This window comes from Bradyrhizobium sp. MI1.7, from assembly GCF_055811795.1.
Genome location: NZ_JBVVPO010000001.1, coordinates 1 through 112,804, shown reverse-complemented (window position 1 = coordinate 112,804; position 112,804 = coordinate 1). Strand labels below are relative to the sequence as shown.

Here is a 112,804-nt window from a genome sequence, read left to right as displayed (position 1 = left end):
CTCGTCATCGAGCTCTTCGAGCCCGCCCTGCGTGCGCGCCGTCGCAACGATATGCGCGCCGGCCTTGGCCAGCGCCTTGGCCGTGGCAAAGCCGATGCCGCGCGAGGCGCCGGTGACGAGAGCGATGCGGTTGGCGAGGGGATTTGTCATGGCGGGGTTTTACAGGCGTGGATGGCCGGGACAAGCCCGGAATTTCTGCCCTCGAGCTCCCGCCGCAGCCCTACTGGATATTGGTACTATTGTTCGGGCCGTTCCCCGAGCTGTCAGGCGGCACCTTCATGCCCTGCCTGAAGGCAAGACGATGAAGCCGACCAAAAGCCCTCCGCAGAGAATGGCGATGGCCAGCTGCATCGTCGCGGTCTTTCGTCAGCTCGCTTCCGCCAGCAGCGACAATTGCCGCGGCTGCTGCTCGGTCTGGGTCTGGTCGGTGAGGTGGGTCGGATACGCCCCGGTGAAGCAATGATCCGAGAATTTCGGATTGGCGGGGTCGCGGCCGGGCTCGCCCATGGCGCGATACATGCCGTCGATCGACAGGAAGGCGAGCGAGTCGGCGCCGATGATCTCGCGCATCTCCTCCAGCGAATGCGTCGCGGCCAGGAGGCCGCCGCGATCCGGCAGGTCGATGCCGTAATAATCGGGATAGAGGATCGGCGGCGAGGCGAGGCGGAAATGGACTTCCTTGGCGCCGGCATCGCGCATCATGCGCACGATCTTCTTCGAGGTGGTGCCGCGCACCAGCGAGTCGTCGATCAGGATGATGCGCTTGCCTTCGATCGCGGCGCGGTTGGCCGAATGCTTCATGCGCACGCCGGACTCGCGGATCGCCTGGGTCGGCTGGATGAAGGTGCGGCCGACATAGTGGTTGCGGATGATGCCGAGCTCGAACGGCACGCCGGAATGCTGGCTGTAGCCGACCGCGGCGGGTACGCCGGAATCCGGCACCGGGACGACGACGTCGATCGGCACATGGCTCTCGCGCGCGAGCTGCGCACCAAAGGCCTTGCGCACTTCGTAGACCGAGCGGCCGTGAACGATGGAGTCCGGACGGGAGAAATAGATGTATTCGAAGATGCAGGGGCGTGGCGCCATCGGCGGGAACGGCTTGTGGATGTCCTGGCCGTTCTCGTCGAACACGATGACTTCGCCGGGCTCGATGTCGCGAATGAAGCGCGCGCCGATGATGTCGAGCGCGCAGGTCTCCGAGGTCAGGATCGGGCAACCGTCGAGCTCGCCGAGCACCAGCGGGCGGATGCCGCGTGGATCGCGCGCGCCGACCAGCTTCTTGTTGGTCAGCGAAACCAGCGCATAGGCGCCCTCGATCTCGCGCAGGGCGTCGATGTAGCGCTCGATGAAGCGGCTGCGCCTGGAGCGCGCGACGAGATGCAGGATCACCTCGGTGTCGGTGGTCGACTGCATCATCGCGCCGTTCTTCACGAGCTCGCGGCGCAGCGTCAGGCCGTTGGTGAGGTTGCCGTTGTGGGCGACCGCAAGGCCGCCGGCATTGAGCTCGGCGAACAGCGGCTGCACGTTGCGCAGGATGGTGGCGCCGGTGGTGGAGTAGCGGACATGACCGACGGCCATATTGCCGGGCAGGCGGTCGATCACCTCGCGGCGGGAGAAGGTGTCGCCGACGAGGCCGAGGCGGCGTTCCGAGTGAAAGCGGCTGCCGTCGTAGGAGACGATGCCGGCGGCCTCCTGGCCGCGATGCTGGAGGGCGTGGAGGCCGAGCGCCGTGATGGCCGCGGCGTCAGGGTGGCCGTAGATGCCGAAGACGCCGCATTCCTCGCGGAGCGTATCGCCCTCCAGGTCGTCCTGAAGCTCTAGCGCGGCTGGGCCGAGATCAAGTTGGGCGTCCTGGTCAGGGTGTCGCATCTCGTCCGCGCCTCTCTTTTAGGGCCTAATCAACGCGCCGCAGGTTTCTCGATCAGCTTCTTGAGGCTGTCACGAGCAGGTTTACTGTATCCGTCGCCAGTGCCCGAAGGCTGCGGTTCGGAATCAGCTTGATCATCATCTGGTTTGTTTTTCTTGAATCTCTTCAAGATGGTGTTCTCGGGGTCGTCAGGCAAGAGGGCCATCAGCCAATCCCCGGTTCCCTGGAGCACCACGCGAGATTTGGCCCCCGTGACCCAGTCCGGGCGCTGCTTGTCCGGCACCAGCCAGGTGAAGAACAGGAACGCGACCACGACGATCAAAAGCCCGCGAGCGAGGCCAAACAGGAAGCCCAGGGTGCGGTCTAGCGCGCCGATGCGCGAATCCAGGATCATGTCGGAGATCCGGACCGTGATCACGGAGACCACGACCAGGGTGCCCACGAACACGCCGGCGACCACGACGACGCTCGCCACCGTGTCGTTGTTGAAATAGGTCTTTGCGGTCGGCAGCAGCTTCGAGAACGAGTACAGCGTCACGATCGCCGCTGCGCCCCAGGCCGCGATCGACAGGATTTCGCGCATGAAGCCGCGGACCATGGCGAGCAGGCCCGAGATCAGCATCACACCGAGCAGGATCAGGTCGAGGAGTGTTACTGGCATCGGCTGGTCGGGTCCGCTCGTACTTCAAAGGTGCTCAGCGAATCGGTGCTTGGCCGTGGCCCTAAGTGAGGGCCAGACGGCGTTCCCGGCAAGGCCGCAACCACGCAATCCCATGCTGCTTTTGTGACGGCTGTATAGCGGTGGGGGCGGAGGACGTCACCTCCACCTAACCCTCTCCACGGCGGAATCTTGCCGGTGTGGCATTTTTCTCCGCCGGCGGGCTCGAGTCGCCGCGGCGGGAGCCCCGGGCCGCGATCTCGGCCACCAGTGTCGTCAGGCTGTTGATCGCGTTCAGGGACAGTCCGGCGTCGCCGCCAGCATCGCCGCCACGGGCCGATTCGGGCAGCACGGCGCGCTTGAAGCCGAGCTTGACCGCTTCCTTGAGCCGGGCCGGGGTCTGCGCCACCGGGCGGATGACGCCGGAGAGCGAAATCTCGCCGAAATAGACAGCATCGGTGGGTAACTGCGCATTAACCAGGGATGAAACCAGTGCGGCCGCGGCGGCCATATCGGCCGCCGGCTCGTGGATGCGCAGGCCGCCCGCGACGTTCAGATAGACGTCGTGGCCGGACAGCTTGACCCCGCAATGGGCCTCCAGCACCGCCAGCACCATGGAGAGCCTGCTCTGATCCCAGCCGACCACGGCCCTACGCGGGGTGCCGAGCGAGGTGGGGGCCACCAAGGCCTGCAATTCGACCAGAACGGGCCTCGTACCCTCGATGCCCGCGAAGACTGCGGTGCCCGGCGTGCCCAGATCGCGCTCGGACAGGAACAGCTCGGAGGGATTGGTGACCTCGCGCAGGCCAAGGCCGGTCATCTCGAACACGCCGATCTCGTCGGTCGGGCCGAAGCGGTTCTTCACTGCGCGCAGGATGCGGAATTGCTGTGAGCCTTCGCCCTCGAAGGACAGCACCGCATCGACCATGTGCTCGACCACGCGGGGGCCTGCGATCTGGCCGTCCTTGGTGACATGGCCGACCAGGATGATGGCAGCACCGGTCTTCTTGGCGAAGCGGATCAGCGCCTGCGCCGAGGCGCGCACCTGGGTGACCGTGCCGGGCGCGGATTCCACCGTGTCGGTCCACATGGTCTGGATCGAGTCGATCACGATCAGCCGCGGCACCGCGCCTTCCGACAGCGTCGAGACGATATCCTCGACAGAGGTCTCGGCCGCCAGCTGCACCGGCGCGTCCGACAAGCCGAGCCGCTCGGCGCGCAGGCGCACCTGGGCGACCGCCTCTTCGCCGGAGATGTAGACGATGCGGTGGCCGGCGCGCGCCATCATGCTGGTGGCCTGCGTCAGCAGCGTCGACTTGCCGATGCCGGGATCGCCGCCGACCAGCAGCACCGAGCCGCGGACGAAGCCGCCACCGGTGACGCGGTCGAGCTCGGTCATGCCTGAGGACAGGCGAGGAGCGTCCTGGGTCTTCCCCGACAGGCTCTCCAGCGCAAACGTCCGGCCCTTGCGCTTGGAGCGGATCGAGACCGGCACGCTGCCGGTCGTGTCCTCCTCGGCAAGCGTGTTCCACTCGCCGCAGGATTCGCACTTGCCCTGCCAGCGGTTATAGGCCGCGCCGCAGTTCTGGCAGACGAAGGAAAGCGTGTTCTTGGCCATGGGGACAGCGAGTCGGGGTTTTCAGGTTTGCTGATAGCACGGAATGACGGGCGAGACGGCGATCGCCGTAACCCCCATTAGCCCAATTCACCGCAGCCGATACACCCTTTGTTAGCTCTACGCCGCCGCGCCGTTCCGGACTTTGCCAAATGTTAGCGGACGCCGGTCCAGTTTCGAAACCGATACGGGATGGCGAAACGAATGACGGTAGTCTTGCGGATAATGCTCGCCGTGGGCATGGCCTGCGGCCTTCTTCTGCCGATTGGCGGCGCCGTTGCGGCCGACGCCGGGCGTCTCAATATCGTTTTCGTCAACCCTGGCAAGACCGGCGAGGTCTACTGGGACATGGTCGCGCAGACCATGCAGGCCGCGGGCCGCAAGCTCGACGCGCATGTCGAGGTGCTGACCAGCGAACGAAATTACCGCACCATGCAGGAGCTTGGCTTCGGCGTGGTGGCACGCGCCGACAAGCCGGACTTCCTCATCCTGTCGAACGAGGAATCCGCCGCCGTTCCCATCCTGGAGGCGGCCGAGGCCGCCGGGGTCAAGACGCTGCTGCTCTCGAACACGCTGATCGGCGACGACGCCGCGCGCCTCGGACCGCCCCGGCAAAAGCTCAAGACCTGGCTCGGCGACATCACGACGGATCTCCAGACCGCGGGTGCGAGGATGGCCAATGCCTTGATCAAAGTGGCGCGCGCCGAGAAATGGCAGAGCCCGGACGGCAAGATCCACATTCTCGGCATCGGCGGCGACGAGATCACGCCGGCCTCGATCGCCCGCAACGCGGGTCTCAAGCTCGCGGTGGACGCCGCGCCCGACGTGGTGGTGGACCGGATGCTGTTCGCCAACTGGACCCAGTCGGAGGCAGAGCAGGTCACCAGGAATTATCTGAGCTGGGCCGCGCGCAAGGAGATCCGGCCTGCCGGCATCTGGGCCGGAAACGATCCGATGGCGCTCGGCGCGCTTCGCGCGGTGGTCGCGGCCGGCCTCACGCCCGGCCGAAACATCCAGCTGGTCGGCCTCAACTGGTCGGAGGACGCGCTGCGCGAGATCAAGGCGGGCCGTCTGCTCATGACCGATGGCGGACATTTTCTGCTCGGCGGCTGGTCGATCGTCCTCCTGCGCGACTACGCCGACGGCTGCGATTTCGCGACCGCATCGCCCCGCGTCGAGGCCAGGACGTCCGCGATCACGCGCGACAATCTCGCTTCGGTCGGAGACCTCATCAAGACGCGCGCCTTCGATCGGATCGATTTCGCGCGCTTCAGGGCGAGGGCGGGGCGCTGCGGCCAGTACGATTTCTCCATCGATGCGCTCATCTCTTCGCTGACGCTTCCGGAAGGCGCTGCTGACTGATGCGAAACGGTGACGACATGACCGATCGGGATCGCAAGCAGCAGGCGACGGCGCCGTCGCGCTCGCGCTCGGTGGTCCGTGCGATGATCTGGGCCACCGTGCCGGTGCTGCTGGTGGTGCAGCTGCTCGCCTCCGCCGGCGTCGAGGCATCGAGCTTCTGGTCGCAGATCAGGCAGCTCGACGCGCGCATTGCCCGCACCGCAGAGAGCCGCGCCGAGCTGATCGCCGAGCCGCTCTGGAAGATGCGCTACGATCAGGTCACGAGCGTGCTCAACGAGATCATGCACGACGAGACCATTGCCGCGGCGGCCGTTTATGACGACACCGGCGTCGCGATCGCGCGGGTGGTGGCGCGGCCGGCGGACCAGGCGGTATCGGAAGTCTCGCGTCCGATCCGCTACAGCAACGGCAACATCGCCGTGCAGGCCGGTCGTATCGCGATCGCCTATTCCTATGCGACGGTCTACACGGACACGGGCAGCCGGCTGATGCTGCTGCTGGTGGTCGGCCTGCTCGCAACATTTGCCACCCTGATCGCGATGCGGATATCGGCCAACATCTTCATCGGCAAGCCGCTTACCGCGATCATGTCGGCGATCCAGCGCAGCAAGCAGGACGGGCGAGCCTATCCGGCCGACATCAAATCGACGAACGAATTCGGCCAGCTCGCGCGTGCCTTCAACGCCATGCAGCACACGACATCGGGCGCGCTCGACCGGCTCGGGCACATGGCCGCGCACGATCCGCTCACGGGCCTGCCCAATCGTCGCTCGCTGTCCGAGCATCTGGTGACCCTGAGCGGCGATGCCGGCTCGCCGGACTCGTTGATCGCCTTCTGCTTCATCGATCTCGACGACTTCAAGGGCATCAACGACACCTTCGGCCATGATGCCGGCGACAAGTTCCTGGTGCACATCTCCGAGCGCCTTCGTGATGCGGTCGAACCGCAGGATTGGGTCGCCCGGCTCGGCGGCGACGAATTCGTCGTCATCCGCCCCGAGGTCAGCAATGAAGCGACCGCCCAGGCGTTCGCGCGCCAGCTGTTAGATGCGATTTCCGAGCCGATCCGGCTGCACGACAAGCAGGTCGTGCCGCGCGCCAGCATCGGCCTTGCCGTGCGCCGCGCCGGCGATCCCGAGCTGTCGCATTTGCCGGCGCTCGCCGACATCGCGCTCTACCATGCCAAGAGCAAGGCGCCCGGCACGGTCGCCGTGCTCGACGAAGCGCTTCAGCGCGACTATCGCCGCCGCCGGGATCTCGAGCTCGCCATTCCCGCAGGCTTCGCCGACGGGCAGTTCGAGGTCTGGTATCAAAGCCAGGTCGACCTCGAGAGCCAGGCCGTTGTCGGCCTCGAGGCGCTGATCCGCTGGCGCCATCCCGAACTTGGTTTGATCGGTCCCGGCGAATTCCTGCCGCTAATTGAGCGCAGCGGCAACAATGCGCGGCTGACGCGCTACGTGCTGACCGATGCCTGTCGCGCGCTGCAGCGACTGGCATCCGCCGGCAGGCCGCAGATCCGGATCGCGATCAATCTGCCGCCGTCCGAGCTCGCCGACCATTCGCTCGCTGCCGAGCTGCGCGCGACCTGCGCGCGTTTCGATGTCGCGGCATCATTGCTGGAGCTCGAGATCACCGAGGGCTCGCTGATCAACAACATCGCCAGCGCCTCCGAGACGCTGCACCGCCTGCGGCGCCTGGGCGCAACCATCGCGCTCGACGATTTCGGCACCGGCTATAGCTCGCTCGCTCATCTCCGGCGTTTCCCGCTCGACAAGGTCAAGATCGACAAAGCCTTCATCAGCGAGATCCCTGACAGCGCGGAAGACAAGGCGATCGTCGGCGTCATCGCCTCGCTCGCCGGCACGCTGGGGCTGAAGCTTGTCGCGGAAGGCATCGAGCGGCCCGAGCAGGCTGAGGCCATGCGCGAGATGGGCGTGATGCTCGGGCAGGGTTATCACTACCATCGGCCGCAGCCGCTCGACGCCGTGCTGCAATGGCTCGAAAAGCAGGCGGTACCCACTGAGACAAGCCGCGTCGTCGCCGGCAGCCCGTCGATCGCGCCCGAATTCGCCGCCTGAGCGCGATTACGACTGCGTTGCGTTCCAGAGCATGGAGAGCCCGGCCGCGATCATGATCGCGTCCATCACCAGGCGGAACATCTCCGGCTTGAGATGCAGCACGAAGCGTTTTGCGATGAAGGCGCCCGACATCAGCGAGGAGCCTGCGACCAGGCCCTTGATGAAGACGTCCTGCGTCAGCGCGCCGAAACGTTCGAAGGTCACGGACTTCGCGAAGTAGAGGCCGAGTGAGGAGGCCGCCTCGGTTGCGAGGAAGGCGCCCTTGGACAGGCCGTAGAACAGGAACAGCGGCACGCTGAGCGGGCCGGTCGAGACCACGATGCCGGTGAGATAGCCGATGATCGCCCCGCCGATCGCGAGGTGCCAGAGATTGGCCTTGAGATCGTGCCGCGCCAGCCAGTGCCGCACCGGCACCATCGCGATCAGGAAGACGCCGATGGCGAGATCGACGGCGTGCGAGGGGAGCGCGAGCAGCGTGCGCGCGCCCAGCACGGCGGCCGGAATGCCCGTCACCGAATAGGCCGCGCAGGCCCGCCAGTCGACCTCGCGCCACCACGCCAGGATCCGCGAGAAGTTCGCCATCACGGAGGCGACCGCCATGATCGGCACGGCTTCCTTCGGCCCATAGGCATAGACCAGCACCGGCATCAGCATGATCGACGACCCCGTGCCGACGATGCCTGAGACGGTGCCGGCGATCAGGCCGACGATGAGGACGAAGAGAAAGGCCAAGGTGCTCTCCACGAATCGGGAGAGTTTAGCCGTGGCCGGCGATGCGGGCGATCCATTCCAGGCGAGGGAACCAATCGCTCAGCGCATGCCATCCCGGCCGGCCGTCAGCCTTGCTCGTCCATGATGCGCAGCTTCTCGACGCGGCGGCGAAAATCCTCGTCCGTAGAGAATTCGGCGGAGAGATAGGACGAGACCAGATCCACGGCGAGCCAGGCGCCGACGATCTGCGCGCCGATGCACATGACGTTGACGTCGTCATGCTCGACGCTCTGATGGGCGGAATGAACGTCGTGGCAGACCGCGGCGCGAATGCCCTTCATCTTGTTGGCCGCGATCGAGGCGCCGACGCCGGTGCCACACACCATGATGCCGCGTGCGGCTTCGCCTGACGTCACCTTCTGCGCAACGGCCCGCGCGATGTCGGGGAAATCCACCGGCTTGTCGTCATAGGAGCCGACATCGACGACGTCGTGGCCGAGGCTGCGGATGTGGTCGATAACGGTCTGCTTGAGCGGCCAGCCGGCGTGGTCGGATCCGATGACGAGACGCATGTGATGTCCTTCTTGATTTTATGTTGGTCGTGACAGCCGCTTCGCGGCTGCCACGATTTTCCCTGGTTTCAGCTGCGCATGTCGGGCGGCAGCTCGACCCCATGGAATTTCTTGTAGATCGCGTTGAGCTTGCCGTTCTTGACGTTCTCGGTGATCCAGGCGTTGAGCTTGTCCATCAGGCGCTGCTCACCCTTCTTCAGGCCGATCGCGAGGTCGAAGGTCGCCAGCGGAATCCGTGACTCGAACACGCGCGACGGGTTCTTCACCCCGATCTGGTTGATGATCGTCGCCGACGAGGCGACGCAGTCGACCTGGCCGGAGACGGCCGCCGTCACCATCGTGGCGTCGTCGTCGTAGCGCGAGATCTTGAGGTCCTTGTCCTTCATGTTGGACAGGGTGGTGTCCTGCGTGGTGCCGCGGGAGACGCCGATCGGCTTGTCTTTCAGGTCGGGCCAGTCCTTGACGGTCGAGGATTTGAGGCAGCCGACGTCGGACTGCAGCGTCGCATAGCGCTTCGTGAAGTCGATGACCTTGGCGCGATCGGGCGTCACCGACAGGGTCGAGATGATGATGTCGGCCTTGCCGGTCAGGACGTTGGGGATGCGCGTCGCACCGGTGGTCTGGATGAATTCGAGCTCGAGCCCCCAATCCTTGGCGAGCAGTTGCGCCACTTCGACGTCGGAGCCGGTCGGCTTCATGCTGCTGTCCATCATGCCCGAGGGCGGAATGGCGACGTCCGTCGAGATGCGGATTTTCTTGGCCTGCGTGATGTCGTCGAGCAGGTCGGCCGACGCCGGCGTGGCTGATATCATGACGAGGCCGAACAGCGCGGTGGCGGTCCCCAGCAGTGTCTTGTTTGTCATCCTTGGTTCTCCTCTCCTGTTATGATTTTAAGTTTCCAGTGCCCACGAATTGCGTGAGTTCGGGCGTCGCCGGCGACGTCAGGATCGAGGCGGGGCCGGTCTCGTGGACCTTGCCCCGATGCATGAAGACGATCCGGTCGGCGATGCCTTTGGCAAAACCCATCTCATGGGTGACCATCACCATGGTCATGCCGTCCGCCGCCAATTGCTCGATTACCTTCAGCACCTCGCCAGTAAGCTCGGGATCGAGCGCGGAGGTGACCTCGTCGAACAGCATCACTTTCGGCTGCATCGCGAGCGAGCGGGCGATCGCCGCGCGCTGCTGCTGGCCGCCCGAGAGCTGCTCGGGATAGGCGTGCAGCTTCTCCTCGAGCCCGACCTGCGCGAGCACTTTTCGGGCGAGGTCCCTGGCTTGCGAGGCGGCCATGCCCTTCACGGCGCAGGGGGCGAGCGTGATGTTCTGTTCGATCGTGAGATGTGGAAACAGATTGTAGCTCTGGAACACGATGCCGACGTCCTGGCGCAGCGCGCGCAGATCGACATCAGGGCGGTCGACGCGATGCCCGCACACGACGATCTCGCCCCCGTCGACCTTCTCGAAGCGGTCGATGCAGCGCAGCGCCGTGCTCTTGCCGGAGCCGGAGCGGCCGATCAGTGCCAGCACCTCGCCGCGTTCGACGGCAAAGGAGACGCCATCGAGCACCCGCAGCGGGCCAAAGCTCTTCTGCACGTCGCGGAGCGACACGATCGGTTCGGAGGAGGAGGGGTTTTGCTGCATGTCAGGCTGGTGCGAGGTTGGACCTGCCACGCCCCATCCGCCGTTCCAGCTTCTGGCTGAACAGGGACAGGGGATAGCACATGGTGAAATAGACGACGGCGATGATCGCGTAGATGGCGAACGGCTCGAACAGCGAGTTGTTGACGATCTGGCCCGACCGCATCAGCTCGACGAAGCCGACGACCGAGGCGAGCGAGGTATTCTTGATGATCTGCACCATGAAGCCGACGGTCGGCGGCGTCGCGATGCGGATCGCCTGCGGCAGGATCACCTTCATCATGCGCTGGGTCCGGCTCAGCGCGAGGCCTTCGGCGGCCTCCCATTGCGGCTTCGGCACCGACTGGATGCAGCCGCGCCAGATCTCGCCGAGATAGGCCGAGACATAGAGCGTGAGCGAGGCGCCGGCGGCAGCTAACGGCGAGACCTTGAGGCCGATCGCGGCGAGGCCGAAATAGCCGAGGAACAGGATGACGAGCAGCGGCGTACCCTGGATCAGCTGGACATAGACGCCGCTGGCGATCCGCACCGACTTGAGCGGCGAGATGCGCGCGAGCGCAATCACGAAGCCGACAATGCCGCCGCCGATCAGCGCGATCACGGACAGGCCAATCGTCCACAGCGCGCCCTGGCCGAGGAACATCAGATGATTGATGTTGAGATGTCCGCCCATGGTCATCTCACAACGGTGTGCCGAGCCGGCGCCGGCGCGGAAACAGCACGAGGCCTAGGCCCCAGAAGCCTGCGCGCATCACCAGCGACAGGATGACGTAGAGCACGGCGACGATGATGTAGGTCTCGAAGGCGCGATAGGTGTCCGACTGGATGTAGTTGGCGACGGCGGTGAGTTCCTCCGCCGAGATCTGCGAGCAGACCGAGGAAGCCAGCATCAGCAGTACGAACTGGCTGGTCAGCGCCGGATAGACCTTCTCGATCGCCGGCAGCAGGATGATGTGCCAGTAGATTTGCAGTCGCGACAGCGCCAGCCCTTCGGCGGCCTCGATCTGTCCGCGCGGGATCGCTTCGAAACCGGCGCGCATGATCTCGGCGGTGTAGGCGCCGACATTGATCGTCAACGCGGCCACCGCCACGGTGAAGGCGGAGAATTTCAGGCCGAGGCTGGCGAGGCCGAAATAGACCAGAAAGATCTGTACCAGCAGTGGCGTGTTGCGGATGGTCTCGACATAGCCTTTGCAGGCGCCCGCGATCAGCGGGCTTCGTGAGCCGCGGCCGACGGCTGCGAGCGTGCCGAACAGGGCGCCGAGCACCGTCGCGAAGGCCGCCAACTCCAGCGTCAGCGCCGCGCCGGCCAGAAAATTCGGCCAACGCTCCAGCACCGCGGGAAAGTCGAGTTGGAGGCTCATCGTATCAGGTTCAGCCGGTGGTCTGGTTGGTCATGCGGTCATAGACGCGGAACAGCGCCTGGTTGCCGTTGCTGCCTTCGCCATGCGCGCGTGCGTCCACGTACTGGCTGGTGACGAGCGCGGTGCCGGGCAACGGCACGCTCAGCGCCTGTGCGTGCTCTTGCACCAGGCGGAGATCCTTGAGCTGGAGATCGATCCGGAAGCCGGCGGAGACGTCGCCCGCGATCATCGCGGGGCCGAGCTTGTCGAGCATCCAGGAGGCGGCGGAGCCGCCGAGCAGAACGCGACGCAGCAGATTGAGATCGATGCCGGAAGCGCGCCCGAGCGCCAGCGCCTCGCAGATCGCCTGGATGTTGATGCCACAGATCAACTGATTGCAGAGTTTCACGGTCTGGCCCGCGCCGGACGCGCCGACATGCGTGATGGTCGTCCCCATTGCGCGGAAGAACGGCTCGGCCCGCGCGAAGGCCGCCACATCGCCGCCGGCCATGATCGAGAGCGCAGCGTTCTTGGCGCCCACGGGCCCGCCCGAGACCGGCGCGTCGATGAAGCTGACGCCGGCCTTTTGCAGGTCGGCATGGATGCGGCGGACGGCGACTGGCGAGATCGTGCTCATGTCGACGATCAGCTTGCCGGGCGGGGGAGACTTCAGGAGACCATGTTCGCCGTAGACGGTCGCCTCGACATGAGGCGTGTCGGGCAACATGGTGATGACGATGTCAGCGCCTTGCGCGGCGTCAGCGGGGCTGTTGGCGCCGGCCGCGCCTTCCTTGACGCTGTCGGCCAAGGCGGCTTCGTTGAGATCGAAGACGCGAACCGCATGCCCGGCCACCAGGAGGTTGCGCACCATCTCGCGGCCCATCGTGCCGATACCGATGAAGCCGACATTGCCCTTGTCGTTCCGTCCCATGTCAGTCGTCCGTTTCTTGGTTGAGTGGTTTCTTGCTTGTTGGCCTGCCGCGATCAGCCTGAGGCGCTGGTCTTGTCGATGTCGCCGACGACGGCGCGCCTGCGGTATTCGTCGCCAATGGCAAAATGCTTGCGCAGCGTCGCATCCGCTCGCTCGGGGTCGCGCGCGATGATCGCGTCGAAGATGCGCCGATGGTCGTCGATCAGGTACGTCTTCATCGACGGGAAGGCCTGCACCAGCTCGCGGCGGCTGCGATGCGAATGCGTCAGCAGCCCCGCCAGCGAACCGTGCAAGACCGTCAGCGTTTCCGAATGCGATGCCACGACGATGGCGCGATGGAATTCGAAGTCGGCCATGCCGCCGGCATCGGCCTCGTCGATCGTATCTCCGATCTTCGCGAGCGCACGCTGCAGGCGTTCGAAATCGGCAATGTTGGCGCGCTCGCAGGCGAGCCGGATCGCCTGACACTCGATCGCGACACGCGCCTGCATGACGTCATCGAGCATGTCCGCCTGCTGGGCGAGCGCGAAGGTGAAGAAGTCGTTCAGCACCGAGACGTCCGGCTGCGTCACCACGGTGCCGATGCGGTCGCGGATCTCGACGATGCCGAGCACGGTGAGGGCGCGTAGCGCCTCGCGGACGATCGGCCGGCTGACGCCGAGGAGGGTCGCCAGCTCGCGCTCGGAAATCAGGCGGTCGCCGGGCTTGAGCGAGCCCGCAAGCAGGCGTTCGCGCAGGAAGGCGAACACCTTCTCGAACCCTTTTTCGCCCTCAGTGGCCCGCTTCACTTCCATCCCGGTCTCTTCTTGGTCTGATCTTGGTCAGACCAGTAGGCTAACCAGAGCGTTGGCGTCAAGAGCCTTGGTTAATTGCGGGTGTCGCAGGCGCGGCTAATCCGATCAGTTCCCCGGCCGGATCCTTCAAATTTGAGGCGTATTGATCGGAGCGCTCACTCAAAGAATTTGAGGTCCGCGATGCCCGATCATCATTCTTTCTCCGCCCTCGACCGTCATGCGGCGCTCAGCGGATCCGACAACGGCTTTCCCTGGTATGCGGGCGCGATGCTCGCGGTCGAAGCGAGCGAGGTGGTGCGGCTGCGCTGCGAGAAGCTCAGCCACGGCGACGAGGGCGCTCGGCAGGAGGCCGTGCTGATGGTCAGCGAGAAGATCGCCGCGGCTTTCGAGGCGGCCGCGAGCCTGCTTGCGGGAGCAACGCCGGCCGCGATCGTCCAGCGCTACCGCGAGCACGTGGCCGCGAACGCCAGGCGGCTGTCCGCGAACGAGGCTCCATGACCGAGTTGCGCTGCTGACAGCATGTTGGCAGCAGGGGCAAGCTACGACCATCTCCTGACAAAACGGAGAGCGGGTCCATGCCGATCGAGGCAAGCTGTCATTGCGGTGAGACGGTGTTCGAGGTGACGGAGGCGCCGGCGAGCGTGACGCGCTGCACCTGCTCACTCTGCGCCAAGCGGGGCGCGTTGTGGGCCTATTACACGCCGGCGCAATTTCGCCTGCTGTCGCCGCCGGAAAGTGTGGCGACCTATCTCTGGGGCAGCCGCACGGTCAAGCATCATTTCTGCGCGAGCTGCGGCTGCGGTACTTATTCGGAGTCGCCGGACTGGTCGACCGGCAAGGCCGATTTCGACAATCCCAAGGTTGCGGTGAACGCGCGCCTGTTCGACGATTTCGATCTCGATGCCGTGCCGGTGAACATGATCGACGGCAGGAATTTGTGGTGAGCATGCAGGGCGCGCGCATGTCCGCTGCGCGTCTGTGACCTTGAGGCGATTTTGAAAAGCTGATTTGGTCCGGCCCCAGAGAAAAAGGGGGGGAAGCCATGATGCGTCGTTTTGCGCGAGTGATGCTCGCAATGTGTCTGGCCGTTGCAGCCGGCTTCAACGCGCAGGCGCAGACCAAACCGAAGGTCACGACATCAGGACCTGACTTCCCCAAGGCCGCGCTGTTCGTCGGCAACAGCTTCTTCTACTACAACAACGGCATGCCCGGGCATCTCTCCTTCATGGAGCGCGCGGCTGATGCTGACAACAAGGCGGCGTACCGCAACACCATGGCTACGATCGGCGGCTCCGGCCTCGATTGGCACGACATGGACAATCTGCTGCGGCCGGGCGGCATCGGCGCCTATTCCTTCGACGAGCAGAACAACGTCGTCTTCAACAAGCCGGGCAGGCAGTTCGACGCCGTCGTCATGATGGATTGCAGCCAGTGCCCGATCCATCCGCAATTGAAGGACGCGTTCGCGACCTTCGCCAAGAAGGACAGCGAGATCGTCCGTGCCCACGGCATGCGGCCGGTGTTCTTTATGTCCTGGGCCTATGCCGACAAGCCGGAGATGACGGAAGCCTTGGCCGAGGCCTATACGCTCGCCGGCAATGCCAATGATGCGCTCGTGATTCCCGCAGGCCTCGCCTTCGCGCGCGTGCGCAAGCTCCAGCCGGAGCTCAATCTGTATGCGCCGGACAAGCGACACCCGAGTCCGGCGGGCACGTATCTGGCAACCTGTGTGACGCTCGCCGCGCTGACCGGGCGCTCGCCGGTCGGCAATTCCTATGCGACGGGCTTGGATGCGGAGACCACCCAACTGCTGCAAAAGGCGGCGTGGGATACGGTGCAGGAGTATTACGGGCGTTGATCTGGCGCGATCTCGTAGGGTGGGCAAAGCGACTTGTCCGCCGTAGCTAGAAGAGCGAAGGCGGAAGCGTGCCCACCACCTTACTCGCGATAGAAGATGGTGGGCACGGCGCAAGAGCGCCTTTGCCCACCCTACGGCACCGTCAACGCTCCTTCAGAACCACCCACGCCGGCGCGTGATCGCTCGCCCCTTCCTCGCCGCGCACCTTCTTGTCGACACCCGCCTTGGCCAGACGCGAGACCAGGGCGGGGCTCAGCAGGAGATGATCGAGTCTGAGGCCCGCATCGCGCGGCCAGCGGTTTCGCTTGTAGTCCCAGAACGTGTAGATGCGTTTCTCCGGATTCAGTTCGCGGATCGCATCACACCAACCCTGTTCAATGAGCGAGGCAAACGCAGCGCGGCTCTTCGGCTGAATCAAGGCATCCTTGTCCCATGACCGCGTCGGATAGATGTCGATCTCATTAGGCGCGACGTTGTAGTCGCCGGCGAGCACCACGGGCAGATCCTGCTTGATGAAGGTCTTGGCGTGGCGCTTGAGGCGCGCGAACCAGTCGAGCTTGTAGTCGAATTTCGGCCCCGGCTGCGGATTGCCGTTCGGCAGGTAAATGCTGGTGACGATGATTCCGCGCACGGCGGCCTCGATGTAGCGGGCTTCGCGATCATCAGGCTTTCCCGGCAAGCGGTCGCGCGTGAGAATGGGCTCGGCATTGCGGGCGAGGATGGCGACGCCGTTCCACGTCTTCTGTCCACGCCACACCGCGCCGTAACCGGCCTGTTCGATGGCCGCTGCCGGAAATTCGCCGTCGGCTGCCTTCAGTTCCTGGAGCGCGACGACATCAGGCTTCGCCGCGCTCAGCCAACGCAACAGGTTGGGCAGGCGGCGGTTGACATTGTTGATGTTGAACGTCGCGATCCTCATGGGCCCAACGACTGGAAATCTTCAGAAATGACTCGCTACCGTTGTCATCGGCGTTCCACGATGTATGCTTACAACCCAAAATTGCCGATCAACACGACGGAGGTTTGACGATGACCAAGCTTTGCCTTGCCGTAGTCGTGGCCGCAACCGCATTTTCCGGAGTGGCTCTTGCTGCCGAGAAAATGGAAATCGCCTGTAGGGTGGAATATTTCAAATACTGCCCCAGTGTCGTGCCGGGGGGCGGGCGCATTGTTGCTTGCCTGAACAGGTACAGGAGCCATATCGGCAACGCGTGCAAAGAGAGCATGGATGCGTGGGTTATCGATAACAAGGTGCGCGGATAATAGAGCGCGATGAGATCGATGAAGCATCATCGCCCCTAGGACCACGGGCGAGGCAGCGACATCAGGCTTCGCCGCGCGGTCGTAGGACAGATTCGGTTGACGTTGAGTGCCGCAATCTTCATGTAGAGATTGCGGCCGCGGTCGTTTGCGCCGCCACCGGAGATCCAAATCCATGTTGAAGTCCAGTCTGAGCCTCGCCATCGTCGCATTCGTCGTCGCGTTCTCCGGTGTCTCGTCGGCACAATCGTCCGATCCACGCGGCGCGTGCAAGGCGGACTATGACAAATTCTGCGCCGGCATCGCGCCCGGTGGCGGCAAGATCATCGCATGCCTCAACGCCAAGCGCGATCAGCTCAGCGCGTCCTGCAAGACGGCGCTCGACAGCCGGAAGAAGTAAGTCTCGTGTCCCGGACGCGGCGCAGCGTGTGACGCTGCTCCGCAGAGCCGGGACCCAGAAAGCGACAGAGTACGGTGCGAGAAGATGGCCCCGGCTCTGCAGCGCATTGCTGAAGGAGCGCTGCGCCGCGCCCGAAGAACGGGCGCGTCCCTAACTCGGCAGCGGCGGCGGGCTCGCGGGCTGCTCGATCGGCGGCGGGGAGGGCGGCTGCTCGGCCGCCTGCACCAGCGCGGGCTCCGGCTTGACCAGCGGCTCCACCTCATTGCCGCCCTTGTAGACGCGGGCGTAGCGGTGGCCGAGGCTGGTCAGCACCTCGTAGCCGATCGTGCCGAAATGATGCGCGAGCTCGTCGACGGTGATGCCCTCGCCGAGCAGCGTCACCATGTGGCCGCGCCGCGCCGCGTTCGGGGCCAAGTCGGTGATGTCGATCGCGATCAGGTCCATCGAAACGCGGCCCGCGACCGGGCAGCGCTTGCCGGCGACAACGACCTCGGCGCCGCGGGTGCCGTCATTGGAGCTGGCGGCGCGGAAATAGCCGTCGGCATAGCCGACTGCGATGATTGCGAGTTTTGTCGGCCGCCGCGCGGTCCAGGTGCCGCCATAGCCGACGCTCTCGCCGCGTTCGACATTGCGGGTCTGCACGATGCGCGCCTTGAGGTCGACCACCGGCTGCATCGGGTTGTCGGCCTCAGGCGTCGGGTTGACGCCGTAGAGCGCTGCGCCCGGCCGCACCAGGTCGAACTGGAAGGGCGCGCCGAGGAAGATTCCGGAGGAATTGGCAAGCGCAGCCGGCACGCCGGAAAATTCGCTGGCGATACTGCGGAAGGTTGCCAGCTGTTTTGCATTCACGGGACTGTTGAGCTGCTCGGCCGAGACCAGATGGCTCATCACCAGCGTGATGCCGTGATCGCCGGCGTTGATGCGGGGGATGATGGCCTGCGCGTCCGCAAGCGTCAGCCCGAGCCGGTTCATGCCGGTGTCGATGTGAACAGCGGCGCCTCCGGTCCAGCCGGTGCGGCGGCAGAACACGTCCCATTCGGCAAGCTCGTTGAGATCGCCGATCACCGGCCGGCAATTGATCCTGGCGTAGTGCTCGCCGGTGTTCTGGAAATAGCCGCCGAGCACGTAGATCGCGGCTTCCGGCACGGCTTCGCGCACAGTGCGCGCTTCCTCGATGGTGGCGACGAAGAAGGTCTTGCAACCGGCCTTGCTCAGGGCCCGCGAGACCTGCGCGGCGCCGCAGCCATAGGCATCGGCCTTGATCACGGCCGAGCATTCGGCCGGCACGGCCGTCTTCTCGAGCTTGCGCCAATTGGCGATGATGGCGTCGAGATCGACGGTGAGCACGCCGCCATAGGCTGCGAGCGCGGCAGCCTGATTGGCCTCCGCGGAGAGGAGGCCGGATTGCGGGATCATTTTCGGGTCGGACGCCATTGTCATGGCGCCGTTTTACGCAAGAGGCCGGTCTGGTTCAAGGAACTCAGTAGTCGTTGCCGCTGCGAACCGGCAACTGACTGTCAGGCGCGAGGTCGCCGAACCTGGTGACCGAGGCTTCGAACGCCAAATCGACGGTGCCGGTCGGGCCGTGGCGCTGCTTGCCGATGATGACCTCGGCTTTTCCGTGCGCAAGACTCATGTCAAGCTGCCACTTCTCGTGTTCAGGCGTGCCTGGGCGGGGCTCCTTCATCGCGAGGTAATATTCCTCGCGGTAAACGAACAGGACGACGTCGGCGTCCTGCTCGATTGATCCGGATTCACGCAAGTCGGAGAGCTGCGGCCGTTTGTCGTCGCGGGATTCGACTTGGCGTGAGAGCTGGGACAGCGCGATCACGGGAACGTTGAGCTCCTTGGCCAGCGCCTTCAGGCTGGTCGTGATCTCCGTGATTTCCTGTACTCGGTTGTCACTCCGCTTGCCGGATCCGGAGAGCAACTGGATGTAGTCGATCACGAGGAGATCGAGGCCCTTCTGCCGCTTCAGCCGGCGCGCGCGTGCCATCAGCTGCGCGATCGACAGGCCGCCGGTCGCGTCGACATAGAACGGCAGCGACTGCAGCTCGATCGAGACTTCCCGGATCTTGTCGAAATCGGCTTCCGAGATGCCGCCGCGGCGGATGTGGGAGGAGGGAATGCCGGTGCGCTCGGCGACGATACGCGTGGCGAGCTGGTCGGCCGACATTTCGCAGGAGAAGAAGCCGATCACGCCGCCATTGGCGGCCTTCATGGTGCCGTCAGCCTGGACCTCGCCGACATAGGCCTTGGCGACGTTGTAGGCGACGTTGGTCGCCAGCGAAGTCTTGCCCATGCCCGGGCGTCCGGCCACAATGATGAGGTCGGAGTGCTGGAGGCCGCCCATCTTGGTGTCGAGGTCGCGCATGCCGGTCGAGATGCCGGACAGCTTTCCATCGCGCTGGAACGCTTTGGCCGCGAGATCGACCGCGACCGCCAACGCCTGCGAGAATTTCTGGAAGCCGCCGTCATAACGGCCGGATTCGGCGAGTTCGTACAGGCGGCGCTCGGCGTCCTCGATCTGCGCCCGCGGCGCGAAGTCGACCGGCGCGTCATAGGCGACATTGACCATGTCCTCGCCGATGCCGATCAGGTCGCGTCGCAGCGCCAGATCATAGATGGTGCGGCCGTAGTCCTGGGCGTTGATGATGGTGGTTGCTTCCGCCGCGAGCCGCGCCAGATATTGCCCGATGGTCATGCCGCCGACATCGGTGTCGGCCGGGAGGAACGTCTTCAGCGTGACGGGCGTGGCGATCTTGCCCATCCGGATCAGGCTGCTGGCCGTCTCGTAGATGGTCTGATGCAGCGGCTCGAAATAATGCTTCGGCTCGAGGAAGTCGGAGACGCGGTAGAAGGCGTCGTTGTTGACCAGGATCGCGCCGAGAAGGCTCTGTTCCGCCTCGATATTATGCGGCGCGCTCCGATACGCCGGAGTTCCGGGCTCGGGCGCGAGTTTGAGGACGTTCGAATCAGTCAGGGCCATGGTCGAGCGTTAGCAATTTTCTGGGGCGGATACGGGGCCGGGATAAAGCGCCGCCTCAGGCCAAAGCGGAAGCAAAAGCTGACCGCTATCAACCGCTCAGTTAAAATGGTGGATGATTGGCAGCCGCGGCACGCGCCGCGCTTGACGGTTTTTGCGGAACTCGCCCGTCCCGGAAGCGGCCGTGACCGCGCCACGGAAAACTCCGGGTGACATGAACCTAATGGATTGGCGCGCAGACGTATCAAGAAGCGCGCGAAATGACGCACGCCGGGAGCTTTGGGCTCGGATTCAGACCAGCAGGAGGTAGACCAGCGCAACCAAGGCCGCTCCGACGCCGGTGGCGATCAGAGCGTAATCGGTGCGGAGGTCGTCCTGCACGTCGAATGAGGTTTGGGTCCGCTTGCTCATGGCGACGGTCTAAGCCGGGCCCGACGAGACTTATGTGAAACAGATCACATCTCCCCGGATTCTTTCGGGGTACGACCCGGAACAGGAAGGCGGTCGGGGGGTTGTCTCCCGCCACCAGGGAACGAGGCGAGCGATGCGGCCAGAACGGCAGCACCAGAATTGGCGAAGCGAGGCGGCCAGCCGGCTTTGGTTGTCGGGGCTGATCGCGGCCATGCAGCACGCCGAGCGGCCCGAAGTGCGGCGCGAGCCGGTCTCGCCCGAGACCCTCGCGGACCTGCGGGCGCAACTGGCGTTAACAGCCTCTTTCCGATCGTCCCAGATCTCGACCCTGCGTCATTAGGATTCATTCACCAACCAGCGTCAGGTCCGGGTTCGGCGCCGCCTTCGCGCGCACGATGACGGGTGTCTGCGGCGTCGTGACTTTGCGACGATGTGCCGCTTCCGACAGGCGACGCGTCGTCTCACGAGGCCACCGGCACTCGAACAAGCTGCAGCGCTATTGCGCTGTGATCACAGCCGATATTCCAAAAGCGCTTAATCACATCCTTGCGTGTGGAGGCTGCTTCCATTCGCGGCTCAATCCGCTAAAAGGTGACCCGCCGCCGCGCCTTATGCCGGCTGCATTCGCGTAAATTCAATGGAGATGATGGGAATGTCGAGCCGAGCGCTCAGCCTCGCGACGGTATTTCTTCTGATCGGCTTCGGCGTGACCGATACCGTCCTTGCGCAGGCGACGAACCTCGAGGCCGGCAAGGCCCCATCCCAGCTTTTCGCGCAGACCTGCAGTGCCTGCCACAAGAGCCCGCGCGGTCTGTTGAAGACGGTGGCGCCGGGCTCGCTGCCGGGCTTCCTGCGCCAGCACTACACGACCAGCTCCGACATGGCCGGCGTGCTCGCGTCCTACCTCGTCTCCAACGGTGCCACCGACACCCGCTACCAGGCCAAGGACGGCAAGGACAAAAAGGACGGCGCCAAGGAGAAGGAAGCCAATACCGCGCCCGGCCAGGCGCCGGACCATCAGGGGCGCCGCCAGCGCTCCCAGGACGCCGCCAAGCCGGACGGCGAGGCTGCCGCGCCCGAGGGCGCCCGTCAGAAGCGCGCGGCACGGCCACCCGAGGAGGGATCGAAGGAAGGTGCGAAGCCCGAGGGCCAGGCCGCGCCCGAGGGACGCAAAGCTAAGCGTCGCGCCAAGCCCGGGACCGAGGAAGCACCGAAGGTCGACGCCGCCGCGCCGGCCATTGAAGACAAGAAGAGCGAGCCGAAGGCCGAGACCAAGCCTGACACGACCAGGCCCGACTCGGCCAAGGTCGAGCCCGGCCGTGACGAGGCGAAGCCCGAGAACAAGCCGGCAGAGAAGCCCGCTGAGGCCAGGCCGGATAGTGCCAAGGTCGAGCCGCGCGGCAGCGATACTCCGGCGCTGCGGCCCGATCCGGTACCGCAGGTCACGCCGGCTGCACCGTCTGCCGCCGCGAAGCCCGCCGAGGCCAAGCCGGCGGAGGAGGCTGCTAAGCCGGCCGCGCCTGCCGTGAGCTCCGAGCCGGCAGCCAAGCCGCAGGAGCCTGCACCGCCCGCGACCGCTGCGGCCCCGCCCGCGGCGCCAGCCGACTCGTCCGGTCCGCCCACACCGCCGATTTCGCGCTAAGCGAGCCAGATTTTCCGTCGATTTGCGAAGGCCGCACGCATCGCGGCCTTCGCATCGTCTTGACTGCAATTAGAGCGTTACTCTAGAGTGATGCTCTAGGAGGCGTCGATGACGACGAGCGTGCGTGACGACCTGTTGGCGGCCGGGCTTTTCGTATTCGACCGCGTCGGCTTCGAAGCCGCGACGGTGGCAGCGATCCGCGCCCGGGCACGCGCCTCCAACGGCAGCTTCTTTCATGTCTTCGGATCGAAGAAGGAACTGGCGGGCGCGCTTTTCCTGGAGGTGCTGCGGCACTATCACGCCGCGGTGCTGGCCGCGCTCGATCCGATGCCGAGGGCCGGGCAGGGCATCGATCGGTTGATCCGGGCCCATCTCGACTGGGTGGTGTCGAGCCGGCGCGAGGCCCGCTATCTCTTCGAGATATCGCGCAGCGAATGGAGCGAGGACGTCCGCGACGCTCAGCGCGCGCAGAATGCGCGCCTTGCCGAAGGCATCGAGCGCTGGCGCGCGCCGTTGGTTGCCGGCGGCGAGCTCTTGCCGATGACGCCGGTGATGTTCGTCAGCCAGCTCATCGGCCCTGCCCAGATCTTCTGCCGCGCCTTTCTCTCGGGACGTGACCGCGCCGATCCGCGCAGCGAAGCCGACACGCTTGTCGCCTGTGCCATCCGTGCGCTGCGGCCGCCCGATCGCATCCACAAGCAATAGGAGAAGCCGCATGCGAGCCGAAGCAGATCCCGAATTCGCAGCTGTAGCCGAGCGCATCCACGCCAATGTCGGCCGTCAGGGGTTTATGAACCTGGTGGGCGCCGAGCTCTCGGAATTGTCGCGCGGCACTTGCACGATTGCGGTCGCGCGCCGGCCCGAGCTGCTCCAGCAGCACGGCTTCTTCCACGGCGGCGTCACCGCCTTCCTGGTCGACAACGCCACGACGATCGCGGCGGCGACCTCGCGCGGCCAGCCGGCGTTGACGGCGGAATACAAGCTCAATCTGTTGTCGCCGGCGGTCGGCGAGAAACTGATCTGCCGGGCCAGGGTGATCAAGCCGGGCCGCCAGGTCTCGGTGGTCGCGGCCGACGTGTTTTGCGTCAACGACGGTGTCGAGAAGCACACGGCAACTGCGCTCGCTTCGATCGCGATGCTGAGCGAGGACGTCGCCGCGAAAACGAAAAGCCCGGCCGCCGGAGGCGGCCGGGCGTCGCAACCTGCGCGAACGCGGGTCTTACTTCTCGGTCTCGTCCGCAGCCGGCGCCGGCTCGTCGTCCTGCTGGGCTTCCGGATCGAAGAACTCGCCGGCGGCGGCGATCGCTTCGGCGGCCGCATCGCGGTCCTCGTTGCGGGTCGAGATGTCCTCGCCGCGGTTGATGCGCTCGGCCTCGTCCTGGCTGCGCGCAACCGTGACGGAAACCTCGACCTCGACCTCGGGGTGAACGGCGACGGTGATGGTGTGCTTGCCGATGGTCTTGATCGGCGCGTCGAGCTGCACTTGCGGGCGCTCAAGCGAGACACCGTCGGCTTCGAACGCAATGACGACGTCGCGCACCGTGACCGAGCCGAACAGCTGGCCGGCTTCGGAAGCCTGACGGATCACGATGATGTTCTTGCCTTGGATCTTCTCGGCGACCTTGGACGCCTCGCCCTTGGACTGGAGGTTGCGAGCCTCGAGATCGGCCTTCATGCCGTCGTACTTGGCGCGGTTGTCGGCGGTGGCGCGCAGCGCCTTGCCGCGCTTGAGCAGGAAATTGCGGGCATAGCCGTCGCGAACCTTCACGACTTCGCCCATCTGGCCGAGCTTGCTCACGCGTTCCAGCAAAATGACTTCCATATTCGTTCTCCTTTGAAGTGTTGAGTGAGTTGGGTTTTGGGGTTGAACTTAAGAGGTTGGCAGCGGCGGTGGCTGGCGGCTGCGCAGGAAGCGCTCGCGGAAGCCGAACACGGCATCCGCGAGGCCGAGGATCACCATCGCGATGACGGGCCAGCCGAACACCACGACGACGGCATAGGTCGAACCGAGCCAGAAGGTGCGGCTCTTCAGCGCCAGCGTCAGCGTATGCAGCACGGCAAATCCGGTCAGCGCATAGCCCATCATCAGCGCCGCCGTCGTGATCTGCGCGACCATCGCGAGCAACCCGCCGGTGAAGCAGAACGCGAGCGCGATGCAGAGCGCCACCAGCGTCATCGGCGGCAGCTCGGCCGTCATCATGTCCGGCCACGGACGCAGCAGGCGGCCCGATGTCGCCGTTATCTTGCCGCTGAGCCAGAGATTGAGGGTGAGCGTCATCATCGCGACGATGGTGGCGGCGGCCGGAGCGATCAGCACCAGCGCGTCGACGAACTGACCGGCTTCGCCTGACGTCTGCGGGTCGGCGGTGCGGAGCAGGCGCATCAAGCCGCGCCGCAGCGTGCCGGTGATGGTCTCGGCGTCGGTGCCGAGGGTGAGCAGGGCGGCGATCGTGGTCAGCGCGGCGAAGCCCGCGATCCACAGCAGGATGCGACCGACCGGATACCATTCGAGCTCGGGCTCGGCCGGCGGCTCGGTGGTGGCTTCCGGCGCGACGGGTCCAACCCGCCGGCTGAGCAGGACGAGATGGCCGAGCCACCACGCGGGCAGCGCGACGGTCACGGCAAAGGCGATGCAGTAGGGCAGGCCGAACAGGGCCCCGAGGCCGATCGCAGCTGCGATGCCGCCGAGGCTCGCGCAAAGCGGGCCCCAGCCGATCGAGGCGACCATCAGCGGCAGCGGTGCGAGATAGAACAGGACGAGCGAGATCAGCGCGCCCGATACGATCGAGGCGAACATCAGGGCCGACGCAGCGCCGGCGATCAGAGCTATCAGTCCAAGAGTCATCATCAGCTGTCCCGCTCCCTTCGAGCGGTTAGAGGCATCTTGCCCCAACCATCGGCGACCGGACGACCCGGAAGCCTTATGAAACCAAAAAAGCGCGGCCGGCAGCGAAGTCGCCGCCGGCCGAATTCGTCTTAGCGAATGACGTAGGGCAGCAGGCCCAGGAAGCGCGCGCGCTTGATGGCGCGGGCGAGCTCACGCTGCTTCTTGGCCGACACCGCGGTGATGCGGCTCGGCACGATCTTGCCGCGCTCGGAAACGTAGCGCATCAAGAGCTTGGAGTCCTTGTAGTCGATCTTCGGAGCATTTGCGCCCGTGAACGGGCAGCTCTTGCGACGACGGAAAAACGGACGGCGTGCACCAGCTTCAGCCATTGATCTTACTCCGCATCCGGCGTTGTCGTTTCAGCTTCGTCGCGCGGACGGCGCGGACCGCGGTCACCGCGGAAGCCACCACCGTCGCGATCGCCGCCACGGAAACCACCCTCGCGGTCGCCACGGAAGCCACCGCCTTCACGATCGCCGCGGAAGCCGCCGCCACGGTCGTCACGCTCGCGGTCACGGTCAGCCTTGCGCATCATCGCCGACGGGCCTTCCTCGAGCTCCTCGACGCGGACGCTGAGATAGCGGATCACGTCTTCGCTGATGCGCTCCTGGCGCTCGATCTCGGCGATCGCCGCGGACGGCGCGTCGATGTTGAGCAGCACGAAGTGCGCCTTGCGGTTCTTGTTCATGCGGTAGGTGAGGGAGCGAACGCCCCAATTCTCGGTCTTGGTCACCTTGCCGCCGAGACCCTCGACGATGCCGGTCATCTGCGCAGTCAGCTCTTCGACCTGCTGCGTGCTCGCGTCTTGGCGCGCGAGAAAAACATGCTCATAGAGAGCCATAATGGTCCTTTCCTCATGTTGGCGCATCGCCCGGCGTCAAGCCCTTAAGAGGCCTTCGGAAAGGACTCTGGGATTAAGCTCAGAAGGCGGAAACACGGGACGACGGGCCGACTGGCCCTGCCACACCAAAATCACGAATGATTTGCTGAGACCGTCCGTTCAGCTCCCGGCCGGGTCTGCGGATGGCGCGCTTATACGGATTTTGGCCGGCTTTGCAAGGTTGGAGGCCGTGCTTTCGGCCCCGGATGGTTCCGGTGCGGGCAGCGGGACCGGTCCTCGCGGACCATACCAGCTTGATTTATTTGTTTGTATAGCATACAAATAAAGCAACGCAGAGGACCCCAATGGCGGAAAAGTCGGTCCATGAGCCGTTAGAGGCGGCTGGCGACCCCAAGCATGCTGCCCGGGCTACACGTTCGGCCGGCCGCAAGATGCGGTCGCTGCTGCTGGATGCGGCGAGCCCGCTGTTCAGGGAGCGGGGGCTGTCCGGCACGGCCATCACCGACATCGCCGCCGCCGCGGACGCGTTCCCGAGCCAGATCACCTATTACTTCCGCACCAAGGAGGCGCTGTTCGTCGAATGCGCCTGCCGCGAGCTGCTGTATCTGGCGCGGGCGACGGAGCAGGCGGCGCTGAAAGCGCGCACGCCGCGCGACTACACCCGTGCGCTGGCCGAGACCGTGACTGCGAGCGATTCGGTCGCCTTCTTCGCCGAGGCGCTGACGTTGACCCGGCGGCGCCAGGATCTTGCGCCGCTGGTCGAGCGCACCATCGAGCGCCTGCACGGTGAAGGCGCACGCGCCTATGCGAGCCAGGTCGCGCGGCACGGCTGGCGCTCCCTGCGTGCGCCCGACGAAAGCTCGCGGCGGTTCTGGGCCGTCGCCGTCGGCGTCATTCTCGAGGGATACGCGATGGGCCGGTCGCCGGATGAATTATGCGCCGAGATGCTGCGTGTGCTCGGCGAGCAGGCGAAATCAGCCAGCGACACGGCGCGCCTCCGTCTGGTCGACGAGCGCGACGCATCTGGCAATTCGAATGAGGAGGGTTAGGCCATGACTGCACTTCGCATGCGTGCCCGCGATTTCCTGACCGACGACCAGCTCGCCGACGTGCGCCAGCGCGTGACCTGGAAAGGCGTCGCGCTGATCGCCCACGCCTGGGCACTCATTGTCGCCGCGATCGCTTTGGTCGCGTGGTGGCCCAACCCGATCACCTACATTCTCGCCGTTGCCATCATCGGTTCGCGCCAGCTCGGGCTCGCGATCCTGATGCACGACGGCGCGCATGGCTGCCTGTCCGCTGACGAGAAGACCAATCTGACCCTGAGCCAATGGTTCTGCGCCTATCCTCTCTTCGCGGAGACGCGCAGCTATCGGCGCTATCACCTTCAGCATCACGCGCGCACCCAGCAGGAGGACGACCCCGATCTCGTGCTGTCGGCGCCGTTTCCGATCACCAAGCTGAGCTATCGCCGCAAGTTCATTCGCGACATCACCGGGCAGACCGGCTACCAGCAGCGCAAGGCGCAACTGCTCAATGCGCTCGGGCCGAAGGACTGGACGTTGCGGCAGCGTGCTGCGCATTTCTGGGAGAAACTCGGCCCGCAATGCCTCGCCAATGCCGCGATGTTCGCAGCGCTCGCGGCAGCCGGCGTGTGGTGGGCCTATCCGCTGCTATGGCTGGTGCCGCTGTTGACCTGGATGATGGTCATCACCCGCATCCGCAACATCGCCGAGCACGCCGTCGTGCCCGACAGTAGCGATCCCTTGCGCAACACCCGCACCACGCATGCGAATTTCCTCGAGCGGCTGTTCATCGCGCCGTACTACGTGAACTATCACCTCGAGCATCATCTCCTGTTCTACGTGCCCTGCTACAATCTGCCGAAGGTGCATCGCCTGCTGAGTGCGAGCCGGCACGCCGGCCGCATGGAGGTGCAGCCGGGCTACGCCGCGGTGCTGCGGCTCGCGACCGCGAAGCCGGACCGGGATGACCGGCCGGGGCAACTCGTGAACAGCGCGCGCCGCGCGCAGGCAGGGGCGGCGGTCGACGCCAATCAGACCAATGGTGGATTCTAGGGCCAGCGTTCCCCGTTGAATCCCGGGCGAAGTTCCTATCTTGGCTTGACATTCCGGCCCCGGACAGTGTCTACGGCCCCCTTTGGAGCATGATCCGGAACCATGGCCTAAGGCCGTGCGTCATCGGCTGCCGGTTCTCGCAGGGATCACGCCCGACAAGCAGGGAGCGCCGATGACGGCAGCATTCACATTTCCAGGGCAGGGGTCCCAGGCGGTTGGCATGGGCAAGGCCCTGGCCGACGCCTTTCCGTTGGCGCGCGCCGTGTTCGACGAGGTCGATGCCGCGCTTGGGGAGAAGCTGACGGCGATCATCTGGGATGGTCCTGCAGAAACGCTCCAGCTTACAGAGAACGCCCAGCCGGCGCTGATGGCGGTATCTGTCGCCACCCTGCGCGTGCTGGAGGCCGAAGCCGGGTTTTCCGTGGGACGGGACGCGGCCTTCGTCGCCGGCCACTCGCTCGGTGAATATTCGGCGCTGGCTGCGGCCGGCAGCCTGACGATCTCGGATACCGCGCGGTTGCTTCGCACCCGCGGTCTCGCAATGCAAAAAGCCGTTCCGGTCGGCGCCGGTGCGATGGCCGCTCTCCTAGGTCTCGACTACGAGGCCGCCATGGAGGTCGCAGGCGAGGCGGCACAGGGCCAGGTCTGCCAGGCCGCCAACGACAATGGTGGCGGGCAGGTTGTCGTCTCCGGTGACAAGGCTGCGGTCGATCGCGCCGTCGAGATTGCCAAGACCAAGGGTGCCAAGCGCGCAATGCTGCTGCCGGTGTCCGCACCGTTCCATTGCAAGTTGATGCAGCCCGCCGCCGACGCCATGGCGGAGGCGCTGGCGAAGGTCACGATCAAGGCGCCGGCGGCGCCGCTGGTGTCGAACGTGCTGGCCAGCGCCATCAGCGATCCCGACGAGATCCGTCGCCGCCTGGTCGAGCAAGTCACCGGCACGGTGCGCTGGCGCGAGTCGGTTGCCTATATGGCAGGCCAGGGCGTCAACCGCTTCTTCGAGATCGGCGCCGGCAAGGTGCTGTCTGGTCTCGTCAAGCGCATTGCGGACGGCGCCGTCGGCGTGTCGGTCGGTGGTCCCAACGACATTGCCGCTGCCAAGGATGCATTGGCCGCTGCGAAGCAGGCCTGAAGGAGTTTTTCAATGTTCGACCTGACTGGCAAAAAGGCGCTCGTCACCGGCGCGACCGGCGGCATCGGCGGCGCGATCGCGCAGGCGCTGCACGCGCAGGGTGCTACCGTTGCGATTTCCGGAACGCGCAAGGAAGTGCTGGATGAGCTTGCCGGCAAGCTCGGCGAGCGTACCCACGTGCTGCCCTGCAATCTCTCCAAGGCCGACGAGGTCGAGGCGCTGGTGCCCGCTGCGGAAGCCGCGATGGGGCAGGTCGACATTCTCGTCGCCAACGCCGGCATCACCCGCGACAATCTCTTCGTCCAGCTCCGTGACGAGGACTGGGAGGAGGTCATCAACATCAATCTGACCTCGACCTTCCGCCTGGCGCGCGCCGCGACCAAGCTGATGATGCGCAAGCGCTTCGGCCGTATCATTGCCATCACGTCGATCGTCGGCGTCACCGGCAATCCCGGGCAGGGCAACTACACGGCATCGAAGGCCGGCCTGATCGGCATGATCAAGACGCTCGGTGCCGAATACGCCAAGCGCGGCGTGACCGCGAACTGCATCGCTCCGGGCTTCATCAAGACGCCGATGACCGATGCGCTCAACGACAAGCAGCGCGAGACGATTCTGGCCAAGGTTCCGGCTGCCCGCCTGGGGACGCCGGAGGACATCGCAGCCGCCGCCGTCTACCTGAGTTCGAACGAAGCGGCCTACGTCACGGGACAAACCATCCACGTCAACGGCGGCATGGCCATGATCTGACGTCTCCTTCTGCACTGCCCACAAGGGCGGTGCGGAGTGCGGCAAACGGCCGTTTCCGGTGCGAAATGAGGCTTGTAGTCAAGGCAGTTGAAGTATGATAACCGGACGCTCAACGGATGGGCAAAGAACGCCATTGCAGGTTTTTGAAACCCTGTATATTGGCGATGCGGAGCCTTGGCCGTCTCGCCGGGCCTGCATCGGTTAAGATGGGGCCAATCAAAGTACGTAAGCGAAGGCAGTCAACGACCACGACGGCTCGTATCGTCCCGGGGGGTCGGGTCTACAGGGAACAACACGAGGTTATGCAATGAGTGACATTGGCGAGCGGGTTAAGAAGATCGTGGTCGAACACCTTGGTGTTGAACCCGAGAAGGTTGTCGACGCTGCGAGCTTCATCGACGACCTCGGCGCCGACAGTCTGGACACCGTCGAACTGGTGATGGCGTTCGAAGAAGAATTCGGTTGCGAGATTCCGGACGACGCCGCGGAAACGATTCTCACCGTCGGCGACGCCACGAAGTTTCTCGAGAAGAACGCGAAGAGCTAAGGCTCTTCATTTTCGCGGGGACAACATTGAAACCGGACGGGCCGCTGACCAGCGGTCAGCCGGTTTCTTGTTATTGGCCGTGAATCTTTCGATGCGGAGTTTTCGAATATGAGGCGGGTTGTCGTCACTGGTCTCGGCATGGTGTCGCCGCTCGGCTGCGGCGTCGAACCGACCTGGAAACGCATCCTCAACGGCGAAAGCGGCGCACGCAGGATCGAGAGCTTCGATGTCTCCGATCTTCAGACCAAATACGCCTGCACCGTCGTGCGCGGCGACGGCACGAACGATACTTTCAATCCCGATACCTGGATGGAGCCGAAGGACCAGCGCAAGGTCGACGACTTCATCATCTTCGGCATGGCCGCAGCCGGCCAGGCGCTCGATGATGCCAACTGGCATCCCGAGACCGAAGAGGACAAGTGTGCGACCGGCACCATGATCGGTTCCGGCATCGGCGGCCTCACCGGCATTGCCGAAACCGCGATCCTCCTGAAGGAGCGCGGACCGCGCCGGGTGTCGCCGTTCTTCATTCCGGGCCGCCTCATCAATCTTGCTTCCGGCTACGTCTCGATCGCGCACGGCCTGAAGGGGCCGAACCATTCGGTGGTCACGGCCTGCTCGACCGGTGCACATGCGGTGGGCGACGCCGCCCGTCTGATTGCGCTGGCCGATGCCGACGTCATGGTTGCCGGTGGCGCCGAGTCGCCGATCAGCCGGATCGGCATTGCCGGCTTCAACGCCGCGCGCGCGCTCTCGACCGGCTTCAACGAAACGCCCGAGAAGGCATCGCGTCCCTACGATAAGGACCGCGACGGCTTCGTGATGGGCGAGGGCGCCGGCGTCCTCGTCCTGGAAGAACTCGAGCACGCTCAGCGCCGCGGCGCCAAGATCTACGCCGAGGTGATCGGCTACGGTCTTTCGGGCGATGCCTATCACATCACCTCGCCGTCGCCCGATGGCGATGGCGGCTTCCGCAGCATGTCGGCAGCACTCAAGCGCGCCGGCCTCACGGCATCCGATCTCGACTACATCAACGCCCACGGCACCTCGACACCGCTCGGCGACGAGATCGAGCTCGGTGCGGTCGAGCGGCTGCTCGGCAACGCCGCTTCCAAGGTCGCGATGTCCTCGACCAAATCCTCGACCGGCCATCTCCTCGGTGCCGCCGGCGCGATCGAGGCGATCTTCGCCATTCTCGCGATTCGCGATAATGTCGTGCCGCCGACCATCAATCTGGACAATCCGTCGGTCGAGACTGCGATCGATCTCGTGCCGCACATTGCGAAGCAGCGCGAGGTCAACGTCGCGTTGTCGAATTCTTTCGGTTTTGGCGGTACCAACGCGTCGGTGATCTTCCGCCGCCTGGTTCATTAGTTTGCGTTTGAAACGAATCCACCGTTTTGCCGTATTCAGCGATAGTCATACCCCGTGGGCGCGTGCATTGGCTCGACAAGCGATTGTCTGGCCGCGATTGAACCGGCAGGATTCAGGTTGCTTCGATGAGTGAAAGGCCGCCCATTTCGCCCCGGAGTCCGCGGGCAGCGCTGGAGCCCGAGCAGGTTCCGCCGCCGCCGAGGCGATCGGACCGGGCGCGCAATCCCTTCGTGATCGTCGGCAACGCCATCATCACCCTTCTGCTGATCGCCATGCTGGGCGCCGGCGGCGTCTACTACTACGGCCGGCAATTGCTCGAGGCGCCGGGGCCGCTGAAGGAAGACAAGATCGTCAACATCCCGCAGCGGGCCGGCAAGCGCGACATCGCCGAGACGCTGAACCGGGAAGGCGTGGCCGACGTCAATCCGTGGGTGTTCATCGCCAGCGTCGCCGCGCTGAAGGCGAGCTCGGACCTCAAGCCGGGTGAATATTCGTTCCAGAAGAACGCCTCCTTGCGCGACGTCATCGCCACCATCGTCGAGGGCAAGGTGGTGCAGCATTCCGTCACGATCCCGGAAGGCCTGACCTCCGAGCAGATCGTGGCGCGCCTGTCCGACAACGACATCTTCACCGGCAGCGTCCGCGAATTGCCGCGTGAGGGCACGCTGCTGCCAGAGACCTACAAGTTCCCGCGCGGGACCCCGCGCGATCAGGTGATCCAGCGCATGCAACAGGCGCAAAAGCGTGTGCTGGCCGAGATCTGGGAGCGTCGCAGCCAGGACATTCCGGTGAAGTCGCCGGAGCAACTGGTGACGCTGGCCTCGATCGTCGAGAAGGAGACCGGCAAGCCGGACGAGCGCAGCCGTGTCGCTGCCGTATTCGCCAACCGGCTGAAGCAGAAAATCAAGCTGCAGTCCGATCCGACCATCATCTATGGGCTTGTCGGCGGCAAGGGTACGCTCGGCCGACCGATCAAGCGCAGCGAGATCACGCAGCCTTCGCCCTACAACACCTATGTGATCGAGGGACTGCCGCCCGGCCCGATCTCCAACCCCGGCCGCGCCTCGCTGGAAGCCACCGCCAACCCGGCCCGCACCCGCGACTTCTATTTCGTCGCCGACGGCACCGGCGGGCATGCCTTCACCGAAACCTACGACGCGCACCAGAAGAACGTCGCCAAGCTGCGCGCGATGGAGAAGCAGATCCAGAACGACACGGTCGAGCCGGTCGAGGATGCGCAGCCGCCGGCAGCCGCCGCGCCCGGCGCTGCCGCGGATCCGCCGACCGCGACCACGCCGACGCGGCCCAATCAGCAGAAAAAGCCGCCAGCCGCTCGCCCCGCTGGTCCCGCGCCCGCCCGCCAGGGCGCGGTGCAGCCGTCGCCGCCGGTGGTCCAGCGCTAGGTTCGCGCAGACCTGCCTGCGGGACTTTGCGGATTCCACTTTCCTGCAAAATAGTCTTAAGATTCGCGTGGCCTGATGGGCCTCGCGAATCCTGAGTTTCCGGAGAAATTGACCTGATGGCGCTGTCGTCCATGACCGGCTTTGCCCGAAGCCACGGCGCTAGCGGGCCGTATACGTTCGAATGGGAATTGAAGTCGGTCAACGCCAAGGGCTTTGACCTCAGGGTGCGGTTGCCGCAGGGGTTCGACGAGCTTGAGGCCCACGCCAAGAAGCGCGCCGGCGAGCTTTTGTCGCGCGGCACCGTCTACGCCAATCTCAACGTCAAGCGCGCCAACGCCGCAGCTTCCGTCCGCGTCAACGAGGACGTGCTCAATGCCGTCCTGAAGGCGGCCGCGATGATCGCCGGCAAGGTCGATGCGGTCGCGCCGAGCGTCGACGGCCTGCTCGCCATCAAGGGCGTCGTCGAGGTCGCCGAGCCCGAGGGTGACGAGGAGGAGGACAAGGCCGCGCGTGCCGCGGCTGCGGAGGCCTTCGACAAGGCGCTCGCCGATCTCGTCGAGATGCGCAAGCGCGAGGGCACATCGCTCGGGCAGATCCTGACCCAGCGGGTCGACGAGGTCGAGGTGCTGGCGAGGAAGGCGGAAGCCGCGCCCGGCCGCAAGCCCGAGGCGATCAAGGCGAGACTCGCCGAGCAGATCGCAACCCTGCTCGACACTTCCGACCGTTTCGATTCCGACCGCCTGATGCAGGAGGCGATCCTGATCGCCACCAGGGCCGACATCCGCGAGGAGCTCGACCGCATCGCCTCCCACATCGCACAGGCGCGCGAGCTGATCGGCAAGGGCGGCCCGATCGGCCGCAAGCTCGACTTCCTGGCGCAGGAGTTTCACCGCGAGGTCAACACCTGCTGCTCGAAGTCGAACGATATCGAGCTGACCAATACGGGCCTGGCCATGAAGAACGTGGTCGAGCAATTCCGCGAACAGGTCCAGAATCTGGAGTGATCGATGACGGCGGGCGGGCACGGAACTGACGGTGTCGAGCGGCGTGGATTGATGTTCGTGCTGTCCTCGCCGTCGGGCGCGGGCAAGACGACGCTGTCGCGTCTACTGATCGACCGCATGCCCGGCCTTCGCATGTCGGTCTCCGCGACCACGCGGGCGATGCGGCCCGGCGAGGTCGACGGCCGCGACTACCTGTTCGTCGACAAGGCCAGGTTCGACGCGATGGTGAAGGGCGACGAGCTGCTGGAATGGGCGACGGTGTTCGACAACAGCTACGGCACGCCGCGTGCGCCGGTCGAGGCGGCGCTGTCGGCCGGGCAAGACGTGCTGTTCGACATCGATTGGCAGGGCACGCAGCAGCTCCGCGAGAAGGCGCGCGCGGACGTTGTCAGCGTGTTCATCTTGCCGCCCTCGGCCGCCGATCTCGAGAAGCGGCTGCATTCGCGCGCGCAGGATTCCGACGAGGTGATCCGCAAGCGCATGAGCCGCGCCAGCCACGAGATGAGCCACTGGGCCGAGTACGACTACATCGTCATCAACCACGCGGTCGACGAGGCGTTTGCCGAGGTGCAGTCGATCCTGAAGGCCGAGCGCCTCAAGCGCGAGCGGCGGACTGGCCTCGTTGGTTTCGTACGAGGTTTGCAAGGCCAGCTTCAAGGTTAGGCTTCGCGAGACGCGGTCCTTCCTGCGCCAGCCGTTCCAGCATCGCCGTGATCACGTCGACGTCGACGGCGTCCTCGATCTGCAGATCGTCATCGCGATTGGCCGACTCTTTGCCATTAATGTCGTTGGCCGCGAGCCGGGGGGCCGATGCCTCGATCTCGAACTCTCCGTTGAACATGTTGGCCTCGTCGAGCTCTGCGACCTCGTTGCTGGCTTGGGGCGCCCGCTGATCGACGGCATCGATCGCGTGATCGATCGCCTTGAGCTGCGCGGCCTTGGGCTGTGCGGCTTCGCGCTGGGCAGCTTGGGGACGCGCGGCCGCCTGGGGACGGGCGGCATCGAAATCCACCGGGCGCGGCTGCTGCGCGCGCGGCGCGGCAGTCGGCATCGCCTCGAGCCAGGGTGCGCGGCCGTCGTCGTGCGGCTCCCGATTGTCCCAATTAACGCGACGATCCTGGACGCGGACGCGTCGTCCGCCTGCGAAGCGATAGATGATGCTGGCGAGGAGGCCGGCGAGCGCCAGCGCGCCACCGATCACGAGCAGCAGCGTCTGGAGCGAGCCGGTCGCTTTATCGGTGGTGGCATCTGCCGCGGCAAGCGTGACCGGGGCAGGGGATTTTGACGGCTTCGCGCTCGGCGGCGCAGGCGAGGCGACAGGAGCGGGCGCAGCCTGCGGTGCGGGCGACGGAGCCGCGGCGGAGGCATCGGGCCAGCGCGTGGCGACCGGGGGCTGCTGCGCGTTGCTGTCAGCGGAGGGAGTGGCAGCTTGTTGCATCGGCGCCGGTTTCGCTGGTGCGGGCGCATTCGGCGTCGTCGGCGCGGTATTGCCCTGCGGCGTCAGATATTCGGCGCGTGCGTCCTGCACTGGGTGCTGCTGCGGCGGCGCTGCTGAATCTGCCGTCGGTGCATCGGGCGCAGCCTGCGCGGCCTGCACGGCCTTGGCGCTGTCCTTGCTGCCTTCGGCGCGCAAATACCAGCATTGCCGCTTGCTCCCGCGCTCCAGGCGATAGTACCAATGCTGCCCCTGCGGCGCGACGCCCTTTGGCGAGGCGAGGCAGTCGCTGGCGGCATTTGCCGAGCTCGTTGCCTCCGGCGCATTCTGCGACACGGCGGCCAGTGGTGCGCCGGCGATGATGCTGCCGACAAGCGCAGATATGAACTTCGCGGTGCGGTTGCCCATCCTGGTCTCCCGATTACGCATAACGCAACTCTTTACCTTCCCTTTGTCATCAAAGACTTGGGTGGCAATGAGCCGCAAATCCGGAGAGGATGTGGCTTGAATCGGGCCTGCGCGGTGTTCGTTCCGCCGCGAATTCAGGCGTTTTCGAGGGCTATTGCTTCGCCGAACTCCAGGTTCCGCCGCAGCCGTCGGAGCGGCGCCACGTTCCGGAACCACTGCGGCCCGAGAGCCGGCCCGTGCTGGTAAAGGTCACGCCTTGGCCCTGGCCGAACGTGCTGACCGAGCCGCCCGTGCTGACGGTTCCGCGAACGCCTTCGCCGATGATCTTGCCCGAGCTCACGACGACAGCGCCGCTCGTGCTGCCGCCGCAACCAACGCTGACGACCGCCCAGGCACCGTCGAAACCACCGCCGCCACCTCCACCGCCACCTCCGCTTCGCCGAGGCGACGAGCGTTCCTCGGTCGCCGGCTTGCTCCGGCGTGAGGGCGCGGCCGGTTCGGCCGAGCGGCCTGAAGAAGTATCCTGGCGCGAGCCGGACAGCGACTTTTCGTCGTTGCCGATCGAGCCGCCGGCGCTGCCGGACTGCGCGAAGGCGGACGACGAGGCGAGGGCGAGGTTGAGGAGGGACGCAAGGGCGATCGTACGGACGACGGCATTGGGCATGAGGAAACAATCCGAAATGAAAAAGGTATCAGCGGCCGGAGCCGTCGGCGCAGACGGATCCGATAATGCGGCAAGCTTTGCCAGCCTTGCCGCATTCGTCAAGCGCGGCATCCCTGGCGTGCTGGATGCTGTCGCGCTGGACCAGCGACCAGGACTTGTCTGATATCGCGAACGCGCCGCAGCGGTTGCCGTAGAAGGAGAGCTCGATCGGACATTTGGCGCCGGCGCAATTGCCGCGCGCATCCGCCACCGCCGCGCGCCGCGAGGCGTGGTTCCACGATATGCCCCATTTGCTGCTGTCGGGACCGTACACGATCGAGCCCCACGGCTTCAGATCCTCCATCTTGCGCATCCGCAGCAGCAGGCCTTCGGTTGCCTCGCCCGTCGGCGCCATCGAGATCCGCTGCTGGAGCTTGGTGATCGCACGGGTCAGTCCATCGGGCGTGTCAGGATCGAAATTGAGCTCGTAGAGCCGCTCGCTCAATTCGCTCAGCAGCGCGGCATCGCGCAGCGGCACGCGATCGGGATCGGCGCGCAGCCGATCCGCCGGCAGCGGATCGGGCTGCATCGCGGCGACCTGCGGCGGCGGGCTTTGCGTCGGCGGCACGAAATAGAAGGTGCCGTCGATCGGCGAGGATGACACCCAGGGCTGCTGCGCGCCTGACGTGGCGCGCTTCACGGCGAGGCCGACCTGGTTGAAGGTCTGGAACACGTCGAGGCCCGCGGTCCGGACCGTCGCCGCCAGCGCCTTGGTGTAGGGGCTGTGGCCGTCGCTGCCGTCCTGCGCGACGTTGCCGGGCTGCGTCGCGTAGGAGATCAGCGTGCCCTCCGGCGCGCGCATCTGCGCAAGGCCGCCGTCGGAGGATCGCAGGCCGCGCGAGCCAAACGGGTTGTTGCGGCAGGCGTCGAGGATCACGAGGTTGAGGCGCGTGCCCGATCCCTGCATCTGCCGCAGCACGAGGTTGACGTCGGTCATCTGGAAATCGACATCGGCCTCGCGCGTCGGATTGGCGCCGACAGGCACGAGATAGTTGGAGCCGGCGACCTGCACGCCGTGACCGGCATAATAGAACAGCGCGACGTCGGCGCCCTGGACCTGCCGGCCAAAGCTCTGCACCGCGATGTCCATTGCGCCCTTGTCGAGATCGAGCTGGGCGCGCCCGCCGACCAGCGTGAAGCCGAGTGCGGCAAGCGTCTCCGCCATCAGGCTCGCGTCCTTGGACGGATTGTCGAGCGGCGTGATGTTCTTGTAGGCGGAGTTGCCGACGACCAGCGCAATGCGCTTCTCGGCCGAGGCCGGCGCCGCCCCGGCGATAAGCAGGGCTGCGGCCAGCGCCGCCAGCCCCACGACGCGATTGAAAATCCTCGCGCGCATGAAAACCCCCAAAGCGAAAATTCTTCACGGCAATGACGCCAATCTACCAGCCCGGCGCGCCGGCGAAAAGCGGTGCGACATTCTGTGCAGGGCAATCGCATGGGAGCGTTACAGGCCGTCATGCCCGGGCTTATCCCGGGCCACGCACGCCGGAATGATGAGGGATGGATCGGTGTTTACTTCCAGACCCGCGCCAGCGTCAGCGCCAGACATCCCAGCGCAGTGCCGATCAGCCCCACCATCGCGTAGGACTGCGCGAACACGCCGGTCTGGATGAAGACCTGACAGGCGATGGCGATGCAGATCGCGGCCAGCAGCAGGCAGGCGCAGCCAACGATGATAGACAGATAGCATATCGCGGTTGCGACGGGCCCTGCGGGTGATGCGGGATCGTTCATGCAGGGTTACAACGGCGCGGCCGGCGGCGGTTACTCCGCCGCGGCGTGCACGCAAGAGCATCAGTCGCGGGCGCAGCAATCGACAAGTGCGCGCCAGATGCGCTGAACTTCGATGGTCCGCTGCAGCTCAAGGACGTGGTTCTCGCTTGCATGAGAGGACTTTTCCTCCAGTCGTGATTCACGTGGTGCGATCCAGCGCTCGGATATCGGATCGTACCACTTGCCGAGATTGACCAAGTTCGTGTCTCCTCTCTTCGTTCCCCCTGGTCCTGACTATCCCATGCGCCTGTTCGTGGTGTTCTGGGTGATGTTGCCGTGCTCGGCCTGCTCGCGAATGTTCTGCTTCTCGTCGTCGCGATGGCCCTTGGTGGTGTCGAGCGGAATTGACGGCGTGCTGCCGGAACCCTTGTGGCTCTGGTTCTCCGCGGGAACAGGCTTGACCGTTTTCGTCAGCGGCTTCGTCATGGGCTTTGACTCCGTCGTTGCCTCACGAGATGCCAACGCATGGGACATTCGCGGCGTTCCAATTGGTGGTCTGATGTGATCGGTGCGGAGGCGACGGGAAGGGCTGTCAGCGAAACCGCCGTGTCACCATTGCGAGCACGAAGACCGGCTCGCTTCCGTCAAACACGCTGAGCGTCCAGCTGTCGCCGGGGCGCAGCGCATGCTCGACGTCGCGGGAGAGGCGGACGGCTTCGCGCCAGGCGGCATCGTCGTCGAGGAGCGTTTCACCGGTCGTGTCGGTGTGAGGTTGCTGGCCCTCGAAATGAAAGAAGTAGCGCGCCATGTCGGGCAATGCGGGCCACGCGAATATGTTCCGGCTGCGCGGATCGTTCTAGCCCGCCGCGCGTCCCAGCACTTCGCGAAAGTGCTTCTTCACCGCACCGTTGCAGGTGCAGGCGCTTGTCTCGAGTGCCGGCGCATCGAGAATCAGGATGGCACCGCGGCGGGGCGCGAGGATGCGCCTGGCCTTGAAGGTCTGGATGACGCGGCTGGCATAGCTGCGGGAGACGCCGAGCATGCCGGCGAGCTGCTCATGGGTGAGGCGGATTTCGTCGCTGCCGATATGCTCTCGGGCCGCGATGATCCATTTGGCCGCGCGTTGCTCGATCGAATGCGCCGCGTTGCAGGCCGCTGTCTGGAGCAGCTGTGCGAACTGGCAGGCCGCGTAGCGCGAAAAAATCTCCTGCATGCTGGGCGATCGCTGCTGCGCCTGCTCGAGCGCGCGCAGCGGCAGGCGGACCAGCGTGCCGCCGACCTTCACGACGACGCGGGAAAAGGCCGGCGATGGGCTGCGGCCTGCGGAAAGACCGACCCCGCCCTCGCGGCCCACCAGGAGACTTTCGACCTCGCGGTCATCCTCAACCGGCACCGCGAACGACACGAACGCAGGGCCGCAGGGGAAGTGGACGACGGAGATGCCGTCGCCGGCGTGATGCAGAACGTGGTTCGCGGCGACCTCGACCGATTGCAGGTGCGGCGCGAGCAGCTCGAAATCCTGGGCGCTGAGCCTTCGCAGCAGATCGTTCCTGGGCCGGCCGGTCACTCTTCTTGTCTCTGGGCTCTTCGTTGGCCGGGAATCGGCGTCTCCAGGAAAAACCCTACGTTTCCGCGCAGGAACCGACAGTTCCAAAGTGAACACAAGTGTTTGCGGGAAACCGAAAAGTTCGCAGCAGCGAGGCGTCGCGCCGTCCGGCGTTGCCCGCAGGACACGCTGCGAACTTTGTTCTCATCCGGAGAACTACGGAATCTCCAAATGAGCCAGCGCTTGTGGGGCGCCGCGGGCTCTTATCCGAGACGGATCTGGCGTTCGGCCAGGAGGCGGCTTTGGGCCACCTGCTTGCGGTAGGCACCGATCGCGTTGTTGGCGAGCATCAACTGCCGGCGCTCACCGGTCCTGAGCTGCGCTTCGATGGCATCCAGAATGGTGTTGGCGGTCTCGTCCGGAGGCCCGAGCTCGCCGCTCTGCTCCAGGAAACTCCAGGCGATGAAGAATGCGCTTTCGACGGTGCAACGAATGGACATGCGCTGCCAACGCGGTGTGGCCGCAGCCGTTCCGCGCGGCGACGTGCCTTCAGCGCGCGGGCTGGATTCTCGCTACTTCAGCGAGGTGCTGATCGAGCCGAACTTCAACTTCAACGACGAGCCGAGATTGTTGACCACGGCGATGATCGCGAGCGCGATGCCGGCTGCGATCAGGCCGTATTCGATCGCAGTGGCTGCGATTTCATCGGCCAGGAAGCGGCGGATGGTCTGCATGGCCTCACCAGAATTCCAAAGAGAAAGCTGGCGAGGACTTTAGTTCGCGATGTGCCGGTTCCCCTATTTGGAACCGGGGCTTGGATCAATTCCGGGCTAATTCGGCGGAGGAAAAAACGGCGGCGAGACCTCATCCCGCCGCCAAGCCTGTCCAGATGTTCCGGCGCGTCAGTTCTTCAGCACGATGCGGCCGACGACCTTGCCGGCGCGCAATTCGTCGATCCATTTCTGGACGTCGCCCATCGGCTCCTCGCGCATCGGCGTCGGCTTGATCTTGCCGGCGCGGGCGAGCGCCATCAGCTCCTGGGCTTCCGCGAGCGTGCCGACCATGAAGCCTTCGACGGTCAGGCGCTTGTAGACCCATTGCACCATCGGCAGGGTGAACTGGCCGCCCATCAGGCCGGAGACGACGACCTTGCCGCCGCGCGCGGCGACCGCCACGGCAAAGGCCATCGACTTCTCATTGCCGGCGAAATCTACCACCTCGTCGAAGCCGCCCTCGGTTTCCTTCAGGATGCGCTTGATCACGTCGGGCTCGGACGGATCGTAGGCGACGGCTGCGCCGTTCTTCAGCGCGGTCTCGCGTGCGGCCGGCGAGAGATCGGCCACCGTGATCGGCTGCTTGAACATCGCCTGCGCGAACGACAGGCCCATCATGCCGACGCCACCGAGACCGATCAGCAGCAGATTGCGCTGGCGCGGGCGGTCGACCAGGCGCTTGAGCGCGCCGTAGGCGGTCACGCCGGAGCACATCAGGGTCGCGGCCTGGTTGACGGGCAGGGGATCGTAGTCGAGCAGGTACTTTGCGTCGGGCACCAGCACGTGGGTGGCGAAGCCGCCGTCGATGGAGACGCCGAGGAAGCGCTGTTTCGCGCAAAGGTTCTCGTCGCCATTGGCGCAGTCGCGGCACTGGCCGCAGCCGATCCACGGGAACACCGCCTTCTTGGCTCCGACAAGGTTCGCCGGCACGTCCGAGCCGACTTCGTCGACCACGCCCGCGATCTCGTGGCCGAGCGTGAAGGGCAGCGTCATGCCGCGCGTGGTGTCGAGCTTCTTGCCGCCGCCGAGATCGGCATAGCCGTCCTGGATGTGCAGGTCGGAATGGCAGAGGCCGCAGCGCTCGATGCGCACCAGCACTTCGGCGCCTTTCGGCTTCGGCGTGTCGACGATGGTCTCGCACAACGGCGCATCGAACTTGACCAGGGACTGCCGACGCATCAACGCCATATTCCTTCCTCCGAAATTCCTGTTATCCAGCTTGCTTTCGTATATCCGCCAATTCACGCGCCATGGCAACAAAGCCTGATATCGGGATGGTCTCGGCACGCCGCGTCGCATCGACACCTGCGGCCGCGGCAAGGCGAGCGGGATCCGCTTGAAGCGATTTCAGGCTTTGTCGCAGCATTTTTCGGCGCTGCCCGAAAGCGGCGGCTGCGACCTGTTCGAGCAGCTTGCGATCGCAAGGCAGGGGCTCTGCGCGCGGCACCAGCCGCACGACGGAGGAGGTGACCTTCGGCGGCGGCACGAAGGCCGACGGCGAAATGTCGAACAGGATCTTCGTCTCGCAGCGCCAGTTGGCGAGCACGCCGAGGCGGCCATAGGCCTCCTCGTCCTCGCGCGCCACGATCCGTTCACCGACCTCGCGCTGGAACATCAGGACCATCATGTCGTACCAGGGCGGCCAGGGGTCGGTCGTGAGCCAGCCGATCAGGAGCTGGGTCGCGATGTTGTAAGGCAGGTTCGCGACGATCTTGGTTCTTTCGCCATTGAGCAGCGGACGCGGGTCGAAGGTCATGGCATCGCCATGCACGATCTCGAGCCTATCAGGGTAGCGCGCGGAAATATCCTGCAAGGCAGGGATCGCGCGCTCGTCATGCTCGATGGCGATGACGCGTTTGGCGCCGAGCGCGAGCAACGCGCGCGTCAACCCGCCCGGGCCGGGACCGATCTCGACGATGGTGGAGTCCTCGAGCGGCGCGGCGGCACGCGCGATGCGCGCGGTGAGATTGAGGTCGAGCAGGAAGTTCTGCCCCAGCGATTTGCGTGCCGACAGTGCGTGCTGGCGAATGATCTCGCGAAGCGGCGGGAGGTCGTCGATCGCGCTCATCAGCTTTGCGCAGCCGCCATGCGGCTTGCGAGCTTGAGCGCGGCGATCAGGCTTGCCGGATTGGCCTTGGCCGTGCCGGCAATGTCGAACGCGGTGCCGTGATCGGGCGAGGTGCGGATGAAGGGCAGGCCGAGGGTGACATTGACCGCGTCGTCGAAGGCGACCGTCTTGATCGGGATCAGCGCCTGGTCGTGGTACATGCAGACGGCGCAGTCATAGGTGCTGCGTGCGGCCTCGTGGAACATGGTGTCGGCAGGGAGCGGTCCCTTCGCCTCGATGCCGTCGCTACGCAACGCTTTGAGCGCTGGTGCAATCACGGTCTGCTCCTCGTGGCCGAGCGAGCCGTCCTCTCCGGCATGCGGGTTGAGGCCGGAGATCGCGATGCGCGGCCCTTCGATGCCGAAGCGGGATTTCAGCTCGGTCGCGACGATGCGCACGGTCGAGACAATGAGCTCGCTGGTGAGCTGGGCCAGCGCATCGCGCAAGGAGACGTGGATGGTCACGGGCACCACGGCGAGCCGCGGCGACCACAGCATCATCACCGGCTGCGGCACGCGGCCGTTCTCCGCGGCGAGCTCGGCGAGGTATTCGGTGTGGCCGGGATGGCGGAAGCCTGAGCGGTAGAGCACGCTCTTGGCGATCGGGTTGGTGACGACGGCGCCGGCGCGGCCTTCACGGACGTCGGCGACCGCCTGCCGGATCGAAGCGAGCGCGGCCGGCGCGCTCGCTTCATCGGGCTTGCCGGGCTCGGCTGTCGCACTCTCACCCGTTGCGACCACGGGCAGGGCCTCGGTGAAGACGGCTGCGGCCTCGCCGGCGCTTACCGAGGCAATCCGGATATCGGCGCCGAGGGCCTTGGCGCGGCGAGCGACGAAGGCCTCGTCGCCGAGCAGATAGAAGGCGGGCAGGTTCAGTTCGCGGCGTCTGAGCCAGGCTGCGATCGTGATGTCGGGGCCGATGCCGGCGGGCTCTCCCAGGGTCAGGGCGAGGGGCTTCGAAGGCTTGATGGAAGGTTCTAAGGCGAAGTTGGCCATCAGCGGTTGCGATATTCGATCATCGCCGCTTTCCGGAGATCATCGAGATAGGCCTTCTGGGTCTTCTCGTATTTCTCCGAATACATCTTCTCGCGGACCTCGCGCTTTTTCGGCGTGTCGATCATGGTCGGCTTGCGCGAGCACAGCACGACCATCTCGATGCCCGCCTTGGTGACCTCCGGCGCGGTCAGGTGGCCGATCTGGGTGTCGTCGAGCACCTTGCGAAGCGCCTCGGGCAGTTCCGCGGTGGTCTTGGTGACGGTGTCGCGGATGGTGGCGTTCGGCGTTGAGCGGAACAGCGAATTGGCTTCCTCGCAGCTTCCGACACGCGAGCGATAGGTCTCGGCTTCCTTCTGCCGCGTCTCCAGGAACGCCGGGGACGAGCCGCGCGGCACGATCAGCACGATCGGCTGCATTTTGTACTCGGTGCCCTCGATCTGGAGCTTGTCGCCGGTCTGGGCCTGCACGGCCTGCGCGACGTCGCGCTCGCCGACCATCAGCTTCTCCTTGAAGCGGCCGCGTACGAGGCTGGTCCAGACCATCTCGGCCTTCATGCGGCCCTTCAGCGTCTCGGGGCGGACGCCCTTGACCTCGAGCGACTTGGTGAGCTGATCCGGCGTGATGCGCATGCGCTGCGCCATGCCCTCGTAGGACTGGTTGATGTCGGAGATGCCGGGGTCGACGCCGTATTTCTTGCCTTCCTTGAGCTTCACCTTGTCGTCGATCAGCTCGTTGATGACGTCCTGGCGGCTCGGGGTCTTCTGCGTGGTCAGCTGGTCGAGCTTGGAGCGCTGCTCGATGTCGAAATCGGTGATCGGGTCGCCGTTGACCATCACGACGATGTTCTGCGCGCGCGACGGCGCGGGCAGGCCGGTGAGGATCAGCCCGGCACCGATGGCGAGGAGGAGGCGAAAAACAGGCAATTGGGTCGTCATGATTATCGCTCGCATGTCAGCCGGGATGAGCTCGCTCTCGGGAGAGCCCGGCCGTCATTTCAGACGGTTCATTGGTAGCCGGCGGACGAGCTGGACCCCGTCGAGGTCGCCAGCGTGCGCAGGCCGATCTGGAACATGAACGCGTGGTTCAGCACGGGCGGCGCCGTGCCCGCAGAGTAACTATACGAAGTTACATAGTTCACGCCGAGCACGAAGCAATCGTCGACATAGCCCGCTCCGAGCACATACTGGTTGATCTTGTTGGCCTCGAGGTCCCAGCGCGCCGAGCCGGTCACCACCCAATTGGCCGCGACCTTGATCGAGCCCGAGGTCAGGATGCCCTCGCGCCGCGTCAGATAGCCGAGCTCCGGCTGCTCGGCGTAATTGCCGTACATCATGCTGACCGACCAGCGATTGAAGTTGGCGCGGCCTTCCGCCTCGAAGCGCTGCACGTTCCAGGTCTGCTCGTCCATGCGGGAGCGGACGCTGAACGTGTAGGTGCTGTTGGGCGAGTAGCTGGCGCTCGCCACGTAATCCGAGCGCGGCTTGTCGAGGCCGGAATCAAGGCCCGTGTTGATGGTGTCCTGGACCGTGTAGGAGTTCAGGCCGAACAGCTGGTAGGACTGGCCGAACAGCACCTTGACGGCGCCGCCCTTGTCGAACTGCGTGGTGGACTGCACGCCGACATTGGCGCGGCCGCCGCCCTCGACGCGGTCGTAACCGGAGAACTTGTCGACGCTGAACAGGTTCGAGGTGTCGAACACCATACTCTGGGCGTCCTCGTTCGGGAACTTGCCGGCATAGGGCTCGTTCGGCCGGATGATGACCTGCGCGATCGGCTCGATGGTGGTCGAGCCCCAGGGCTGAACGTTGATGAAGGGATAGCGGTATTCGAGGCCGACGGTCGGCATCAGGCGGAACGCCTGGGTGTCGCCGACCGGCAGGTAGTTCGACACGCCCGGCTGGTTGGAGATCGAGGCGTTGATCGCGTCGGCGCGGAGGCTGGCGAACGGTGTCCAGATCTCGCCGAACGGGTCGGTGTAGGACTTGCGCCACTGCGCTTCCGCCGTGAGGCGGGTGTAGGTGCCGGGGACGCCGCGCAGCAAGCACTGCGACGGCGTGCGCGCGAGCGGATCGGCCGACGTCGTCGTGCACAGGCTGGCGGTATTGGCGAGCGTGGTGATCGGATCGAACACCGCCGTGTCACGCGACAGGTTGGTGAAGTTGGTCTTGTAGCTGAACTCGCCGCCGAACACCGGATAGTTGAGCACGTTCGAATAGTCGATCACGGGATAGACGATCGGCACCTGGCTCTGGTTGCCCGAGTAGCTCAGCCAGTACATCGTGCGCGCATCGAAGAAGCTGCGATTGCCGACGCCGGTCAGATAGAGCTGCGACAATGCGTCAGTCGGCAGATACAGGAACGAGCCCAGCGGATCGCGGTATTGCGACAGGCGGTAGTCCGAGAAGAAGTAGTAGTCGGACATGACGACGCCGTCCCAGCCCCAGACCCACTTGTCGTTCAGCGCGAACTGACCCTTGGTGTCGACGGCGCCGCGGAACTGGCGGTCGCCGGGCTGGCCGGCGAGTGCGCCGGGGTCGAGTTGGTCGATGCCGTAGACTCGGATCTGGTAGGCGCCGTCCATCAGGCGCTGGCGGTACTCGGCCTGGAACAGCACGCCCTGCCTGGAGGTGATGCGCGGGCTGAAGGTCATGTCCATATCGGGCGCGATCGCCCAGTAGAACGGAACTTCGACGCCGTAGCCGAACGGCGTGTTCGACGTGAAGCCCGGCATCAGGAAGCCGGTCTTGCGCTTCACGGTCGGGTCGGGCGTCGAGAAATAGGGCATGTAGGCGATCGGCACGCCGAAGAATTCGAGCTGCGCCGTCTCGAAATACAGCATCTTCTCCTGCTGGTCGTGGATGATGCGCGCACCCTTGACCTGCCACAGCGGCGGCTTCTTCGGATCGTCCTTACACGGCGCGCAGGCCGTGTAGACGCCGTTCTCGAACACCGTGTAGTTGCCGCTGGAGCGGTCGGCGCGGCTCGCCGCCATGCGGGTCTGGTCGGCGGTGTCGACGCGCAGCGAATCGACGAAACCGTCGCGGTAGTCGTCGGAGAGATCCAGGATCTCGGCATAGGTGATCTTGCCGTCGGCGTCCGTCATGCGGACGTTGCCTTCGGCATGCAGCCGCTTGGTCTTCTGGTCGTAGATGACCTTGTCGGCCTCGACGCTGGTGCCGTTGTAGAACAGCTGGACGTTACCGACCGCGGAGACGCGCGAATTGTTGTAGTCGTAGTCGACCTCGGTCGCCTGAACCAGCATCTGGTTGTCGTTGGCGACCTTCGGCGGCTTCGCACGCGGCGGCAGCGGATTGTAGGTGAAGCTCTGAGCGGAGGCCGGCGTCACGGCCGCAACGTCCATCAGCCCGCCGAGCGACGCCACGGCGGCGACAGCCAGCAGGAGCCTGCGAATAGACAAGCCGCATCCGTTCGCGCGCACCACAGTACGCTGCGTCAAACGAGACACGAGCCCTCGATGGACGGCAGTCACTAACCGTCCTCCTGATACAACAAGGCCAAAAAGCCGGTGAGGCCGCCCACCACCGCGGGCAACCACGCCGCAGCGATCGGATGCATCAACTCAGCCTTGCTCAAGTCTTCAGTCACTTTCGACAAAACGTAGAGCAGAAAGCCTGCGCCCACGCCACTCAAAACCATCTTCTGCACGCCGCCCATCCGGAAGAAACGCAACGACACGGAAGCCGCCAGCATCACCATGGCGGCCAGCAAAAACGGCTGTGCCAGGAGCTTGTGATACTGGAGTCGATAGCCGGCTGTCGCGAAGCCCGAGCTCTCCGAGGAGCGGATGTAGCTCGGTAGTTGCCAAAAAGACACAGTCTCGGGTGTGGAAAAGCTGTTGCGGATCTGGGCTTCGGTCAGCGTCGTCGGAATCTCCAACCTCGCCTGGTCGATCGGCGGCGAATCCAGCGAGAAGCGGCGCACCGATTTGAACAGCCAGTGACCGGACTCCAGCGCCGCCTCGCGCGCCTCGATCCGCTCCTTGAAATGCCAGTCCGTATCGAATCGGAACAGGGTCAGGCCGGTCAGCCGGACGCCCTGCTGCTCGCTGCGCGCCGCGTTGATGATGACCTGGCCGTCATTGGTGACCTGGTTGAGCCAGAAGCCGGAGGCGTCCTGGATGCCGCCGCCGGGGGCCGAGCCGAACAGCTCGGCTTCCATGCGCTTGGACAGCTCGCGCAGGTTCGCCGACATCGGATTGTAGGCGACGGTGGCGATCACCCCGATCAGGAGCGCGCTGCCGAGAGCCGGCGAGATGAATTGCCACGCGGAGATTCCGGCGGCGCGCGCGACCACGAGCTCGAGCCGGCGGGAGAGGGCGAGATAGCAGGTCATGGCGCCGATCAGCATGCAGAACGGCGTCAGCTTCTCCAGCAATTGCGGGACCCGGAACAGCGAGGTCTCGGCCACCATGATCGCGGAGGCGGATGCGAGCCCTGAGGTCTTGCGCACCATCTCGATGTAGTCGACCAGCACCAGCAGCAGGAAGATGCCCGCGAACACGCCGAGCGCCGCGACGACGAAGCGTCCGGCGAAATAGCGCCCGAGGGTGTTGGTGAGCATGCTCATGCGGCGGCCGGCCGTCTGAACAGCCGCGCGATGCGCGCGTTCGACCTGTTGATGGCCTCCATGAGGCGGGGCGGCGGCTCGACCACGATGCCGCCGATGATCATCCACAGCCCGACGCCGATGGCGCCCAGGACCATCGCGTATTGGAACAGCACCGGGCCAGGCGACTTCACCGCCATCACCGAGCAGGCGAATCCCGCCATGCGCAGGCCGAACACCGCGATCACCGAGCCGCCGATCGAGAAGTTGCGGCTTTGGCGCGTGGTGCGCGGCGCGCCGAGGAAGGCGAAGGTCAGCACGGCAAAGGCGAAGGGATAGATCGGCGCCAGCAGGCTGTCGTGCAGAGCCGAACGGAACTGGCCGGGAATCTGCTTGTAGACCGGATCGTCCTCGGACGGGGAGAACAGCTCCCAGAGATAGCGCTCGCGGATGCCGAGGGTGACGTCGTGACCCTGGCCCGAGAATTTCGACATGTCGAAGCCGTAGCGGCCGAACGCCACCAGCGCGGGATCGCGCTTGCCGGCCTCGAAACGCTGCAGATTACCGTCCTTGAGCACCAGGAACGAGCCGTTGTCGTTCTTCACGACCTCGCCATGCTCGGCGACGATCGAGACGCGCTCGTTGGGATCGCGGCGATCGTCGATGAAGATCCCGGCGAGGATGCCACCGGGCTGGCGTTCGCGGATCCGGATCGTCAGGTTCTTGTCGAGCTGGGCGAACCGGCCGGGCTGGAGGATGTTGGTGAGCACGTCGGCGGTGATCTCGGCGTCCCACTGCTTGATCCGCCGCATGCCGTCGGGGGCGAGATAGGCCGCGATGAAGGCGACCAGCAGCGCCACGACACAGGTGGCGTAGAAGAACGGATAGAACAGCCGGAACGGTGAGAAGCCGGCGGCATTCATCACGATGATCTCGGAATCGGTCGCGAGCTTGTTCAGCGTGTGCGAGATCGCGATCATCAGCGCGATCGGCGAGATGATCAGGACCAGTGCTGGCACGACGAGGCTGGTGATGCCGAGGAAGGTCAGGATGGTCTGACCCTGGCTCGTCATCAGGTCGATGCCGCGCAACGCCTGCGTAATCCAGATCACGCCGGTGAGGCTGACCAGGACCAGCGCAAACGACGCCAGCGTCGTGCGGAAGATATACCTATCGATTGACCCCATGCGCTACCGCACGAATCCCCACCAGCGCCCCAATGCAGGCCGGAAGTCCGGCTGCCCAACCAATCCCCGATCAGGGGATCCCCAAGGTCGGCCAACCACCTCTACCACCGGCTTACTCTCTCACTACCATCCCTTTGATCCATCAACAAAATGGCTGCCCCGTGGCGCCGTCAATATATGGTTAATATTTCCCTCGTTGTGGCCCGGCGGCCACGGGGGTGCTTGGCAGCCACCGCGCCGGTGGCCCATAGTGGGGAAAGTCCAGTGAATCGTCGTTCAGCTCCGGCCCGTGACCGGGTCCGCCCAGCGACGAAAAGCCCGATGTTTTGAAGGAGTTACCCATGTCCGATGCCATCAAGGTCGGCTTTGTCCCGCTGTCTGCTGCCGCCCGTGGCATTCTGGTCGTGTTCTGCGACGACACTCTGAAGCTCGGTCCGGCGACGGCCAAGGCACTCGGCGGCGCCACTGAGCTGGTCAAGCGGGCGGCCTCCGCCGCCGGCTTCAAGGGCAAAAGCGGCGCCGCGCTGGACGTCCTGGCACCGGAGGGGCTGAAGGCCACCCGCCTGGTCGTGATCGGCGCCGGCAAGGCGGCGAGCCTGAAGGCGAACGACTTCCTCAAATTCGGCGGCGTGGCGGCGAGCAAGCTGTCGGCCGCGGCCGCTGCCATGACCATCATCGCGGAACTTCCTGATGGCGCCATGACCAGCGAGCAGGCGGTTGCAATCGCCTCGGGCCTGCGGCTGCGCGCCTACAAGTTCGATCGCTACAAGACGAAAAAGAAAGACGGCGAGGAGGGCGGCTTGCGCGCCGACGTCTCGCTTGCGGTCGGCGATGCCACCGCGGCGAAGAAGGCGTTTGCCTCGGCCGGCCATGTCGTCGACGGCGTGATCATCGCGCGCGACCTCGTCAACGAGCCGCCGAACGTGCTTTTCCCCGAGGAGTTCGCGCGCCGCGCGGGGCTGCTCCGCAAGCTCGGCGTCAAGGTCGAGGTGCTCGACGTCAAGGCGATGGACAAGCTCGGCATGGGCGCGCTGCTCGGTGTCGGCCAGGGCTCGTCGCGGCCGAGCCGCACCGTGATCATGCGCTGGGACGGCGGCAAGAAGGGCGAGGCACCGGTCGCCTTTGTCGGCAAGGGCGTTTGCTTCGACACCGGCGGCATTTCGATCAAGCCGGCCGGCAGCATGGAGGACATGAAGGGCGACATGGGCGGTGCCGCCTGCGTCGTCGGCCTGATGCACGCGCTCGCCGCGCGCAAGGCCAAGGCCAACGTGGTCGGCGCCATTGGCCTCGTCGAGAACATGCCCGACGGCAATGCGCAGCGGCCGGGCGACATCGTCACCTCGATGTCGGGCCAGACCATCGAGATCATCAACACCGACGCCGAAGGCCGCCTCGTGCTCGCCGACGTGCTCTGGTACGTGGCCAAAAAGACCAAGCCGAAATTCATGGTGGATCTGGCGACGCTGACCGGCGCGATCATGGTCGCGCTCGGCACCGAGCATGCCGGCATGTTCTCCAACAATGACGAGCTCGCCGACCGTCTGCTCGCGGCCGGCATCGAGAGCGGAGAGAAAGTCTGGCGCATGCCGCTCGGTCCCGAATACGACAAGCTGATCGATTCCCAGTTCGCCGACATGAAGAACACCGGCGGCCGCCACGGCGGCTCGATCACCGCGGCGCAGTTCCTCCAGCGCTTCGTCGACGGCACGCCCTGGGCGCATCTCGACATCGCCGGCACCGCGATGGGCGCGCCGAAGACCGATATCAACCAGAGCTGGGGAAGCGGCTACGGTGTCCGTTTGCTCGACCGTCTGGTCGCCGACCACTACGAGCGCAAATGATCTGAGATGACCGAAGTCCTTTTCTACCATCTGCAAAACATGACGGTGGAGAACGTGTTGCCGCCGCTTCTCGAGAAGTCGCTCGAGCGCGGCTGGCGCGTCGTAGTGCAGTCGACCTCGCCGGAGCGCGCCGATGCGCTCGACGCGCATTTATGGACCTACCGCGACGATTCCTTCCTGCCGCACGCGACATGGCGCGTGAACGATGCCGCCGATCAGCCGATCGTGCTGGCGATCGAGGAGGACAATCCCAACGGCGCCAATGTCCGCTTCCTGGTCGACAACGCCGCGCTGCCGCAGGACGCGCAGGGCTATGAGCGCATGGTGCTGCTGTTCAACGGCGACGATCCGGACGCGCTGGCGTTTGCCCGGAGCGCCTGGACGGATTGCAAGGCGCGGGGATTTGATGTCACCTATTGGCAGGCCGACGAACGGGGCCGTTGGCAGCGCCGGAATTAGCTGTCGTTTGCAATTAATGATAATTTGCACTTTTCGGGCGATGCTGGCTTTTGTCACCTTCGTGCCGCAAAGTGATGTTGGGACAATCGCTTAGGGCCGGTCCTTCATGCGGGGAATTTAGTTTATCGTGCGACATCAAAAGCTTCCCAGCTCGCTCATAGTTGCGTTGGCTGCCGTAGCACCGCTGCTCGCGGGCTGCTCGGGGACCGACCTGTTGTCCAAGGATGCCCAGTGGTTCAACACGCCGAGCCGCCTGTTCATCAAGAGCATCTCAATCGAATCGCCACCGTTGACCCCCGACAAGCCCGTGACGGCCGAGGATCTGGTCAGCGCCGACGGCGCCTGTCCCGGCATGACGCCGCCCCCTGGGCCGGCTGACGCCAATGCTTCGACGACGGCGCCGGCGCCCATGGGCGGCACGGTCGCGCTCGGTCACACCGAATGCGATGTGGTGCGCGGCATCGGGGCGCCCTCGACCGTCAATCTCTCCAGTGACGCCGCCGGTCGGCGCGTTGCCGTGGTCACCTGGAGCACCGGTCCGCGCGCAGGCATCTACACCTTCACGTCCGGCCGTCTGTCCTCGATCGAGGGCACGCCGGAAGCGCCTGTCATGCCGAAGGCGACCAAGCAGAAGCCGAAGAAGAAGTCGGCGTAAGCCGAACTCTCGCGTCCCGGACGCGCTGCAGCGCCATCAGCGCGTCCACGCGCGTCTTCGACGCGCTATGCGCTGCTGCGCAGAGTCGGGACCTGGTCTCTCTCGATCCAGTCTCTCTCGATCATGAGCCCCGGCTCAGCAGCGCACCACTATCGTGCTGCGCTGTGTCCGGCGCACGAGAGCACCGATCGAATTCGCCATCTCATCAAAACGAATGCGTCGTCGCTTCGAGCTGTGGCTTCTGCGCGCGCATCAATGCGTTGGTGAGATTCGCGCGCGTCTTCGAAAGTCACGCTGCCGTTATACGTGATCGGCAATTCGTGATGTGAGAGCGTTTGCATCCGCTGTCGAAACCAGCCCGGAGGAAAACTGGAGGAAATCTCCAGAATAATCACGCGCGTCTAAAGCAGTGCTTCAAGTAAGACATCCGCACCACTGCTACGCATCGAGGGGAGGGGCTAGATCGATCGAAGGAATATTTGAATGTCTACTACCTCTGTTTTCTCCCCGGTTACGGGCCAGCTCACCATTTTCGGCGACAGCGCCAATAACGGCGTCGTGATCAGCCGCGACAAGTCGGGCCGCATTCTCATCAATAACGGGCAGGTGAAGACGATCGGTGGCGATCCCACTGTGGCCAACACCAATGAGATCGACATCTTCGGTCAGGGCGGCGACGACACGATCACCGTTAACGAATCCAACGGCCCGATGCCCGCGGTGCACATTTTCGGCGGCGACGGCAATGACAGGATCACGGGCGGCTCGGGTGCCGATTTGCTGTTTGGGCAGGCCGGCGACGATACGATCAAGGGCGGCGGCGGCAACGATCTGCTGTTCGGCGGCGCGGGCAACGACACGCTGGACGGCGGCAGCGGCGACAACCAGTTGTTCGGCGAAGCGGGCAACGACCTCATGATCTGGAATCCGGGGGGCGGCACCAACCTGTTCGAGGGCGGTGACGGCAACGACACCGCGCAGATCAACGGAAGCAATGACCCGGAGACGTTCACGATCACGGCGAATGGCACGCGCGTGCGATTCGACGGGACGGGCGCGGCGCCATTTTCGCTCGACATCGGCACGACGGAGAATCTTGTGCTGCACGCCGGCGGCGGCGACGACGTCATCACCGCAAGCAATGGACTCGCCAGCCTGATCTCGCTGACGCTCGACGGCGGCGCCGGCAACGACAGGATCACCGGCGGCGACGGCAACGACCTCCTGATCGGCGGCAGCGGCGACGACATCATCAATGGCGGACGCGGCAACGACGTCGCACAACTAGGAACGGGCGACGACACCTTCATCTGGAATCCCGGCGACGGCAGCGACGCGGTCGAAGGCGGATCGGGCAACGACAAGCTGCTGTTCAACGGAGCCAACATCAACGAGACCATCAACATCTCGGCCAATGGCGGCCGGGTGCGCTTCACCCGCGACGTCGCCAACATCACGATGGACCTCAACAGCATCGAGCAGATCGAATTCGATGCACGTGGCGGCGCCGACAACATCACCGTCGGCGATCTCTCCGGGACCGGCGTCAAGCAGGTGCTGGTCGATCTCGGAGCCGTTCCCGGCGGCACGCAAGGCGACGGCGCGGCCGACACGGTGACCGTCACCGGCACCAACGGCGGCCAGCACATCGAGGTCACGTCCAACGGGACGACCGTGACGGTGACGGGCCTGCCCGAAGTCGTGACGATCGCGAGTGCGGAAGCTGCCAACGACCGGCTGGTGATCCAGGCGCTCGGCGGCAACGACGTCATCGATGCATCGCTACTTGCTGCGGCGATTGGGCTGACCATCGACGGCGGCGCGGGCAACGATACCATCACCGGCAGTCAGGGCGCCGACACCCTGATCGGTGGCGACGGAAACGATAAGGTCACCGGTGGCCGCGGCAACGACGTCGCTCTTCTCGGCGCAGGCGACGACCTCTTCACGTGGAATCCCGGTGATGGTAGCGACACCGTCGAAGGTGGCGCGGGAACGGATACGCTGGTGTTCAACGGCTCCAACGTCGCCGAGAACATGTCGATCTCGGCGAATGGCGGCCGCGCGCTTCTCACCCGCGACGTCGGCGCCATCACGATGGATCTCAACGGCGTCGAGCATGTGCAGATCGCTGCCGCCGGCGGCGCCGACAACATCACCGTCAACGATCTCTCCGGCACCGGCGTCACGCAGGTGGCGATCGACCTCAGTGCCGGCCCCGGCAGCCAGAGTGGTGACGGTGCGGCAGATCGTGTGACCGTGAACGGCACCGCAGGCGATGACAACATCTCGGTCACGACCGCTGGCGGATCGATCGTTGTCAACGGCCTTGCGGCGCAGGTGACCATCGCTCACGCCGATGCCGGTGACGTCCTGACCGTCAACGGCGGAGGCGGTAACGACGTCATCAATGCCTCGTCCATCAAGGCGGGGCAGCCGTTCAGCCTCAACATCAACGGCGGTGACGGCAACGACACCATCACCGGCAGTGCCGGCAATGACATCGTCAACGGCGGCCGTGGCAACGACGTTGCCAATCTCGGTGCCGGCGATGATACCTTCGTCTGGAATCCCGGCGACGGCAGCGACATTGTCGAAGGCGGCAAGGGCACCGATACGCTGCTGTTCAACGGCGCCAACATCAACGAGAACATCAACATCTCGGCCAATGGCGGCCGGGTGCTGTTCACCCGCGATGTTGCTGCCATCGCGATGGACCTGAATGGCGTCGAGCATATCAACTTCAACGCCCTCGGTGGTGCCGACAACATCACGATCGGCGACCTCTCCGGGACCGGCGTGAATCAGGTCAACCTCGACCTCGGCGCCAATGACGGCGCCGCGGATACGGTGACGATCAACGGAACCAGCGGCAGCGACGTCATCACGGTGACCGAGCACGACGGCATCATCACGGTGTCGGGGCTTGGCCAGGACATCAACATCACCGATGCCGGCACAGGCGACAGGATCGTGATCAACGGGCTCGATGGCGACGACGTCATCACGGCCTCCGGTCTGCACGGCGGCATCCAGCTCGTCGCCAATGGCGGCAATGGCGATGACGTCCTCATCGGCAGCCCCGGCAACGACACGCTCGCGGGCGGGGCGGGTGACGACGTGCTGATCGGTGGCGGCGGACAGGACGTCCTCGACGGTGGCCCCGGCAACAACGTCGTCATCAACGGGGGCGGGCCGATGGCGGCCGCGATGCTGCTCAACCAGGCCATGGCGGCAAACCTCGTTCCGGCGGGTGACGGTCACGGCGAGATGCCATTGCCCGATCCGCACGCGGCACAGAGCCAGACCCTCGCACCGCCGCAGCACGCCTGACGCTTAACTCCGGCCCGGAGAACGCCCATGACCACGAACGCGGTCTCGACCGATACGGGGTTGGACGCGCTGCTCACCCTGCTGCATTTGCAGGGCGTTGCGGCCGACCGCGACCAGCTCAGGCACCGGACCGGAACGGTTGTCTTTGGCGCAGCGGAGATCATCCGCTGCGCCAAATCTCTCGGCCTCAAGGCACGAACCTATCGAACGCAGTGGAGTCGTCTGTCGGGCAGCCCGCTGCCGGCGATCGCGATGCTGCGCGACGGCAGCTTCATGGTCATCGCGAAAGCCTCCGCCGACAAGGTGCTGGTGCAATCGCCGGAGGCACAGCGCCCGGTGCTGATGGAGCGCGACGAGCTGTGCGCGATCTGGGACGGTGGACTGATTCTGATGGCCCGGCGCGCCGGGCTCTCCGACCTCGGGCGCCATTTCGACATCACCTGGTTCATCGGCGCGATCGGCAAGTACCGGCGGCTGTTCGGCGAGGTGCTGGCCGCCTCGTTCTTCCTCCAGCTCTTCGCGCTGGTCTCACCGCTGTTCTTCCAGGTCGTGATCGACAAGGTGCTGGTGCATCGCTCGCTGTCCACGCTCGACGTGCTCGTCATCGGTCTCGTCGTCGTCTCGCTGTTCGACACCGTGCTGGGTATCCTGCGCAATTATCTGTTTGCGCATACGACCAACCGCATCGACGTGGAGCTGGGGGCGCGGCTGTTCCACCACCTTCTGGCATTGCCGATGGCCTGGTTTCAGGCGCGGCGCGTCGGCGATTCCGTGGCGCGGGTTCGCGAGCTCGAGAACATCCGCAACTTCATCACCTCATCGTCGCTGACGCTGCTCATCGACCTGTTCTTCACCTCGGTATTCCTGGCGGTGATGTTCGCCTATTCGCCCCTGATGAGCTGCATTGTGCTGGCATCGTTCCCGTTCTACATCGCGATCTCGGCGGTGGCGACGCCGCTGTTTCGGCGCAGGCTGGACGAGAAATTCCGCCGCGGCGCCGAGAACCAGGCTTTTCTGGTCGAGAGTGTCAGCGGCATCGAGACGCTGAAGGCGATGGCGGTCGAGCCGCAGATGCAGCGCCGGTGGGAAGAACAGCTCGCCGGCTATGTCTCGGCGAGCTTCGGCGTCACCAGCCTCGGCAACACCGCAAGCCAACTCGTCCAGTTCGTCAGCAAGGTCGTGACCGCCGCCATTCTCTATGTCGGCGCGCGCCTCGTGATCGGCGATGCATTGACCGTCGGCGAGCTCGTAGCCTTCAACATTTTTGCGGGGCGCGTTTCGGCGCCCGTGCTGCGGCTGGCACAGGTCTGGCAGGATTTTCATCAGGCGCGGCTCTCGATCGCGCGGCTTGGCGACATCCTCAACAGCGCGGCAGAGCCGGCTTATTCGGCGGCGCGTGCGGGGCTGCCGCCGATCCGGGGCAATATCCGGTTCGAGCACGTGTCGTTCCGCTACCGGCTCGATGGGCCGGAAATCCTGCATGACGTCTCGTTCGATGTTCCGGCCGGGCAAACCGTCGGCATCGTCGGATCGTCGGGCTCGGGCAAGAGCACGTTCGCCAAGCTGGTGCAGCGGCTCTACGTTCCGCAAGGCGGCCGCGTGCTGATCGACGGAATGGATCTGGTGATGACCGATCCGGCCTGGCTCCGCCGCCAGATCGGCGTGGTGCTCCAGGACAACATGCTGTTCAACCGCTCGGTGCGCGACAACATCGCGCTGGCCGATCCGACCCTGCCAATGGACCGCGTCATGGACGCAGCAAAACTTGCTGGCGCGCATGAGTTTATTCTGGAGCTTCCCGAAGGCTACGACACTGTCGTCGGCGAGCGCGGCTCGACGCTCTCGGGCGGGCAGCGCCAGCGCATCGCGATCGCCCGCGCATTGGTGACCAATCCCCGCATCCTGATCTTCGATGAAGCGACCAGCGCGCTCGACTATGAAAGCGAGCGGATCATCCATGAGAACATGAAGGAGATCGCCAGGGGCCGCACCGTTCTGATCATCGCGCATCGGCTGTCCACCGTCCGCGGCGCCGATCGCATCTTCACGCTCGAGCGCGGCCGTCTGGTCGAGGACGGCACGCATGACGCGTTGATCAAGACCGGCGGCCGATACGCGGCCCTGCATCGTCTCCAGGGAGGGATCTATGAGGTTGGCTAGCGCGGCGCCGGCCCCGCGGCCGGAGCAGACCGTCGTTCCCTTCCGGAAAGCGAAGGGGCGGCGCACTGAAGAGATCGCCTTCCTGCCCGCGGCGCTGGAGATTGCCGAGGCACCACCGTCACCGATCGGCCGGGCCATCGCGATCGCCCTGATGCTCCTTGTCTGCGCGGCACTCGCGTGGTCGGCATGGGGCACGATCGACATCGTGGCGTCCGCAACCGGGAAGGTGGTGTCGAGCGGGCGAAGCAAGGTGGTCCAGCCGTTCGAGACCGGGGTGGTGCGCGCCATCCACGTACAGGACGGGCAGGCGGTCAAATCGGGCGACGTGCTGATCGAGCTCGATCCGACCGTGAATGCCGCGGAGCGCGATCACCTGCATGACGATCTCATGGCCGAACGGCTCAATATGGCGCGTCTCCGCGCCGCATTGGCAAGCGGCGAAGATGCCTCCACCGATCTCGTCCCGCCTGCGGATGCCGATCCCTCGCTGGTCGCGACACAGCGGCAGCTTCTTGCCAATCAGGTCAGCGAGCATCGCGCCAAATTGGCGTCGCTTGCGCGCCAGCAGGCGCAGAAGGAGGCCGAGCATCAGACCATTGCGGCGACGATCCACAAGCTGGATGCGTTGCTCCCCGTCACCCAGCAGCGCGTCGATATCCGCAAGATTCTGATGGAGAAGGAAATCGGCTCGAAGCTGACCTATTACGAGACCCTTCAGCTTCTGATCGAGCAGCAGGAGGAGCTTCGCGTCCAGAGCAGCCATCTGAAGGAAGCCGAGGCGGCCGTCGCCGCGATCCGGGAGACCCGCACCCAGGCCGTGGCTGAGTATCGCAAGAGCCTGTCCGACGAACTCGCCAAGAGCGAGCAGAAAGCCAATGGCGTCGCGCGCGATCTGATCAAGGCGCAGCAGCGGACCCGGCTGCAGCAGCTGACCTCGCCGGTCGACGGCGTCGTGCAGCAGCTTGCGGTCCACACCGTGGGCGGCGTGGTCACGCCCGCGCAATCGCTGCTGGTGATCGTGCCATCGGATACGCGGCTCGAGGTCGAGGCGATGATCTCCAACCGCGACATCGGCTTCGTCGAGGCCGGGCAGGATGCCGCCGTCAAGATCGACACCTTCAACTTCACCCGCTACGGCCTGCTGGAGGGACGGGTGCTGAGCGTCTCGCAGGACGCCATCATCCGCGACCGTCCGCCGGGAAGCGACCGCGCGCTCGGGACGCCGCGCGACAGCAGCGAGCCTAACGGGCAGGAGCTGAGCTACAGCGCACGCATCTCGCTCGATCGTACGCAAATGCAGGTGGACGATCGCCTCGTCAGCCTGTCACCGGGAATGGCCGTGACGGTGGAGATCAGGACCGGCTCGCGCACCATTTTGAGCTACCTGTTGTCTCCGCTTCAGCGCTACCGACAGGAGATCATGCGGGAGCGGTAGATCCCATTTTGCTCCAGCGGAGCTGTATCACGCCTGCCCACCATTCGTCTCGCCGGCGACGTCGCCATTCTCGGCGCGGATCATCGTGATTGCGACACTTTTGCAGAGGTCGCTTTCCTGATGGCCGTGCGGCCGGGGATGCGCTTTTATGGCGCGATAAAGAATCTTGGAGGGAACATGCGTTTCATCACGATCGTGTCGGCTCTGCTTCTGTCGCTCGGCGCGGCGGTCGCCCAGGACTATCCGTCCAGGCCCATCACCGTGCTGGTGCCGTACGCCGCGGGTGGACCGACGGACACCATCGCGCGTCTGACCGCAGCAAGCATGGCGAAATCCCTCGGGCAGCAGATCATCGTCGAGAACGCGACGGGCGCCGGCGGCACGATCGGCACGACGCGCGCCGCGCGCGCCCAGCCGGACGGCTACACGCTGCTGGTCCATCATGTCGGCATTTCGACCGCGGCCACGCTGTATCGCAACCTGAGCTACGACACGAAGACGGCCTTTGCGCCGATCGGGCTCGTGACCAATGCGCCGATGACCATCATCGCGCGTCCGGACTTCCCGGCCGACACGCTCAAGGAACTGGTCGTCTACGCCCAGCAGCAGGGCGACAAGCTGACTTACGCCAATGCCGGGTTAGGTGCGGCATCGCATCTGTGCGGCATGCTGTTCATGACGGCGATCCAGAAGCAGCTCACCACGGTGCCCTACAAGGGCAATGGGCCGATCATGAACGATCTGCTCGGCAAGCAGATCGATCTCACCTGCGACCAGGCGACGAACACGACCGGGCCGATCACGGCCAAGCAGGTCAAGGCCTACGCTGTCACCACAAAAGAGCGGCTGAAGAGCCTGCCCGATCTGCCGACCGCCGACGAGGCCGGCCTCAAGGGGTTCGAGCTCGGCGTCTGGCATGGCCTCTATGCCCCTAAGGGCACGCCGCCCGCGGTCGTTCAGAAGCTGACGGCGGTGCTCCAGGCCGCGCTCAGGGATCCCGCGTTGATCGCCCGGTTCAACGACATCAACACCGAGCCGGTCCCTCAGGACAAGGCGACGCCGGAGGCGCTCGGGGCGATGCTGACCAGCGAAGTCGACCGCTGGGCGCCGATCATCAAGGCAGCGGGGCAGTATGCCGATTGAGTAAAGGGCCAACTGCTCAGCGGCTTGCATGCAGGTAATTTATTACCCGTACTGTGCATGGGGTTGTTTTTCAGATTTTGAGTCTAGCCCGCCGCCTCGTCGAACTGCGTGCTCGCCTCCAGCCACAGTTCCTCCGCGCGCGCCAGCGCGTCGGCGGCGTTGGCGCGCGCCTTCGACAGTTGCGCGGCCTGCTTGGGATCCCGGGTGAAGATGTCGGGCAGGGCGAGCGCGGTGTCGATCTTGGTGATGATCTCGCTGACGCGGGCGATCTCGCTCTCGGCTTCCGCGATGCGCTTCTTCAGCGAGCCACGATTGTCCGATCTCGGGCGCTGCGGCTTCTCGCTCGCGGCGCTACGCTCGCGCGGGACGGGCTCGCCATTGCGCGCCGACAGCACCAGGCGGCGATACTCGTCGAGGTCGCCGTCGTAATTGGTCACGGTCCGGTCGGCGACGATCCAGAGTTGGTCGGCGCAGGACTCAATCAGATAGCGGTCGTGCGAAACCATGATGACGGCGCCGGGGAATTCGTTGATCGCCTCCGCAAGCGCAGCGCGGCTGTCGATGTCGAGATGGTTGGTCGGCTCGTCCAGAATGATCATGTTGGGGCCGAAGAAGGTCGCCAGCCCCAGCAGCAAGCGCGCCTTCTCGCCGCCAGACAATTTCCCGACCTTGGTATCGGCCGCCTTGCCGGAGAATCCGATGGCGCCGGCGCGTGCGCGCACCTTGGCCTCGGGCGCTTCACCCATAAGCTTGCGGACGTGGTCGTAGGTCGAGGCATCCTCGTTCAATTCGTCGAGCTGGTGCTGGGCGAAATAGGCAATCGAGAGCTTGTCGGCACGCGTCACCTTGCCCGAGAACGGTGCGAGGCGGCCCGCGAGCAGTTTCACCAGCGTCGACTTGCCGTTGCCGTTGGAACCAAGGAGCGCGATGCGGTCGTCATTGTCGACGCGCAAGGTGACGCGGTTAAGCACGGGCGTGTTCGGATCGTAGCCGACCACGACGTTGTCGGCGGCGATGATCGGCGGCGACAGGATTTTCTCCGGCGCGGGAAAGCTGATTTCGCGCACGTCCTGGGTGACCAGCGCCGTGATCGGCTTCAGCCGCTCCAGCATTTTTACGCGAGATTGCGCCTGGCGCGCTTTCGAGGCCTTGGCCTTGAAGCGGTCGACGAAGGCCTGCAGCCGCGCGCGCTCGGCCTCCTGGCGCTTCACCGCCTTGGCATCGAGCAGCTCGCGCATGGCCCGTTGCTCCTCGAAGGAGGAATAGGTGCCTTTGTAGAGCGTGAGCTTGCCGCGCTCCAGATGCAGGATCTGGTCGACCGAGCTTTCCAGCAGGTCGCGGTCATGGCTGATCACGATCACCGTGCGCGGATAATGCGCAAGGTGATCCTCGAGCCACAGCGTGCCTTCGAGGTCGAGATAGTTGGTGGGCTCGTCGAGCAGCAGGAGGTCAGGGGCGGCGAACAGCGTGGCGGCGAGCGCGACGCGCATGCGCCAGCCGCCGGAGAATTCGGCGCAGGGGCGGAGCTGGTCGGTGGCGGAGAAGCCGAGGCCGGAGAGGATCGCGGCCGCGCGGCTCGGCGCCGAATGGGCGTCGATGTCGACGAGGCGGGTCTGGATCTCGGCGATCCGGTGCGGGGCGGTCGCGCTCTCCGCTTCGTGAAGCAGCGCGTCGCGTTCGAGGTCGGCCTTGAGCACGACGGAGATCAGGCTTTCGGGGCCGTTCGGGGCCTCCTGCGCGAGGCTGCCGACGCGCCAGCGTGGCGGCAGGGTGACCGTGCCGTGCTCGGCCGCCAGCTCGCCGCGGATCACCTTGAACAGGGTCGACTTGCCGGTGCCGTTGCGCCCGACCATGCCGACGCGCGCGCCGGGCGTGATCTGCACGGAACTCTGGTCAATCAGAAGGCGTCCGGCAAGGCGGATGGAGAGGTCGGTGATAGCAAGCATGCGGCCTTGTCACCGCAAGGCGCGTCGAACGCAACCCGTTTTTGCGTGAGCCTCACGTCAGTGCGAATCGCGGTCGCGCTGCTTCAACTCGTCGAGGAGCTGTTCGAGATGCGTCGGGAGCCGTGGTTCGGGGCGCAGGCTCTGCTGAAGCCGTTCGCCCACCGCATCGCAGATCGAGCGGCTGGTGCGCCGGTCGATCTGTTCGCTGTCATTGGCAAAAAGGCCAGCCATTGTGGGGTTCCGTCTTCTCAAGGTGATGACACGTTACCAAGTCCTTGGCCCCCCAAATGGTTTCGCCGCTCGCGGACATTGCCCGGCACTCTAGTAAAAATTGCATGAAGCCGGGCAATATCCGCCGAAATACAAAGCCCCGGCGCAGGGGAACGCCGGGGCTTCGCTTGGAAGGTACCTGGGGGGCCTAGGTACCTCAGGAAGGTGCTGTCGGGCTCAGTAGCAGCGGTTGATCAGCCGCCAGCGGGGTCCCCAGGGGGTCGGGACCAGCCGGCGCGCGTAGCAGCCGCCATAACCGTAGGAGACGGGGCCGCCGGCATAGAAGCGCGGTCCACCCCAGCCGTGATGCCAGCCACCGCCGCCGCCGTGCCAGCCCCAGCCGCCATGCCAGTGAGCGGAGGCGGAGGTTGGCGCCAGCGCGGCACCCAGCGCAACCGCGGCGACAGCGGCAAGCGAAAGTTTCCTCAACATGGTGATCTCCTAAAGACTGCCGGCGCGGGGCTATCGCGTCGATGGAAAGGCCGCCGAAACGGTCTGCCTGATGATCGGGCCTTCGGTTTCGATAGGCCCGACCTTACGCCGGCGAAGCTGAACCGAACCCTGACGGGGGTTTCAGATTGGGTTCATCTGGATGAAATCGTTGTAATCCATGCTGGAATCCGGGGCGGGCCCTGCGGCGAAGCGCCTGTGAGGCCGTTTTTGCGGTCGCTTGCCGTCCGGCGATGGCGCCGATATAAGCCCGGCAACTCCGAACCACCGCTTTCTTCTCAAGGACAAGATTATGGCCATCGAACGCACTTTCTCGATCATCAAGCCCGATGCGACCGCGCGTAACCTGACCGGTGCGGTCAATGCCGTGATCGAGAAGGCGGGCCTGCGCATCGTCGCGCAGAAGCGCATCCGCATGACCAAGGAACAGGCCGAGACCTTCTATGCCGTGCACAAGGCGCGCCCGTTCTTCGGCGAGCTCGTCGAGTTCATGACCTCGGGCCCCGTGGTGGTCCAGGTGCTGGAAGCCGAGGGCGCCATTGCCAAGTACCGCGACGCGATGGGTGCGACCGATCCGTCCAAGGCCGCCGACGGCACCATCCGCAAGCTCTACGCAAAGTCGATCGGCGAGAATTCCGCTCACGGCTCGGATGCGCCGGAGACCGCTGCGATCGAAATCGCGCAGTTCTTCTCGGGCAACGAGATCGTCGGCTGATCAGCCGATAGGTTAATATCGACGGGGCGAAAGGACGTATTGTGAACTGGCTCTGGCAGATCTTCGATCCCGCAACGATCGGGGCATTCTTCACCCAGTTTCGCAACGAGATGGCCGAACCGACCTTCTGGGTTGCGGTCGCCAAGATCATCTGGATCAACATCCTGCTCTCCGGCGACAACGCGCTGGTGATCGCGCTCGCCTGCCGCGGCCTCAAGCCGCGGCACCGGCTGTGGGGCATGATCTTCGGCGCCGGCGCAGCCGTGCTGCTGCGGATCATCTTCACCGGCATCGTCGCGAGCCTGATGGAGCTACCGTATCTCAAGCTCGTCGGCGGTCTCGCGCTGATCGTGATCGCGGCGAAGCTCCTGGTGCCGGAGAACGAGGACGAGGACGGCGTCGAGTCCGCCTCGCATCTGTGGCAAGCGGTGCAGATCGTCGTCGTCGCCGACATCGTCATGAGTCTCGACAACGTCATTGCGGTGGCCGCCGCCGCCAATGGCAGCGTGCCGCTGCTGATCCTCGGTCTCGCCATCAGCGTGCCGCTGATCGTCGCCGGTGCGGCGCTGATCATGGCGCTGCTCGCAAAGCTGCCGGTCCTGGTCTGGGCGGGTGCAGCGCTGCTCGGCTGGATCTCGGGCGAGGTGATCGCGACCGATCCCGGCATCGCGCCGAAGCTGCACACGCTGTTCGACGGCCCGCTCGGTGCCTCGCTGGACAGCATGCTCGGCGCACTTCGCATCCCGCCCCAATTCGCCCATGGCGGCGGAGGCGGCGAATATCTCTGCGCAGCTCTCGGCGTCGTCGTCGTGCTGGTCGTCGGCAGCATCTGGCGCCGGCGCAGCCTGAGCGCGGCCGCGCTGGAATCCTCCGAGCGCCACGCCAAGGCTTCGGCAGAGTAATCTCTGCGGCATGATCTGGTTTTGCTTGCCTCTTCCCGGCGGGGAGAGGTGTTGCGCGCGATCATTCCGGCAGTCGCCGTCCCCACTGAACCGGTCATCATAGCTCCGCACGCCGGCGAGCATTGCCGCCTCATGGCGGACTCGCGCGTCAAGCGGTCACGCACAGTGCGGTCCGGCACTTCGTGGGTGACCCACAGCGCTCTCAACCTCTGCGCGATTTAGACTTTGACTTATTATAAACTACTGAAAATAAAGGCGTTTTTATTGACTTGGCGGCTCGTGCCGCGGCACGTCGCTCCGGTATTTATTCCTGTCAAACCGGAAGCTGTTGAGAAATGTCTTCGAGTGCCACCTGCCGCCCTGTTGCTATTCTTGCCGCTACCGTCAAATCCCATCCGAAGTTCTCCAGACCGACGGCTTTCGCGGCCTCTCTGGTCTCCATCGCCTTGTTCGGCGACGGCTTCCTTCACCGCACCAGCGCGCAAAGCGCTGCGCCGGAGACGGCGACAGCCTTGCCGGCGGTGACCGTCACTGCCGACGTGCCGAAGCAGCGTGCACGCCCGCGTTTGAACCCAAGTCGAAGGGCGGGCCGTCAAAGCGCGCCCGCGAATGAGCGGGCCAGGATGCAGGCGGAAGCGAAGCCCGCTGCCGCAAGGCCCGGCGCACTCCCGCCCTCCTACTCAGGCGGGCAGGTCGCCCGCGGAGGCCAGATCGGCTTGCTGGGCAACAGGGATTTCATGGACACGCCGTTCAACATCACCAGTTACACGGCGAAGAAAATCGAAGATCAACAGGCCAGCACGATAGCCGACGTCGTCAGCAACGACCCTTCGGTCCGTTTCACCGGTCAGACCGGCGGCATTCTCGACTCCTTCTTCATCCGCGGCTTTCCGATCGGCGAGGGGAATGTCGGAGAAATTGCCTTCAACGGTGTCTACGGTGTTGCGCCGAACTACCGTGTCTTCACCGACTACGTCGAACGGATCGAGATCATCAAGGGCCCGACCGCGCTGCTTTACGGGATGGCCCCGAACAGCAGCGTCGGGGGCACCATCAATATCGTCCCGAAGCGTGCCTCTGATGTCGATCTCACACGGGTTACGACCGACTACGCGACGAACAGCCAGTTCGGCACGCATCTCGACGTCAGCCGACGGTTCGGCGAGAACCGCGAATTCGGAATTCGCGTCAATGGCAGCTATCACAATGGTGATACGCCGCTGGACAACCAGAACCGGGAGGCGCATGTCGGCGCCGCCGCATTCGATTATCGCGGTGAGAAATTCAGAGCATCGCTCGACTTCATCGATCAGGAAGAAAAGTTCGACGCGCCCACGAGACCGTTTCTGGTCGCAACAGGCGTAGCTGTCCCGACCGCGCCGGTCGGGAGGCGCAATGTCACGCAGGCCTGGGAATGGGCTAAGGTTCATGACAACTCGCTGCTGGCGCGCGCCGAATACGATGTGACGGATTCCGTGACGGTGTTCGCCGACGGCGGTGGCGGCAGGACCCAGGTCGATCGCTTGTTCGGCACGCCGACGATCCTGAACGCGGCCGGCAACACCACGTCGACACCGGGACGCTTCAAATTCGATATCGACAGGAATGTCGCTGACGCCGGTGTGCGCGCCCGGTTTGAAACCGGCGCGATCAGTCACGCCGTGAGTTTCCAGGGCAGCTACTACACGGATCAGATCTCACGGGGCTCTGTGTCCGGGACGCCGGTTCTGTCCAACATCTATGCGCCGATCGCCCGTCCTGAGCAGCTCGTTGCTGCTCCCGCGACTGTTCCGAAGCTTTCGGATACCGAATTGACCGGCCTTGCGCTGGCTGACACTTTGTCGGTTTTTCAGGAGCGCCTTCAGCTGACCGTCGGCGTGCGCCAGCAGGGGGTGAAGTCCAACAACTTCAATACCAACACGGGAGCGGTCACGTCCTCCTATGACCAGACGGCGCTCACGCCGATGGTCGGCCTCGTCGTCAAGCCCTGGAGCAACGTTTCGCTCTACACCAACTACATCGAAGGGCTCAGCAAGGGCGACGTCGCACCGACGACCGCGAGCAATCAGGGGGAAGTTCTTGCGCCTTACTTCAGCAAGCAGCACGAGGCAGGCGTCAAGGTCGACTTCGGAATGCTGGCCACCACGATCAGCGTGTTCCAGATCACCAAGCCGTCGGGACAATTGGGCGTCGACAAGATCTTCCGGGCGGACGCCGAACAGCGCAATCGCGGCCTGGAGTTCACCGTATTCGGAGAGGTGCAGCCGGGCATACGGGTCCTTGGCGGCGTGACGTTGATCGATGCGGAGCTGACAAAGACAAGCACGCCAACCAATCTCGGCAAGACGCCGATCGGTGTGCCTCAGGTGCAGGCAAACCTGTCCGCTGAATGGGACACCCCGTTCGCGCCCGGACTGACGCTGGTCGCAAACACCATCTATACGGGACACCAATATCTGGATGCGGCGAACATGCAGGTCGTTCCGGCCTGGACGAGGCTCGACCTGGGTGCCCGCTACAACACGCGGATCAACAACCGGCCGGTGACGCTTCGGGCCCTGGTTCAGAACGTGTTCGATACCAATTACTGGGCTGGCGTGGCGAGCTTCTCCGCATTGTCGCAAGGTGTACCGCGAACCCTGCTATTGTCGATGTCGACGGATTTCTGAGGCGGGTCGGCTTTGACGCGTGCAACGGCGATGTTGCCGGCCCCGAACCTCACCGGACGCGCACGGCGTGGGCTTCTGTGGGCTCATCGATGGCTCGGATTGCTCGGCGGCATCGTCGTGGTGCTGATCGGCCTCACGGGTAGCTTCATCGTCTTCTATCGGGAAATCGACGCCGCCCTGAACCCGGCGCTTTACACTCCCGCAGGTCGGGAACGAGAGGCTACGTTGAGCGAGGTGATGCGCGCGGCCGCGGCAGCGGATCCCGCGCCGATTGCCACGATCCTCGCGCCGGATCGGACCTGGCCGGTCTGGGTCGTGATACATGCGCATGAAACTGCGAAAGGCCGCTACCCGAATCGCTGGACGACCATGGTCGATCCTTCGAACGGGAAGGTGCTCGGGCGGCGTGACTACGTCAACGCGTTCTCCCTCAAGGTTTATCGTCTGCACTACACGCTGCTGCTCTACGAGTGGTGGGGCAAAGAGCTGGTCGGCGTTGTCGGGTTCATGCTGCTCGGCCTGGCCATGTCAGGCGTCATCTTGTGGTGGCCGAGGCCGGGTCGATTCTGGCGATCAGTGTCGGTCCGGAAGGACGTTTCGCTGCTTCGATTTGTTTTCGACGTCCACGGCACGGCCGGCTTTTGGGCGCTGCTCGCGCTCACGGTGATCTCGATGACCGGCGTCGGGATTATTTTTCCCGACGTCGTGCGTCCCATCGTTGGCCTTGTGTCGCAACCGACAGCCGATCCGTCGCCGCGGATCGAAGCGCCGCCCCCCACGGGGACACCGCCGCTATCACCCGATGCGATCATGCGGAGCGCGCAAGCGGCCAAGCCGGGCATGGCGGTTGCCATGCTGAGCCCGCCCACCGAAACGCGCAACACGTGGCGGGTGCAGTTCCGGGCCGCGGGTGCTGATCCCGCGGTACGTGCCCGGGGGGCGATCTGGCTCGATCCATGGAGTGGCGCAGTGGTGCACGATCGCACTTCGGCCGCGATGTCGATGGGGGATCGCTATCTGGCCGAACAGCTCTGGATCCATAACGGCGCGACGTTCGGGCTGATCGGGCGCCTGTTCGTGTTCGCAACCGGCTTCGCACCTCTCGCCCTGTTCATCAGCGGCGCGATCATGTGGCTCAAGAAGCGTCCAGGGAGGATTAGGACCGGCTGGCGAGTCTAGCGCCGCACGATCGAGCCGGAGCGGCCGATCAGGCGGGCGAGGGCGCGGAAGCGGCTGCCGACGCGGTCGGCGACGAGGTCGACGAGCCGGTGCTCGAACACCAGCATCAGATTGCGGCCCTGGCTGCGGAAATGCGTGGCCGGCAGCACACCCGGACGTGCCGCCGAGATCAGATGGGCGACGCGGAACGCCGCGCCCAGCAGACGGGCGCGTTCGAGCTGGGCAGGTGTCAGCAGCTCCTGCATGGTCACCGGCGGCTGGTTCTCCTCGCTCAGGCCCGCATAGCGGTAGAACACGGACAGGCCGACGAAGGCGCGCTCGGTGTGGGTGATTGCGCCGAAATTGCCGTTGACGACCAAGCTCAGCGTCTGCTCGCCGCGATGGTCGGGATGCACGCGCCAGCCGATGTCGGAGAGCAGGCACGCGGTGTGGCGCAAGCGGCGGTCCTCTTCGGTCTCGCGCAGCTTCACCACGCGCGCGAGGCGGTCGGTCCAGGCGATCAGCTCGCGGGCGTGCTTTGCCGAACGCGACAGCAGCTGATTGAGCTCTTCCGCGGCGCAGATCAGCCCGTCCTTGTTGCGCTCGGATTCCGACAGCTTCTCGTGCAAGAGGCCCTCGCGCACGCCGAAGGTCGAGAACACGATGGACTTGGGTTTCGCCACGCGGATGATGTGCTCGAGCACCAGCGCCGCATAGGTAAGGAGCGGGCGCCTGGCATCCGCGACGATCTCGATGTCGGCCAGCATGTCGGCGGCCGCAAGCCGGCGGAGACGACGCGAAAAGTCGAGCGCTTCAGCTGCGGAAATGGAGTAGCCGTGCATCACCTGGAGCGGATAGCCGCTCTGGATGATGTGGATGCGCGCGAGCGCGCGCCAGGTGCCGCCGACGGCGTAGAAGGTGCGGCCGCGGCCGGCGGTGAGCTGCGGCACCTCGTCGAGCTCCTCGCGCACGATACGGTCGGCGCGCTTGAGCGATTTGTGCGCGAGGTCCTGGAGCGCGAGGCCGCCGAGCGGCAGCGTCACGCCGCTGCGCACGCTGTTCTTGCGCACGTCGATCAGCTCGAGCGAGCCGCCGCCGAGATCGCCGACGATGCCGTCGGGATGATGGATGCCGGAGATCACGCCGAGCGCCGACAGCCGCGCCTCGCGCGGGCCCGACAGGATCTCGATCTTCACGGCGCAGATGCGCTCGGCTTTCGCGATGAAGTCGGGGCCGTTGGAGGCATCGCGGCAGGCTGCGGTCGCAATCGCAAACACGCGACCGACCTGCATGACGCGGCACAGCGCCCGGAACCGCTTCAGCGAGGTCAGCGCCTTGTCGACGGCATCGGGAGCAAGCAGGCCCGTGCTCTGCACCTCGCGCCCGAGGCCGCACAGCGTCTTCTCGTTGAAGATCGGAATGAGGCTCCGCGTCAGTCCCTCGTAGACGACGAGACGGACAGAGTTGGAACCGATATCGATGACCGCGACGCTCGAGCCGCGCTTACGCGGCCGCTTCACGTCCTCGATCCCGGATCAAGATTGATGACGTTCATTACGGCGCGTGAGACGGCGCGGCGAGGATTCCTTGAGCGACTTTCCACGGCCAGATAGACTCGGATTTGTCATGAAGTAGTTGTGGACGTTGAAAGGCTCCTCGCCCTTCGCGGTCTTCATACGCGTCGAGGACCCGTCCGGCAACAATTGCCAGCTCTGCTCATTGTCCTTCAGATTCGCGACCATGATCTGTTCGAGAACCTGCTGATGCACCGTGGGATTTTGCAGCGGACACAGCACCTCGACGCGGCGGTCGAGGTTGCGTGGCATCATGTCGGCCGAGGAGATATACACAGCCGCTTTCGCGCTCGGCAGGCCCTGGCCCATGCCGAAACAGTAGATTCGGCCGTGTTCCAGGAAGCGCCCGATGATCGACTTGACGCGGATGTTCTCCGACAGGCCTGGAATGCCGGGCCTGAGGCAGCAGATGCCGCGCACGACGAGCTCGACCTGGACGCCGGCTTGTGAGGCCTCGTAGAGCGCGTCGATGATGTCGGGGTCGACCAGCGCATTCATCTTCATCCAGACCGCGCCGGGGCGGCCATGCCGCGCATGCGCGGTCTCGCCTTGGATGTGCTCGATGATGCGCTTGCGCAACGTCAGCGGCGACACCGCCATCTTTTCCAGATCGCTCGGCGCGGCATAACCGGTGATGAAATTGAACACGCGCGCGGCGTCGCGGCCGATGGTCGGATCCGAGGTGAAGTAGGAGAGGTCGGTGTAGATACGTGCGGTGACGGGGTGATAATTGCCGGTGCCGGTGTGGACGTAGGTGGTGAGGCCGCCGCCCTCGCGGCGCACCACCATCGAGAGCTTCGCGTGCGTCTTCAGTTCGAGGAAGCCGTAGACGACCTGCACGCCGGCGCGTTCGAGGTCGCGGGCCCAGCGGATGTTGGCCTCCTCGTCGAAGCGCGCCTTCAATTCGATCAGCGCGGTGACGGACTTGCCGGCTTCGGCGGCTTCCGCCAGCGTGCGCACAATCGGGGAGTTGTTGGAGGTGCGGTAGAGCGTCTGCTTGATCGCGACGACATCGGGATCGCGGGCGGCCTGCTGCAGGAACTGCACCACCACGTCGAAGGATTCGTAGGGATGATGGACGACGAGGTCCTTCTGCCGGATCGCGGCAAAGATGTCGCCGCCATGCTCGCGCACGCGCTCGGGATGGCGCGGTACGTAAGGGGTGAATTCGAGATCGGGCCGGTCGAGGCGGGTGAGCTGCGAGAGCTCGTTCATGGCGAGCACGCCGTCGACCAGGAAGACCTCGTCGTCGGCGGCCGACAGCGCATGCTGCACGAAGCTGCGCAGCTCCTCCGGCATCTTGCCGTCGATCTCGAGCCGGATCACCGACCCGCGGCGGCGGCGCTTCAGAGCGGTCTCGAACAGGCGGACGAGGTCTTCGGCCTCTTCCTCGATTTCGAGCTCGGAGTCGCGGATGATGCGGAAGGCGCCCTGGCCGTGGAGATTGTAGCCGGGGAACAGGCGGTTGATGAACAGCCCGGTCGCCTGCTCGAGCGAGATCAGCCGCACGACCTTGCCCTCGGCCGGCAACCGGATGAAGCGGTCGATCTTGCCGGGCATACGAATCAGCGCGTTCATCTGCTTGCCGTCGGCGGCGCGCGTCAGCTGGAGCGCGATGGTGAAGCCGAGGCTCGGAATGAACGGGAAGGGGTGAGCCGGGTCGATCGCGAGCGGGGTCAGCAGCGGAAACACGTTGTTGAGGAAGTAGTCCTCGATCCAGGTCCGTTCCGCCTTGGTGACGTCCTTGCCGTCGACCAGCACGATGCCGACGTCGGCCAGCGTGCCGCGCAGGTCGCGCCAGATCGCCTGCTGGTCGGAGGCAAGCTGCGAGACGGTGCGGTTGATCAGCGCGAGCTGCTCGGACGGCGTCAGGCCGTCGGGGCTGCGCTCGGCGATGCCCTCGCGGATCTGGGCCTTGATGCCGGCGACGCGGACCATGAAGAACTCGTCGAGGTTATTCGCTGAAATCGACAGGAATCGCACCCGCTCCAGCATGGGGTGGCTGGGATTGACCGCTTCCTCGAGGACGCGGCGGTTGAAGTGCAGCCAGGAGAGCTCGCGATTGATGAAGCGCTCGGGACTTGAGGCAATCGCTGGCAGGCCCTCGGTCTCCGGGGCTTTTTCTTTAATTTCAACAGCTTGCGCAGAGTCCATCAGAAGTCGATCCATCCAGTTCGCCCCAATTTGCGACTTATGCGCAAAACCGGCGGGAGCATGTGTTAGTCCGATGACGTTTCGATGACATTGATGTTCCGCCGCTGCGCCGCGTCAAGCGGCCTTGGAGCCAGGGCGGAAGGGTCAGGCGTCCCGAAGCAGCTCGGCGGCCAGCGCCCGCGTGACGGGGCGACCGAGGCGCAGGGCCTCGCTGTCGAGCAGCTCAACGGCCTCCCGTGCGGCCGCCGAAGAGCGCTCCAGGCGGGTAGCGAGGTAGCTGACCACGCTCTCATCCACGGCGAGCTGGCGGTCGGCGCAGAACTTGACGATCAGGCCGCGGAAGAGCTGGTCGTCGGGCGGCAGCAGCGAGATCACAGGCACCGCGCGCAGCCGCGAGCGCAGGTCGCGCAGCTCGATCTCGAGCGACGCCGGTACCTCGCGGCCGGTGAAGAGCAGGTAGGCCCCATCCTCGCGGGCGAGGTTCATCAGATGAAACAGGGCCCGCTCGTCGAGCTCTTTTGCCCTGAGATCCTCGACCACCAGCGCGCCGGTGGCGAGCGCGCCCGGGACGTTTTCGGCGGTCAGCCCATTGGCTGTGGTCGAGCGGGCGCCGGAAGCCTCGGCCCAGATCGCGGCGAGATGGCTCTTGCCGCTTCCTTCCGGGCCGGCCAGCCACATGATCCGGTTCGGCCATTCAGGCCAGGCGTCGATGAGGGCAAGACCGGCTTCGTTGGCGGGGCCTTCGAGGAAATTATCCCGGCTGAGGCTTTCCGCGTGCGGAAGCGAGAATGCCAATTGTCGGGGATGAACGCGGCCTGCCACGCTTGCTGTGCTCCGTGCCGGCACGCCGGCTTCGTTTGAAGAGATTCGACGTCATCGAGCGGGAGTTGGCCTTTTGCGGGGCCGCATCCCGGCTCATTTGGCCTCGATCGTGCTACTTGGCTTCGATCGTACTCATGTGCCGCAGCCACTCGACGAGATAGAGCGACACGGAAGAGAGCGTGAAGACCGTGACGAGGCCCATCAGGATCATATCATAAGGCGCCGGTTTGAAGCCGAAGGCCAGGGAGGCCAGCACCAGCGCCGCATAGGCCACCTGGGCGGCGGTGTTGAGCTTCGACACCTTCGACGGCTTCATCTCGACCGGCTTGTCGAACAGCCAGGACACGATCACGGCGGCGACGATCATGATGTCGCGCGACACCACCAGGATCACGATCCAGCGCGGGATGTCGCCCCAGATCCCCAGTGCCAGATAGATCGAGACCAGCAGCGCCTTGTCCGCGAGCGGATCGAGCAGGGCGCCGAGCTCGCTCGTCATGTTGAAGCGCTTGGCGAGGAAGCCGTCGACCGCGTCGCTGACGCCGGCAATGAGGAAGACGGCGAACGCAACCTCCATTTGGCTCGACACGATGGCCCAGACGATGATTGGGACCAGCATGATGCGGCCCAGGGTAATGATATTCGGAATACTCACGCGGCGCTTCCTGGCACCCGGCCTGACCTCGAATCCGGCCCGTTTGAAGGCTGAACCGGTTGATATCTACATAGTATAGGGCGGGGCGCCACGCTTGCCATTGCGCGTCCCCGGAATTCGACGTAACCAGCCGCAAACCCACTGGAAATCGGGCATGACCGACCGCAAAAACGGCCTCACTTACGCCGATTCAGGCGTCGATATCGACGCGGGCAACCGCCTGGTCGATCTGATCAAGCCGTTGGTGCGCGCCACCGCGCGGCCCGGCGCCGACGCCGAGATTGGCGGATTCGGCGGCCTGTTCGACCTAAAGGCGGCCGGTTTCAAGGACCCCGTCCTGGTCGCCGCCACCGACGGGGTCGGCACCAAGGTCAAGATCGCGATCGAGACCGGCCTGCATGGCGGGATCGGCATCGACCTCGTCGCCATGAGCGTCAACGACCTCGTGGTACAGGGCGCCGAGCCGTTGTTCTTCCTCGACTATTTCGCCTGCGGCAAGCTCGACCCGGAGGCGACCGCCTCGATCGTCGCCGGTGTCGCCGAAGGCTGCCGCGAATCCGGCTGCGCCCTGATCGGGGGCGAAACCGCCGAGATGCCCGGCCTCTACAAGGACGGCGACTACGACCTCGGCGGCTTTGCCGTCGGCGCCGCCGAGCGCGGTACCTTGTTGCCGCGCAAGGACATCGCCGCGGGGGATGCCGTGATTGGCCTTGCCTCGTCCGGCGTGCACTCCAACGGCTTCTCGCTGGTGCGCAAGATCGTCGAGCAGTCCGGCCTCAGCTTCGAGGCGCCGGCCCCGTTCGCGCCGGTCATGACGCTCGGCGGCGCGCTGCTGACGCCGACACGGCTCTACGTCAAATCCTGCCTGCGTGCGATCCGCGAGACCGGCGCGGTGAAGGGGCTTGCCCACATCACCGGCGGCGGTTTCACCGACAACATCCCACGCGTGCTGCCGAGCCATCTTGGCGTCGGCATCGATCTGGCGCGCCTGCCGGTGCTGCCGGTGTTCAAATGGCTGGCTGCCCAAGCCGGCATCGCCGAGCTCGAGATGCTGCGCACCTTCAACTGCGGCATCGGCATGATCGCGATCGTCGAGCCCGACAAGGTCGATCAGGTCGTGCAGGTCTTCAGCGATGCCGGTGAGACGGTGGCGCAGCTCGGTACCGTGATTCCGGCCGAGGGCGAGCACCGCGTCGTCTACAACGGCCACCTCGACCTGGCACTGTGATGACTGGCGCTGTGATGAAGCGCCGCGTCGCCATCCTGATCTCCGGCCGCGGCTCCAACATGTCCGCGCTGATCAGGGCCGCTGCCGCAGCGGAGTTTCCGGCGGAAATCTCGCTCGTCATCTCGAACAAGGCCGACGCGCTCGGCCTCGAACGGGCCAAGGCGAGCGGCGTCAAAACGCTGGTGATTGAGAGCAAGCCGTTCGGCAAGGACCGCGCCGGCTTCGAAAAGCTGCTGCAGGCCGCGCTCGACCAGCACGGCATCGAGCTGATCTGTCTCGGCGGCTTCATGCGCCTGTTCACGGCCGAGTTCACCAAGGCCTGGTACGGGCGGATGCTCAACATCCATCCCTCGCTGCTGCCGTCGTTCCCAGGTTTGGACCCGCATGGTCAAGCTTTGCGCGCCGGCGTCAAACTGTCAGGCGCGACAGTGCACTTCGTGATCCCCGAGACCGATGCCGGTCCGATCGTGATGCAGGGTGCGGTCCCCGTCAGCGACCACGACACGGGCGCTACGCTGTCGGAGCGCATTCTCGAGGTGGAGCATCGCATCTATCCGGAAGCGTTGCGGCTGCTTGCGACCGGCAAGGTTCGGATCGAGGGCGATGTGTGCAGGACGGACGGAAGCGGGCCCTCGGAGAATTTCCTGGTATCGCCGGTGGTGCGCTGAAGCGCCGTCGCACCGTGTTTCGTCTTCGCAAACAAAATCCCCCGGCAGAGCCGGGGGCATCGTCATGATCTCTCGCGCGAAGCTTTGAGAGAAATCAGGAGACCTTGAGGTTCTCCGCGGATGCTTTGCCGCGGTTCTCCACGAGGTCGTATTCAACCACCTGGTTCTCATTAAGGGTCGAGAGTCCGGCACGCTCGACGGCCGAGATATGGACGAACACGTCCTTATCGCTGCCGTTCGGCTTGATGAACCCATAGCCCTTGGTCGGGTTGAACCATTTGACGGTGCCCTTTTGCGGCATCGCTCATCTCCTCCACTAGATACAAAAAAGACGCGGCCGCAGTTTCGCGTGCCACGCCACAAACGGGCTTCCGATAGTCTGTTCGAGTCTCAATGTCGCGAAACGCACAGCCGAGCGGCCAATTCCGATTGTGTCCAATATTGCAACATGAAATTCGCGCGTTAGCAAGCGGCGCACGGCTTTCAAGATCGCGGCGGGTGTCGCTGTCTGCTATTTGCGACCTGTGGCAAGGGAACCACAATCGAGGCAATAGCCCCGCTCCAGCGCGCCAACCGGTTGACCCTGCGTGGCAGTTCGGCACAAATCGCCGCAAGCGCGCGCCGTTCGTGTTGCATTTTTGCGCTCCGCCACTTTGCTTCGGGATTAGTCGTCATGCGCTGCGCGTTGCAGCTCTCCGGGACACGGCAGACGGTCGGGCTGGGCCGTGTCCGCCGGATCGCGGCTGCGCTCGTCATGGCGCTTGGACTCGTCGTGATGATGTCTGCGACATCAGCCTTCGCGCAGAGTCCGACGCCCACGCCGACCCCGACCCCGACACCCACGGCGTCACCGACCCCCATGCCGACCGCGACCAATTACGACCAGTCGGCCGGCAACAGTGCGCTCAATCTTGGGTCCAATTTCCTGGAGCGGCTCGGCAACCAGGCCTCTGGCGGCGTCAACCGCGCATCGCGCACCAATCCCGGTGGGGGCGGTGCCTCGGCGAGCACGGAGGATCCGCTCTACCGCACCTGGTTCGAAGGCTATGGCATCTCGGTCCGGACCGACGCGCAAGGCGACTTCGTCGGCGACAAGCGCAAGACCTTTGGCGGCGTCGCCGGCTTCGGCGCGCGGGTCGCGCCGGGCGTCAATCTCGGCTTCTCCGTCGACCAGAGCCATACCGACATCGACGTGCCGCTGGCGCTCCAGTCGGCGACGCTTGACCTGACGCAAATCGGTTTCAACGGCTCGGTCGACAAGGGACCGTGGACCTGGGCGTTCGCGGTGGTGCACGGTTTCGGCAAGGTCCGTTCCAGCAGGGACACCGGCGTTGGTCTTGCGACCGCGGGTTATCGTGCTGCGATCGACGGTGGCCTGACCGAGATCAGCTACTACTGGACCAAGGACCAGATGCGCATCGTGCCCAAGGGCGCGCTCGAATATGTGCGCGCCACCAGCGCTGCGTTCCAGGAGGCCGGAGGGCTCGATCCATTGAACGTCGGCTCCTCGGCACTCTCACGCGCACGCGTAATGATCGGCGCGGAGATCGGGCGCTACTTCATCTACGACCAGAAGATCCTGGACCTGTCGGCCTACGGCAAGTTCGTCGACAATTTCTACCAGAACCTGGGATCGGTGCAGGTCAGCCTGGGCACCCAGAGCATCGTCGTTCCCGGCATCGGGGAGAGCCGTTACGGCATGGATGCCGGCGCCTCGGCCTCGCTCAGCCTCACCAGCGTCGCGCGGCTCTACATCAACTATGATGGTAAGTTCCGCAACGAGCTGACGTCGCACCAAGGCACGGTCGGCTTCGAATACAGATGGTGAGGGCGAAGTGCCCCCTTCGCCTAAGTTGGCGTTGCCGCGACATAACCCGTTAGCCCAAAGCCCTCGCGCGCGGCCGTCATCATTGGCACCAGCGCATTCGGATGGATGAACTCGTCGCGGAAGCAGGGATAGGTCTTGGCATCGAAGATCTTCTTCAGCCAGTCGACCACGATCTTGTGGCGCTCGGAGTTGCGGAATTCCTTGTGATAGGTGAGCCAGAGATCGGCGTGGTGGCTGACACCGAGATCGACGGCAACGAGCGGTGCGCCGAGCGCGATCGACACGGTCGGCAGGAAGCCGATGCCGGCGCCGCGCTCCACCGCATAGAGCACGCCGACCGAGGAGTTGGTCTTGATTCCGACGATGCCTTCGAGCGACTTCAGTCCAAGCACGCGGGCGTAGGCGCCGTCGTCGACCTGCGGCGCGCTCTGCTTGATGATGCGATGGTTCTTCAACTCGGCGAGGGACGCCGGCACGCCGTAGAGGTTCTCGTATTCCCTGGAGACGAAGGGATAGATGTGCAGGCGGCCGAGCTTGGCGACGATCAGGTCGGGATTGGTCGGCGGCTCGAGCTGGATCGCGATGTCGGATTCAAGCCGGGCGACGTCGGCCTGCTCCATCGCGCAGCGCAGATCGACGGTGATCTTGCGATAGGTCTTCTGGAAATCGATCAGCCGCGGCAGGATCCAGAAATTGCCGGGGCCTTCCGTCACCGCGACGCGCACGGTGCCTGACGTGTCGTTCGACGATCGCGAGGCACGCCGGAAGACGTTGAAGGCATGACGCTCCATATGCGCGACGTCGGCGATCATCGCGGCGCCTTCATCGCTGAGCGTCAGTCCGCTCTGGTCGCGCAGGAACAGCTTGCAGTCGATGCTCTCTTCGAGCCGGTCGATCCTGCGCATCAGCGTGGTGGAGGTGAGGCCGAGTTCTTCGGCCGCGTTGCGGAAACTTTTATATTTTGCGCACGCTAAAAAGAGTTTCAAATCGTCCCAGGACGCGTCCAGGGCTTCTTCACGGTGCTGCATCAAAGCAGCACCCCGGTGCAATAACTGCTGCATACGCCAGATCCCCAACCGCTAAGGTCATCGTCATAGCGGGGCACTAAATCCTCGGACGATAGAGGGGTGACATGAGTATGGAAAGGGGCTCCTTTGCCGCAAGGCATGATTTCGATGCATTGCCGCTCAGTCCGGACGTCGATGTCCGATGTGCGCAATCTTCCGAAATTGCTGCGCTTTCCGACATGGCGCACCGGCTGGTGCCGGGTGTGCAGATCGGAACGGCAGAGCTTGCACGATATTTCACGTTCGATCCTCAGAGCATCCTGACGTTCAGTCGCAAGGGCAATCTGGTCGGCGGCATGGCCTTCTTGTTCCTCAACGACCGCGGACATGATGCGCTGCTGCTCGACGAGATCTGCCTGACCGCACCCGAGACGCGCTATCTCGCTTCCGCGAAGGAAGACGTTGCAGCGATCTACATCTGGGCGATCGCGGCGACGGGCCGCGGTATCGCCGGTCTCGGCAAGGCCGCGGCTCATCTACGTCAGGTAAGGTTTCGCGGCGCGGATTGCTATGCGCAGCCGTCAACCGTGGCCGGACGCGACATCATGAAGGCGACGGGATTCGACCCCGTCCCGAGCTTCCAGCCCGATCTCTGGTGTTACGAGCGGCCCTGGCATCGGCAGCCGATGCGGATGCCGGGCGCGATCATCCAAACAAGGAGTTTTGCAGATGCACGGCACTAGGATTCCCCTCGCCAAGCCCGACTCCCGCGCCATCACCATTCGCCTCGCGCGCGATCCCAACGACCTCATGCTGGTCACCGCCATTCGCGCGGCGGTCTATCTCGCCGAGCAGGATTGTCCGTTCGACGAGGAGTTCGACGGCAACGACATGGTCGCAGCGCACTTCATCGGTTACGTCGGCAACGAGCCTGCGGGTTGCCTGCGGGTACGCTTCTTCGGGGATTTCGCCAAGGTGGAGCGGCTCGCGGTGCGTCATCAATATCGGCGCTCGCGCGTCTCGTTCAAGCTGGTCCAGGCGAGCGTCGACTATGTGAAGCGCAAGGGCTTTCGCAAGATCTACGGCCAGGCGCAGGACCGGCTGGTCGATTTCTGGGCTCATTTCGGCGCCAAGCCGCTCGGTCACAACCGCAAGATCACCTTCTCGGATTTCTCCTACACGGAGATGCTGCTGGAGATCGAGCCGGGGCCGGACGCCATCACGCTGGACAGCGATCCCTATGTGATCATTCGCCCCGAGGGCGATTGGGACCGGCCCGGCGTGCTCGACGCATCCGCGGGGCGGGCGGTGACCTCGCCGCTACGGGACCTCGCACTCGCCGATCACTGAAATTGGTGCAGCTCTGCGCAAGACAATGCTGGCTTCCATTACCGATGATCCGTCGATCCTGGTCTGTGCGGATCTCCAGGTCGAATATCTGACCCCCGGGCGTCGCCATGTCATCCTCGACGGCGAAGCCGCCACCGTGCGCTGCCTGGAGCTCCTGACACTGTGGCGCACCAATCTCTGGCCGGTGATGCATCTGAAGCGCATCGCCCAGGCGGCGTGGTTCAATCCGGCATCCAGGCTGACCGATTGGATCGCGGAGGCGAAGCCGCGACCCGGCGAAATGACTTTCGAGCACCCGTTGCCGTCGGCCTACAGCTCTTCGCGGTTCGTGGACTACATGTCCAATATCCGCAATGTGCGCTGCATTCTGGTCGGCTTTTCCCTGGACGAAACCATCCTGGCCACCGCCGTCGACGGGTTTCACCGCAGCCATCGCTACCAGATCGTCGCTGACGCCGTGGCCTGCCGGCAGCCGGGCACGGGCGATGCCGCCGTCTACAAACAGTCGGTGGTGAATGTGATCGGGAATTTTGCTACAGTCCATGCCAGCGCCGAACTGATCAGAACCAGCGGCGCCATCGCGGTCTAGGCGGCCGTGGTCGGCGGATGGATGGGGTGGGACATTGTCACGGGGGGACGAGCTCAAGGAGCTGGCAAGCGATTTGTCGCGTGCTGTGGAGACGGCGCGCAGCGTCGGCTTGCCCACGACGGTCTATCTGCTCTCGATGGCGCTGGTGGAGGTGAGGGAAGCCGCTCGCGCTGCCGACGAAGAGGATGACGACGGCGCGGCGTAGGGTTTCGGGCCTGCGGCGAAAGCGTTTCTCTCAGGATCGGCCGATGGCGCGCATCAGGATATCGGATGCGTCATCAGCGTTGTCGCCCGCGTAGGCGACGAATTGATCGGGCCGCACCAGGATCAGCCGCGCCTCGTATTTCTCGCGTCCGCCTGATGCGGTGTCCCTGATCACCGTCAGCGGGATGCCAAGCCGCGCGGCGGCTTGCTCGAGAGCTGTTGCCGCGGCGCCGTCCGTCAGATCGATCAAGGTGAAGCCGTCGCCCAATTCCTCGAACACGTTTTTGCCTGACGACAGAGGTTGCGGGGTGAGATGATGACCTGCGCGCGCCGGATAGGCGTGCGAGCCGATCGCGCTGCAGACAGCGCCGGCCGGACCAAAGACGATTGGTGACCCCTCGTAATTCGGCTCGAAGGCGTTGACCTCGGCGCGCGCGCCGGAGTGCCGCTCGTGCCAGGCGGCCTCGAAATCCGCCCGATCGCGCGCTGGATCGTGCCGGCGAAGAAAATCGCGGTCGCGGAAGATCGGCGTCTCGATGAAATCGCGCGCGGTGGACGCAAACACCGGACGCCGCTCGGCATCGTAGCTGTCGAGCAGACCGGCTGGCGCCCAGCCTTGCAGCGTCGCGGCGAGCTTCCACGCCAGATTTGCGGCGTCCTCGAAGCCGGTGTTGATGCCATAGCCGCCGTAGGGCGGATGGCTGTGCGCGGCATCTCCGGCGACGAAGACGCGGCCGGCGCGGTAGCTGTCCGCGACCGTGAAGCGAAGATCCCAGAATCCGATGTGCTCGAACTCGATGTCGAATTGTGCGCCGGCGGCATCGTGCAGCAAGCGTCGGAAATCGAAATTGTCGGCGGTGGTGTCCGCGGGAACGGGGGCATGGAAGAACCAGGTGCTGCCGAGATCGACCCGGCCGAAGAACTTCCAATAGCCCTCGAGGTCCGGATGCAACACGCTGTAGAACGACTTGCCTGGAAAGGCCTCGAGCAGTCGATGCAATTCGACGGAGCGAAACACCAGCAGCACCATCAGCCGATCGTGGTCGGAGCGGGTCTGGGTGATGCCGGCGCGTTCGCGCACGATCGATCGGCTGCCATCGCAGCCGATCACGTAGTCGGCGCGAAGGCTCTGTATCATCCCGTCGCGATTTTCGATGTCGAGGCCCACGCCCTCGGCGTCAGGCCGGACATCCCGGCAGGTCCAGCCGTATTGCAGGTCAATGGAGGGAAGCTGTGCCGCCCGTTGCCGCAACACGGCTTCGGTCGCGTATTGCGGCAGGCGTTCGTTGTCGGTGAAATAGAAGGGGCGGACGAGCTCGCGCTGCAGCCAGTTGTAATTGTGGCCGCTGAGCAGCGTCCCGTAGCTGGTCATTCCGCCGATGCCGTAGTCGGGAGGAATGGTGCGGGCCGCGCGCAGCGCTGCCTCCGCGCCCCAGAAATGGAAATGCTCCATCGTCCGCTGCGTGAGGTTCTGTCCCTTGGGGATCGGCTGCGGCTGTTCGTGGCGTTCCACGACGATGGTCTTGATGCCGCGCTGGCCAAGGCCGATCGCCAGACCCATCCCGACCGGTCCGCCGCCGACGATCACGACGGGCGCGTCGCTATCCGCTGAAGCCTGCCTCACATCGCTTCCCCACGATTGTGATCGCGCGAGGCGCGATCGCTCGTCCTCATGAGATGTCGTACAGATCTCGTCAAGTAAAATCTCAAATAATGAGATTATTATGTCGCAGCCTCGGAGATCTGCCGGGCCGCTTCGCGGACCTCCGCGCTGATGCGATCGATCAACTCGCCCTTGGCATGTGGTCCGGCGATCGTGATGCAGAGGCTCGCGATCGGGTAGCCCGCATCGAGGATCGGCGCGGCGATCCCGACCGCGCCCGGTGTCACTTCGCCAAAGGCAACGGCGACGCCGGCGCGCCGCACGCGCTTCAGCGCTGCCAGGATTTCGTCGGACGTGTCGCCGACGCCGACGCTGCGCAGATCGGCGGCATAGCGCGTCACCAGTGGCATCACGCGTTGCTTGGGCAGAAAAGACATGATCGAGCGCGCGATTGCGCCGCGTCCCATCGCCATCGGTCGGCCGCGCGGATAGCTGCTCACGGGATTCACGACGGAGGCGATTGAAGCCACGCACAGCATCTTTTCCCCATACCAGCGCACGACCAGGGCCGTACAGGGGTGCGCGGCCGACAGCCGCTCCAGATGCGGGGTGGCTGCTGCGATCAGCGGATCGGAGCGGCGGCTGAGATAGTCCATCTCCACCACGCGCGGGCCAAGCGCGAACCGGCCACCGCGCGTCGGCATCACGAAGCCGCTGTCCTTCAAGCTCTTCAGATAGCGATACAGCGTCGGCCTCGTGTAGCCGAGCTCCTTCATGAGCTCTTCGGGCGACCATTGCGGCCGTGCCTCGGTGAAGAGATCGAGCACGGCAAGGACTCGATCCTGACTGTTTGCTTTGACCAAGTGAGATTCGATCCAGCTTCGCGTATTGGCCGTGATACCCGCATTCGCGCCGACCGCAAACGGTGGCACGGTAGTGGCTTGCCTTCGTTATAATCTCACTATAAGAGATTTTAAGAAGAATAATAGTGCATGAGCTGCCGGGGGAGGGGTTGGGCATGGCCGTCACAGCTACGGATGAGATCGTGTCGGGCACGGTCGACGTTCCCGCCTATGTCGATCGTCAGCCGGTTGGCGCCTTTCAGATCCGGGTTCTGCTCGTCTGCGCCGCGGTGCTGTTCATCGACGGCTTCGACACCCAGGCCATCGGTTATGTCGCGCCTGCAGTCGCGCAGGAATGGAAGCTGGCACGCGGGAGCCTCGGACCGGTGTTCAGCGCGGGGCTTCTGGGTCTCATGATCGGCGCCCTGATCTTCGGTCCGATGGCCGACAGGATCGGTCGCCGCCGCATCATCCTCGCAAGCGTGCTGGTGTTCGGCATCGGGACGCTGCTCACCGTGTTCGCGGTGGACACGACCTGGCTGATCGCGTTGCGCGTTCTGACCGGTCTTGGTCTCGGCGGTGCAATGCCCAATGCGATTGCGCTGACCTCCGAGTTCAGCCCGCATCGCCGCCGCGCCACCATGGTCATGATCATGTTCGCAGGCTTTTCGATCGGTGCGGCCCTGGGCGGGCTGCTGGCGGCCGCCATGATCCCCGCTTTCGGCTGGCGCTCGGTGTTCCTCGTCGGCGGCCTCGTGCCGCTGCTGCTTCTGCCTTTCCTCTTCAAGGCGTTGCCCGAGTCGATCCGGTTCCTGGCGATGATGGGCGGCCGCGACCGCGAGGTGGCGAACCTCCTGCAAAAGATAGCCCCGGGGGTATCCTTCGCCGGCAATGCCAAATTCGTGGTCCAGGAGCCCAAATTGTCGGGATTGCGCGTCGCGCATTTGTTTGCAGAGGGCCGCGCATCGGTGACGGTTCTGCTCTGGGTCGTGTTCTTCATGAGCCTGCTCGACCTGTATTTGCTGTCGAACTGGCTGCCCACCGTGCTGAACGATCTCGGCGTGTCGGTTTCGGGGGCGGCCGCGATTGGTGCGATGCTCCAGGTCGGCGGCGTGGTCGGCACGTTCACGCTCGGCCAATTCATCGACCGCTTCTCGTTTCGCGCGCTGTCGCTGACCTATCTCGCGGCGGCGGTCGCGGTTGCGGCCGTCGGCATGGCCAGCCATTCGATCGTGCTGGTCACGATCGCGATCTTCGCGTCGGGATTTTGCATCGTCGGGGGACAGATCGCCTCGAACGCGCTGACGGCGACCTTCTATCCGACGGCGATCAGATCGACCGGCGTGGGCTGGGCGCTGGGCATCGGCCGCATCGGCTCGATCGTGGGGCCTCTGATCGGCGGCGTGATGCTGGCCCGCGACATGGGACCGCAGCCGCTGTTTGGCGCTGCGGCCGTCCCGGCATTGATCGCCGCGGCGGCGGCCTTCGTGCTGGCACGGCGAGGCTAGCCGAGGCGATATATCCTGCCGAAGTGCCAGCGCTGCTTTCCTGCAACGCTCGTGTGCGCTTGTTGCCAACGAAATGACGTTGCAAGTTGCGGCCTGCCGCAATAGCCAAGATGTCGACGTTTTCTTTGGACAAGCTCGTCGTTTGGACAGGTCTGCGTCGTGACCTCCAATGACGCACCGTTGAGGAATCCCGCAATGTCCATGCTGCCCAATTCGCAAGAGGCCCGGGATGTGGCCTACCAGCTCCATTCCTATACCAACGCGCGCGCGCATCAGCAGGCCGGTCCGCTGGTGATCGAGCGCGGCGAGGGTCCTTACGTGTTCGACGCGTCGGGCAAGCGCTATTTCGAGGCCATGGCCGGCTTGTGGAGCGTCGGGCTCGGCTTCAACGAGAAGCGGCTGGTCGAGGCGGCGCACAAGCAGATGCTGGCGCTGCCGTTCTACCATACGTTCTCCGCCAAATCGCACGGGCCCTCGATCGACCTCGCCGAGAAGCTGGTGGCGCTCGCGCCGGTGCCGATGAGCAAGGTGTTCTTCACCAATTCCGGGTCGGAGGCTAACGACACCGTTCTCAAGCTGATCGCCTATCGCTCCAACGCGCTCGGCCAGCCCCAGCGCAAGAAGATCATCAGCCGGATGCGCGCCTATCACGGCGTCACCATTGCCTCGGCAAGCCTCACCGGCCTGCCGAACAACCACCGCTCGTTCGACCTGCCGCTGCCCAACATCCTGCACACGGGCTCGCCGCATTTCTACAAGGACGGCGCGCCCGGTGAGAGCGAGGAGGCGTTCGCGACGCGCCGGGCCGAGGAGCTCGACGCGCTGATCCAGAAGGAGGGCCCGGATACGATCGCGGCCTTCTTCGGCGAGCCGGTGATGGGCGCGGGCGGCGTCGTCGTGCCGCCGGCGACCTATTGGGACAAGATCCAGGCCGTCCTGAAGAAGTACGACATTCTGCTGGTCGCAGATGAGGTCATCTGCGGCTTCGGCCGTACCGGCAAGATGTTCGGCTGCGAGACCTATGGCATCAAGCCGGACGTGATGGTGGTCTCCAAGCAGATCACCTCGAGCTATTTCCCGCTGTCGGCGATCATCCTGAACGATCGCATGTTCGAGCCGATCGCGGACGAGAGCAACAAGATCGGCGTGCTCGGCCACGGTTTCACCGCGGGCGGCCATCCCGTCGGCTCGGCCATCGCGCTGGAGAACCTCAAGATCATCGAGGAGCGCGGCCTGGTCGCGCACGCCGCCGAGCTCGGCGGCTACATGCAGGGCAAGCTGCGCGAGCTCACCAGCGATCCGCTGGTCGGCGAGGTCCGCGGCGTCGGCATGATCGCGGCGATCGAGCTCGTGCTAGACAAGGGACGCAAGACCGCCGCCAGCACGCCCGGCGCCGTCGGCGGCATCGCCAGCCGCATGCTCCAGGAGCGCGGCGTGATCTCGCGCAACATGCTGGATGCCATCGCCATCTGCCCGCCGCTGATCGTCACCAAGGCCCAGATCGACGAGCTGATCGCGGCCATTACGGGCGTGCTGAACGACATGAAGCCGGAAGTGGCGAAGCTGACGCCGGCGTAGGCTCTCTCCTCGTCATTGCGAGGAGCCCGCAACAAAATTGCGAAGCAATTTTGCGCGGGCGACGAAGCAATCCAGACCGTCTCCGCGGAAAGATTCTGGATTGCTTCGCTTCGCTCGCAATGACGGCGTTGATGCAGTGAGCCTCGATTTATCACCGTCACCCTGAGGTGCTCGCCTCTTCGGCGAGCCTCGAAGGGCGACGGCCGACTGGCCGCAGCGGGGGCCGCTCATCCTTCGAGGCTCACGCCTCGCGACTCAGGATGACGGTTTAACCGGCTCCACCCGTTGGACCCCGATCACGCGGCCTTTCTCGATCGCGAGCGCCAGCTCGCCGCGCTTGAGCTTCAAGGCGGCGTCGCCGAACAACTCGCGGCGCCAGCCGCGCAAGGCCGGCACGTCGGCCTCGTCGTCCGCTGCGATCTCTTCGAGATCGTCGACAGTGGCGATCACCTTGCTGGCGACCGCGTGGCGCTCCGCGGTCATGCGCAGCAGCACCTTCAACAGCTCGACGATGGCGGCGCCATTGTTGTTGTTGCGCGGCTTCTCCAGCTTCGGCAGCGTCGCAAAGTCCCGCGCCAGCCCGCGCTCGACCGCGGCGACGATGTCCGCGCCCCATTTGGATTTCTCGAACCCCTTCGGCACCGAGCGCAGATGGGCGAGCTTCTCCAGCGTGTTCGGCGCGTGGGTCGCGATGTCGCTGATGGCTTCATCACGCAGCACGCGGCCGCGCGGCACGTCGCGGCTCTGCGCTTCCTGCTCGCGCCAGGCCGCGACCTCCATCAGGACCGCGAGGTCCTTCGGCTTGCGGACCCGCGTCTTCAGCCGTTCCCAGGCGCGCTCGGGGTGGAAGTCGTAAGTGCGGGGCGAGGTCAAAACCTCCATCTCGATGGAGACCCACTCGCTGCGGCGCCGCTTCTTGAGGTCGGCATCGAGCGCGGCGAACACGTCGCGCAGGTGCGTGACGTCGGACACCGCGTAGTGCATCTGCTCTTTCGTCAGCGGCCGGCGCGACCAGTCGGTGAAGCGGTGGGTCTTGTCCGGGCGGTGGCCCGCGACCTTCTCGACCAGCGCGTCATAGGCGATGCTGTCGCCGTAGCCGAGCACCATGGCCGCGACCTGGGTGTCGAACACCGGGTGCGGGATGATGTTGGCCTGGTGCCAGATGATCTCGATGTCCTGGCGGGCGGCATGGAATACCTTCAGCACGCCCTCGTTGCCCATCAGGTCGAAGAACGGCTTGAGGTCGATGCCCTCGGCCAGGGTGTCGATGACGATCGCTTCCTCGGGGCTGGCCATCTGCACCACGCACAGCAGCGGGTAGTAGGTGGTTTCGCGCAGGAACTCGGTATCGACTGTAATAACGGGGTGCTTGGCCAGCCGGCTGCAGGCAGCCGCGAGGTCAGCGGTGGTGGTAATCAAATCCATGAACGGCCCATGACACTTGGTATCAGCCGTTCTGCCGAAAGCGCTGTGATGTCAAGGGGCTCTAAGCGAATTCGAGCCTTGCATCGGGCCGGAATCGTCTCTTTCCGACGAAATTCCTATTCGTAACGGATCCGGTGCGAGGATTTGCGCGCGCAGGGCAGCGCCACCACGACCACGCACATGGCGACCAGCGCCAGCCCCAGGAACTCGAAAACCAACAGATCCACGGCGAAATCTCCAGAAACATTGATAGATTTGTCGGGGGTACGTTGAGGGTCTGTTAATGCTCGTGGTTACCGGCCGCCCGGCAAGCCGGATGGTGGACGGGGAGTTAACGGGGGCGGGCTCGACCATCACCCCATGAGCTTCGGCAAGACGGCGGCGAGCGCGTCCACGGCGGCACGGACTTTTGGCGGAATCCGGGGCGAACGGGGCCACAGCGCGTGGCAGTCGTAGAGGAATTCGGGCTGGCCTTCGAAGAGGCCGACCAGCGCGCCGGTATTGAGACGCTCGCGGACCAGCCAATAAGGCAGCCAGGAGAGACCCATGCCTTGCGCGGCGGCGTCCGCGATCGCCTCCATATCGTCGAGCCTCAGCCGGCCTGAAGGCATGATCTCGCGTGCCGGCTGGTCGGCTTGCGGAAACAGCCACGGCCGGACGCGTCCAGAGCGGCGATAGATGATCGCCTGATGCGCGGCGAGATCGTCGAGCGATTTCGGCTTGCCGTTGGCGCGCAAATAGGACCGCGCGCCGCACACCACCATGCGCTGGCTTGCGATGCGCCGCGTGATCAGACCGGACTGGTCGTCGAGATCGCCGGTCCGGATCGCAAGATCGTAGCCGGCCTCGATGATGTCAGCGATCGGATCGCCGAAGGAGAGGTCGAGCTCGAGATGCGGATATTTTCGCGCGAGCTTCATCAGCAAGGGCGCGATGCAGTGTCGGCCCAGCAGGGCAGGCATGGTCACGCGCAGCCTGCCGCGCGGCGCGGAGAGTTCATCGGCCACGACGGCGTCGGCGGCTTCGGCCTCGCTGAGTACCGTGCGGCAGCGCTCGTAATAGACTTGGCCAGCTTCGGTCAGGCTCTGGCGCCGCGTGGTGCGGTTGAGGAGGCGGACGCCGAGGCGTTCTTCGAGGAAGCGCACATGCTTGCCGACCATCGGCCCCGACATCTCCAGGGCGTCGGCCGCTGCTGCGAACGAGCCGAGATCGACGGCCCGGACGAATACGGCCATGCTGGTCAGGCGGTCCATGATTGAAAACTCCTGGTTTCGACTGTTCGCGCATTCGGGCCATTTATCCACTTCGGTGGGATCGGCATAGCTCCATTCAGTTCAACTGTTTTGGAGTGTATCCATGACCCGCGTCGTTCGCTTTCACCGGTATGGCGGTCCCGAAGTGCTTTGCATCGAGACCGTCGACGTTCCACCGCCGGGAAAGGGCGAGGTGCAGATCCGGGTCAGGGCACTCGGTCTCAACCGTGCAGAGGCCCTGTTGCGGACGGGCACCTATATCGAGACCGCGACATTTCCGTCCGGCCTTGGTCTGGAGGCGGCAGGTATCGTCGAGGCCATCGGCGAAGGCGTGGCCGGCTTTGCGCCGGGCGATGCGGTCAGCATCGTGCCGCCGCTGTCGATGGTGCGATGGCCGGCCTATGCCGAGCTTACCACCTTTCCGGCCGAGCTCGTCGTGAAGCATCCGCCCGAGCTTGGCTTCGAGGCGGCGGCCGCGGTGTGGATGCAGTATCTGACGGCCTACGGCGCGCTGGTCGACATCGCCGGACTTGGGCGAGGGGATGTCGTCGCCATCACGGCGGCATCGAGCAGCGTCGGGCTTGCGGCCATCCAGATCGCGAACCGGATCGGCGCGGTCCCGGTCGGCCTGACGCGGACCTCGACCAAGCGGCGCGCCTTGCGCGATGCCGGCGCCGCGCACGTGATCGCCTCGGACGAGGAGGACATCGGAGCGCGGCTCGCGGAGATCGCCGGTTCAAACGGCGTCCGCGTGGTGTTTGACGCCGTCGGCGGTCCCGCATTCGAGCCGCTGACCGCGGCGATGTCACCGGGCGGTATCCTGATCGAGTATGGCGGGCTAAGCCCCGCGCCGACGCCGTTCCCACTCTTCAACGTGTTGACCAAGAGTCTGGTCCTGCGCGGCTACCTCGTGCACGAGATCATCCGCGATCCCGTGCGCCTTGCGCGGGCAAAGGCGTTCATCCTCGATGGGTTGGCGGACGGCAGCTTGAAGCCGGTGATCGCCAGAACGTTCCCGTTCGATGAGATCGTCGAGGCGCATCGTTTCCTGGAGTCGAACAATCAGTTCGGCAAGATCGTTGTGACGATCTAAACGCGCGCGGCGCGTGGCTCACGTCGCGGCGATCAGCCCCCCTCGAATATTCTCTTGCGGGCATTTTCGACATGCGTGCGCATGGCGCGGCGGGCGCCGTCCTCGTCTTGTGCCTCGATGGCCTCGAACACGCGGCGATGCTCCTGCTGCCCCCTGAGAATGCGGCCGCGCGGCTGAATGAGCGACAGGTTGCGGTTGAGATTGACGCCAATGGCGATCTGCTCCCTCAACGACGTCAGCGTCTCGACAAAGAACCGGTTGCCGCTCGCCTCCGCAATCGTGCGGTGGAAGAGGAGATCTTCCTCGACACCAAGGCCGCCCTCGCGCCCTTGGGCGACCATCGTATCCAGCCTGGTCAGCACCTGCTGAATGCGGCGCAGGCTTTGCCTGTCCCGATTACGGGCGGCGAGGGCCGCGGCATCACCCTCGACGGCCATCCGGAACACGAAGCAGCGCTGGATGTCGGGGATGCTACTGACAGGCGCGAAGTCGAAGGCATTGGCGGCCGGGCGCCGCGTCACGAACCAGCCCGCACCCTGGCGTGATGCGATCAGCCCGTCGTCGCGCAATCGCGTCAGCGCCTCGCGAACGACGGGCCGCGACACGCCAAGGAGTTCGGCAAGGCCATTCTCGGGCGGTAGCCGGCAGTTCACGGGAAGGATGCCGATCGCGATCTGACCGAGCACATGGTCGTAGATCCGGTCGCTCAATCGTCCCGTCGAGGACGACAGCGGCAACTCCACGGATTTCATCGCAGGCTTTTTCAAGTCCGGCTCCGCCCGGTTTTGCGTTCGGCTTCCAAACAAGTTTTTGACATTTCAGTCCGTGCACAAGGCGCTCGGCCGCCAGTTTAAAACAGCTACAGAACAGACCGCTTGACAACCAGCGAAGATTTCGTCGATGCTTGCCTTACAAATAAATAACAAGTTGCGCAAAAAATAAAGCGCGTGGGAGGCGAGAATGAAACCGAGGTCAGCAACCCCAATGGTCGCCGCCCTGTTGGGGGCGTGTCTTTGCAGCGGAGCCCTGGCCGCTCCGGTCAGTCTTTCGATCATTGATACCGGCGGTGACCTGGCCTCGGTGCAGACCATCATCGAGAACTACAAGAAGGCGAATCCGGACAAGGTCAGCGAGATCAGAATCCAGCGCGCGCCCGCGCCGGAGCTTCCGGCCAAGATCAAGGCGCAGCAGGACGCCGGACGCCTCGATATCAATCTGGTGCTGACCGGGCAGGATGGCGGCGCACTGCTGGCCCAGAACGGCCAGCTCATCGCCATCCCCGATTATCAGAAGACCTTTCCGCGCGACGGCCTCACCGATGCGGGCAAGGCGCTTTACGACGAGGGCAAGGGCGTCCTGATTCCGTCAGTCGGCAATGCCGGTGGACCGGTGCTGATCTACAATCCGGCGAAGGTGCCGAGCCCGCCGAAGACCGCGCAGGAATTGCTGACTTGGGTGAAGGCGAACCCGGGCAAATTCATGTATGCGCGTCCGGCGAACAGCGGGCCGGGCCGCGCGATCCTCCAGGGCTTTGCCTTCATTCTTGGGGACTCCAAGCCGCTCGACCCCGAAAAGGGCTGGGACAAGAGCTGGGATTTCCTGAAAGAGCTCGGCAAGTCCGTCGAATATTATCCGACCGGTACCGCGATCACGTTGAAGGAATTCGCCCAGGGGCAACGCTGGATGATCGCCGGGATCATGGAATGGGACATGAAGCCGCGCGCGCAGAGCGTGATCCCGCCGGACTCGAAGATCGCAATTTTGGAGAACACGACGTTCGTGGTGGACGGCCATTATTGGTGCATCCCGAAGGGCGTACCGCAGGAACAGGTCGATGTCATCGTCGACCTCATGAAGTTCATGTGGAAGCCGGAGCAGCAGGCGCTCACCTGGAAGGCCTTCATCGGGCCGGTCGTGAAGGCCGCGGCCCTCGCATCGGCGCCCAAGGATATCCAGGACGAGGTGAAGGAGTTCTGGCGTCCTGAATATGATCAGATCGGGACCAAATGGAAAGTATCGCCTCCGCTGGGCGTGACCGAGCTGAGCTACGCGATGGAACGGTGGGACCGTGAGGTCGGCGCCGATCAGGTCAAGAAATAACAATAACCGGGACCAAGACGCGAGGGCGCGCAGGTGCGGCCCTCGCGTGCGTATGCGGGGCGGGGAATGGCCGACTCTATCGATAAGCTGCAGATGTCGATCACCAAGCGTTATGGCGGCAAGGTGGTGCTCGACCACTTTCCGCTGGAGGTCGGCGGCCGCGAGTTCGTTACCTTCCTGGGGCCGAGCGGGTGCGGAAAGTCCACGGCGCTCGGCATCATCGCAGGCCTGGTGCCGCCGAGCGACGGCGAGATCCATCTCAACGGACGACGGATTGACGATGTCTCGCCCGAAAAGCGCGGGTTCGGCATGGTGTTCCAGAACTACGCGCTGTTTCCGCATCTGACTGTGTTCGGCAACGTCGCCTTCGGCCTCTCTCTCCAGAAGCGGCCGTCTGCGGAAATCGAGCAGCGCGTGCGGGACATGCTCGGTCTGGTGCGTCTTGCCGGTTATGAAGACCGCTATCCCGGTCAGCTCTCGGGCGGACAGCAGCAGCGTGTCGCCATCGCGCGCGCTCTTGTGCTGCACCCTCGGTTGATGCTGTTCGACGAGCCGTTGTCCAACCTCGACGCGAAGCTCCGCGTCGAGATGCGCGCCGAGATCAAGCAGCTGCACGCACAGCTCGGCCTGACCTCCATCTACGTCACCCACGACCAGGCCGAAGCTCTCTCGCTCTCCGACCGCATCGTCGTGCTGCGCGAAGGTGTGCTCATGCAGGTCGGGACGCCGCAGGAAATCCACGACCGTCCCAAGAACGTCTTCGTGGCGGATTTCATGGGCTTCCGAAATTTCCTCGATGTGACGCTCGGCAAGGAAGCGGGCGGTATGATCGATGCCGGTTTCAAGGGGCAAATCCTGCAGGCCAGGGCCAGGGATAGCTTCCGCCCGGGCGAGCACGCCGTTCTGGCGATCCGGCCGGAAGATGTGCGTCTCGGCAAATTTGGCGATGGCGTCAACGTGCTGCGCGGCAAGGTCGAGCTGGTCGAATATCTCGGACGCGAGCAGGAGGCCGAGATCGCGCTCGATGGCGGCACAAGGCTCTGGGTGCGCTCGCACGAGAAGCTCGTACTGGGCGAGATGCTGGATCTGACCTTGCCGGCGGACAAGTTCGTTCTGCTGCGTCGCGAGTGAGGGGACAGATCGTGGCCCGCATCCGCTCTGATTCTCGCAGCGAACTGGACCTCGTCGCGATCCTCTGTCTTGCGCCGTCGCTGCTCTACGTGCTCGCGATGTTCGTCTACCCGTTCCTCTACGGGATCTACATCAGCTTGCAGCCGAAGAAGCGCGACGCCGGGATATTCTCGAACTATGTCGCGTTCTTCAACGACGCCTACCAGTACAATACGATCAAGACGACCTTCATGTTGGCGTTGCCGACGACGGTCGCGGTCGTGTTGGTTGCGCTGTTCCTCGCATACGGCATGCGGCGTGGCATCTGGTTCGAGCGCACCATCACGACCATTCTCGTGCTTCCGATCTCGCTCGGTGTCGTCTTCCTGTCGGAAGGGATCCTCGGCTTCTACGGCCACAATGGCTGGCTGAACCAGTTGCTGCTTGCGGTCGGATTGATCCAGAACCCGCTCGAGCTGACCCACAATTCGATCGGCGTCATCTTCTCGCTGTTCATGCAGAACTTTCCGTTCTGCTTCCTGATGTTGCTCGGTTACATCTCCGGCATCGACCCGAGCCTGGAAAGCTCCGCACGCATGCTGGGCGCCGGGCCCTGGACCATCTTCCGGCGCGTCATGTTCCCGTTGATCGCACCGGGCCTGATCATCGCGTTTGCCCTCGTCTTCGTGATGAGCTTTGCGGTGTTTCCATCCGCGGTGATGGTTGGCCAGCCGGCCGGTTCGACGCGGACGATCTCGATCGCGGCCTACCAGCAGGCCTTCGAGCAATATGACATGTCCTACGCATCCGCGATCGCGGTCATCATGGGGCTCTGCCAGCTCGCGGCGCTGGTGGTCATCGTGCTGGTGCGCCGCCGGATGACGATTGCAACAACCATGGGCGTCGGCAAACGCTGAGGGGGCGCCAATGCGCGGACGGATGTGGAAATTGGCGATCTACCTGTTCCTGCTGGGATTCATCCTGAACCTGGTCGGCATCGTGACGCATGTCGTGGTGAGCTCGTTCGCCAAACGCTGGTTCGGCAAGCCGTTGCCGCCGGCGTTCACGACGGATTGGTTTACCTACGCCTGGCGGGAGTTCGAGCTGTCCCATGTTCTCTTCATCACGCTGTTCATCGCGCTGGCCGTGGTCTTCATCGCGCTCGCGATCGGATTTCCAGCGGCCTACGTGCTGGCGCGGCGGAATTTCAACGCCAAGCCGGTCCTGCTGCTGCTCTACTTCCTGCCGCTGCTGATCCCTCAGATGACCTACGGCATTCCGCTTGCCACGACGCTTTATGGGTTCGGTGTCGGCGGGACGGTCATTGGCGTCATTCTCGCCGTGCTCGTCCCGATGGTTCCTCTTGCCGTCTTCATCCTGTTGCCGTTCTTCGAGCAGATCAGCTTGAACCTTGAATGGTCGGCGCAGATGCTCGGCGCGAGCCGGCTGCAGATATTCCGCCGCATCCTGTTGCCGCTGATGCTGCCCGGCATTTTGACGGCGGGCCTGCTGGTTCTCGTGAATACGATCTCGAACTTCGAGCTGGCGTTTCTGCTCGCGGGCGGGGGATCGCAGACCCTGGTCGTCGCGCTGTATTACAACGTCTTCGCTGGCGGTGTGCGGCCGGTCTATTCGATTGATGCGATGGCTGTCATCTACATGTGCACCGTCATGGCTGTGCTGCTGGTCGCATTGCGGTTCGTGCGTCCGACGCAGATGGTGTTCAGGCTCGACGGCAGGCGCAACTGACGCGATCACGGCCCCTGAAATGATTTCGGCGCCCCACACCGTGGAGCGCCGAGGTTGTTTGGCTGATCGCTGGCCTCACGGCAGCTTCAGCGAGGTCTCCGCGTTGTACGGCCTCAGCGTCTCGTCGGCAGCCTTCTGGGCGGCGACCAGCGCCTCCTTCGGCTGCTTCTTGCCGTTGAGGACCAGCATGACCTCGTCCTCGAGCGTCTTGCGGACCGGCACGGTCTTGTAGGTCGCGAACCAGGGTTTTGCGACGTCGAGCTGCTCGACGGCGGTCTTGGCGTCCGGGTTCTTGTTGAGGAAGTCGACCATGTCAGGCGTCTTGTAGGCGGCCATGTTGGGCGCGAAATAGCCGGTGGCGCGGCTCCACCAGGCGCTCTTCTCGGGCGAGGTCATCCACTTGATCAGCGTCCAGGCGGCCTTCTGCTTGTCGGCTTCGAGGCCGGCCGGAACGATCAGCGAGGCGCCACCGATCGGCACGGCGTTGCGGACGTTGCGCGGGATGAACGCGACCTTGTAGTTGAACTTGGCGTTGTCGCGCACATAGGTCAGCGAGCCCGTCGAGAGCATCATCATCGCGGCATTGCCGGAGATGAAGGAGGTGCTGACGGCCGGGCCGGGCGTCGCGCCGGGGGCGTGGACCTTGTGCTTGTAGACGAGGTCGTTCCACCAGGTCAGCGCGCCCAGCATCGAGGGCGTGTCGTAATAGACTTCGCCGCCGAATTCCTCGTTGTAGTAGCGCCCGCCATTGGTCATGGTGAGCGTTTCCATCATCCAGCCGCAATAGTCATAGGCGCAGGGGATCGCGATGCCCCATTGGGTCACCTTGTCGCCTTCGCGCTTGGTGAGCTTCTTGGCCCAGTCGGTGAGCTCGGCCCAGGTCTGCGGCGGCTTGCTCGGATCGAGGCCGGCTTCCTTGGCCTTGTCGGCGTTGATGTAGAGCAGCGGCGTCGAATTGTGGAAGGGCACGCCGTAGACCGAGCGGTCGATCACCGCGTTGCCCTGCAGCGCCGGGAAGAACTGGCCCAAGAACTTTTCCTTGGTGGAGCCGTCGGCGGCGATCAGGCTGTCGAGATTGGTGAGCTCGTTCTCGATCTGCATGTCGAGCAGGAAGTTCGCGGACATGATCACGGCGGCCGGCGGCTTGCCGGCCTTGATGGCCGCGCGCGTCTTGATCAGCGTGTCGTCATAGGAGCCGGTGTAGACCGCGGTCGCCTTGATGGCGGGATGGGTCTCGTTGAACTCCTTGATCAAGGTGCCCATGTCGCGGGCGAGCTTGCCGTCGACGGGAACGGGGAAGAACAGGTCGATCTCGGTCGGACCTTCGGCCATTGCCGGGAAGGCGAGGGCGCCTGCCATAGAGCCTGCCATGGCGAGGCCAAGCATGAGCCTGCGGGTAAACAGCATCGAAAAATCTCCTATTTGATGCCTGAGGTGACGAAAGAGCTGATGAAGCGTTTCTGGAAGATCAGGAATGTGATGAGCAGCGGCGCGATCACCATCAGCGTGCCGGCGGCAATCGTGCCCCAGGCCTGCGTGCCTTCGGCGGTCGCGGTGAAGACGGACAGACCGACCGTGAGCGGCCGCTTGTCCGGCGAATTGATCACCATCAGCGGCCACAGGAAGTCGTTCCAGTGGCTGGTGACGGAGATGATGGCGAAGGCCGAGAAGCTCGGCATCGACAGCGGCACGTAGATGTGGCGGATGCGCTGGAGAAGGCTGGCGCCGTCGATCAGGGCGGCGTCTTCCAGCTCGGTCGGAATGGCTTCAAAAGCCTGCCGCATCAGGAAGGTGCCGAAGGCCGAGGCGAAGAACGGCATCATCACGCCGGCGAGCGTGTCGTAGAGCCCGAGCTGCGCCACCAGGCTCAAATTCGGCACGATCAGCAGCACCGGCACCAGCATCAGCTGCATCAGGAACAAATAGAAGATCAGCGTCTTGCCGGCGAATTCGAGCCGCGCAAAGGCAAAGCCCGCCAGCGTGATCGTGACGAACTGCACCAGCAGAATGCCGGTGCAGATGATCGTGGTGTTGAGGGTGTAGCGCGGGAAATCGCCGATCTCCCAGGCATCCCTGACATTGTCGAGGGTCGGCTTCAGGCTCGGCATCAGCTCGGCCATCACGTTGATGCCGTCGGACGCCGGGCGCAGCGTCGCCACGCCCATCCACAGGAACGGGATCAGCCAGACGATGGCGAGCAAGATCGTCAACACGAAGCCGAGCTTGGGCGTGATCTCGCGGCGGGTGGCGAGCGGGGCATCCTTGAGCAGGCGGTCGATCAGCGTCATGGCCCGCCCTCGCGGTTTGCCATCGTCCGGAAGGAGAGCGCGGTGAGGCCCATCAGCGCCGCAAGCGTCAGCAGTGTCGCTGCCGAGGCCTTGCCGATGTCGTAATGCTCGACCGCCTGCTGGTAGATGTAGAACAGCACAAGATTGGTCGAGTTGGACGGCCCGCCCTTGGTCATGACGAAGACGTGGTCGACCTGCGTGACCGCGTTGAGCGTGGCGATGACAATGACGAACAGGAAGGTCGGCTTGAGCTCGGGCAGGATGATGTAGCGCAGCCGCATGAACGGGCCGGCGCCATCGAGATGCGCGGCTTCCATGACATCCTCGGGCACGGCCTGGAGGCCAGCGAGGAAGAACAGCATGTAGTAGCCGGCGTTCTTCCAGATGGTGATCACCATGATCGCATAGAGCGCGATGTCGGGGTCGCCGAGCCAGTTCGGCACCACCGGAAGCAGGCGGCCGATGTAGTAGTCGAGCAGGCCGACATTGGGCAGGAAGATGAACAGGAACAGCGCGGAGGCCGCGACCATCGGGATCAGCACCGGCAGGAACAGCGCCGCGCGCAGCGCGCTGCTCACCGCATTGGTGCGCGACAGCGCCAGCGCGAACAGCAGTGCAAGTCCGATGCTCGGGATCGCCGTGCCGATGGCGTAGACGAGATTGTTGACGACCGCGCCGGTGAAGGCGGGATCGGCAAGCACGGCACTGACATTGTCGAGGCCGACGAAGCGGACCGGTGCCTTCGGCGTCGCGCGCTGGTAGAGCGCGTCGATCAGCACGCGGCCCATCGCGCCATAGGTGAACAGTGCGAGGAAGACCAGTGATGGCAGAAGCAACAGATAGGCAGGCAGCGAGGCGTTGAAGCGGCCTACAAACCGCTTCAGGACGTGCAGACGCGGTGCCGCCGAAGTCGCGACCGGGAGAGCCGCGGGTTCAGCGAGGCTCATCTCATCGCGCCGGGAAATTGAGCGCATAGTCGCGGTCGTTCATTCCCGTCGGTGCGGCGAATGGAAAGCGCAGACTGGTGTCGAGGAAGTCGTGGCTGTGCACGACCAGGTTCTCGCTGTCGATGAGCACCACGCCATAGGCCGGCGGCTCATGGCTGGCGAGATGGTCGGTCGCGGCAGCGTCGAGCTCGAACCAGACCTGGTGGTTGGTGCCGCGGAGCGTCGAGAACGGGATCTTGCCGTAGCTGCCGAAGATCGGCCGGTGCACGTGGCCGAAGAAGAGGTGGCGGATGCGTGCGCGATAGGGCGCGATCACCTCGGCGAATTCGGCGCTCTGCGCCAGTGCGATCTCGTCCATCGCGTGGACGCCGACCGGGAAGGGCGGATGATGCATGAAGACGACGAACGGCATGTCGGCGGGCGCTGCGGCCAGCGTGCTCGCGAGCCAGCCGAGGCGCTTGGCGCACATCTCGCCGGCGTGGCTGGTCTCGTCCAGCGTGTCGAGGAAGACGAACAGGCCGTGCTCGGTGGTGCGGGTGCCCTGGACGAAGCCGTTCGGGTCGCGCGGCGCGGCCTTCAGGCCGTCGAGGCAGGCCACGCGCTTGTCGTGATTGCCGACCATGGCGATATAAGGGATTTTCAGCGCGCCCATCGCCTCGGCGAAATTGATGTAGGATTCAGGCTCGCCCCAATGGGTGAGGTCGCCGGTCACGACTGCGAAGGCAGCGTCGGACTGGTGCTTGTTGATGTTGGCAACCGCCGCGTCCAGCCGGGCGCGCGGATCGAGGCCATAGAGCTTCAGTCCGGGGTTCGCGAGATGCGTGTCGGTGATGTGGATGAATTTGAAGGGCATGGCGCGTCAGGACTGTTGGAGGATGGGCGCCTCCGGCAGGACGTCCCTGATAGGCCGTTAGAGTGCCAGTGTTTCAGTTTGATGACAGCGGTTCCTGCGGCGCGTGGAAGATGTGGACATGCTTGGGACGACCGGGCGAGCGTACTCTGGGGCCGAATGACCTCTCACGATTGAGGCGCAAGATGCGGTCTACCTTGCCGCGAAGATGCGGTCGTGGTTTGCTCATGCTGCTCACCGAATTTGCATCACGAGACCTCCGAATGTTGCCGCCGCGTGGCCTCCCCAAGCTGGGTTTGCTTGCCGTCTCCCTGCTGCTTGTCGTCCTCTCCGCCGTCCCCGATGCGGCGCGCGCCGAATTCAATTTCGCCCGTTACAAGGAGACCGATCTCGACGAGTTCCTGGCACGGCGGCGACCGGCCACCGGCCTCGACGTCTACCCGATGTCGCCGCTGAAGCTCGACGTCACGCTGGCCTCCCACGGCGAGCCGTGCGCAAGCGGCGCGCTCAAGCGATCGCTGATCATGAGCGGCATGCCCAAGACCGACGCCGACGCCTTGCAGGCGACCAACTGCATCACGGTCCGCTCCGCCAAGGGGCGCGAGCTCAAGGTCTTCATCCAGGATGTGGTCTACGGCTTCTTGCCGGCGGAGGTGCCGGTCGGGGACAAGCTCTCGCTCTATGCGATCCATGCCTTCACGTCCCCCGAAGGGCCGGGGCTGCTGGTCAATGAATTCCTCACCCCGCGCAGCTTTCCGCGCGCCGACAAGCCGGCAGACAAGACGATGACCTCCTGTGGATGCTGGACCCAGGACGAGCATCCCGGCGTCGATTTCACCTCCGACAAGGCAGGCGGTCCGGTGGCGGCGATGGCGGACGGCGTCGTCGTCAAGATCGAGACCAGCGAGCAGGCGCCGGCCGACCTGCCCGTGATCGGCGGTTGCGGCCGCTATGTCGTGCTCAAGCACACCTATCCCAACGGCGGCGTCATCTACACGCGCTACGTCCAGCTTGGCCGCATTGTCGGGCCGAAGGGAGAGGCGCTTGCGGTGGGCGCGAGCGTCAAGGCAAAGGACACGATCGGCGAGATCGACCCGAACAAGGTGCTGCATTTCGAGATCCGCCCCGTCGCGCCCGGAACGACGACGACGAACAAGGCCTGGGCCGAGCGGTATGCCAACGTGCCCGACATGGAGTGGTCCCGCTACGATCCCGTCGATCCGCAGAAGTTCGACGCGGCGTCGTTCGGCGGGATCAGGAAGGCGACGAAGTAAGAAGGTGCGTAGGGTGGATTAGCCGAAGGCGTAATCCACCACTGTGAGCCAACTTCAAGTTGTGTTATCGGTGATATGTCCGACTACCGCCGCGCATTCATCCCCGGAGGGGGCTGGTTCTTCACCGTGAACCTGCTCGATCGGCGGAAAGCTCTTTTGACCCACCACATCGAAATCTTACGGGACGCGGTCGCCGCAACGCGCCGGAGCCATCCTTTCGAGATCGATGCTTTCGTAGTTTTACCGGATCATCTCCACGCGATCTGGAAGCTGCCACCGGACGATGCCAATTTTTCGGTCCGCTGGAGGCTGATCAAGACGCGATTTGCCAAAGCACTCCCAGCGAATGAGCGGCTGAGCGTTGTCCGTGCGGCGCGGAACGAACGCGGCATCTGGCAACGCCGGTTCTGGGAGCATCTGATCCGTGACGAGGCCGACTACGCCCGCCACGTCGAATATTGCTATTACAATCCCGTCAAGCACGGTCATGTCTCGAAGGTTTGCGATTGGCGGTACTCGTCATTTCACCGCGATGTGCGGGCTGGATTATTTCCCGAGGATTCGGGCGGTGACGCCAAGATCGCGGGCGAATTCGGTGAGCGGGCGTGACGATCGCGTTAGCTCGTAGGGTGGATTAGCGAAGCGTAATCCACCTCTGTACTCTCGTCTGGTTGAGAGAAGCGGTGGATTACGCCTTCGGCTAATCCACCCTACGCACCGAGTTTGTTGCTATGTCCCGCAGAACGTCTGCAGCACTCGCTGGTCCGGCAGCGGCGGATCGGCGTAGGCGGCATAGTCCGGCTGCTCCTCGAACGGCTTGGCCAGCACCTTCACCAGCTCTTCGAACGGCGCGTAGTCGTCGTTGTTCACCGCGGCCTGGATCACGGCCTCGACGCGGTGGTTGCGCGGGATGAAGATCGGGTTGACGGCGTGCATGGCGGCCTGCCGCTCGGCTGCGGCCTGCGGCTCCAGCGCGGTGCGCTCGCGCCAGCGTCTGGCCCAGTCGTCGAGGGCTGAGGGGTCCATGAACTGCGCGCGGACGTCGGCAGCGGCGGCCTCGTCGCCTGCGGCGTCACCGAGCTTGCGGAAGGTGAGGGTGAAGTCGGCCTGGTTCTTGGCCATGGCGTCCAGCAGGTCCTGGATCAGCGCCTCGTCGCCGTCGCGTTCCGTGAACAGGCCGACCTTCTTGCGCAGGCCTGCTTGATAGGCGGTGCTGAACGTCTCGGAGAAAGCGCCGAGAATGTCCTGGGCTTCCGCGACCGCCTTCTCCTGATCGTCGGAGAACAGCGGCAGCAGGCATTCGGCGAGCCGGGTCAGATTCCACAGCGCGATGCGCGGCTGGTTGGCATAGGCATAGCGGCCCATCTCGTCGATCGACGAAAACACCTGCGCGGGGTTGTAGGCATCCATGAAGGCGCAGGGGCCGTAATCGATGGTCTCGCCCGAGATCGAAGAGTTGTCGGTGTTCATCACGCCGTGGATGAAGCCGACCAGCAACCAGCGCGCGATGAGATCGGCCTGACGCGCGACGACGCCGGCGAGCAGGGCGTGATAGGGGCGCTCTGCATGGAGCAGATCCGGATAGTGGCGGGCGATGACGTGGTCGGCGAGCCGGCGGATCGCGCCGGTGTCGCGGCGGACGGCGAAGAACTGGAAGGTGCCGACGCGGATGTGGCTCGCGGCGACGCGCGTCAGCACAGCGCCGGGCAGCGCGGTCTCGCGGATGACGTGCTCGCCGGTGACGACCGCGGCGAGCGAGCGCGTGGTCGGGATGCCGAGCGCAAACATGGCTTCGCTGACGATGTATTCACGCAGCACCGGACCCAACGCAGCACGGCCGTCGCCGCGGCGGGAGAACGGGGTGGGACCCGAGCCCTTGAGCTGGATGTCGCGGCGGATGCCGTCTCTGTCGATGACCTCGCCGAGCAGGATCGCTCGGCCGTCGCCGAGCTGGGGCACGAATTGCCCGAACTGGTGGCCGGCATAGGCCATGGCGATTGGGTCGGCGCCAGCGGGAACCGTTTTCCCGGCCAGGATTTCGGCACCCTCAGGGGTCTCTAGCAGGTCAGGGTCGAGCCCGAGCTGGACCGCCAGCGGCCGGTTCAGCTTGATCAGCCGGGGGGCGGCCACAGGGGTCGGCGCGACCCGGGCAAAGAAGCTGTCCGGCAGTGCCGAATACGAGTTCTGGAAGGGGAAATGGACGGTCATGGAGGTAAAGATAGGCGGGGAACGCCTGATGGCAAAGGCTTGAGGCCCAATCGGCCAAAAATGGGCGCTTCGGCCCCAAAACAGCCCGTTCCCTTGGTTGCCGCCTCCGGCCTCGTCGGGTAAACCCTGCCGCAACTTCGGACCGGTCGTTTCAGGCCGTCCGATTCGACCCCTCCGACATTGATTTTGGGACGACCATGCATCGCTACCGGTCACATACATGCGGCGCGCTCCGCGAGAGCAACATCGGCGAAACAGTTCGCCTCTCGGGCTGGGTCCATCGCGTTCGCGACCATGGCGGCGTGCTGTTCATCGACCTGCGCGACCATTACGGCCTGACCCAGTGCGTGGTCGATCCGGACTCGCCGGCGTTCGCGCTGGCCGAAAAGCTCCGGTCGGAATTCGTGGTCAAGATGGACGGCAAGGTCCGCCGCCGCCCCGAGGGGACCGACAATGACGATCTGCCGACCGGCAAGATCGAGATCTATGTCAGCGAGATTGAGGTGCTCGGTCCGGCCGGCGACCTGCCGCTGCCGGTGTTCGGCGATCAGGAATACCCTGAGGACATCCGCCTGAAGTACCGCTTCCTCGATTTGCGCCGCGAGAAGCTGCACCAGAACATCATGACGCGCGTCGAAATCATCAAGTCGATGCGTCGGCGCATGGAGGGGCAGGGGTTCTTCGAGTTCAACACCCCGATCCTGACTGCGTCCTCGCCGGAAGGCGCGCGCGACTTCCTGGTGCCCTCGCGCATCCATCCCGGCAAGTTCTATGCGCTGCCGCAGGCGCCGCAGCAGTACAAGCAGCTGCTGATGATGTCGGGCTTCGACCGCTATTTCCAGATCGCGCCCTGCTTCCGCGACGAGGACCCGCGCGCCGACCGTCTGCCGGGCGAGTTCTACCAGCTCGACGTCGAGATGAGCTTTGTCACGCAGGAGGACGTGTTCGCGGCGATGGAGCCCGTGATCACCGGCGTGTTCGAGGAGTTCGCCAAGGGCAAGCCGGTGAGCAAGAACTGGCGCCGTATCCCGTTCGCCGAAGCGCTACGCAAATACGGCAGCGACAAGCCGGACCTGCGCAACCCGATCGAGATGCAGGACGTCTCCGAGCATTTCCGCGGCTCCGGCTTCAAGGTCTTTGCGCGCATGCTCGAAGACCCCAAGAACCAGGTCTGGGCGATCCCGGCGCCGGGCGGTGGCAGCCGCGCGTTCTGCGACCGCATGAACTCGTGGGCGCAGGGTGAAGGCCAACCCGGTCTCGGCTACATCATGTGGCGCGAGGGCGGCGAGGGCGCGGGTCCGCTCGCGAACAACATTGGGCCAGAGCGTACGGCTGCGATCCGCGCGCAGATCGGCGTCAAGGAAGGCGATGCCGCCTTCTTCGTCGCCGGCGACCCCGACAAGTTCTGGAAATTCTCAGGTCTTGCCCGCAACAAGGTCGGCGAGGAATTGAACCTCACCGACAAGGAGCGGTTCGAGCTCGCCTGGATCGTCGACTTCCCGATGTACGAGTACAACGAGGACGACAAGAAAGTCGACTTCTCGCACAACCCGTTCTCGATGCCGCAGGGCGGTCTCGACGCGTTGAAGGGCCAGGACCCGCTGACCATCAAGGCGTTCCAGTACGACATCACCTGCAACGGCTACGAGATCGCCTCGGGCGGCATCCGCAACCACGTGCCGGAAGCGATGGTGAAGGCGTTCGAGATCGCGGGTTACGGCGAGCAGGAAGTGGTCGACCGCTTCGGCGGCATGTACCGCGCCTTCCAATACGGCGCGCCGCCGCATGGCGGCATGGCCGCGGGCGTCGACCGCATCGTGATGCTTCTGTGCGGCACCAATAATCTGCGCGAGATCTCGCTTTTCCCGATGAACCAGCAGGCCATGGATCTGCTGATGGGCGCGCCGTCGGAGCCCAGCACCAAGCAGCTCCGCGAGCTGCATGTGCGGGTGAATCTGCCGCAGAAGTGATCTGAGCCGGTTTTCGGTCCCGTACCCCGGACGCAGCGCAGCGCGACTTCGGCGGTGCGCTGCGGAGCCGGGGCCCACGTCTCGGCGAGCAGCGGCGCTTCTGGGTCCCTGTGTCTTGGAAGCCTGTCATGATGGAGTGGGCGGGAAGCCGTTGGGTCCTTGGCGCTTGACGCCGTGATCCGGCCCGGTCTCCCGCCCGTTCCATCTATCAACCTGAACAGTTGCACGAGGCTGCGGCAACAGACCTCGCATCACAGGGACAGGCACCGTGATCATACCCCTTCGTTACGTCGGAATCGACGTCTCCAAACAACATCTCGATATCTTCGATGAGGGCTTGGGTGTGCCGGAGCGCATCGCCAACGCGCCGCAGGCCATCACACAGATCGTGGCGCGTTGGCGATGCGACGTGCTGGTCGTCTTCGAGGCAACGGGTGTCTATGATCTCGAACTTCGCGAGGCGCTGGGTCAGGCCGGTATCCGCTTCGCGCGGATCAACCCGGCCCGGGCTCGCGACTTTGCGCGCGCCAGCGGCCAGCTCGCCAAGACCGACCCGATCGATGCGAGGATGCTGGCGGCCTTTGCGCGGGCCCTGAAGCCAGCCACCGAGCAAATTGCCAATCCCGCCCGCAATGCCTTGGCGAGGCTCGCAAAACGGCGGGATCAGCTGGTCCTCATGCGTGCGCAGGAGAAGAACCGGCGCAGCGAGGCCGACGACCGTGCCATGGCCGATCGTATCGGCCGTCTCATCGAGGTCCTCGACGGCGAGATCGCCGAGATCGAGGCCGACATCAGCACGCTGATCAAGACCGAGCCGGAGATCTCGGGCGATGCGCAGTTGATACGTTCACTTCCTGGCGTGGGTCCCGTAACCTGCATGCAACTGATCGCGCAGATGCCGGAACTCGGAAAAGTGGGACCGAAGCAGGTGGCAGCGCTAGCCGGCCTGGCTCCCTTCAACGTCGACAGCGGGGCTTACCGTGGCAAACGTAAGATCGCCGGGGGCCGAAAGCGCGTCCGTGATGCCCTTTACATGGCTGCTCTCAACGCGGTCCGCCGGGCCGATCCGTTCAAGGTCTTTTACGTACGATTGCGACAGGCCGGCAAACCAGCCAAACTCGCCCTCATTGCCGTCGCCAGGAAGCTGCTGACGGTCCTCAACGCCATGATGCGCGACAGGAAGCCCTACCTGAACGTCAAGCCGACATAACAGTTGCCGGCTCTGCGCAGCAGCGTAAGAACGCTGCAGCGCGTCCGGAACACAAGACCACCGCCGTCGCCTACAGCCCCGTCGACGCCTCGATCCTGAACTGCGCCAGCGCGACGATCGGCTCGCTGTTCAGTGCGTCCATGAGCTGAAGCACCGGCACCTTGCCGAGCGGGGTCAGCTTGATCGTCAGCGTCTGACCTGAGGTCTCGACGAAGCCGGCGAGTGCATCGACCGCCGCTTTGGCATCGAGATTGGCGGCCGTGACCTTCTCGCCCTGCGCGCGGATCATCTCGGCGATGGTACTGCGGGCGGCGTCGCGGCTGACATTTTGCATGCGCGAGAACTGCGCCACGACGAGATCGACGACGCCGCTGTCACGCAGGGAGAGTTCGAGCGTGCCGGTCTCGACCTGCGCCATCTCACTCATAGCCTCCATCGGGTCGGTCATGGTGAACAGGCCGCGCGGCACATTGGCGAGCGCGAAGCGGGCCTGCGCCTTGGCGAGGTTGCCGAGATCAATGGTGGCGGGCGCAAGCGCAAACGCGCCCGAGGACTCCGTCCAGGCGGCGCCGAGATCGAGGTCGATCGCCAGCTTGTCCACGCCCGCCATGATCAGCGGCCGCTGCGCCGGATTGGAGGGATCGGTCGGCGTGACCATCTTCACGACCAGATTGGCCTTGCTCGGGATCGATCCGACCAGCTGGCCCCAATTCAGGCTGATCGTGTCGATGGTGACGAGCTGCCGCGTGTTCTTGAAGGGCGAGACCACGCCCTTGATCTCGGCACCTTCGAGCACCCGGAACAAGCCCAGCATCTGGTCGGGCGAGGGCGCCTGCCCGGGATTGCTGAGGCCAGCGGCCCAGCGCATCAGGTTCGTAATGCTGAACGATTTGAGCGCGAAGCGCTCCATCTTGAACTGCCCTTGCGGCGACGGCGTATCGACGCCCTCGACGGCGAACTCGCCCTCGCGGTACCTGACCGCATTGATCTTGGCTGTTCCCTGCGGCGTCCCGATCGACGTCTTGCCCATCTCGGCCTTGCCGATGCGAACACCCTCGTAGACCCCGGCGAGCTTCTCCAGCAGCTCGCGCGCCTGCGCCGGCGTCTGGGGCGCCGATTGATCCTGCGGCAGCGCGGCGAGCACGTCGGCCAGCCGGAATTTCGACGGCTGCACGGCGATGTCCTCGATGGCGAAGCCGTCGATATCGACGCGAATCGCCTGTGCCGATTTGAGCGTGTACGGGCCTGCCGAGACTTGCCGGTAGACCCGGCGATAGTTGTCGTCGCCGCTCGTCTGCGGATCGAGCGCCGCGAGGATCGCGGTGGCATCGAAATCGTTGACGATGATGTTCGACAGCTCGCCTGTCAGCTTGTCCGGCTTGCCTGGCTGCTTCACCTCGACCGAGATGACGGCGCGGTCGGCCTTCATCGCATCGATCTTGCCGTGCTTGAGGTTCTGGATCGCCAGCCCGGTATAGGTGAACTCGCCGCTGCCGGCGGCAGCGTTGCCGGAATCGAAGCTCATCGTCAGTGTCGGGGCCGTAAGCGACGAGGCCGTGACGCCCGTGTACTGGCTGAGCGCATAGCGGTACATCTCGATCAGGGAGTTGTCCGCTGGCGCAGCCGCGGCGTGAACGGGACCGGCGTAGTCGCGCATCGTCAATTGCGGGATCTTGTAGGAGACCTTCAGTTTTGCCGGGGGAGCCTGGTCCAGTGCGACCTCAACACCGGTGATGTCGATGCTGTCGGCCGAAAACCTGATATCGTCGACCAGGCGAACGCCCGTCCCTTTGATGCCGGCGATCTTGATCTGCGCCTGCGGCAGGTTGCCGGGAGTGACCGCGATATCCTCGATCGTCAGCGTCCGGGTCGCGAGCTCGAACGTGATCTTGCCGTGGCTCGCCTTGCCGCCCTGTTGGCGCATCTGCTCGAACGCCGCCTCGACCTCGCTGGTCGCGCGGTGCTGGACATAGAGGTTGAAGCCGAACCATCCGCCCGCGGCAAGCACGGCTGCCACGATCAGGCCGATCAGGATTCGCTTCATTCCCAGCTCCAGTTGCCCGTTTTGCACTGCGCAACCTGCCATATTCGGGAAATGCCGCGCGGTCTAGGGAAAGCTAGCGCTATCAGGTATTTGACCATGCGCCCTGTTGATGGGGCCGTAATCGGATGTTGCCACCGGGGCGCCCGCCGTGCTTCATCCCGTTTCCATGACCCGGAAATACCGTCCGCTTGGGCGGCGGCTCCGGATGAGGCATTTTGAAGCCGGTAACGCGAGGCGAGACACCGCATGTCGTCTTATTCTGATGATCTCCACCAGGCGGCGCTGGCCTATCACCGTCTGCCGCGCCCCGGAAAGCTCGAGATCCAGGCGAGCAAGCCGCTCGCCAACCAGCGCGACCTCGCGCTTGCCTATTCTCCGGGCGTTGCCGCCGCCTGTACCGAGATCGCCAAGAACCCGGCGGAGGCCGCCACGCTTACCACCCGCGCCAATCTGGTCGCGGTGGTCTCCAACGGCACCGCGGTGCTCGGCCTCGGCAATATCGGCCCGCTGGCCTCCAAGCCGGTGATGGAGGGCAAGGCCGTCCTGTTCAAGAAATTCGCCGGCATCGACGTGTTCGACATCGAGATCGCCGCCGACACCATCGAGCGCGTGGTCGAGACCGTGGCGGCCCTCGAGCCGACCTTCGGCGGCATCAATCTCGAGGACATCCGCGGACCGGAATGTTTTGAGATCGAGGCGCAGCTGAAGGAGCGCATGAAGATCCCGGTCTTTCATGACGACCAGCACGGCACCGCCATCATCGTCGCCGCCGCCATCACCAATGGTCTCAGGCTGAACGGCAAGAAGCTGTCCGACGTCAAGATCGTCGCGTCGGGGGCAGGCGCCGCCGCGATCGCGACGCTCAACCTTCTGGTGTCGATGGGCGCGCAGCGCAAGAACATCTGGGTCTGCGACATCGACGGTCTCGTGCATGAAGGCCGCAACACCACGATGGATCGCTGGAAGGCGGTCTACGCGCAGAAGACCGACAAGCGCACGCTGGGCGACGTCATCGGCGGCGCCGACATCTTCATCGGGCTGTCGGCACCAGGGGTGCTCAAGCCGGAGATGGCCAAGGCGATGGGCGACAAGCCCCTGATCATGGCGCTCGCCAACCCGACCCCGGAGATCATGCCGGAGGAGGCGCGGAAGGTGCGCCCCGACGCCATGATCTGCACCGGCCGCTCCGACTATCCGAACCAGGTCAACAACGTCCTGTGCTTTCCGTTCATCTTCCGCGGCGCGCTCGACGTTGGCGCCAGCGCCATCAACGAGGAGATGAAGCACGCTGCCGTCGAGGCCATCGCGCAGCTCGCGCGCGAGGCGCCGTCGGATGCGGTCGCGCAAGGCTTTGACACCGGCGAAACGCAGGGCTTCGGCCCGGGCTCGCTGATCCCGAGCCCCTTTGATCCCAGGTTGATTCTGCGCATCGCGCCCGCCGTCGCCAAGGCGGCGATGGAGTCGGGCGTCGCGACGCGCCCCATCACCAACTTTGACGAATACACCGCGCTGCTCGAGCGCTTCGCCTTCCGCTCCGGCCTCGTCATGAAGCCGATGTTCGCCAAGGCCAAGACCCAGCCGGTGCGCGTGATCTACGCCGAAGGCGAGGACGAGCGCGTGCTGCGTGCCACGCAAGTGGTGCTGGAGGAGAAGCTGGCGACGCCGATCCTGGTCGGGCGTCCGTCGGTCGTCGAGGCGCGCATCAAGCGCTTCGGCCTGTCGATCAAGGCAGGCAAGGATTTCGACCTCGTCAATCCCGAGGACGATCCGCGCTATCGCTCCTATGTGCAGTCCTATGTCGAGGTTGCCGGCCGCCGCGGCGTGACGCCGGATGCGGCGCGTACGGTGGTGCGCACCAACAACACGGTGATCGCCGCGCTCGCGGTCATGCGCGGGGAGGCGGATGCCATGCTCTGCGGCGTCGAAGGCCGCTACATGCACCACCTCCGCCATGTCCGCGAGATCATCGGCTTCTCCGCGGGGATCATCGACTATGCGGCGCTGGCGCTGCTGATCACCAGCAAGGGCGCCTTCTTCATCGCCGACACGCAGGTTCGGCCCAATCCGAGCGCCGAGGAGCTCGCCGAGATCGCCTCGCTGGCGGCGGTCCACGTCCAGCGCTTCAACATCAAGCCTAAGATCGCCTTCGTCTCGCACTCGGATTTCGGCAGCTACGACACCGAGTCCTCGCGCAAGATGCGCCGGGCGACCCAGCTGTTGAAGGAGAAGCATCCGGAGATCGAGGCCGACGGCGAGATGCAGGGCGACACGGCACTTTCAGCTGCTGCGCGGAAAATGGTGCTGCCGCACTCGAAGCTGGAGGGCGAGGCCAACATCATGATCATGCCGAGCCTCGACACCGCCAACGTCGCCTATCAGATGATCAAGTCGTTGGCGGATGCGCTCCCCGTCGGCCCGATCCTGATCGGCCCGGCACGCCCCGCCCATATCCTCACGCCGTCGGTGACGGCGCGAGGCATCCTCAACATGACGGCCGTTGCGGTCGTGGAAGCGCAGGAGCGCGCTGCACGGCAGCAGCCGACGTTGTTTACGTAAGATGCCGTCTTACCCTCTCCCCCTGTGGGAGAGGGTGGATCGCGGCGTTAGCGGCGAGACGGGTGAGGAGTCTCTATCCACGAGTCCCACCGCTATTGAGCTCGCGGATAGATACCCCTCATCCGGCGCCATAGCCGAAGCTTCGCTTCGGCGTTCTTAAGAACGGCGGCCGCAGGCCGCCTATGCCACTTTCTCCCACAGGGGGAGAAGCTGCACCGCCCGTGCCGCCAACTTTGAATTGCTCGCAGTTCGCCATTTCCCCGTTTGTAAACCGGCGCACGACTCTTCATAATCGCCCGGTACTCTCGTGAAGATGCCTTTTTCAAAAAGCCTGAGCCAAGAGGCCGATCATGCCAGCGTTCGTGACTTTCGGGCGAATCCTGTTCGCCGTGCTGTTCATCTACACGGGCGCGACCAAGTTCTTTCCCCTCCAGGCGACGGCCGATTTCATCGCCACCAAGGTGGTGGTGCCTGAGGTCATCGAGTCCTACACCAAGCAGATCGAGACGGCGACCGCCATGACCACGCCGCAACTGCTGGCGATCGCGGCCGGCGGGCTTGAGATCATTGCAGGCCTGATGATTGCGCTGAACTTCGGCGCGCGCTTTTTCGCATTGCTCATGATCATCTACATCGCGGTTTCGACCGTCCTGTTCTCCGATTTCTGGAATCAGGCCGCGCCCGACAACGCCAGGATGGTGGTCGATGCGCTGAAGAATCTCTCGATCATCGGCGCGCTGTTCATGATCATGGGCTACGGCCGCGCTACGCGCTCAGCCGAGACGGCCTACGGCGACGTGTAAAGCGAGTTGATGGCTCGTCCGACAGCATCTCCGCCCGCGCCGAATATCGCGTCACCCATCTCGGGGCGCGAGACGATCTGGCGTCTGATTTCATGACCAGCCTGAGCGCGGGCGGCACGGTGCACACGCTGCGCGGCGTGCTGGCCTATCACCTTCCGACGCCGTAGCGCAGATCGCCTGCGCTAGACTCGACGCCACGGCGTCACCGTGACGTCATGCGCCGCGTCGAGCAGATACGGCGCCCCCGGCTTCATCCCGTGTGACGCCAGCACCTCATGCGGCGTCCGCTCCGGCACGCCGACAAAGCAGCCTTCGCCGCCGGGCAACCGCACATGCGGTGCTTCCGACAGCCAGAACGTGTCGTAGCGGTCCATGAACATGTCGAACACGACGGGGCCGCCGATGATTGCGACCGTGCCGGAGGCGACATCGGCGAAAGCGCAGGCCTCCTCGAAGCTCGCATGCTCGGGATTCCACAGCGTCGCGTTCGGCATCTCCGGGTCGACGGTGAGTGCCTTGATCTTGCGGGTGAGGATCAGCCGCTTGCGCTTCGGCGAATTCGGCTGCTGCTCGTGCGAGTGTCCGCCGTGCACGACGACCGCGGCTCGATCGAGCGCTTGCTCGAAAAAGCGCTTGTCGCCTTCGAACACCAACGTTGAGGGCATGATGTGCGACGGATCGGCAAGCATGCCGTCCGCCGATATGATGACGTAACCTTCAAACCGGAAAGACAATTGCGGTCTATTCCGAGACCGTCGTCACGACGGAATTGACCGGGCGCGTGCTCACCGTCGGCAGCTTGACGTCCTTGAGCAGCTCCTGGTCGTATTCCGGCAGCGTCGAGGCCGGGAACTTGGCGCGCATCGCCACGACCTTGTAGCCGCCGGCTTTCAGCCGCTTCAGCAACTCGGGCAGGGCTTCGGCGGTGTGCTTCTGGAAATCGTGCATCAGGATGATGCCCTTGCCCTTGGTGTCGAGCTTCTTCATGACGGTCTCGATCACCTTCTCGGGCTTCGAGGCCTTGAAGTCGAAGGAGTCGATGTCGCAGGAGAAGATCGCGACGTTGCGGTTGCCGAGATAGGTGACCATCTCCGGCGGGTGCTGGAGCGCCGGGAAGCGGAAGAACGGCGAGGGCGAGATGCCGCCGAGCGCCCACTTCACTGCGGAGAATCCCTTCTCGATCTCTTCCTTGCGCTGCGCTTCCGTGAGCTTCTTGTTGTTGAGGTTGGCGTGCGACCAGGTGTGGGCGCCGACGGTGTGGCCGGCCGCATAGACCTGCTTCAAGATCTCCGGCTCATAGGTCGCGTGCTTGCCGATCGAGAAGAAGATGCCGGTGGTGCATTCGTCGGCGAGAGCCTTCAACACGGCGGGCGTGTTCTTCGGCCAGGGGCCGTCGTCGAAGGTCAGCACGACCTCCTTGTCGCGCAGGAAGTCGAGCTCCTTGAAATGCTCGAAGCCGAAGCCCGGACCACCCGTGGTGTCGATCTCAACCGTGCGGGCGACGCCGAGCGCGCCGGGCGTGTTGCAGGCCGCGCGGGCGGGCTGGGGCGCCTGTTTGGGCGGAACAACGGGATCAATCTCGAGGACAACACCATGCGTG

Annotated in this window: 108 protein-coding genes and 1 pseudogene (1 of these 109 cut by a window edge); 50 read left to right on the top strand and 59 right to left on the bottom strand. The window is 64.7% G+C overall.

The genetic code is table 11. The annotated features are described in order from the left end of the window. From AC0L3X_RS00545 to radA, 4 genes are all read right to left on the bottom strand, one after another. On the bottom strand, nucleotides 1-150 hold the 5' end (the start) of the coding sequence (locus AC0L3X_RS00545; protein ID WP_063983722.1) for an SDR family NAD(P)-dependent oxidoreductase. The gene continues 591 nt to the left of window position 1, outside the view; 150 of the gene's 741 nt are visible here — the first part of the coding sequence; the start codon lies at nucleotides 148-150; its stop codon lies off the left edge, out of view. A gap of 216 nt (nucleotides 151-366) precedes the next feature. Beyond that, the gene (purF, locus tag AC0L3X_RS00540) at nucleotides 367-1,872 is read right to left on the bottom strand and encodes an amidophosphoribosyltransferase (RefSeq protein WP_063983721.1); all 1,506 of its coding nucleotides are present in this window, start codon (nucleotides 1,870-1,872) and stop codon (nucleotides 367-369) included. 29 nt (nucleotides 1,873-1,901) lie between these two features. Continuing rightward, a complete protein-coding gene (locus tag AC0L3X_RS00535; protein ID WP_063983720.1) occupies nucleotides 1,902-2,531 on the bottom strand; it encodes a CvpA family protein in 630 nt (209 codons plus the stop codon). Between the two features lie 166 nt (nucleotides 2,532-2,697). Then, nucleotides 2,698-4,146, bottom strand: coding sequence for a DNA repair protein RadA (gene radA, locus AC0L3X_RS00530; protein ID WP_063983719.1), 1,449 nt, complete (start codon nucleotides 4,144-4,146; stop codon nucleotides 2,698-2,700). A 201-nt stretch (nucleotides 4,147-4,347) separates the two neighbouring features. Between radA and AC0L3X_RS00525 the strand changes: the two genes are divergently transcribed. Together AC0L3X_RS00525 and AC0L3X_RS00520 are read left to right on the top strand one after the other, a co-directional pair. Beyond that, nucleotides 4,348-5,505: an ABC transporter substrate-binding protein gene (locus AC0L3X_RS00525; RefSeq protein ID WP_231144879.1), complete on the top strand. Its 1,158-nt coding sequence runs from the start codon at nucleotides 4,348-4,350 to the stop codon at nucleotides 5,503-5,505. Further along, nucleotides 5,505-7,583: a putative bifunctional diguanylate cyclase/phosphodiesterase gene (locus tag AC0L3X_RS00520; protein ID WP_063983717.1), complete on the top strand. Its 2,079-nt coding sequence runs from the start codon at nucleotides 5,505-5,507 to the stop codon at nucleotides 7,581-7,583. The genes AC0L3X_RS00525 and AC0L3X_RS00520 overlap by 1 nt, the downstream gene beginning before the upstream one ends. A gap of 6 nt (nucleotides 7,584-7,589) precedes the next feature. Here the strand turns inward: AC0L3X_RS00520 and AC0L3X_RS00515 are convergent, their stop codons facing one another. The 8 genes from AC0L3X_RS00515 to AC0L3X_RS00480 form a co-directional block, all read right to left on the bottom strand. Next, nucleotides 7,590-8,315 carry a sulfite exporter TauE/SafE family protein gene (locus tag AC0L3X_RS00515; RefSeq protein WP_063986422.1) on the bottom strand — a complete coding sequence of 242 codons (726 nt, stop codon included), beginning with the start codon at nucleotides 8,313-8,315 and terminating at the stop codon, nucleotides 7,590-7,592. 104 nt (nucleotides 8,316-8,419) lie between these two features. Next, on the bottom strand, nucleotides 8,420-8,866 hold the full coding sequence (gene rpiB / locus AC0L3X_RS00510; protein ID WP_063983716.1) for a ribose 5-phosphate isomerase B: 447 nt from the start codon (nucleotides 8,864-8,866) through the stop codon (nucleotides 8,420-8,422). Between the two features lie 68 nt (nucleotides 8,867-8,934). After that, nucleotides 8,935-9,729, bottom strand: a complete 795-nt coding sequence (locus AC0L3X_RS00505; protein WP_063983715.1) for a transporter substrate-binding domain-containing protein — start codon at nucleotides 9,727-9,729, stop codon at nucleotides 8,935-8,937. Nucleotides 9,730-9,748: 19 nt separating this feature from the next. Then, nucleotides 9,749-10,507: an amino acid ABC transporter ATP-binding protein gene (locus AC0L3X_RS00500; protein WP_063983714.1), complete on the bottom strand. Its 759-nt coding sequence runs from the start codon at nucleotides 10,505-10,507 to the stop codon at nucleotides 9,749-9,751. Nucleotide 10,508: 1 nt separating this feature from the next. Further along, the gene (locus AC0L3X_RS00495) at nucleotides 10,509-11,177 is read right to left on the bottom strand and encodes an amino acid ABC transporter permease (RefSeq protein WP_063986421.1); all 669 of its coding nucleotides are present in this window, start codon (nucleotides 11,175-11,177) and stop codon (nucleotides 10,509-10,511) included. Nucleotides 11,178-11,184: 7 nt separating this feature from the next. Continuing rightward, a complete protein-coding gene (locus AC0L3X_RS00490; RefSeq protein WP_063983713.1) occupies nucleotides 11,185-11,868 on the bottom strand; it encodes an amino acid ABC transporter permease in 684 nt (227 codons plus the stop codon). Nucleotides 11,869-11,878: 10 nt separating this feature from the next. Continuing rightward, nucleotides 11,879-12,832, bottom strand: coding sequence for an NAD(P)-dependent oxidoreductase (locus tag AC0L3X_RS00485; RefSeq protein ID WP_473316240.1), 954 nt, complete (start codon nucleotides 12,830-12,832; stop codon nucleotides 11,879-11,881). Then, nucleotides 12,832-13,572 (bottom strand): FadR/GntR family transcriptional regulator, encoded by a 741-nt coding sequence (locus AC0L3X_RS00480; RefSeq protein WP_166095906.1) that lies wholly within the window; start codon nucleotides 13,570-13,572, stop codon nucleotides 12,832-12,834. Before AC0L3X_RS00480 ends, AC0L3X_RS00485 begins: the two co-directional genes overlap by 1 nt. Before the next feature lie 180 nt (nucleotides 13,573-13,752). Between AC0L3X_RS00480 and AC0L3X_RS00475 the strand changes: the two genes are divergently transcribed. The 3 genes from AC0L3X_RS00475 to AC0L3X_RS00465 all read left to right on the top strand — a co-directional run bounded on the left by AC0L3X_RS00475 (nucleotide 13,753) and on the right by AC0L3X_RS00465 (nucleotide 15,430). Further along, nucleotides 13,753-14,070 (top strand): hypothetical protein, encoded by a 318-nt coding sequence (locus AC0L3X_RS00475; RefSeq protein ID WP_063983710.1) that lies wholly within the window; start codon nucleotides 13,753-13,755, stop codon nucleotides 14,068-14,070. Between the two features lie 77 nt (nucleotides 14,071-14,147). Continuing rightward, nucleotides 14,148-14,516 (top strand): GFA family protein, encoded by a 369-nt coding sequence (locus AC0L3X_RS00470; protein ID WP_063983709.1) that lies wholly within the window; start codon nucleotides 14,148-14,150, stop codon nucleotides 14,514-14,516. 98 nt (nucleotides 14,517-14,614) lie between these two features. Then, nucleotides 14,615-15,430, top strand: coding sequence for an SGNH/GDSL hydrolase family protein (locus tag AC0L3X_RS00465; RefSeq protein ID WP_063983708.1), 816 nt, complete (start codon nucleotides 14,615-14,617; stop codon nucleotides 15,428-15,430). 142 nt (nucleotides 15,431-15,572) lie between these two features. Here the strand turns inward: AC0L3X_RS00465 and AC0L3X_RS00460 are convergent, their stop codons facing one another. Beyond that, a complete protein-coding gene (locus AC0L3X_RS00460; protein WP_063983707.1) occupies nucleotides 15,573-16,349 on the bottom strand; it encodes an exodeoxyribonuclease III in 777 nt (258 codons plus the stop codon). 68 nt (nucleotides 16,350-16,417) lie between these two features. Then, on the bottom strand, nucleotides 16,418-16,867 hold the full coding sequence (locus tag AC0L3X_RS00455) for a hypothetical protein (protein WP_231144883.1): 450 nt from the start codon (nucleotides 16,865-16,867) through the stop codon (nucleotides 16,418-16,420). On the opposite strand from AC0L3X_RS00455, the gene AC0L3X_RS00450 reads away from it, so the two are divergent. Continuing rightward, nucleotides 16,866-17,090: a cysteine rich repeat-containing protein gene (locus AC0L3X_RS00450; RefSeq protein ID WP_071914679.1), complete on the top strand. Its 225-nt coding sequence runs from the start codon at nucleotides 16,866-16,868 to the stop codon at nucleotides 17,088-17,090. The genes AC0L3X_RS00455 and AC0L3X_RS00450 overlap by 2 nt on opposite strands. A 150-nt stretch (nucleotides 17,091-17,240) precedes the next feature. On the opposite strand, the gene alr is transcribed toward AC0L3X_RS00450, so the two are convergent. Further along, nucleotides 17,241-18,524 (bottom strand): alanine racemase, encoded by a 1,284-nt coding sequence (gene alr / locus AC0L3X_RS00445; protein ID WP_063983704.1) that lies wholly within the window; start codon nucleotides 18,522-18,524, stop codon nucleotides 17,241-17,243. Nucleotides 18,525-18,570: 46 nt separating this feature from the next. Continuing rightward, entirely contained in the window at nucleotides 18,571-20,079 is a 1,509-nt protein-coding gene (locus AC0L3X_RS00440; protein ID WP_063983703.1) for a replicative DNA helicase, read from the bottom strand. Between the two features lie 442 nt (nucleotides 20,080-20,521). Here AC0L3X_RS00440 and AC0L3X_RS00435 point away from each other — a divergent pair, with 442 nt between their 5' ends. The 4 genes and pseudogenes from AC0L3X_RS00435 to AC0L3X_RS00420 all read left to right on the top strand — a co-directional run. Continuing rightward, nucleotides 20,522-20,827, top strand: a complete 306-nt coding sequence (locus AC0L3X_RS00435) for a hypothetical protein (protein WP_231144886.1) — start codon at nucleotides 20,522-20,524, stop codon at nucleotides 20,825-20,827. 312 nt (nucleotides 20,828-21,139) lie between these two features. Next, nucleotides 21,140-22,129 carry a hypothetical protein gene (locus tag AC0L3X_RS00430; RefSeq protein ID WP_063986420.1) on the top strand — a complete coding sequence of 330 codons (990 nt, stop codon included), beginning with the start codon at nucleotides 21,140-21,142 and terminating at the stop codon, nucleotides 22,127-22,129. 108 nt (nucleotides 22,130-22,237) lie between these two features. Beyond that, a complete protein-coding gene (locus AC0L3X_RS00425; RefSeq protein ID WP_231144888.1) occupies nucleotides 22,238-22,834 on the top strand; it encodes a TetR/AcrR family transcriptional regulator in 597 nt (198 codons plus the stop codon). A 10-nt stretch (nucleotides 22,835-22,844) separates the two neighbouring features. Continuing rightward, nucleotides 22,845-23,309 (top strand): annotated as a pseudogene (locus AC0L3X_RS00420) (PaaI family thioesterase); the annotation flags it as partial. A 39-nt stretch (nucleotides 23,310-23,348) separates the two neighbouring features. Here AC0L3X_RS00420 and rplI read toward each other — a convergent pair. From rplI to rpsF, 4 genes are all read right to left on the bottom strand, one after another. Further along, nucleotides 23,349-23,951, bottom strand: coding sequence for a 50S ribosomal protein L9 (rplI, locus tag AC0L3X_RS00415; RefSeq protein WP_063983702.1), 603 nt, complete (start codon nucleotides 23,949-23,951; stop codon nucleotides 23,349-23,351). Between the two features lie 48 nt (nucleotides 23,952-23,999). Then, nucleotides 24,000-24,977 (bottom strand): YybS family protein, encoded by a 978-nt coding sequence (locus AC0L3X_RS00410; protein WP_063983701.1) that lies wholly within the window; start codon nucleotides 24,975-24,977, stop codon nucleotides 24,000-24,002. Between the two features lie 128 nt (nucleotides 24,978-25,105). Then, nucleotides 25,106-25,345, bottom strand: a complete 240-nt coding sequence (gene rpsR / locus AC0L3X_RS00405; RefSeq protein ID WP_007592020.1) for a 30S ribosomal protein S18 — start codon at nucleotides 25,343-25,345, stop codon at nucleotides 25,106-25,108. A 5-nt stretch (nucleotides 25,346-25,350) separates the two neighbouring features. Then, nucleotides 25,351-25,857 (bottom strand): 30S ribosomal protein S6, encoded by a 507-nt coding sequence (rpsF, locus tag AC0L3X_RS00400; RefSeq protein ID WP_014495806.1) that lies wholly within the window; start codon nucleotides 25,855-25,857, stop codon nucleotides 25,351-25,353. A 344-nt stretch (nucleotides 25,858-26,201) separates the two neighbouring features. On the opposite strand from rpsF, the gene AC0L3X_RS00395 reads away from it, so the two are divergent. The 9 genes from AC0L3X_RS00395 (at nucleotide 26,202) to gmk (ending at nucleotide 34,808) form a co-directional block, all read left to right on the top strand. Next, nucleotides 26,202-26,906, top strand: coding sequence for a TetR/AcrR family transcriptional regulator C-terminal domain-containing protein (locus AC0L3X_RS00395; protein WP_354131194.1), 705 nt, complete (start codon nucleotides 26,202-26,204; stop codon nucleotides 26,904-26,906). Nucleotides 26,907-26,909: 3 nt separating this feature from the next. Continuing rightward, nucleotides 26,910-27,935 (top strand): fatty acid desaturase family protein, encoded by a 1,026-nt coding sequence (locus tag AC0L3X_RS00390; protein ID WP_354131195.1) that lies wholly within the window; start codon nucleotides 26,910-26,912, stop codon nucleotides 27,933-27,935. 172 nt (nucleotides 27,936-28,107) lie between these two features. Further along, nucleotides 28,108-29,067, top strand: a complete 960-nt coding sequence (gene fabD / locus AC0L3X_RS00385) for an ACP S-malonyltransferase (RefSeq protein ID WP_354131196.1) — start codon at nucleotides 28,108-28,110, stop codon at nucleotides 29,065-29,067. A gap of 12 nt (nucleotides 29,068-29,079) precedes the next feature. Next, on the top strand, nucleotides 29,080-29,817 hold the full coding sequence (gene fabG, locus AC0L3X_RS00380; protein ID WP_028147729.1) for a 3-oxoacyl-[acyl-carrier-protein] reductase: 738 nt from the start codon (nucleotides 29,080-29,082) through the stop codon (nucleotides 29,815-29,817). 307 nt (nucleotides 29,818-30,124) lie between these two features. After that, a complete protein-coding gene (locus tag AC0L3X_RS00375) occupies nucleotides 30,125-30,364 on the top strand; it encodes an acyl carrier protein (RefSeq protein WP_008130699.1) in 240 nt (79 codons plus the stop codon). A 108-nt stretch (nucleotides 30,365-30,472) separates the two neighbouring features. After that, a complete protein-coding gene (fabF, locus tag AC0L3X_RS00370) occupies nucleotides 30,473-31,738 on the top strand; it encodes a beta-ketoacyl-ACP synthase II (protein ID WP_354131197.1) in 1,266 nt (421 codons plus the stop codon). Nucleotides 31,739-31,863: 125 nt separating this feature from the next. Then, nucleotides 31,864-33,141, top strand: a complete 1,278-nt coding sequence (gene mltG, locus AC0L3X_RS00365; protein WP_473316074.1) for an endolytic transglycosylase MltG — start codon at nucleotides 31,864-31,866, stop codon at nucleotides 33,139-33,141. Nucleotides 33,142-33,257: 116 nt separating this feature from the next. After that, nucleotides 33,258-34,145, top strand: coding sequence for a YicC/YloC family endoribonuclease (locus AC0L3X_RS00360; protein WP_063983695.1), 888 nt, complete (start codon nucleotides 33,258-33,260; stop codon nucleotides 34,143-34,145). A gap of 3 nt (nucleotides 34,146-34,148) precedes the next feature. After that, nucleotides 34,149-34,808, top strand: coding sequence for a guanylate kinase (gene gmk / locus AC0L3X_RS00355; RefSeq protein WP_071914659.1), 660 nt, complete (start codon nucleotides 34,149-34,151; stop codon nucleotides 34,806-34,808). On the opposite strand, the gene AC0L3X_RS00350 is transcribed toward gmk, so the two are convergent. The 17 genes from AC0L3X_RS00350 to lptF all read right to left on the bottom strand — a co-directional run bounded on the left by AC0L3X_RS00350 (nucleotide 34,741) and on the right by lptF (nucleotide 49,578). Next, nucleotides 34,741-35,988 carry a hypothetical protein gene (locus AC0L3X_RS00350; RefSeq protein WP_354131200.1) on the bottom strand — a complete coding sequence of 416 codons (1,248 nt, stop codon included), beginning with the start codon at nucleotides 35,986-35,988 and terminating at the stop codon, nucleotides 34,741-34,743. The genes gmk and AC0L3X_RS00350 overlap by 68 nt on opposite strands. Before the next feature lie 151 nt (nucleotides 35,989-36,139). Beyond that, on the bottom strand, nucleotides 36,140-36,652 hold the full coding sequence (locus AC0L3X_RS00345; RefSeq protein WP_063983692.1) for a hypothetical protein: 513 nt from the start codon (nucleotides 36,650-36,652) through the stop codon (nucleotides 36,140-36,142). A 28-nt stretch (nucleotides 36,653-36,680) separates the two neighbouring features. Further along, entirely contained in the window at nucleotides 36,681-38,027 is a 1,347-nt protein-coding gene (locus AC0L3X_RS00340) for a caspase family protein (protein WP_247311389.1), read from the bottom strand. A 176-nt stretch (nucleotides 38,028-38,203) separates the two neighbouring features. Further along, on the bottom strand, nucleotides 38,204-38,425 hold the full coding sequence (locus AC0L3X_RS00335) for a hypothetical protein (RefSeq protein WP_354131201.1): 222 nt from the start codon (nucleotides 38,423-38,425) through the stop codon (nucleotides 38,204-38,206). A gap of 60 nt (nucleotides 38,426-38,485) precedes the next feature. Continuing rightward, a complete protein-coding gene (locus AC0L3X_RS00330; RefSeq protein WP_354131202.1) occupies nucleotides 38,486-38,662 on the bottom strand; it encodes a hypothetical protein in 177 nt (58 codons plus the stop codon). Between the two features lie 36 nt (nucleotides 38,663-38,698). Further along, nucleotides 38,699-38,890 (bottom strand): hypothetical protein, encoded by a 192-nt coding sequence (locus AC0L3X_RS00325; protein ID WP_354131203.1) that lies wholly within the window; start codon nucleotides 38,888-38,890, stop codon nucleotides 38,699-38,701. Nucleotides 38,891-38,996: 106 nt separating this feature from the next. Beyond that, on the bottom strand, nucleotides 38,997-39,212 hold the full coding sequence (locus AC0L3X_RS00320) for a DUF6894 family protein (protein ID WP_063983687.1): 216 nt from the start codon (nucleotides 39,210-39,212) through the stop codon (nucleotides 38,997-38,999). A 48-nt stretch (nucleotides 39,213-39,260) separates the two neighbouring features. Then, entirely contained in the window at nucleotides 39,261-39,971 is a 711-nt protein-coding gene (locus tag AC0L3X_RS00315; RefSeq protein ID WP_354131204.1) for a Crp/Fnr family transcriptional regulator, read from the bottom strand. A gap of 242 nt (nucleotides 39,972-40,213) precedes the next feature. Next, complete coding sequence (locus tag AC0L3X_RS00310; protein ID WP_354131205.1) at nucleotides 40,214-40,450, bottom strand: hypothetical protein; 237 nt, start codon at nucleotides 40,448-40,450, stop codon at nucleotides 40,214-40,216. A 72-nt stretch (nucleotides 40,451-40,522) separates the two neighbouring features. Then, nucleotides 40,523-40,684: a Flp family type IVb pilin gene (locus tag AC0L3X_RS00305; RefSeq protein WP_354131206.1), complete on the bottom strand. Its 162-nt coding sequence runs from the start codon at nucleotides 40,682-40,684 to the stop codon at nucleotides 40,523-40,525. Nucleotides 40,685-40,852: 168 nt separating this feature from the next. Continuing rightward, nucleotides 40,853-41,911, bottom strand: coding sequence for an alcohol dehydrogenase (locus tag AC0L3X_RS00300; protein WP_063983685.1), 1,059 nt, complete (start codon nucleotides 41,909-41,911; stop codon nucleotides 40,853-40,855). Between the two features lie 22 nt (nucleotides 41,912-41,933). After that, the gene (gene rsmA / locus AC0L3X_RS00295; RefSeq protein ID WP_063983684.1) at nucleotides 41,934-42,791 is read right to left on the bottom strand and encodes a 16S rRNA (adenine(1518)-N(6)/adenine(1519)-N(6))-dimethyltransferase RsmA; all 858 of its coding nucleotides are present in this window, start codon (nucleotides 42,789-42,791) and stop codon (nucleotides 41,934-41,936) included. Next, nucleotides 42,791-43,825 (bottom strand): 4-hydroxythreonine-4-phosphate dehydrogenase PdxA, encoded by a 1,035-nt coding sequence (gene pdxA / locus AC0L3X_RS00290; protein WP_473316068.1) that lies wholly within the window; start codon nucleotides 43,823-43,825, stop codon nucleotides 42,791-42,793. Before pdxA ends, rsmA begins: the two co-directional genes overlap by 1 nt. Next, nucleotides 43,825-44,760 carry a peptidylprolyl isomerase family protein gene (locus AC0L3X_RS00285; protein ID WP_208086436.1) on the bottom strand — a complete coding sequence of 312 codons (936 nt, stop codon included), beginning with the start codon at nucleotides 44,758-44,760 and terminating at the stop codon, nucleotides 43,825-43,827. Before AC0L3X_RS00285 ends, pdxA begins: the two co-directional genes overlap by 1 nt. Nucleotides 44,761-44,828: 68 nt before the next feature. After that, on the bottom strand, nucleotides 44,829-47,315 hold the full coding sequence (locus AC0L3X_RS00280; protein WP_354122140.1) for an LPS-assembly protein LptD: 2,487 nt from the start codon (nucleotides 47,313-47,315) through the stop codon (nucleotides 44,829-44,831). Next, complete coding sequence (gene lptG, locus AC0L3X_RS00275) at nucleotides 47,315-48,412, bottom strand: LPS export ABC transporter permease LptG (protein ID WP_354131208.1); 1,098 nt, start codon at nucleotides 48,410-48,412, stop codon at nucleotides 47,315-47,317. Before lptG ends, AC0L3X_RS00280 begins: the two co-directional genes overlap by 1 nt. Then, nucleotides 48,409-49,578 (bottom strand): LPS export ABC transporter permease LptF, encoded by a 1,170-nt coding sequence (lptF, locus tag AC0L3X_RS00270; RefSeq protein WP_354131209.1) that lies wholly within the window; start codon nucleotides 49,576-49,578, stop codon nucleotides 48,409-48,411. The genes lptG and lptF overlap by 4 nt, the downstream gene beginning before the upstream one ends. 341 nt (nucleotides 49,579-49,919) lie before the next feature. Here lptF and AC0L3X_RS00265 point away from each other — a divergent pair, with 341 nt between their 5' ends. The 7 genes from AC0L3X_RS00265 (at nucleotide 49,920) to AC0L3X_RS00235 (ending at nucleotide 60,604) form a co-directional block, all read left to right on the top strand. Beyond that, nucleotides 49,920-51,419, top strand: a complete 1,500-nt coding sequence (locus AC0L3X_RS00265; RefSeq protein ID WP_354131210.1) for a leucyl aminopeptidase — start codon at nucleotides 49,920-49,922, stop codon at nucleotides 51,417-51,419. A 6-nt stretch (nucleotides 51,420-51,425) separates the two neighbouring features. Beyond that, nucleotides 51,426-51,878 carry a DNA polymerase III subunit chi gene (locus AC0L3X_RS00260; RefSeq protein ID WP_014495779.1) on the top strand — a complete coding sequence of 151 codons (453 nt, stop codon included), beginning with the start codon at nucleotides 51,426-51,428 and terminating at the stop codon, nucleotides 51,876-51,878. Between the two features lie 166 nt (nucleotides 51,879-52,044). Next, entirely contained in the window at nucleotides 52,045-52,533 is a 489-nt protein-coding gene (locus tag AC0L3X_RS00255) for a hypothetical protein (protein WP_223153590.1), read from the top strand. 483 nt (nucleotides 52,534-53,016) lie between these two features. Next, nucleotides 53,017-55,866, top strand: coding sequence for a beta strand repeat-containing protein (locus AC0L3X_RS00250; RefSeq protein ID WP_473316061.1), 2,850 nt, complete (start codon nucleotides 53,017-53,019; stop codon nucleotides 55,864-55,866). Between the two features lie 27 nt (nucleotides 55,867-55,893). After that, entirely contained in the window at nucleotides 55,894-58,026 is a 2,133-nt protein-coding gene (locus tag AC0L3X_RS00245) for a type I secretion system permease/ATPase (RefSeq protein WP_283018683.1), read from the top strand. Continuing rightward, a complete protein-coding gene (locus AC0L3X_RS00240; protein WP_063983675.1) occupies nucleotides 58,013-59,461 on the top strand; it encodes an HlyD family type I secretion periplasmic adaptor subunit in 1,449 nt (482 codons plus the stop codon). Before AC0L3X_RS00245 ends, AC0L3X_RS00240 begins: the two co-directional genes overlap by 14 nt. 177 nt (nucleotides 59,462-59,638) lie before the next feature. Next, nucleotides 59,639-60,604 carry a tripartite tricarboxylate transporter substrate-binding protein gene (locus AC0L3X_RS00235; protein ID WP_063986418.1) on the top strand — a complete coding sequence of 322 codons (966 nt, stop codon included), beginning with the start codon at nucleotides 59,639-59,641 and terminating at the stop codon, nucleotides 60,602-60,604. Between the two features lie 83 nt (nucleotides 60,605-60,687). Here the strand turns inward: AC0L3X_RS00235 and AC0L3X_RS00230 are convergent, their stop codons facing one another. From AC0L3X_RS00230 to AC0L3X_RS00220, 3 genes are all read right to left on the bottom strand, one after another. Beyond that, nucleotides 60,688-62,550, bottom strand: coding sequence for an ABC-F family ATP-binding cassette domain-containing protein (locus tag AC0L3X_RS00230; RefSeq protein WP_283018684.1), 1,863 nt, complete (start codon nucleotides 62,548-62,550; stop codon nucleotides 60,688-60,690). 57 nt (nucleotides 62,551-62,607) lie between these two features. Beyond that, on the bottom strand, nucleotides 62,608-62,781 hold the full coding sequence (locus AC0L3X_RS00225; RefSeq protein ID WP_166096073.1) for a hypothetical protein: 174 nt from the start codon (nucleotides 62,779-62,781) through the stop codon (nucleotides 62,608-62,610). 216 nt (nucleotides 62,782-62,997) lie between these two features. After that, on the bottom strand, nucleotides 62,998-63,252 hold the full coding sequence (locus tag AC0L3X_RS00220) for a hypothetical protein (protein ID WP_038931848.1): 255 nt from the start codon (nucleotides 63,250-63,252) through the stop codon (nucleotides 62,998-63,000). 310 nt (nucleotides 63,253-63,562) lie between these two features. Here AC0L3X_RS00220 and ndk point away from each other — a divergent pair, with 310 nt between their 5' ends. The 4 genes from ndk to AC0L3X_RS00200 all read left to right on the top strand — a co-directional run bounded on the left by ndk (nucleotide 63,563) and on the right by AC0L3X_RS00200 (nucleotide 68,735). Continuing rightward, nucleotides 63,563-63,985, top strand: a complete 423-nt coding sequence (ndk, locus tag AC0L3X_RS00215; RefSeq protein ID WP_027535388.1) for a nucleoside-diphosphate kinase — start codon at nucleotides 63,563-63,565, stop codon at nucleotides 63,983-63,985. Between the two features lie 41 nt (nucleotides 63,986-64,026). Then, on the top strand, nucleotides 64,027-64,887 hold the full coding sequence (locus AC0L3X_RS00210) for a TerC family protein (protein WP_063983672.1): 861 nt from the start codon (nucleotides 64,027-64,029) through the stop codon (nucleotides 64,885-64,887). A gap of 623 nt (nucleotides 64,888-65,510) precedes the next feature. After that, on the top strand, nucleotides 65,511-67,556 hold the full coding sequence (locus AC0L3X_RS00205; RefSeq protein WP_084795378.1) for a TonB-dependent receptor: 2,046 nt from the start codon (nucleotides 65,511-65,513) through the stop codon (nucleotides 67,554-67,556). Nucleotides 67,557-67,586: 30 nt separating this feature from the next. Further along, nucleotides 67,587-68,735, top strand: a complete 1,149-nt coding sequence (locus AC0L3X_RS00200) for a PepSY-associated TM helix domain-containing protein (RefSeq protein ID WP_354076017.1) — start codon at nucleotides 67,587-67,589, stop codon at nucleotides 68,733-68,735. Here AC0L3X_RS00200 and ppx read toward each other — a convergent pair. The 4 genes from ppx to AC0L3X_RS00180 all read right to left on the bottom strand — a co-directional run bounded on the left by ppx (nucleotide 68,732) and on the right by AC0L3X_RS00180 (nucleotide 73,919). Next, a complete protein-coding gene (gene ppx / locus AC0L3X_RS00195; protein WP_041957841.1) occupies nucleotides 68,732-70,234 on the bottom strand; it encodes an exopolyphosphatase in 1,503 nt (500 codons plus the stop codon). The genes AC0L3X_RS00200 and ppx overlap by 4 nt on opposite strands. Nucleotides 70,235-70,249: 15 nt before the next feature. Beyond that, nucleotides 70,250-72,442 carry an RNA degradosome polyphosphate kinase gene (locus tag AC0L3X_RS00190; RefSeq protein WP_063983670.1) on the bottom strand — a complete coding sequence of 731 codons (2,193 nt, stop codon included), beginning with the start codon at nucleotides 72,440-72,442 and terminating at the stop codon, nucleotides 70,250-70,252. 144 nt (nucleotides 72,443-72,586) lie between these two features. Next, nucleotides 72,587-73,264, bottom strand: a complete 678-nt coding sequence (locus AC0L3X_RS00185) for a P-loop NTPase family protein (RefSeq protein WP_063986416.1) — start codon at nucleotides 73,262-73,264, stop codon at nucleotides 72,587-72,589. A 112-nt stretch (nucleotides 73,265-73,376) separates the two neighbouring features. Further along, a complete protein-coding gene (locus AC0L3X_RS00180) occupies nucleotides 73,377-73,919 on the bottom strand; it encodes a CDP-alcohol phosphatidyltransferase family protein (protein WP_063983669.1) in 543 nt (180 codons plus the stop codon). A 154-nt stretch (nucleotides 73,920-74,073) separates the two neighbouring features. Here AC0L3X_RS00180 and purM point away from each other — a divergent pair, with 154 nt between their 5' ends. Both purM and purN read left to right on the top strand, forming a co-directional pair. Next, complete coding sequence (gene purM / locus AC0L3X_RS00175) at nucleotides 74,074-75,147, top strand: phosphoribosylformylglycinamidine cyclo-ligase (RefSeq protein WP_063983668.1); 1,074 nt, start codon at nucleotides 74,074-74,076, stop codon at nucleotides 75,145-75,147. Between the two features lie 14 nt (nucleotides 75,148-75,161). After that, complete coding sequence (gene purN / locus AC0L3X_RS00170) at nucleotides 75,162-75,815, top strand: phosphoribosylglycinamide formyltransferase (RefSeq protein ID WP_063983667.1); 654 nt, start codon at nucleotides 75,162-75,164, stop codon at nucleotides 75,813-75,815. Between the two features lie 94 nt (nucleotides 75,816-75,909). Here purN and AC0L3X_RS00165 read toward each other — a convergent pair whose 3' ends face one another. Beyond that, on the bottom strand, nucleotides 75,910-76,116 hold the full coding sequence (locus AC0L3X_RS00165) for a cold-shock protein (RefSeq protein WP_007591938.1): 207 nt from the start codon (nucleotides 76,114-76,116) through the stop codon (nucleotides 75,910-75,912). A 372-nt stretch (nucleotides 76,117-76,488) separates the two neighbouring features. Between AC0L3X_RS00165 and AC0L3X_RS00160 the strand changes: the two genes are divergently transcribed. Continuing rightward, nucleotides 76,489-77,643, top strand: a complete 1,155-nt coding sequence (locus tag AC0L3X_RS00160; protein ID WP_283018685.1) for an autotransporter outer membrane beta-barrel domain-containing protein — start codon at nucleotides 76,489-76,491, stop codon at nucleotides 77,641-77,643. 20 nt (nucleotides 77,644-77,663) lie between these two features. On the opposite strand, the gene AC0L3X_RS00155 is transcribed toward AC0L3X_RS00160, so the two are convergent. Further along, nucleotides 77,664-78,704 carry a LysR family transcriptional regulator gene (locus AC0L3X_RS00155; RefSeq protein WP_071914600.1) on the bottom strand — a complete coding sequence of 347 codons (1,041 nt, stop codon included), beginning with the start codon at nucleotides 78,702-78,704 and terminating at the stop codon, nucleotides 77,664-77,666. Nucleotides 78,705-78,775: 71 nt separating this feature from the next. Here AC0L3X_RS00155 and AC0L3X_RS00150 point away from each other — a divergent pair, with 71 nt between their 5' ends. The 4 genes from AC0L3X_RS00150 to AC0L3X_RS00135 all read left to right on the top strand — a co-directional run bounded on the left by AC0L3X_RS00150 (nucleotide 78,776) and on the right by AC0L3X_RS00135 (nucleotide 80,794). Next, complete coding sequence (locus AC0L3X_RS00150) at nucleotides 78,776-79,393, top strand: hypothetical protein (RefSeq protein WP_063983665.1); 618 nt, start codon at nucleotides 78,776-78,778, stop codon at nucleotides 79,391-79,393. Continuing rightward, on the top strand, nucleotides 79,380-80,000 hold the full coding sequence (locus AC0L3X_RS00145) for a GNAT family N-acetyltransferase (protein WP_063983664.1): 621 nt from the start codon (nucleotides 79,380-79,382) through the stop codon (nucleotides 79,998-80,000). The genes AC0L3X_RS00150 and AC0L3X_RS00145 overlap by 14 nt, the downstream gene beginning before the upstream one ends. 25 nt (nucleotides 80,001-80,025) lie before the next feature. Then, nucleotides 80,026-80,589, top strand: coding sequence for an isochorismatase family protein (locus AC0L3X_RS00140; RefSeq protein ID WP_063983663.1), 564 nt, complete (start codon nucleotides 80,026-80,028; stop codon nucleotides 80,587-80,589). Between the two features lie 73 nt (nucleotides 80,590-80,662). After that, nucleotides 80,663-80,794, top strand: coding sequence for a hypothetical protein (locus AC0L3X_RS00135; RefSeq protein ID WP_256468603.1), 132 nt, complete (start codon nucleotides 80,663-80,665; stop codon nucleotides 80,792-80,794). A 30-nt stretch (nucleotides 80,795-80,824) separates the two neighbouring features. Here AC0L3X_RS00135 and AC0L3X_RS00130 read toward each other — a convergent pair whose 3' ends face one another. Next, on the bottom strand, nucleotides 80,825-82,417 hold the full coding sequence (locus AC0L3X_RS00130) for an FAD-dependent monooxygenase (protein WP_225048801.1): 1,593 nt from the start codon (nucleotides 82,415-82,417) through the stop codon (nucleotides 80,825-80,827). 98 nt (nucleotides 82,418-82,515) lie between these two features. Beyond that, nucleotides 82,516-83,259 (bottom strand): IclR family transcriptional regulator, encoded by a 744-nt coding sequence (locus tag AC0L3X_RS00125; protein WP_166096102.1) that lies wholly within the window; start codon nucleotides 83,257-83,259, stop codon nucleotides 82,516-82,518. A 155-nt stretch (nucleotides 83,260-83,414) separates the two neighbouring features. Between AC0L3X_RS00125 and AC0L3X_RS00120 the strand changes: the two genes are divergently transcribed. After that, nucleotides 83,415-84,746, top strand: coding sequence for an MFS transporter (locus AC0L3X_RS00120; protein WP_208071750.1), 1,332 nt, complete (start codon nucleotides 83,415-83,417; stop codon nucleotides 84,744-84,746). A gap of 195 nt (nucleotides 84,747-84,941) precedes the next feature. Next, complete coding sequence (locus AC0L3X_RS00115) at nucleotides 84,942-86,324, top strand: aspartate aminotransferase family protein (RefSeq protein WP_071914591.1); 1,383 nt, start codon at nucleotides 84,942-84,944, stop codon at nucleotides 86,322-86,324. Nucleotides 86,325-86,579: 255 nt separating this feature from the next. On the opposite strand, the gene rnd is transcribed toward AC0L3X_RS00115, so the two are convergent. Both rnd and AC0L3X_RS00105 read right to left on the bottom strand, forming a co-directional pair. Further along, the gene (rnd, locus tag AC0L3X_RS00110; protein WP_085402881.1) at nucleotides 86,580-87,749 is read right to left on the bottom strand and encodes a ribonuclease D; all 1,170 of its coding nucleotides are present in this window, start codon (nucleotides 87,747-87,749) and stop codon (nucleotides 86,580-86,582) included. A 353-nt stretch (nucleotides 87,750-88,102) separates the two neighbouring features. Further along, nucleotides 88,103-89,002: a LysR family transcriptional regulator gene (locus tag AC0L3X_RS00105; protein WP_354131214.1), complete on the bottom strand. Its 900-nt coding sequence runs from the start codon at nucleotides 89,000-89,002 to the stop codon at nucleotides 88,103-88,105. A 103-nt stretch (nucleotides 89,003-89,105) separates the two neighbouring features. Between AC0L3X_RS00105 and AC0L3X_RS00100 the strand changes: the two genes are divergently transcribed. Next, nucleotides 89,106-90,095: a zinc-dependent alcohol dehydrogenase family protein gene (locus tag AC0L3X_RS00100; protein WP_354131215.1), complete on the top strand. Its 990-nt coding sequence runs from the start codon at nucleotides 89,106-89,108 to the stop codon at nucleotides 90,093-90,095. A gap of 32 nt (nucleotides 90,096-90,127) precedes the next feature. On the opposite strand, the gene AC0L3X_RS00095 is transcribed toward AC0L3X_RS00100, so the two are convergent. Continuing rightward, on the bottom strand, nucleotides 90,128-90,862 hold the full coding sequence (locus tag AC0L3X_RS00095; protein ID WP_207794725.1) for a FadR/GntR family transcriptional regulator: 735 nt from the start codon (nucleotides 90,860-90,862) through the stop codon (nucleotides 90,128-90,130). A 193-nt stretch (nucleotides 90,863-91,055) separates the two neighbouring features. On the opposite strand from AC0L3X_RS00095, the gene AC0L3X_RS00090 reads away from it, so the two are divergent. From AC0L3X_RS00090 to AC0L3X_RS00075, 4 genes are all read left to right on the top strand, one after another. Beyond that, complete coding sequence (locus AC0L3X_RS00090; RefSeq protein WP_354131217.1) at nucleotides 91,056-92,195, top strand: ABC transporter substrate-binding protein; 1,140 nt, start codon at nucleotides 91,056-91,058, stop codon at nucleotides 92,193-92,195. Between the two features lie 66 nt (nucleotides 92,196-92,261). Next, nucleotides 92,262-93,326 (top strand): ABC transporter ATP-binding protein, encoded by a 1,065-nt coding sequence (locus AC0L3X_RS00085; protein ID WP_354131218.1) that lies wholly within the window; start codon nucleotides 92,262-92,264, stop codon nucleotides 93,324-93,326. Nucleotides 93,327-93,337: 11 nt separating this feature from the next. Continuing rightward, nucleotides 93,338-94,222: an ABC transporter permease gene (locus AC0L3X_RS00080; protein ID WP_028147781.1), complete on the top strand. Its 885-nt coding sequence runs from the start codon at nucleotides 93,338-93,340 to the stop codon at nucleotides 94,220-94,222. 10 nt (nucleotides 94,223-94,232) lie between these two features. Next, nucleotides 94,233-95,054: an ABC transporter permease gene (locus tag AC0L3X_RS00075; protein WP_354131219.1), complete on the top strand. Its 822-nt coding sequence runs from the start codon at nucleotides 94,233-94,235 to the stop codon at nucleotides 95,052-95,054. Between the two features lie 75 nt (nucleotides 95,055-95,129). Here the strand turns inward: AC0L3X_RS00075 and AC0L3X_RS00070 are convergent, their stop codons facing one another. From AC0L3X_RS00070 to AC0L3X_RS00055, 4 genes are read right to left on the bottom strand one after another with little or no spacing between them, the layout of a single operon-like run. Next, nucleotides 95,130-96,461 carry an ABC transporter substrate-binding protein gene (locus AC0L3X_RS00070; protein WP_354131220.1) on the bottom strand — a complete coding sequence of 444 codons (1,332 nt, stop codon included), beginning with the start codon at nucleotides 96,459-96,461 and terminating at the stop codon, nucleotides 95,130-95,132. Nucleotides 96,462-96,472: 11 nt separating this feature from the next. Further along, entirely contained in the window at nucleotides 96,473-97,342 is an 870-nt protein-coding gene (locus tag AC0L3X_RS00065) for a carbohydrate ABC transporter permease (protein WP_135215311.1), read from the bottom strand. Beyond that, a complete protein-coding gene (locus tag AC0L3X_RS00060; protein ID WP_167768106.1) occupies nucleotides 97,339-98,289 on the bottom strand; it encodes a carbohydrate ABC transporter permease in 951 nt (316 codons plus the stop codon). Before AC0L3X_RS00060 ends, AC0L3X_RS00065 begins: the two co-directional genes overlap by 4 nt. Nucleotide 98,290: 1 nt before the next feature. Further along, on the bottom strand, nucleotides 98,291-99,142 hold the full coding sequence (locus AC0L3X_RS00055) for a phosphodiesterase (RefSeq protein WP_135215313.1): 852 nt from the start codon (nucleotides 99,140-99,142) through the stop codon (nucleotides 98,291-98,293). Between the two features lie 260 nt (nucleotides 99,143-99,402). Between AC0L3X_RS00055 and AC0L3X_RS00050 the strand changes: the two genes are divergently transcribed. Then, complete coding sequence (locus AC0L3X_RS00050) at nucleotides 99,403-100,413, top strand: M23 family metallopeptidase (RefSeq protein ID WP_354131221.1); 1,011 nt, start codon at nucleotides 99,403-99,405, stop codon at nucleotides 100,411-100,413. Nucleotides 100,414-100,488: 75 nt separating this feature from the next. Beyond that, on the top strand, nucleotides 100,489-101,022 hold the full coding sequence (locus AC0L3X_RS00045) for an REP-associated tyrosine transposase (RefSeq protein WP_135215315.1): 534 nt from the start codon (nucleotides 100,489-100,491) through the stop codon (nucleotides 101,020-101,022). Between the two features lie 120 nt (nucleotides 101,023-101,142). Here the strand turns inward: AC0L3X_RS00045 and AC0L3X_RS00040 are convergent, their stop codons facing one another. Then, nucleotides 101,143-102,621 carry a protein adenylyltransferase SelO gene (locus AC0L3X_RS00040; protein ID WP_135215316.1) on the bottom strand — a complete coding sequence of 493 codons (1,479 nt, stop codon included), beginning with the start codon at nucleotides 102,619-102,621 and terminating at the stop codon, nucleotides 101,143-101,145. Between the two features lie 197 nt (nucleotides 102,622-102,818). Between AC0L3X_RS00040 and aspS the strand changes: the two genes are divergently transcribed. Together aspS and AC0L3X_RS00030 are read left to right on the top strand one after the other, a co-directional pair. Further along, nucleotides 102,819-104,591, top strand: coding sequence for an aspartate--tRNA ligase (aspS, locus tag AC0L3X_RS00035; RefSeq protein WP_135215317.1), 1,773 nt, complete (start codon nucleotides 102,819-102,821; stop codon nucleotides 104,589-104,591). A 268-nt stretch (nucleotides 104,592-104,859) separates the two neighbouring features. Continuing rightward, entirely contained in the window at nucleotides 104,860-105,801 is a 942-nt protein-coding gene (locus AC0L3X_RS00030; RefSeq protein WP_208067597.1) for a transposase, read from the top strand. A gap of 70 nt (nucleotides 105,802-105,871) precedes the next feature. Here the strand turns inward: AC0L3X_RS00030 and AC0L3X_RS00025 are convergent, their stop codons facing one another. Then, nucleotides 105,872-107,845 carry a hypothetical protein gene (locus AC0L3X_RS00025; protein WP_354131222.1) on the bottom strand — a complete coding sequence of 658 codons (1,974 nt, stop codon included), beginning with the start codon at nucleotides 107,843-107,845 and terminating at the stop codon, nucleotides 105,872-105,874. Nucleotides 107,846-108,091: 246 nt separating this feature from the next. On the opposite strand from AC0L3X_RS00025, the gene AC0L3X_RS00020 reads away from it, so the two are divergent. Together AC0L3X_RS00020 and AC0L3X_RS00015 are read left to right on the top strand one after the other, a co-directional pair. Further along, nucleotides 108,092-110,401: an NADP-dependent malic enzyme gene (locus tag AC0L3X_RS00020; RefSeq protein WP_063983646.1), complete on the top strand. Its 2,310-nt coding sequence runs from the start codon at nucleotides 108,092-108,094 to the stop codon at nucleotides 110,399-110,401. 350 nt (nucleotides 110,402-110,751) lie between these two features. Next, nucleotides 110,752-111,204 carry a DoxX family protein gene (locus AC0L3X_RS00015; RefSeq protein ID WP_354131223.1) on the top strand — a complete coding sequence of 151 codons (453 nt, stop codon included), beginning with the start codon at nucleotides 110,752-110,754 and terminating at the stop codon, nucleotides 111,202-111,204. Nucleotides 111,205-111,386: 182 nt separating this feature from the next. Here the strand turns inward: AC0L3X_RS00015 and AC0L3X_RS00010 are convergent, their stop codons facing one another. Then, on the bottom strand, nucleotides 111,387-111,938 hold the full coding sequence (locus AC0L3X_RS00010) for a dihydrofolate reductase family protein (RefSeq protein WP_028147792.1): 552 nt from the start codon (nucleotides 111,936-111,938) through the stop codon (nucleotides 111,387-111,389). 7 nt (nucleotides 111,939-111,945) lie between these two features. Continuing rightward, on the bottom strand, nucleotides 111,946-112,804 hold an 859-nt coding region (locus AC0L3X_RS00005), incomplete at its 5' end, for a polysaccharide deacetylase family protein (RefSeq protein WP_473316021.1).

Coding starts and splice junctions, on each gene's coding strand:
- AC0L3X_RS00265 (WP_354131210.1), top strand. CDS start 49,920: ATGTCCGATGCCATCAAGGTCGGCTTTGTCCCGCTGTCTGCTGCCGCC.
- AC0L3X_RS00100 (WP_354131215.1), top strand. CDS start 89,106: ATGACCCGCGTCGTTCGCTTTCACCGGTATGGCGGTCCCGAAGTGCTT.
- AC0L3X_RS00390 (WP_354131195.1), top strand. CDS start 26,910: ATGACTGCACTTCGCATGCGTGCCCGCGATTTCCTGACCGACGACCAG.
- ndk (WP_027535388.1), top strand. CDS start 63,563: ATGGCCATCGAACGCACTTTCTCGATCATCAAGCCCGATGCGACCGCG.
- AC0L3X_RS00455 (WP_231144883.1), bottom strand. CDS start 16,867: ATGGATTTGGATCTCCGGTGGCGGCGCAAACGACCGCGGCCGCAATCT.
- AC0L3X_RS00020 (WP_063983646.1), top strand. CDS start 108,092: ATGTCGTCTTATTCTGATGATCTCCACCAGGCGGCGCTGGCCTATCAC.
- AC0L3X_RS00375 (WP_008130699.1), top strand. CDS start 30,125: ATGAGTGACATTGGCGAGCGGGTTAAGAAGATCGTGGTCGAACACCTT.
- AC0L3X_RS00155 (WP_071914600.1), bottom strand. CDS start 78,704: ATGCAGCAGTTATTGCACCGGGGTGCTGCTTTGATGCAGCACCGTGAA.
- AC0L3X_RS00190 (WP_063983670.1), bottom strand. CDS start 72,442: ATGGACTCTGCGCAAGCTGTTGAAATTAAAGAAAAAGCCCCGGAGACC.
- rnd (WP_085402881.1), bottom strand. CDS start 87,749: ATGGATTTGATTACCACCACCGCTGACCTCGCGGCTGCCTGCAGCCGG.
- purF (WP_063983721.1), bottom strand. CDS start 1,872: ATGCGACACCCTGACCAGGACGCCCAACTTGATCTCGGCCCAGCCGCG.
- AC0L3X_RS00075 (WP_354131219.1), top strand. CDS start 94,233: ATGCGCGGACGGATGTGGAAATTGGCGATCTACCTGTTCCTGCTGGGA.
- AC0L3X_RS00165 (WP_007591938.1), bottom strand. CDS start 76,116: ATGCCGCAAAAGGGCACCGTCAAATGGTTCAACCCGACCAAGGGCTAT.
- AC0L3X_RS00505 (WP_063983715.1), bottom strand. CDS start 9,729: ATGACAAACAAGACACTGCTGGGGACCGCCACCGCGCTGTTCGGCCTC.
- AC0L3X_RS00450 (WP_071914679.1), top strand. CDS start 16,866: ATGTTGAAGTCCAGTCTGAGCCTCGCCATCGTCGCATTCGTCGTCGCG.
- alr (WP_063983704.1), bottom strand. CDS start 18,524: ATGGCGTCCGACCCGAAAATGATCCCGCAATCCGGCCTCCTCTCCGCG.
- AC0L3X_RS00200 (WP_354076017.1), top strand. CDS start 67,587: ATGTTGCCGGCCCCGAACCTCACCGGACGCGCACGGCGTGGGCTTCTG.
- AC0L3X_RS00460 (WP_063983707.1), bottom strand. CDS start 16,349: ATGAGGATCGCGACGTTCAACATCAACAATGTCAACCGCCGCCTGCCC.
- AC0L3X_RS00145 (WP_063983664.1), top strand. CDS start 79,380: ATGCACGGCACTAGGATTCCCCTCGCCAAGCCCGACTCCCGCGCCATC.
- AC0L3X_RS00220 (WP_038931848.1), bottom strand. CDS start 63,252: ATGTTGAGGAAACTTTCGCTTGCCGCTGTCGCCGCGGTTGCGCTGGGT.
- rpiB (WP_063983716.1), bottom strand. CDS start 8,866: ATGCGTCTCGTCATCGGATCCGACCACGCCGGCTGGCCGCTCAAGCAG.
- AC0L3X_RS00300 (WP_063983685.1), bottom strand. CDS start 41,911: ATGGCGTTGATGCGTCGGCAGTCCCTGGTCAAGTTCGATGCGCCGTTG.
- AC0L3X_RS00490 (WP_063983713.1), bottom strand. CDS start 11,868: ATGAGCCTCCAACTCGACTTTCCCGCGGTGCTGGAGCGTTGGCCGAAT.
- AC0L3X_RS00340 (WP_247311389.1), bottom strand. CDS start 38,027: ATGCGCGCGAGGATTTTCAATCGCGTCGTGGGGCTGGCGGCGCTGGCC.
- AC0L3X_RS00325 (WP_354131203.1), bottom strand. CDS start 38,890: ATGACGAAGCCGCTGACGAAAACGGTCAAGCCTGTTCCCGCGGAGAAC.
- AC0L3X_RS00070 (WP_354131220.1), bottom strand. CDS start 96,461: ATGCTGTTTACCCGCAGGCTCATGCTTGGCCTCGCCATGGCAGGCTCT.
- radA (WP_063983719.1), bottom strand. CDS start 4,146: ATGGCCAAGAACACGCTTTCCTTCGTCTGCCAGAACTGCGGCGCGGCC.
- AC0L3X_RS00240 (WP_063983675.1), top strand. CDS start 58,013: ATGAGGTTGGCTAGCGCGGCGCCGGCCCCGCGGCCGGAGCAGACCGTC.
- AC0L3X_RS00065 (WP_135215311.1), bottom strand. CDS start 97,342: ATGACGCTGATCGACCGCCTGCTCAAGGATGCCCCGCTCGCCACCCGC.
- rpsF (WP_014495806.1), bottom strand. CDS start 25,857: ATGGCTCTCTATGAGCATGTTTTTCTCGCGCGCCAAGACGCGAGCACG.
- AC0L3X_RS00520 (WP_063983717.1), top strand. CDS start 5,505: ATGCGAAACGGTGACGACATGACCGATCGGGATCGCAAGCAGCAGGCG.
- AC0L3X_RS00480 (WP_166095906.1), bottom strand. CDS start 13,572: ATGGAAGTGAAGCGGGCCACTGAGGGCGAAAAAGGGTTCGAGAAGGTG.
- purM (WP_063983668.1), top strand. CDS start 74,074: ATGACCGACCGCAAAAACGGCCTCACTTACGCCGATTCAGGCGTCGAT.
- AC0L3X_RS00470 (WP_063983709.1), top strand. CDS start 14,148: ATGCCGATCGAGGCAAGCTGTCATTGCGGTGAGACGGTGTTCGAGGTG.
- rpsR (WP_007592020.1), bottom strand. CDS start 25,345: ATGGCTGAAGCTGGTGCACGCCGTCCGTTTTTCCGTCGTCGCAAGAGC.
- gmk (WP_071914659.1), top strand. CDS start 34,149: ATGACGGCGGGCGGGCACGGAACTGACGGTGTCGAGCGGCGTGGATTG.
- AC0L3X_RS00395 (WP_354131194.1), top strand. CDS start 26,202: ATGGCGGAAAAGTCGGTCCATGAGCCGTTAGAGGCGGCTGGCGACCCC.
- fabD (WP_354131196.1), top strand. CDS start 28,108: ATGACGGCAGCATTCACATTTCCAGGGCAGGGGTCCCAGGCGGTTGGC.
- AC0L3X_RS00205 (WP_084795378.1), top strand. CDS start 65,511: ATGCAGGCGGAAGCGAAGCCCGCTGCCGCAAGGCCCGGCGCACTCCCG.
- AC0L3X_RS00495 (WP_063986421.1), bottom strand. CDS start 11,177: ATGGGCGGACATCTCAACATCAATCATCTGATGTTCCTCGGCCAGGGC.
- AC0L3X_RS00115 (WP_071914591.1), top strand. CDS start 84,942: ATGTCCATGCTGCCCAATTCGCAAGAGGCCCGGGATGTGGCCTACCAG.
- AC0L3X_RS00040 (WP_135215316.1), bottom strand. CDS start 102,621: ATGACCGTCCATTTCCCCTTCCAGAACTCGTATTCGGCACTGCCGGAC.
- AC0L3X_RS00465 (WP_063983708.1), top strand. CDS start 14,615: ATGATGCGTCGTTTTGCGCGAGTGATGCTCGCAATGTGTCTGGCCGTT.
- lptF (WP_354131209.1), bottom strand. CDS start 49,578: ATGGGGTCAATCGATAGGTATATCTTCCGCACGACGCTGGCGTCGTTT.
- AC0L3X_RS00085 (WP_354131218.1), top strand. CDS start 92,262: ATGGCCGACTCTATCGATAAGCTGCAGATGTCGATCACCAAGCGTTAT.
- AC0L3X_RS00025 (WP_354131222.1), bottom strand. CDS start 107,845: ATGAAGCGAATCCTGATCGGCCTGATCGTGGCAGCCGTGCTTGCCGCG.
- AC0L3X_RS00285 (WP_208086436.1), bottom strand. CDS start 44,760: ATGACGACCCAATTGCCTGTTTTTCGCCTCCTCCTCGCCATCGGTGCC.
- AC0L3X_RS00250 (WP_473316061.1), top strand. CDS start 53,017: ATGTCTACTACCTCTGTTTTCTCCCCGGTTACGGGCCAGCTCACCATT.
- AC0L3X_RS00225 (WP_166096073.1), bottom strand. CDS start 62,781: ATGGCTGGCCTTTTTGCCAATGACAGCGAACAGATCGACCGGCGCACC.
- AC0L3X_RS00500 (WP_063983714.1), bottom strand. CDS start 10,507: ATGCAGCAAAACCCCTCCTCCTCCGAACCGATCGTGTCGCTCCGCGAC.
- pdxA (WP_473316068.1), bottom strand. CDS start 43,825: ATGGCCAACTTCGCCTTAGAACCTTCCATCAAGCCTTCGAAGCCCCTC.
- AC0L3X_RS00230 (WP_283018684.1), bottom strand. CDS start 62,550: ATGCTTGCTATCACCGACCTCTCCATCCGCCTTGCCGGACGCCTTCTG.
- AC0L3X_RS00120 (WP_208071750.1), top strand. CDS start 83,415: ATGGCCGTCACAGCTACGGATGAGATCGTGTCGGGCACGGTCGACGTT.
- AC0L3X_RS00015 (WP_354131223.1), top strand. CDS start 110,752: ATGCCAGCGTTCGTGACTTTCGGGCGAATCCTGTTCGCCGTGCTGTTC.
- AC0L3X_RS00475 (WP_063983710.1), top strand. CDS start 13,753: ATGCCCGATCATCATTCTTTCTCCGCCCTCGACCGTCATGCGGCGCTC.
- AC0L3X_RS00360 (WP_063983695.1), top strand. CDS start 33,258: ATGGCGCTGTCGTCCATGACCGGCTTTGCCCGAAGCCACGGCGCTAGC.
- fabF (WP_354131197.1), top strand. CDS start 30,473: ATGAGGCGGGTTGTCGTCACTGGTCTCGGCATGGTGTCGCCGCTCGGC.
- AC0L3X_RS00260 (WP_014495779.1), top strand. CDS start 51,426: ATGACCGAAGTCCTTTTCTACCATCTGCAAAACATGACGGTGGAGAAC.
- AC0L3X_RS00305 (WP_354131206.1), bottom strand. CDS start 40,684: ATGCAGACCATCCGCCGCTTCCTGGCCGATGAAATCGCAGCCACTGCG.
- AC0L3X_RS00105 (WP_354131214.1), bottom strand. CDS start 89,002: ATGGACCGCCTGACCAGCATGGCCGTATTCGTCCGGGCCGTCGATCTC.
- AC0L3X_RS00335 (WP_354131201.1), bottom strand. CDS start 38,425: ATGAACGATCCCGCATCACCCGCAGGGCCCGTCGCAACCGCGATATGC.
- AC0L3X_RS00060 (WP_167768106.1), bottom strand. CDS start 98,289: ATGAGCCTCGCTGAACCCGCGGCTCTCCCGGTCGCGACTTCGGCGGCA.
- rplI (WP_063983702.1), bottom strand. CDS start 23,951: ATGGAAGTCATTTTGCTGGAACGCGTGAGCAAGCTCGGCCAGATGGGC.
- AC0L3X_RS00090 (WP_354131217.1), top strand. CDS start 91,056: ATGAAACCGAGGTCAGCAACCCCAATGGTCGCCGCCCTGTTGGGGGCG.
- AC0L3X_RS00345 (WP_063983692.1), bottom strand. CDS start 36,652: ATGCCCAATGCCGTCGTCCGTACGATCGCCCTTGCGTCCCTCCTCAAC.
- AC0L3X_RS00050 (WP_354131221.1), top strand. CDS start 99,403: ATGTTGCCGCCGCGTGGCCTCCCCAAGCTGGGTTTGCTTGCCGTCTCC.
- AC0L3X_RS00525 (WP_231144879.1), top strand. CDS start 4,348: ATGACGGTAGTCTTGCGGATAATGCTCGCCGTGGGCATGGCCTGCGGC.
- AC0L3X_RS00310 (WP_354131205.1), bottom strand. CDS start 40,450: ATGTCCATTCGTTGCACCGTCGAAAGCGCATTCTTCATCGCCTGGAGT.
- AC0L3X_RS00430 (WP_063986420.1), top strand. CDS start 21,140: ATGTCGAGCCGAGCGCTCAGCCTCGCGACGGTATTTCTTCTGATCGGC.
- AC0L3X_RS00150 (WP_063983665.1), top strand. CDS start 78,776: ATGAGTATGGAAAGGGGCTCCTTTGCCGCAAGGCATGATTTCGATGCA.
- AC0L3X_RS00425 (WP_231144888.1), top strand. CDS start 22,238: ATGACGACGAGCGTGCGTGACGACCTGTTGGCGGCCGGGCTTTTCGTA.
- AC0L3X_RS00440 (WP_063983703.1), bottom strand. CDS start 20,079: ATGGCCCTGACTGATTCGAACGTCCTCAAACTCGCGCCCGAGCCCGGA.
- aspS (WP_135215317.1), top strand. CDS start 102,819: ATGCATCGCTACCGGTCACATACATGCGGCGCGCTCCGCGAGAGCAAC.
- AC0L3X_RS00045 (WP_135215315.1), top strand. CDS start 100,489: ATGTCCGACTACCGCCGCGCATTCATCCCCGGAGGGGGCTGGTTCTTC.
- purN (WP_063983667.1), top strand. CDS start 75,162: ATGAAGCGCCGCGTCGCCATCCTGATCTCCGGCCGCGGCTCCAACATG.
- AC0L3X_RS00245 (WP_283018683.1), top strand. CDS start 55,894: ATGACCACGAACGCGGTCTCGACCGATACGGGGTTGGACGCGCTGCTC.
- rsmA (WP_063983684.1), bottom strand. CDS start 42,791: ATGAGCGCGATCGACGACCTCCCGCCGCTTCGCGAGATCATTCGCCAG.
- AC0L3X_RS00350 (WP_354131200.1), bottom strand. CDS start 35,988: ATGGGCAACCGCACCGCGAAGTTCATATCTGCGCTTGTCGGCAGCATC.
- AC0L3X_RS00410 (WP_063983701.1), bottom strand. CDS start 24,977: ATGATGACTCTTGGACTGATAGCTCTGATCGCCGGCGCTGCGTCGGCC.
- AC0L3X_RS00160 (WP_283018685.1), top strand. CDS start 76,489: ATGCGCTGCGCGTTGCAGCTCTCCGGGACACGGCAGACGGTCGGGCTG.
- AC0L3X_RS00140 (WP_063983663.1), top strand. CDS start 80,026: ATGCTGGCTTCCATTACCGATGATCCGTCGATCCTGGTCTGTGCGGAT.
- AC0L3X_RS00535 (WP_063983720.1), bottom strand. CDS start 2,531: ATGCCAGTAACACTCCTCGACCTGATCCTGCTCGGTGTGATGCTGATC.
- AC0L3X_RS00055 (WP_135215313.1), bottom strand. CDS start 99,142: ATGCCCTTCAAATTCATCCACATCACCGACACGCATCTCGCGAACCCC.
- AC0L3X_RS00320 (WP_063983687.1), bottom strand. CDS start 39,212: ATGGCGCGCTACTTCTTTCATTTCGAGGGCCAGCAACCTCACACCGAC.
- fabG (WP_028147729.1), top strand. CDS start 29,080: ATGTTCGACCTGACTGGCAAAAAGGCGCTCGTCACCGGCGCGACCGGC.
- mltG (WP_473316074.1), top strand. CDS start 31,864: ATGAGTGAAAGGCCGCCCATTTCGCCCCGGAGTCCGCGGGCAGCGCTG.
- AC0L3X_RS00235 (WP_063986418.1), top strand. CDS start 59,639: ATGCGTTTCATCACGATCGTGTCGGCTCTGCTTCTGTCGCTCGGCGCG.
- lptG (WP_354131208.1), bottom strand. CDS start 48,412: ATGAGCATGCTCACCAACACCCTCGGGCGCTATTTCGCCGGACGCTTC.